Source organism: Paraburkholderia fynbosensis (assembly GCF_902859935.1).
Classification (GTDB): Bacteria; Pseudomonadota; Gammaproteobacteria; order Burkholderiales; family Burkholderiaceae; genus Paraburkholderia; species Paraburkholderia fynbosensis.
Genome location: NZ_CADIKI010000028.1, coordinates 1 through 95206, shown reverse-complemented (window position 1 = coordinate 95206; position 95206 = coordinate 1). Strand labels below are relative to the sequence as shown.

Annotated in this window: 78 protein-coding genes, 1 tRNA gene and 10 pseudogenes; 29 read left to right on the top strand and 60 right to left on the bottom strand. The window is 60.9% G+C overall.

The genetic code is table 11. The features are described from left to right. Nucleotides 1–67: 67 nt before the first annotated feature. The 7 genes from HV770_RS33615 to HV770_RS33585 all read right to left on the bottom strand — a co-directional run bounded on the left by HV770_RS33615 (nucleotide 68) and on the right by HV770_RS33585 (nucleotide 5735). Entirely contained in the window at nucleotides 68–1711 is a 1644-nt protein-coding gene (locus tag HV770_RS33615; RefSeq protein WP_175165791.1) for a methyl-accepting chemotaxis protein, read from the bottom strand. Between the two features lie 625 nt (nucleotides 1712–2336). Then, a complete protein-coding gene (locus HV770_RS33610; RefSeq protein ID WP_175165780.1) occupies nucleotides 2337–3458 on the bottom strand; it encodes a sensor histidine kinase in 1122 nt (373 codons plus the stop codon). A 223-nt stretch (nucleotides 3459–3681) separates the two neighbouring features. Then, nucleotides 3682–3754, bottom strand: a tRNA-Lys gene (locus tag HV770_RS33605). A 48-nt stretch (nucleotides 3755–3802) separates the two neighbouring features. Next, a complete protein-coding gene (locus HV770_RS33600) occupies nucleotides 3803–4366 on the bottom strand; it encodes an Hsp20/alpha crystallin family protein (RefSeq protein WP_175165779.1) in 564 nt (187 codons plus the stop codon). A 298-nt stretch (nucleotides 4367–4664) separates the two neighbouring features. Then, nucleotides 4665–5072, bottom strand: a complete 408-nt coding sequence (locus HV770_RS33595) for an Hsp20/alpha crystallin family protein (protein WP_175165778.1) — start codon at nucleotides 5070–5072, stop codon at nucleotides 4665–4667. A gap of 28 nt (nucleotides 5073–5100) precedes the next feature. Next, nucleotides 5101–5544, bottom strand: a complete 444-nt coding sequence (locus tag HV770_RS33590; RefSeq protein ID WP_175165777.1) for an Hsp20/alpha crystallin family protein — start codon at nucleotides 5542–5544, stop codon at nucleotides 5101–5103. A gap of 14 nt (nucleotides 5545–5558) precedes the next feature. Beyond that, nucleotides 5559–5735, bottom strand: a complete 177-nt coding sequence (locus tag HV770_RS33585; protein ID WP_175165776.1) for a hypothetical protein — start codon at nucleotides 5733–5735, stop codon at nucleotides 5559–5561. Nucleotides 5736–5788: 53 nt separating this feature from the next. Here HV770_RS33585 and HV770_RS33580 point away from each other — a divergent pair. After that, nucleotides 5789–5968: pseudogene (locus HV770_RS33580) on the top strand (hypothetical protein); the annotation flags it as partial. Nucleotides 5969–6059: 91 nt separating this feature from the next. Here HV770_RS33580 and HV770_RS33575 read toward each other — a convergent pair. The 16 genes from HV770_RS33575 to HV770_RS33500 all read right to left on the bottom strand — a co-directional run bounded on the left by HV770_RS33575 (nucleotide 6060) and on the right by HV770_RS33500 (nucleotide 24568). Further along, nucleotides 6060–6248, bottom strand: coding sequence for a hypothetical protein (locus tag HV770_RS33575; protein WP_175165775.1), 189 nt, complete (start codon nucleotides 6246–6248; stop codon nucleotides 6060–6062). 1127 nt (nucleotides 6249–7375) lie between these two features. After that, nucleotides 7376–7951: a HisS family protein gene (locus HV770_RS33570; RefSeq protein WP_175165790.1), complete on the bottom strand. Its 576-nt coding sequence runs from the start codon at nucleotides 7949–7951 to the stop codon at nucleotides 7376–7378. Between the two features lie 381 nt (nucleotides 7952–8332). Then, nucleotides 8333–8854, bottom strand: a complete 522-nt coding sequence (locus HV770_RS33565) for a GNAT family N-acetyltransferase (RefSeq protein ID WP_175165774.1) — start codon at nucleotides 8852–8854, stop codon at nucleotides 8333–8335. 111 nt (nucleotides 8855–8965) lie between these two features. Beyond that, the gene (locus HV770_RS33560; RefSeq protein WP_175165773.1) at nucleotides 8966–9496 is read right to left on the bottom strand and encodes a GNAT family N-acetyltransferase; all 531 of its coding nucleotides are present in this window, start codon (nucleotides 9494–9496) and stop codon (nucleotides 8966–8968) included. 239 nt (nucleotides 9497–9735) lie between these two features. Further along, on the bottom strand, nucleotides 9736–12921 hold the full coding sequence (locus HV770_RS33555) for a multidrug efflux RND transporter permease subunit (protein WP_175165772.1): 3186 nt from the start codon (nucleotides 12919–12921) through the stop codon (nucleotides 9736–9738). A 7-nt stretch (nucleotides 12922–12928) separates the two neighbouring features. Continuing rightward, a complete protein-coding gene (locus HV770_RS33550) occupies nucleotides 12929–13492 on the bottom strand; it encodes a GNAT family N-acetyltransferase (protein ID WP_175165771.1) in 564 nt (187 codons plus the stop codon). Continuing rightward, nucleotides 13489–14010, bottom strand: coding sequence for a GNAT family N-acetyltransferase (locus tag HV770_RS33545; RefSeq protein WP_246291440.1), 522 nt, complete (start codon nucleotides 14008–14010; stop codon nucleotides 13489–13491). Before HV770_RS33545 ends, HV770_RS33550 begins: the two co-directional genes overlap by 4 nt. 94 nt (nucleotides 14011–14104) lie before the next feature. Next, nucleotides 14105–15493 (bottom strand): TldD/PmbA family protein, encoded by a 1389-nt coding sequence (locus HV770_RS33540; protein ID WP_246291437.1) that lies wholly within the window; start codon nucleotides 15491–15493, stop codon nucleotides 14105–14107. Beyond that, entirely contained in the window at nucleotides 15490–16929 is a 1440-nt protein-coding gene (locus HV770_RS33535; protein ID WP_175165769.1) for a TldD/PmbA family protein, read from the bottom strand. The genes HV770_RS33540 and HV770_RS33535 overlap by 4 nt, the downstream gene beginning before the upstream one ends. After that, complete coding sequence (locus tag HV770_RS33530) at nucleotides 16926–18572, bottom strand: ABC transporter ATP-binding protein (protein WP_175165768.1); 1647 nt, start codon at nucleotides 18570–18572, stop codon at nucleotides 16926–16928. The genes HV770_RS33535 and HV770_RS33530 overlap by 4 nt, the downstream gene beginning before the upstream one ends. After that, nucleotides 18569–19684 (bottom strand): ABC transporter permease, encoded by a 1116-nt coding sequence (locus HV770_RS33525; RefSeq protein WP_175165767.1) that lies wholly within the window; start codon nucleotides 19682–19684, stop codon nucleotides 18569–18571. Before HV770_RS33525 ends, HV770_RS33530 begins: the two co-directional genes overlap by 4 nt. After that, nucleotides 19638–20690 carry a microcin C ABC transporter permease YejB gene (locus tag HV770_RS33520; protein WP_175165766.1) on the bottom strand — a complete coding sequence of 351 codons (1053 nt, stop codon included), beginning with the start codon at nucleotides 20688–20690 and terminating at the stop codon, nucleotides 19638–19640. The genes HV770_RS33525 and HV770_RS33520 overlap by 47 nt, the downstream gene beginning before the upstream one ends. A 7-nt stretch (nucleotides 20691–20697) precedes the next feature. Then, nucleotides 20698–22596 carry an extracellular solute-binding protein gene (locus HV770_RS33515; protein ID WP_425497533.1) on the bottom strand — a complete coding sequence of 633 codons (1899 nt, stop codon included), beginning with the start codon at nucleotides 22594–22596 and terminating at the stop codon, nucleotides 20698–20700. Between the two features lie 176 nt (nucleotides 22597–22772). Beyond that, nucleotides 22773–23516 (bottom strand): energy transducer TonB, encoded by a 744-nt coding sequence (locus HV770_RS33510; protein WP_175165764.1) that lies wholly within the window; start codon nucleotides 23514–23516, stop codon nucleotides 22773–22775. Next, a complete protein-coding gene (locus tag HV770_RS33505) occupies nucleotides 23513–23932 on the bottom strand; it encodes an ExbD/TolR family protein (protein WP_018417497.1) in 420 nt (139 codons plus the stop codon). The genes HV770_RS33510 and HV770_RS33505 overlap by 4 nt, the downstream gene beginning before the upstream one ends. 24 nt (nucleotides 23933–23956) lie before the next feature. Beyond that, complete coding sequence (locus HV770_RS33500) at nucleotides 23957–24568, bottom strand: MotA/TolQ/ExbB proton channel family protein (protein ID WP_018417496.1); 612 nt, start codon at nucleotides 24566–24568, stop codon at nucleotides 23957–23959. Nucleotides 24569–25639: 1071 nt separating this feature from the next. On the opposite strand from HV770_RS33500, the gene HV770_RS33495 reads away from it, so the two are divergent. From HV770_RS33495 to HV770_RS33465, 7 genes and pseudogenes are all read left to right on the top strand, one after another. Next, entirely contained in the window at nucleotides 25640–28333 is a 2694-nt protein-coding gene (locus HV770_RS33495) for a TonB-dependent receptor plug domain-containing protein (protein WP_175165763.1), read from the top strand. 130 nt (nucleotides 28334–28463) lie between these two features. Next, nucleotides 28464–30080 (top strand): peptide ABC transporter substrate-binding protein, encoded by a 1617-nt coding sequence (locus tag HV770_RS33490; protein WP_175165762.1) that lies wholly within the window; start codon nucleotides 28464–28466, stop codon nucleotides 30078–30080. A 17-nt stretch (nucleotides 30081–30097) separates the two neighbouring features. Further along, on the top strand, nucleotides 30098–31033 hold the full coding sequence (locus HV770_RS33485; protein WP_175165761.1) for an ABC transporter permease subunit: 936 nt from the start codon (nucleotides 30098–30100) through the stop codon (nucleotides 31031–31033). 1 nt (nucleotide 31034) lies between these two features. After that, entirely contained in the window at nucleotides 31035–31985 is a 951-nt protein-coding gene (locus tag HV770_RS33480; protein ID WP_343048384.1) for an ABC transporter permease, read from the top strand. 1 nt (nucleotide 31986) lies between these two features. After that, nucleotides 31987–32988: an ABC transporter ATP-binding protein gene (locus tag HV770_RS33475; protein WP_175165760.1), complete on the top strand. Its 1002-nt coding sequence runs from the start codon at nucleotides 31987–31989 to the stop codon at nucleotides 32986–32988. Then, nucleotides 32985–34004 carry an ABC transporter ATP-binding protein gene (locus tag HV770_RS33470; protein ID WP_175165759.1) on the top strand — a complete coding sequence of 340 codons (1020 nt, stop codon included), beginning with the start codon at nucleotides 32985–32987 and terminating at the stop codon, nucleotides 34002–34004. Before HV770_RS33475 ends, HV770_RS33470 begins: the two co-directional genes overlap by 4 nt. 20 nt (nucleotides 34005–34024) lie before the next feature. After that, nucleotides 34025–34384 (top strand): annotated as a pseudogene (locus tag HV770_RS33465) (IS6 family transposase); the annotation flags it as partial. 95 nt (nucleotides 34385–34479) lie between these two features. Here HV770_RS33465 and HV770_RS33460 read toward each other — a convergent pair. Beyond that, on the bottom strand, nucleotides 34480–34614 hold the full coding sequence (locus HV770_RS33460) for an RNA chaperone Hfq (RefSeq protein WP_246291444.1): 135 nt from the start codon (nucleotides 34612–34614) through the stop codon (nucleotides 34480–34482). Between the two features lie 581 nt (nucleotides 34615–35195). On the opposite strand from HV770_RS33460, the gene HV770_RS33455 reads away from it, so the two are divergent. Next, a complete protein-coding gene (locus HV770_RS33455) occupies nucleotides 35196–35375 on the top strand; it encodes a DUF2934 domain-containing protein (RefSeq protein ID WP_175165758.1) in 180 nt (59 codons plus the stop codon). Nucleotides 35376–35610: 235 nt separating this feature from the next. Here the strand turns inward: HV770_RS33455 and HV770_RS33450 are convergent, their stop codons facing one another. Next, nucleotides 35611–35913, bottom strand: coding sequence for a hypothetical protein (locus tag HV770_RS33450; RefSeq protein WP_175165757.1), 303 nt, complete (start codon nucleotides 35911–35913; stop codon nucleotides 35611–35613). Between the two features lie 1544 nt (nucleotides 35914–37457). On the opposite strand from HV770_RS33450, the gene HV770_RS39095 reads away from it, so the two are divergent. From HV770_RS39095 to HV770_RS33435, 3 genes and pseudogenes are all read left to right on the top strand, one after another. Then, nucleotides 37458–37790, top strand: a complete 333-nt coding sequence (locus HV770_RS39095) for a hypothetical protein (RefSeq protein ID WP_246291435.1) — start codon at nucleotides 37458–37460, stop codon at nucleotides 37788–37790. A gap of 664 nt (nucleotides 37791–38454) precedes the next feature. Then, a complete protein-coding gene (locus tag HV770_RS33440) occupies nucleotides 38455–39798 on the top strand; it encodes an alkaline phosphatase family protein (protein WP_175165756.1) in 1344 nt (447 codons plus the stop codon). Between the two features lie 69 nt (nucleotides 39799–39867). Continuing rightward, nucleotides 39868–40023 (top strand): annotated as a pseudogene (locus HV770_RS33435) (transposase); the annotation flags it as partial. A gap of 142 nt (nucleotides 40024–40165) precedes the next feature. Here the strand turns inward: HV770_RS33435 and HV770_RS39930 are convergent. From HV770_RS39930 to urtA, 9 genes and pseudogenes are all read right to left on the bottom strand, one after another. Next, a pseudogene (locus HV770_RS39930) lies at nucleotides 40166–40279 on the bottom strand (PDDEXK nuclease domain-containing protein); the annotation flags it as partial. A 128-nt stretch (nucleotides 40280–40407) separates the two neighbouring features. After that, nucleotides 40408–41326 (bottom strand): annotated as a pseudogene (locus tag HV770_RS33425) (aliphatic amidase). Nucleotides 41327–41399: 73 nt separating this feature from the next. Beyond that, the gene (locus HV770_RS33420) at nucleotides 41400–41735 is read right to left on the bottom strand and encodes an FmdB family zinc ribbon protein (protein ID WP_175165754.1); all 336 of its coding nucleotides are present in this window, start codon (nucleotides 41733–41735) and stop codon (nucleotides 41400–41402) included. 24 nt (nucleotides 41736–41759) lie between these two features. After that, on the bottom strand, nucleotides 41760–42998 hold the full coding sequence (gene fmdA / locus HV770_RS33415) for a formamidase (RefSeq protein WP_175165753.1): 1239 nt from the start codon (nucleotides 42996–42998) through the stop codon (nucleotides 41760–41762). A 47-nt stretch (nucleotides 42999–43045) separates the two neighbouring features. Next, complete coding sequence (urtE, locus tag HV770_RS33410) at nucleotides 43046–43735, bottom strand: urea ABC transporter ATP-binding subunit UrtE (RefSeq protein ID WP_175165752.1); 690 nt, start codon at nucleotides 43733–43735, stop codon at nucleotides 43046–43048. Nucleotides 43736–43755: 20 nt separating this feature from the next. Next, nucleotides 43756–44499 (bottom strand): urea ABC transporter ATP-binding protein UrtD, encoded by a 744-nt coding sequence (gene urtD, locus HV770_RS33405; RefSeq protein WP_175165751.1) that lies wholly within the window; start codon nucleotides 44497–44499, stop codon nucleotides 43756–43758. Nucleotides 44500–44502: 3 nt separating this feature from the next. Next, nucleotides 44503–45669 (bottom strand): urea ABC transporter permease subunit UrtC, encoded by a 1167-nt coding sequence (urtC, locus tag HV770_RS33400; RefSeq protein WP_175165750.1) that lies wholly within the window; start codon nucleotides 45667–45669, stop codon nucleotides 44503–44505. Nucleotides 45670–45722: 53 nt separating this feature from the next. Then, entirely contained in the window at nucleotides 45723–46640 is a 918-nt protein-coding gene (gene urtB, locus HV770_RS33395; RefSeq protein WP_175165749.1) for an urea ABC transporter permease subunit UrtB, read from the bottom strand. A gap of 55 nt (nucleotides 46641–46695) precedes the next feature. Beyond that, nucleotides 46696–47970: an urea ABC transporter substrate-binding protein gene (gene urtA / locus HV770_RS33390; RefSeq protein WP_121322661.1), complete on the bottom strand. Its 1275-nt coding sequence runs from the start codon at nucleotides 47968–47970 to the stop codon at nucleotides 46696–46698. A 181-nt stretch (nucleotides 47971–48151) separates the two neighbouring features. Between urtA and HV770_RS33385 the strand changes: the two genes are divergently transcribed. Beyond that, the gene (locus HV770_RS33385; RefSeq protein ID WP_175165748.1) at nucleotides 48152–51580 is read left to right on the top strand and encodes a hybrid sensor histidine kinase/response regulator; all 3429 of its coding nucleotides are present in this window, start codon (nucleotides 48152–48154) and stop codon (nucleotides 51578–51580) included. Continuing rightward, nucleotides 51543–52550, top strand: a complete 1008-nt coding sequence (locus HV770_RS33380) for a response regulator transcription factor (RefSeq protein WP_175165747.1) — start codon at nucleotides 51543–51545, stop codon at nucleotides 52548–52550. The genes HV770_RS33385 and HV770_RS33380 overlap by 38 nt, the downstream gene beginning before the upstream one ends. Before the next feature lie 233 nt (nucleotides 52551–52783). On the opposite strand, the pseudogene HV770_RS33375 reads toward HV770_RS33380, so the two are convergent. The 8 genes and pseudogenes from HV770_RS33375 to HV770_RS33340 form a co-directional block, all read right to left on the bottom strand. Continuing rightward, nucleotides 52784–53152 (bottom strand): annotated as a pseudogene (locus HV770_RS33375) (IS110 family transposase); the annotation flags it as partial. Nucleotides 53153–53748: 596 nt separating this feature from the next. Continuing rightward, complete coding sequence (locus HV770_RS33370) at nucleotides 53749–54105, bottom strand: DUF4148 domain-containing protein (RefSeq protein ID WP_175165786.1); 357 nt, start codon at nucleotides 54103–54105, stop codon at nucleotides 53749–53751. 208 nt (nucleotides 54106–54313) lie between these two features. After that, a complete protein-coding gene (locus HV770_RS39925; protein ID WP_425497532.1) occupies nucleotides 54314–54382 on the bottom strand; it encodes a transposase DNA-binding-containing protein in 69 nt (22 codons plus the stop codon). A gap of 174 nt (nucleotides 54383–54556) precedes the next feature. Next, nucleotides 54557–54916, bottom strand: a complete 360-nt coding sequence (locus tag HV770_RS39920; RefSeq protein WP_175165746.1) for an EAL domain-containing protein — start codon at nucleotides 54914–54916, stop codon at nucleotides 54557–54559. 189 nt (nucleotides 54917–55105) lie between these two features. Further along, a complete protein-coding gene (locus HV770_RS33355; RefSeq protein WP_175165745.1) occupies nucleotides 55106–58219 on the bottom strand; it encodes an efflux RND transporter permease subunit in 3114 nt (1037 codons plus the stop codon). Next, complete coding sequence (locus HV770_RS33350) at nucleotides 58216–59427, bottom strand: efflux RND transporter periplasmic adaptor subunit (RefSeq protein ID WP_175165744.1); 1212 nt, start codon at nucleotides 59425–59427, stop codon at nucleotides 58216–58218. Before HV770_RS33350 ends, HV770_RS33355 begins: the two co-directional genes overlap by 4 nt. Beyond that, nucleotides 59424–60839, bottom strand: coding sequence for an efflux transporter outer membrane subunit (locus HV770_RS33345; RefSeq protein WP_175165743.1), 1416 nt, complete (start codon nucleotides 60837–60839; stop codon nucleotides 59424–59426). The genes HV770_RS33350 and HV770_RS33345 overlap by 4 nt, the downstream gene beginning before the upstream one ends. Before the next feature lie 193 nt (nucleotides 60840–61032). After that, a complete protein-coding gene (locus HV770_RS33340; protein WP_175165742.1) occupies nucleotides 61033–61710 on the bottom strand; it encodes a response regulator transcription factor in 678 nt (225 codons plus the stop codon). Between the two features lie 162 nt (nucleotides 61711–61872). Here HV770_RS33340 and HV770_RS33335 point away from each other — a divergent pair, with 162 nt between their 5' ends. From HV770_RS33335 to HV770_RS33320, 4 genes are all read left to right on the top strand, one after another. Next, the gene (locus HV770_RS33335) at nucleotides 61873–62556 is read left to right on the top strand and encodes a response regulator transcription factor (protein WP_106285942.1); all 684 of its coding nucleotides are present in this window, start codon (nucleotides 61873–61875) and stop codon (nucleotides 62554–62556) included. Continuing rightward, complete coding sequence (locus tag HV770_RS33330) at nucleotides 62543–63919, top strand: sensor histidine kinase (RefSeq protein WP_175165741.1); 1377 nt, start codon at nucleotides 62543–62545, stop codon at nucleotides 63917–63919. The genes HV770_RS33335 and HV770_RS33330 overlap by 14 nt, the downstream gene beginning before the upstream one ends. A 122-nt stretch (nucleotides 63920–64041) precedes the next feature. Beyond that, entirely contained in the window at nucleotides 64042–64665 is a 624-nt protein-coding gene (locus HV770_RS33325) for a heme-binding beta-barrel domain-containing protein (protein WP_175165740.1), read from the top strand. 457 nt (nucleotides 64666–65122) lie between these two features. Further along, on the top strand, nucleotides 65123–66460 hold the full coding sequence (locus HV770_RS33320; protein WP_175165739.1) for a ferredoxin reductase family protein: 1338 nt from the start codon (nucleotides 65123–65125) through the stop codon (nucleotides 66458–66460). 39 nt (nucleotides 66461–66499) lie between these two features. Here the strand turns inward: HV770_RS33320 and tcuC are convergent, their stop codons facing one another. Next, nucleotides 66500–67828: an MFS transporter gene (tcuC, locus tag HV770_RS33315; protein ID WP_175165738.1), complete on the bottom strand. Its 1329-nt coding sequence runs from the start codon at nucleotides 67826–67828 to the stop codon at nucleotides 66500–66502. A 349-nt stretch (nucleotides 67829–68177) separates the two neighbouring features. On the opposite strand from tcuC, the gene HV770_RS39595 reads away from it, so the two are divergent. The 5 genes from HV770_RS39595 (at nucleotide 68178) to HV770_RS33290 (ending at nucleotide 71894) form a co-directional block, all read left to right on the top strand. After that, nucleotides 68178–68456: a winged helix-turn-helix domain-containing protein gene (locus HV770_RS39595; RefSeq protein WP_175165784.1), complete on the top strand. Its 279-nt coding sequence runs from the start codon at nucleotides 68178–68180 to the stop codon at nucleotides 68454–68456. A gap of 207 nt (nucleotides 68457–68663) precedes the next feature. Next, on the top strand, nucleotides 68664–69038 hold the full coding sequence (locus HV770_RS33305; protein ID WP_175165737.1) for a hypothetical protein: 375 nt from the start codon (nucleotides 68664–68666) through the stop codon (nucleotides 69036–69038). 43 nt (nucleotides 69039–69081) lie between these two features. Further along, nucleotides 69082–69759, top strand: a complete 678-nt coding sequence (locus HV770_RS33300; RefSeq protein ID WP_175165736.1) for a response regulator transcription factor — start codon at nucleotides 69082–69084, stop codon at nucleotides 69757–69759. A gap of 7 nt (nucleotides 69760–69766) precedes the next feature. Continuing rightward, the gene (locus tag HV770_RS33295; protein WP_175165783.1) at nucleotides 69767–71170 is read left to right on the top strand and encodes a sensor histidine kinase; all 1404 of its coding nucleotides are present in this window, start codon (nucleotides 69767–69769) and stop codon (nucleotides 71168–71170) included. 37 nt (nucleotides 71171–71207) lie between these two features. Then, on the top strand, nucleotides 71208–71894 hold the full coding sequence (locus tag HV770_RS33290) for a response regulator transcription factor (protein ID WP_175165735.1): 687 nt from the start codon (nucleotides 71208–71210) through the stop codon (nucleotides 71892–71894). 342 nt (nucleotides 71895–72236) lie between these two features. On the opposite strand, the gene HV770_RS33285 is transcribed toward HV770_RS33290, so the two are convergent. Beyond that, complete coding sequence (locus tag HV770_RS33285) at nucleotides 72237–72524, bottom strand: DUF4148 domain-containing protein (protein WP_175165734.1); 288 nt, start codon at nucleotides 72522–72524, stop codon at nucleotides 72237–72239. A gap of 320 nt (nucleotides 72525–72844) precedes the next feature. Between HV770_RS33285 and HV770_RS33280 the strand changes: the two genes are divergently transcribed. Then, the gene (locus tag HV770_RS33280; protein WP_175165733.1) at nucleotides 72845–74026 is read left to right on the top strand and encodes a porin; all 1182 of its coding nucleotides are present in this window, start codon (nucleotides 72845–72847) and stop codon (nucleotides 74024–74026) included. Nucleotides 74027–74125: 99 nt separating this feature from the next. On the opposite strand, the gene HV770_RS33275 is transcribed toward HV770_RS33280, so the two are convergent. The 4 genes from HV770_RS33275 to HV770_RS33260 form a co-directional block, all read right to left on the bottom strand. Continuing rightward, nucleotides 74126–75568, bottom strand: a complete 1443-nt coding sequence (locus tag HV770_RS33275) for an efflux transporter outer membrane subunit (RefSeq protein ID WP_175165732.1) — start codon at nucleotides 75566–75568, stop codon at nucleotides 74126–74128. After that, nucleotides 75561–76766 (bottom strand): efflux RND transporter periplasmic adaptor subunit, encoded by a 1206-nt coding sequence (locus HV770_RS33270; RefSeq protein WP_175165731.1) that lies wholly within the window; start codon nucleotides 76764–76766, stop codon nucleotides 75561–75563. The genes HV770_RS33275 and HV770_RS33270 overlap by 8 nt, the downstream gene beginning before the upstream one ends. After that, complete coding sequence (locus tag HV770_RS33265) at nucleotides 76756–80025, bottom strand: efflux RND transporter permease subunit (RefSeq protein ID WP_175165730.1); 3270 nt, start codon at nucleotides 80023–80025, stop codon at nucleotides 76756–76758. Before HV770_RS33265 ends, HV770_RS33270 begins: the two co-directional genes overlap by 11 nt. Nucleotides 80026–80471: 446 nt before the next feature. After that, nucleotides 80472–81395, bottom strand: coding sequence for a LysR family transcriptional regulator (locus HV770_RS33260; protein ID WP_175165782.1), 924 nt, complete (start codon nucleotides 81393–81395; stop codon nucleotides 80472–80474). Nucleotides 81396–81785: 390 nt separating this feature from the next. Here HV770_RS33260 and HV770_RS33255 point away from each other — a divergent pair, with 390 nt between their 5' ends. Then, nucleotides 81786–82946 carry a porin gene (locus tag HV770_RS33255; RefSeq protein ID WP_175165729.1) on the top strand — a complete coding sequence of 387 codons (1161 nt, stop codon included), beginning with the start codon at nucleotides 81786–81788 and terminating at the stop codon, nucleotides 82944–82946. 353 nt (nucleotides 82947–83299) lie between these two features. Here HV770_RS33255 and HV770_RS39085 read toward each other — a convergent pair whose 3' ends face one another. From HV770_RS39085 to HV770_RS39485, 8 genes and pseudogenes are all read right to left on the bottom strand, one after another. Beyond that, the gene (locus HV770_RS39085) at nucleotides 83300–83452 is read right to left on the bottom strand and encodes a hypothetical protein (RefSeq protein WP_246291433.1); all 153 of its coding nucleotides are present in this window, start codon (nucleotides 83450–83452) and stop codon (nucleotides 83300–83302) included. Continuing rightward, nucleotides 83449–83952 (bottom strand): annotated as a pseudogene (locus tag HV770_RS33250) (amidase family protein). Before HV770_RS33250 ends, HV770_RS39085 begins: the two are co-directional and overlap by 4 nt. Before the next feature lie 310 nt (nucleotides 83953–84262). After that, the gene (locus tag HV770_RS33245) at nucleotides 84263–85306 is read right to left on the bottom strand and encodes an SDR family NAD(P)-dependent oxidoreductase (protein WP_246291430.1); all 1044 of its coding nucleotides are present in this window, start codon (nucleotides 85304–85306) and stop codon (nucleotides 84263–84265) included. 252 nt (nucleotides 85307–85558) lie between these two features. Further along, nucleotides 85559–85879: a DUF4148 domain-containing protein gene (locus HV770_RS33240; RefSeq protein ID WP_175165727.1), complete on the bottom strand. Its 321-nt coding sequence runs from the start codon at nucleotides 85877–85879 to the stop codon at nucleotides 85559–85561. Between the two features lie 345 nt (nucleotides 85880–86224). Then, the gene (locus HV770_RS33235) at nucleotides 86225–87151 is read right to left on the bottom strand and encodes an NAD-dependent epimerase/dehydratase family protein (RefSeq protein ID WP_175165726.1); all 927 of its coding nucleotides are present in this window, start codon (nucleotides 87149–87151) and stop codon (nucleotides 86225–86227) included. A gap of 3 nt (nucleotides 87152–87154) precedes the next feature. Beyond that, a pseudogene (locus HV770_RS33230) lies at nucleotides 87155–87613 on the bottom strand (fumarylacetoacetate hydrolase family protein); the annotation flags it as partial. Nucleotides 87614–87650: 37 nt separating this feature from the next. Continuing rightward, the gene (locus HV770_RS39490; protein WP_281366282.1) at nucleotides 87651–88103 is read right to left on the bottom strand and encodes a CHAD domain-containing protein; all 453 of its coding nucleotides are present in this window, start codon (nucleotides 88101–88103) and stop codon (nucleotides 87651–87653) included. After that, nucleotides 88100–88480: a CHAD domain-containing protein gene (locus tag HV770_RS39485; protein WP_281366273.1), complete on the bottom strand. Its 381-nt coding sequence runs from the start codon at nucleotides 88478–88480 to the stop codon at nucleotides 88100–88102. The genes HV770_RS39490 and HV770_RS39485 overlap by 4 nt, the downstream gene beginning before the upstream one ends. A 153-nt stretch (nucleotides 88481–88633) precedes the next feature. On the opposite strand from HV770_RS39485, the gene HV770_RS33220 reads away from it, so the two are divergent. The 3 genes from HV770_RS33220 to HV770_RS33210 all read left to right on the top strand — a co-directional run bounded on the left by HV770_RS33220 (nucleotide 88634) and on the right by HV770_RS33210 (nucleotide 90424). After that, nucleotides 88634–89296, top strand: a complete 663-nt coding sequence (locus tag HV770_RS33220; RefSeq protein WP_175165725.1) for a ParB/Srx family N-terminal domain-containing protein — start codon at nucleotides 88634–88636, stop codon at nucleotides 89294–89296. Further along, entirely contained in the window at nucleotides 89289–89552 is a 264-nt protein-coding gene (locus HV770_RS33215) for a hypothetical protein (protein WP_175165724.1), read from the top strand. Before HV770_RS33220 ends, HV770_RS33215 begins: the two co-directional genes overlap by 8 nt. 614 nt (nucleotides 89553–90166) lie before the next feature. After that, nucleotides 90167–90424, top strand: a complete 258-nt coding sequence (locus tag HV770_RS33210) for a hypothetical protein (RefSeq protein ID WP_175165723.1) — start codon at nucleotides 90167–90169, stop codon at nucleotides 90422–90424. Nucleotides 90425–91013: 589 nt separating this feature from the next. On the opposite strand, the gene HV770_RS33205 is transcribed toward HV770_RS33210, so the two are convergent. The 3 genes from HV770_RS33205 to HV770_RS33195 all read right to left on the bottom strand — a co-directional run bounded on the left by HV770_RS33205 (nucleotide 91014) and on the right by HV770_RS33195 (nucleotide 92779). After that, complete coding sequence (locus HV770_RS33205) at nucleotides 91014–91364, bottom strand: hypothetical protein (protein WP_175165722.1); 351 nt, start codon at nucleotides 91362–91364, stop codon at nucleotides 91014–91016. Between the two features lie 459 nt (nucleotides 91365–91823). Further along, entirely contained in the window at nucleotides 91824–92156 is a 333-nt protein-coding gene (locus HV770_RS33200) for a DUF2934 domain-containing protein (RefSeq protein ID WP_175165721.1), read from the bottom strand. A 365-nt stretch (nucleotides 92157–92521) separates the two neighbouring features. Continuing rightward, nucleotides 92522–92779, bottom strand: coding sequence for a DUF4148 domain-containing protein (locus HV770_RS33195; protein WP_175165720.1), 258 nt, complete (start codon nucleotides 92777–92779; stop codon nucleotides 92522–92524). A gap of 1717 nt (nucleotides 92780–94496) precedes the next feature. Here HV770_RS33195 and HV770_RS33185 point away from each other — a divergent pair. Beyond that, a pseudogene (locus tag HV770_RS33185) lies at nucleotides 94497–94892 on the top strand (IS6 family transposase); the annotation flags it as partial. A 47-nt stretch (nucleotides 94893–94939) separates the two neighbouring features. Here HV770_RS33185 and HV770_RS39915 read toward each other — a convergent pair. Next, nucleotides 94940–95095: pseudogene (locus HV770_RS39915) on the bottom strand (integrase); the annotation flags it as partial. Nucleotides 95096–95206: the final 111 nt, after the last annotated feature.

Genomic DNA, 95206 nt, shown 5'->3' with positions numbered 1-95206 from the left:
CATGCCTTCCATTCGCCATTCGAGGTCTTCGCCGCGACCCTTGCCTCAGCAAGTCAACCTCAAGGCTCTAAACATTAAACCCGCTGTTGCGCTTCACTCTTGAAACCGCCCTCCGATTCGAGGTGGTAACCCGCGAAGAATGCGCTTCGATTGGCGCTGTCTGCAAACGAAACGTGCTGATCGACGACTGCAGTAGTGTCGCCTGTTCGGTCAATATTTGTGCTACCGCAGCAGCCTGTTCGACAAGCGCGGCGTTCTGTTGGGTGGTGCTATCCATCTGTGTGACTGCATTGTTCACCTGGTTGATACCCGCACTCTGCTCTGCCGCGGCGGAAGCTATCTCGCTCGCAACACCAGAAACTCTCGAAATCGCTTCCTGCACCGCGCGAATCTTCACGCCCGTGCTATCAACGAGATCTGCACCGCTATGAATTCCCTCCACCGTACGGTTGATCAGCGCCCGGATCTCTTTGGCTGCGGAGGCACTGCGCTGAGCAAGTAGTCGAACTTCACCTGCAACAACGGCGAAACCACGTCCCTCTTCACCTGCCCGGGCGGCTTCTACCGCAGCATTCAGCGCGAGAATATTAGTCTGGAATGCAATTCCTTCGATCACCGAGATGATCTCCACCATCCGCTGTGATTCCTTCGACACCTCATGCATCGTCGACACCGCGTCGCCAGCCATCGAACCACCCTGATTGACGATTTCCTCTGCGTCAGCCATCAGTTGACTCGCCATTTGTGCGTTCTCGGCCGTCTGCCTGACCATCGCGGTCATCTGTTCCATGCTTGCAGCCGTTTCCTCGAGAGACGCCGCCTGATTTTCTGTGCGCGCGGACAGATCCGCGTTGCCGGCGGCGATTTCGTTCGCACCCGTCGCCACTTTGTCCGCGGCGCCCTTGATGCCCGCAATCGTGCGGGCGAGCGCATCGCGCATGGCTTGCATGGTGTGTAAAAGACTGGAACTGTCGCCCTGACGGGTCCTGATCACGATGTCGAGATTACCCGCAGCAATATCGTCCGCCACTTGAGCCGCGTAAGCAGGATCTCCACCAATCGCGCGCTGGATGCTGCGGTTAGTAAAGAAGCAGAACGTCGAAAGTAGCACCGCGAGTGCCCCGAAAATTCCCCCGACGAGATACAAGGACTTCCTGAACGCCGAATTGATATCGTCCACATAGGCACCCGTCGCGATAATCCAGTCCCACGGCGCGTACCGCACTACATAGCCAATCTTGCCGACAGCGGCGGCGGACGGGTCGTGCGGATGCGGAAACACGTACTCGACAAAGCCGCCCTCTGGACTCTGCGCCTTCGATGCAAACTCCACGTAATGATGCCGGCCGTCGACATCGGTCGTGCCGCTGAGATCTTTACCATCTAGTGCAGGTTTCATCGCGTGCATGATCATGCGCGGCTTGGAATCGATCACGAGAAAATAGCCGTCCTCTCCATAGCGTATATGTTGTAGCCGTTCAAGCGCCTGCCGGCGCGCGTCCGCTTCGCTGAGGGCGCCGCTTTTCGCAAGCAGGGCGTACTCCGCCACGATGCTGAGCCCTACGTGCGCAACATTCACCAGATCGTTTTTGCGTTCTTCGATGCGGGTCTGCCGGGACAACCAGGCCGCTGAGACAGACACGGCGAGAAGTGCTATCAGACTGACGACCAGAGGCAGCCAGAGCTTTTGCGAGAAACTGAATCGGTGCATGCGCACTCCCCGTCCATATCGTATCTTGATGATCGCCACGGTTGCTGTCGTAGACCGAGATCGGTGCAAAACGCGATTACCCAGTCGGTTTATCGACCGCCACGGCATCGATATTTCTAGAGACAAACCCTCGTTGAGCGAATTGCCGGCTCTACTGCGCGCCTCCGCTGCAAGTGGACGAACCCTGGCCGTCCTCGGCTGCGTCCCGCAACGGCGCGGGAAATTCGGTCCTATGGGCGCGGTAAAGCCTGGGAACGAGACGCGACCACTCGAGACAAAGTCGCGATCCTCGTCGGTGCAGGCGCACTGCACGCAACCGCGCGGCTTTGTCGACCAACGCTTCGGTTTGTTTCGTTTTCTCCGACGCCGGGGGCGATGACTGAGAAAAGGCAGGCGAGACGGAACAAAACACCCGCCAGCGGATGCGGGCGGCTGTACGCGACCGAGACCGTTTATCTGAATGCATTGAGGAAGCGGGGGTCGCCTCTCCTCGGAAGCCTCGCACTTCCCCTCGAAACGCTTGACGGACTGACTCAGTGCGTGAAGCCATCGTCGAACTTCAGGAAAAAGCGGACATCCAGAGACCTCGTTGCATGCGCGTCGCGGCACGGACATCAATTACTACCTACGGACTGCGCGGAAGACGTACCGTGAACGCAGTTTCCGTCTCGTCAGACCGCGCTTCGATCGTACCGTGATGGGCCTTGGCGATTTCTCTGGCGATATACAAACCGAGTCCGAGACTGCCCTCGCCGTCTCGTCCATTCTCACGATCAGGACCGCGCTGGAGGGGATCAAAGATGCGCTTCAGTAGCGACCTCTCGATGCCGGGTCCGCTGTTCCTGACCTCGACCCGAACCTCCGCCTCGTCGCCAGTCACCACTACGCGCACCGGCGAGTCAGGCGCTCCGTACCTGTCCGCATTGAGGACCAGGTTGCCAAGCAATTGCTGCAGACGCTGGCCGTCCCAGACGCCTTGAGCGTTACCGTGCAATTCCAGCTCGATCTGTCTGTCCGGATGAACTGTGCGCAGCTGGTCTAACTCATCGGCGAACACGTCCGCCAAATTAACGCTGGCGGGAATGACGTTGATACCGAAGCCCAGCCTGGTCCGATTGAAATCACACAGGTCATCAAGAAGCGATTGCATCCGGGCACCGCTTCGTATCAGCCGCGCTGCAGCTCCCGATACGCGCTCCCCCGCATTCAGGGCGGCGAGATAGGAGGCCGTCACCTGAATCGTCTGAAGCGGGCTGCGCAGGTCGTGCCCGAGCATCCCGAGGAACAGATTGCGGGCTCGATCGACTTGCTCGCTGAAAAACCCGACTGATTCGGCGAGCGCCTGATCGATGGCCTCATTGAAACGGATGACGTCGTCCAGATCAGGAGCGTTGGGTTGGCAGTCGTCCATCCACAAACGGAGCACACTGGCGCGCAGCGCGCGGTACTCGGCGACCAGTTGCTTGATATTGAAGCCGCCTCGCGCGCGCAGAATGGCATGCGTTTGCGCCGCAGTTTCCGGGGCATCGACCGGTACCGGGGCTCGCCCCAACGATTCCTGATGGTGCGCGTCCCGGCTTTGCGAAGTCCGCAAGTCCTTGGCCACAGCTTCCAGAATCTGCTGCGCGTGGTCGCGTAAGGCGAGCGATTCCATGCCGGCTGCAGCTGGAACCAGCGTGGCTGCAAACGCCTCCCACTGCGCCACAATAGATTCCATGTTTCGTAAGATGAAATCAGCGAGTCGCATGCCTGCTCCTGTGGAAAGAGGTCACCGAGGCATTCTGGTCGAATTTATCCTACGCGGGAATTCGTGATACAACCCCGTCGGGTTTACGCTGCTTCGAGTGGTACTTTCCGACCTCATCGCCGACCAGCCGTTCGAGCGATGCGCTCATCCGGCAACCCTGACCGGACAGCGGGCGTGCAGTCCTGTCGCGCGTGAAAAGTCCGACTCAAGCGTGCCGAGTGGGTAGGCCGTACTGGATTCGAACCAGTGACCAACGGATTAAAAGTCCGCTGCTCTACCAGCTGAGCTAACGGCCCGGCTCGCCCGATGTCCGCCGCGACCAGGGCACTTCCCGACGGTTTGCCCTAGCCGATATCGATCGTGCGACCCGTGGATCGCGCCGGCTCCGATTTTGGCACGGTCAACGTGAGCACACCGTTGTCGAACTTTGCCAGGGCGTGATCGGGGTCGGCGTTTTCCGGCATCGGGATCGTGCGCACGAAGTTTCCATAGGCGCGCTCGAGCCGGTAGCAGCCGTCTTCCTCGCTGCGCACGTCCTGTTTCTTCTCGCCGCGCAACACGATCGCCCCATCCTCGACGCTCACATTCAAATCTTCGCGCTCCATCCCGGGCAGCTCGGCGGTCACGCGCAACACCTTCCCTTCGTCGACGACGTCGATGCGCGGCTGGAAGCGCGATGAACTGAAGTCGCCAAACCATCGTTCGAGCGCGCCGCGGCCTGCAAACGGGTCATGGAAGAACTCTTCCACAGCACGCCACGGTTCGCGTGAGAACAGCCGCGGAATGTCAGGCCACGGGGCACGCCACTGTTCATTCGCCGGGGGGCTTTCCGGCCTGTCCGCATCGGACTTGCGGGCCGCCCCGCGTAGGAACTTGAAGGGATTCCACTTTTTCGGGTCCGTGTTCATCGTATCCTCCTCGACGGTCCGGCCGGAGAACCGGATTCCGGCCATTGCGCTGAAGCCGCGACAGCCCTCGACATTCCGGACTGCGTCTGTGGAACGCCGCCGCGGCCGCCTCGCGATCCGCGGCGCGTCCTGAGCTCACGTACCGGCACGAGCTCACGCACCGGCACCGCCCATATGCTGAGCGTGCATCCGCGCCAGCATTCATGTGTGACGTTTTGCATCGGGGCCTCCGCAGTCGAAGGTGCGGCCAGACGACCGCCACCGGTTTTCTTCCTGTCGTTGCTGCCCACTGCCGACTTTATTTCGTACGCACTTCGATCCGGCGCGGCCGGGCTTCGTCGCGGCGCGGTATCGTCAGCTTCAGCACGCCGTCCTTCAGGTTCGCGTCGATTTTCGACGTATCGAAGTCGGCACCCAGCGAAAATGCCCGCGCAAAGCGGGGTTCGCGGATTTCCGCATGCTGCAGACGCAGCCCCTCCGGCGTGGGCACCACCGCCTCGGCCTCGATGTACAGGTTGCCGTCATGCATCTTCACGTCGAGCCGGTCCTTGGTCACGCCGGGCAGATCCGCCCACAGGGTGACGCCCTGGCTGTCCTCGAAGATGTCCACGGGTGGCGTTAGCGCGGGCCGGCGTTGCGACTGCTCGTCTTCGCGCTGCGCCACCGCCTTTTCGTCTTTCCTGGCAAGTTCTGTGGTGTCGTTCATGATGTCCTCCTCAGTTCTGCGACGGGTTTCATTGAACGGTGATGGCGCGCGGCTTCGATGTTTCCCGCTTGCCGATACTCACGGTCAGGCAGCCATTGGTGTAGTGCGCCTTAACGTTGTCGGGGTCCGCGTGCTGCGGCAGTTCAATGACGCGCCGGAAAGCGCCGACGAACCGCTCCTGCGCATAGATACGCGTGTCGTCGCCAGCCGCGTCCGGCTGCGCGGTCCGGCGCTCGCCGCTGATGGTCAGCAGTCCCTTGTCAATCGACACATCAAGGTTCGCCGGATCGATACCTGGCGCGAACGCGACGATCTCGATCGAGTCGTCAGTCGAACCGATGTTGACCTGCGGGAACGCACCGGAGCGCCCGGAACGGATGCTGGACGGGAAGCCGCCGAAGAGGCTCGCCATCTGCCGTTGCAGACGGTCGAGTTCGCCGAAAAGGTCGGTCCCGGAATAGAGATCACTCATGGTCATTTCCTCCTTCAGACCAGCAGGAAGACGAACCGGCCTACGCGCTCCAGTTCGTCTGCCAGGCTGCCGGCAAACAAATCGAAACACGCAGCGCGCCAAAATCTCCCAGCGCGACTGCCCGAGCAATATTCAAGATAGGACTGGAAACGGAAATTTGAAGGGGCGATGGCAACTTTTTGTTCTTGCATTCGGATTGCCAACCCTAGGTTCACGACACCGTGCAACACCCTGCGAGGACACCATGGAATTCGAATACGATTGGCTTACTCTTGGGCGTCACCGTATCCGGTTGCGTTCAGCGAAGGGTTTCCCGACCGAGACGGTGCGCACGGCGGTCGAACTCATGTTGCTGTCGATCGACAGCAACATGAGCGCCCAGGCGCGGCTAGTTGAAGTGGTGTTCCGGCAGGAATCCGCTTACTAGATTGCTGTCGGCACCACGTTAGCCGACGAGCGCCTAGGCGCGCCGCAGCTCGAAGCGCCTTACCAAGCGCCTGGAAGGGAATTCCACATCAGCGTTTCGTAACATTGACCGCCAGAATCTCGTAACCGGGATCGGCGTGTTCTTTCGCCACCGTTTCCGCTTCCTCGTACGAGAGAAACGACATGGCTTCCTTAATCTCCGGCGCCAGGCCAATGTCGCCGTCCTCTGCCGTGCATAGGAACTTCTCGCCCGTCTTCACCACGTAGAGTGTCGTCATGTTCCCCTCCACGAATTCAGAAAGGTCCAGTCTAGCAGGCCTGAAGGGTGGCGCACGATCGCCGGATCGCGGATTCAAACGGCGCGCGGAGTACGAGTCGCCGTGTTTCACATCACCGCGCGAAAGGCTTGGCGCGACGCCAGATCTGGAAAGCGTCGGGAACAAAACACAGCCCTGGCTCTTGGCCGATTGCCGACGCCTGCTGTTCGCTCATCCAGTATTGCTGACGCGCCGCGTCGTACTGAAGATGGCTGTGCGCCACCTGCCGCCCCACTCACTGGCGCACTGCCACCGGATCGGTGCCTGTCGTCCTCGCGAGTCGCTCCGCGGAGAGCGGATTGTTAGCCAGTGCTTCATACAGCCGGAGTGTGTCTGCTTCAGCGAGCGGCGTTTTCGATCTCAAGGCCTCGCGCCGATGCGCCAGTGCGCCTAGGTAGTCAGACAGCATGGTCCCGGCGATCCCCGCGCGGCACTTTGCTGGAGCGAGGTAGCGTGCGCGGGCGAACGGCATTGCCGGCTTTCCGAAGGAATGTCATCCGCGCCAGCCAGCGAACCGGGCATCCATGTGCTCAACAAAGTAGAGCTCAATCAATTCCTCGTCCGGTTCGGCTCGACTCAGGTATCCGAGCAATCCGAGCAGGCGACGAGGGATGTCATTGCTCAATTGGCGACAGAAGGCAGCTTTTTCTTCTCGGACGCGGAATGGAGAGGAATGTGCATCATGCGCGTGTCAGTTATCTCCTGGGCGACGACATAGCCGGATGAGGACCAGGCGATTAACGTCATCGTGCAAGCGTGGGGCAGGTGAAGAACAAAGCGAAGCATCCGGCGACTTGAGATGACGCCTCGCGCCTGCGACTTCACACCATTAGTTCATGCTGCCGATGCCTGCGATCGTCCGCGCGACAGCATAGGCGAACGTCTCTAGCTGGTCGTAGCGGGAAGTAACTGGGACGCAGGCGATCGCCGCGAGCCCGGCAATCTTCGTGCTTCCGTAGTCGCCCCCACAAGGGACGGTCGTGAGAGCGGGAAGCGGACCTTCCCCGCTCTCACGCGCAAGCGTATCAAGCGCGATATGAGGCTTGCAATTGATCCCAACCACAAGCCTTTACCCGCGTTTCGTATTGCTATACGAGCCCTTGAGCTGCCATCGCCAACAGCAGCCGTTCCGCACCGATTCCAAAGCCCGCACCTTCCCGATACGCCCCGCCGCCCACCACTTGCTGCTGCGCTCCGAGTTCAGTGCAGCGCATCTCGAAGCCCCGACCGTTGAGATAGTAGCTGAGGCCTCTACGAGCTGAGCCGTCGATTTCATAGCCAAGTCCAAGTGAATCAAAGAAGCCAATCACTATCTCCTGACTACGTTTGACCGCCAATTCCGGATCAGGGCAAAGGTACTCGAATCCCAGTTGCGAGAATTCCCTATACCGACCGGCTTGCGGTCGTTCATAGCGATAGCATCGAGCGATATAAAACAACATCCGTTCCTGTTGGCGACCCAACAACTCTATACACCGCTCCTGGAAAAGAGCAGTTGCCTCCGGGATTAGGCAGCAGGCGCGTCCCTTCTTATCGGGAAAGGCCCACATTTGGCCGATGATTTCACTGCCGCCAGCCTTTTGGATGAACGTATCCTGCGACCACAAAGCGGGAACAATAGCCTCTTCTGCCCCAACGTTAATGAAGATAGCTCCGGAACTGATTTTCTAGAGCGCGTGTTTGCGCGGCTTCCTTACCAACGATGAAACGGGTTCCGCGAATCATGGTCATGAGAATCCTCTTCGGTGTAAAAAATAAAAAAGGCGCTTAAGGCGCCTTGGTCGTTTGTGCACGGAAAGGGAGGAACGAGATCCCGGATTCCCTGCTACGGACGTAACGAACCACGGCGCATTGGATAGCAACCGTGATGGTGGTGAGACTTGCTCGTGACGTTACGAAGTTCCATGCTGCTAATACTGACACACAAACTGGTTTTGTGTACAGACCGTTATGTTTCGGCTTGCCGGTTCAGGAGACCGCGTTGACCAACCGTTCGTGGGGCCGGCGACAGCCTTCGCGCGTCCGGCACGAGGCGCCCAACTCAGTCAAGTCGCTCCCGGGGCATCGTCGTCAGCGAGCAATGCCCAACGTTCATGGTCGCGCCATTTTCCATCAATGCGGAGATAGCTCGGTGAAAAGCCTTCCTGTTTGAAGCCCACGCGACGCACGAGTGAGATTGATGCCACGTTTGCCGGTTGGATATTCGCCTCAAGGCGATGCAAACCAAGCTCGGCGAAGGCGTACATGACGGTCGTTCGAAGCGCCTCTGTCATTAGACCGGTTCGACTGAAGTCTGACATCCCGTAATAACCGAGATAAGCACTCTGAAAAGCGCCCGCAACAATCTCGTTGAGGTTGATCACACCGACCACCTTATTCGAGACATTTTCCCGTGCAACTAGTCCGACATTTGATCCGGTCAGTCCGCGTGCAAACCAGCCGTCGAATCCAGCCTGATCCGTGAATGCCGTGACCCACGGCCAATGGTATTCTCGATTTGCCAAATTTGCAGCAATCAGATCGGCGGCGTCGGCACGGGTCGCGCGTCTTAGTTGAATGTTACTCATAGTCGTTTGTTGGAGGGGCATGCAGGATCTGGATTGTCTCGCCGATCTAACGAAGACCGTTCATGACCGCTTGTGCCGACGGAGGTCGATGTGAAGTCCGAACCGAACCACCTATACGTCGTTCGTCACTGCCTGGCGAGGAATTCGGTAGACGACGGACTTGTACTTCGGTGTCATGCGGCTTTCCACAATGACGCCTCCCAACGACTCGGCGATGCGCCGACTGGGGCGGTTCTCTTCGGCAACCGGATAGGTAAAGCTTTCAGAGCCAATGGTTCGCGTTGCCCAGCGCGCAACTAGAGTTACAGCTTCACGACCAAAGCCATTTCGATGACGATCTTCACGAATCCAGATGCCGAGTTCCGGGCTCGCGGTATGTACGCGGTGAAGTCCGGCCAACCCAAGGAAACTCCCGTCAGCGCGTTGACGCAGTGCGAATACATAGTCTGACCCATCGGCTATCGACGGTATCCAGGACCGCCAAACATCGTCAAAATCATGCCGGGATGCCGGTGGCTCCCATGCCATGTGACGGGTGAGCGATGGGGTGATGCATGAAAACGTCGCATCGGCGTCGCTGGCCGAGAACGGTTTGATCAGGAGCCGGGTTGATTCAATCTGAATTTCTGTCGGCAGCAGCATCTCAAGTTCTCCGTCGAGGTTCGTTTATATTCACCAATTGTCGACGAATCAGAAACGCGTGGGACGTCGCTTCATGGGGCGCCTGCCGCCGCATGCAAAAGGGTAAGGTGCTGCAACTACATCGCGTAATGGCGAATTACCAGCCGCACAATCTGCACAGCGCGACACCTTGAGCGGCTCGGCTTCGAAAAAGAAGACCTCGAACGTGCGTATCGGAAGATCGACAGCGCGTGGGCCGATCATGTGCCGACATCGCGAGTCAATCCGCGCGACTGGCGCCGATAGCCACGCAAGCGCCGCAGCGCGCCGCGCGGCCCTTGCTGCGCGACCACCGCCACCGCCTGAAACGCGACCGGCGCAAATACCAACCCGAGCAAGGTCGCCGTCACGACGCCGCCGAACACGCCCGTACCGATCGACCGGCGGCTTTCGGCACCGCCGCCGCTCGCCAGCACCAGCGGCACGACGCCCAGCAGGAACGCCGACGACGTCATCACGATCGGGCGAAACCGCGCGCCCGCTGCGCGTATCACCGCGCGCGTCAGCGGCACGCCGCGCAGGCTCAGGTCGCGCGCGAATTGCACGATCAGGATCGCGTTTTTCGCGGACAAGCCGATCACTGTGATCATCCCGACCTTGAAGTAGACGTCGTTCGGCATGCCGCGCATCAGCATCGCCGCAATGGCGCCGACTACGCCGAGCGGTACGACCATCAACACCGCCAGCGGAATCGTCCAGCTTTCGTATAGCGCGGCCAGCGCCATGAACACCGCCAGCAGCGACAGTCCGAGCAGCAACGGCGTCAGCCGCGCCGCCGCGCGTTCTTCGTGCGCCGCATCGACCCAGTCGAACGCGATGCCCGCAGGCAAGCTCACCGCGAGCCGCTCCATCGCCTCCATCGCCGCCCCCGAACTGACACCGCTCGCCGCACGGCCGTTCAGATCGAGCGACGGATAGCCGTTGTAGCGCGTCAATGCGACTGGCCCGACGGTCCAGCGGCGTGTCGCAAACGACGACAGCGGCACCATCGCGCCCGACTGATTCGGCACCGACAACGCCAGCAGATCGGTTTCCGTCATCCGCGTCGACGCATCGCCCGCCACCAGGACGCGGCGCATCCGGCCACCCGCCGGAAAATCGTCGACGTAGTACGAGCCAAAGGTGCTGCCAAACACGTCCGCAATCCGGTCGAACGATACGCCGAGCGCGTACGCCTTCGCGCGGTCCACGTCGATTTCGATACGCGGCGCGTCGGGCAGATCTTCGAAATGAATCGACGCCAGCGACGGATCGGCCTTCGCGCGCTCGGCAAGCTGGTCGCGGGCGGCCTTCAACGCGTCGCGGCCCAAGCCGCCGCGATCTTCGAGCCGGAACGTGAAGCCGTCCGAATGCCCGACGCCCGGCACCGACGGCGGCAATTGCGCCTGCACGTTGCCGTCGAGAATCCGGCTGAACGACCGGTTCAACGTGTCGCGCAGCGTCATCGCATCAACGCCGCGCTGGTCCCAGTCTTTCAGCGTGACGAATGACATCGCGACGTTCTGTCCGCTGCCCTCGAAACTCCAGCCGATCACGCTTGTCACGTTCGCCACCGCCGTTTGCATGCGCAAAATCGACTCGGTCTGTTCGACGACGGCGAGCGTGCGCGCCTGCGTCGCGCCGGCCGGCAACTGGATCATCACCTGCAGCTGGCCCTGGTCTTCGACGGGCAGGAAGCCGCCCGGCATCCGCCAGTACAACGCGCCGCACAGCAGCAGCAATACCGCATACACCGCGAGCAGCGGCCCGACCCTGCGCATCGCGGCGGCCGTCATGGCCCGGTAGGCGCGCGATGCGCGATCAAAGCCCTGTTCGAAACGCGTCGAGAGGCGGGCGGCAACGCCACGCAAGCCGCGTCGCGCGTCACGCTGACGGACCGATTGGGCAGGCGCGCTCAGCAGGTTCGCACACAATGCGGGCGTCAACGAAAGCGCCATGAAAGACGACACCAGCATCGACGCAATCATCGCGACCGCGAATTGCCGGTAGATCCCACCGACGCCGCCAGGAAAGAACGCCATCGGCACGAACACGGCGGTCAGCACCGCCGTCACGCCGACGATCGCACCGCCGATCTGTTTCATCGCTTTCAATGTCGCGTCGCGCGGCGCCATGCCCTCTTCGTCCATCACGCGATGCACGCTCTCGACCACCACGATCGCGTCGTCGACCAGAATGCCGATCGCCAGCACGAGGCCGAACATCGTGAACACGTTGATCGACAAGCCGAATGCGTACATCGTGACAAACGCACCCATCAGCGTGACCGGAATCACCACTGTCGGCACCAACGCGTAGCGCAGATCGCGCAGGAACAGCCACATCACGAGAAACACCAGCAAGATCGCCTCGGCCAGCGTGATCAGCACTTCGTGAATCGCAACGTTGACGAAGCGCGCGCTATCGAACGGCACCTGAACCGCGACGCCCGGCGGCAAACGGTTCGCCAGTTCCGCGAGCCGCGCCCGAATCGCGCCCGATGTTTCGAGCGCGTTGCCGCGCGGCCCGAGTTGAATCCCGACCGTCGCCGACGGCTTGCCGTTCAGGCGCGACCAGAACGTATAGTTGTCGCGGCCGATCTCGACCCGCGCGACGTCGGCAAGCCGCACTGCGGAGCCGTCGGGGTGCGCTTTCAGCACGATCCGGCCGAATTCCTCCGGCGACAGCAACTGCCCTTTGACGTTCACCGACGCGGTCAGCTGCTGGCCGTCCGCCAGCGGCGCGTCGCCGAGTGTGCCTGCCGCGACGCTCGCGTTTTGCGCGGCAATCGCGGCGTTGACGTCGGATGCGGCGAGGCCGAATTCGCGCAGCTTCATCGGATCGAGCCAGACGCGCAACGCTTCGTCGGCGTCCCACAGTTGCGCGGAACCGACGCCCGGCGCGCGCTTCAGTTCGCGCATGATGTCGCGGCTGAGGATGTCGCTCAGTTGCGCGGAATCGCGCGTGCCATCGGTGGATGTCAGCGCGACCAGCATCAGGAACGTGTTGGCGGCCTTGAAAACGCTGATACCCTGCTGCACCACCTGTTGCGGCAAACGCGGCTCGACCTGCTTGAGCCGGTTCTGCACGTCCATCATCGCGATATCTGGGTTGGTGCCGGGCGCGAAGGTCGCCGCGATTTCAAGGTTGCCGAGGCCGTCGCTGCCGGTTTCGTAGTAAAGCATCCCGTCGGCACCGTCGAGACTTTCTTCGATGATGCTGCCAACGTTCGCATCCACGGCTTCCGTCGATGCACCCGGATAGACGGCGTCGATCACGATACGCGGCGGCGCGAGCCGTGGATATTGCGCGACCGGCAGTTGCGTCAAGGCGAGCGCACCCGCGATGATTACCGCAAGCGCCAGAATCCACGCAAAGACCGGTCGGTCGATAAAAAAGGCAGCCAAGGCATGCTCACGCGTGTGGGTTCGGTGCGAGCGCGACCGGCGAAGCGAACACCGGCGCATCGGCGAAACGGGCCATATGGAATGCATCGACGAGCTTGCCGTCGCGCATCGCGAACGCTGGCGAGCGTCCTTCCTCGACGAAACCGAAGCGCTGGTACAGAGCGATCGCGCGGTAGTTGTCGACGAACACGGTCAACTCCAGCCGACGCAGGCCGAGCAGCGTATCCGCGCACTCGACGGCCGCCGCGAGCAGCGCCGTGCCAACGCCGCGCCCGACGTAATCGTCATGCACGGCGATACCGATTCCCGCGCAATGCGCCATCCGGTGCATGCGCGGCAACACGTCGATCATCCCGACCACGCGAGCGCCCGCCTCCGCGCACAGTCCGAGCGTGTTCGCGGGCATTTTTTCGAGCCAGCTCCCGACCGTCGCGTTCGAGCGATACGGCGTCTGCAACGTGCCATGCCGCGCGCCGGGGCAGTTCATCAACGAAGTGATCGCGTCGAGGTCGGACACTTCGCGGGCGCGGACAATCACATGCGCCGTGTCGGGTTTCAACGAGACGTTCATACGGCCGCCTCGATTTCCGCTTGCAGATGACCCATCGGCGCGCGTAGGCGGCCCATGAACACCGAGTCGATCAGCATGCCGTCGCGCAGCACGGCGCCGCGAAAGGTCGCTTCGTGCGAAAAACCGAACTTGCGGTACAGCGCAATCGCGCGATGGTTGTCGGCGAACACGTTCAGCTCGAGTCGGCGCAGCCCGTACCAGTTGTCGGCGGCATCGATCAGTTCGGCCATCAGCCGCGTGCCGACGCCCTTGCCCTGCCAATCGTCGTGCACGCTGATACCCAGCCAGCCGCTATGCGCGCGACGCAGCGCGCCCGGATGCAGATCGGCCGAGCCGACCAGCGTATCGCCCACCAGCGCTGCAATCGCCATCGACGGCGCCGCGAGCTTCGCGAGCCAGCCTTGAGTCTGCTGCAAGGTCGGATACGGACGCATCGGGTTCTGGCGCATCACACCGGGGCATGAATGCAGTGCGTGGAGTTGCGCGGCGTCGTCCGGATGCAGCGGCCTGATGCTCATCTCGACCGGTTCGGCCCCGAACCGTGTCGTGCTCTCAAATATTGTCGTTGGTTCTGTCATTGTTATGGCCTTCAATCTGTCATCGGAAACTCACTCACAGCGTCAGTTCGAACGAGCGTGCCAGCAAGCCGGGCAGTTTCCAGCCGCCGGTCTGCCGCTCGCCCCATGTTCCATCGTTCAGCAGCAGTTCCGGCTGGGCGTCGAGACGTTCGAGTTCGCTCGACAGCAAACGGTACAGGCTGTCGTCGAAACGCATCGCGTCGACCGGCGCGACGATCTGGCCGCGTTCGACCCAGAACGTCGCGAAACGCGTCATGCCGGTCAGCCGGCAATTCATCCGGTCAGAAAAATTCACGTACCAGAGATTGCCGACATACAGCCCGGTATCGAGTGCGGCAAGGATATCGGCGGCGTCGAGATCGCCGCCCGCCATCGCCAGCGACTCGGGCGTTTCGCTGGCGAGCGCGCCGTTCGGCGTCAATCCGTATTCGCGCGCGCTACGGGCGTTGGTTAGTTGCCCGGCGTTGCGGCCGTCGTGAATCAACGGCACGCTGTCGCGCTGATAACCGTCTTCGTTGAAGCGCGGCGTGATATTCAGGCTCAGGTCTTCGGTCATCGACACGCGCGGATCGAGCGCGACTTCGCCGCTGTGCAGCCCGTAAAACGGGCTGCGCGCGGTGGCGTTCGCGCGCGCGGAAAACCCGCCCCACGACGCCGTGCCGACCAGTTCCAGCATCGCCGACGGCGCCAAATACGTGCGATACCGCCCCGGCGACAACGCGCGCGGCGTGTGTCCAAGCACCGGCAAACGTGCGGCGGCCTGTTCTACCTTCGCGGCGAACACGCTGTCGTCCCAGTGGTCGCCGGTGTACGTGCTTTTGATCGCACGGCCGCTCGGGTCGTACAACGACCAGCTAAAGCTGAAGTTGCTGACTTCGTACCAGCCACGACTGCCGCGCGACGACGAGAAGCCGCGCACCATCGAGCCACCTGCATAGAAGCCAACGAAATCGAGTCCGCGCGCGCTTTCGGTGACGATCCGCAACAGTGCGTCGGGCGCGGGCAGCTTGCCGCTGCGGCGCGTCGATTGGGTCCATTGGGTGGCGTCGTACAACAGATGCGGGTCGTCGGGCGCATCGCGCAAACCGTCGCGCAACGTATTCAGCGCATCGGCGATATCGCGCAGATCCGTCGCTGGATCGCCGCACACCGTGAAGCTCGAATACGCCTGCCTGGCGCCGTCGATCAGGCGGAGGGTCAGTTTGCCTTGCGACACCTGGCCGATCTGCCGAACCTTGCCGCGGTTGAAGCGGATAAAGTCGGATTGCTCCGCCGACAGCCGCGTCAACGCCACTTCGTCGCCGCTGAGCAACGTGTCGATCGCATCGGCGAGCAGCGCGAAATGCGCGTGCCAATCCGGCGACTGCGCGTTCGAGGCGAAATCGAAGCCGCTCGATGCATTGACCGCATTGGTGGTAGTCATCGCGCGCCTCCGAATACATCGACATGCGTGAACACGCACGGCGGCGACGCATGGCCGACGCGCACCAGCTGCGCCGGTTCGCCTTTGCCGCACATCGACGTGCCAAACACTTCGCGCGTGCCGGCATTGCCGACCGCGCTCAGGCTGCGCCAGAAATTCGCTGATATGCCGCGATAATTCGGTTGCTTGACGATTTGCGTGAGCTTGCCGTTTTCGATCAACTGGCCGAACTCGCAGCCGAATTGAAACTTGTTGCGGTGATCGTCGATCGACCACGACGTATTGGTGCGCATCAGGATGCCGTGTTCGATGCCGGAAATCATTTCGCCCAGCGTGCTGGTTCCCGGTTCGATATTCAGGTTCGCCATCCGGTCGATCGGCGCGCGATTCCAGCTCGACGCACGCGAATTCGCGACGCCCGCCATCTTTGCGCGCTGTTGCGACAGCGCGCCACCGAGCGGACGTTCGAGCACGCCATCGCGAATCAGATACTGTTTGCGCGCTTCAGTGCCGTCGTCGTCGAATGCGTACGACGCGGCTTCGTCGCGCAACGACGGATCGAATGTCACGTTGAGCAGTTCCGAGCCGTAACGGTAAGTGCCGAACATGTCCGGCTTCACGAAACTCCATCCGGCGAAGTTGCGTTCGTCGCCGAGAATCCGGTCGAGTTCGAGCGGATGCCCGATCGATTCGTGAATCTGCAACATCATCTGATCGGGCATCAGCAGCAGGTCGCGCGGACCAGCCGGACAGTTCGGCGCGGCCAGCAAGGTCAGCGCGTCAATGGCGAGCCGCACGCCTGCGCCGTCGAACGCGTAGCGGTCCAGCACTTCGACGCCGCCTTGCGCGAGCGTGCCGTAATTGCCGCCGAGCGTGCGCACCTGCGTGTCGCCGTTCGCGTGCGCCGCGACGCTCATTTCCGGCATCACGAGGCAAAAGCGCTGGTCGATTCGCGCGCCGTCGCTGGTCAGATAAACCTGTTCGGTGCGCGTAATCTGCACGGATGCCGTGCGCTCGACGATCCGGTCGTCGATTTTCGCGGCGGCGCATTCGTGCGCGAGACGCGCGAGCCATTCGGCGCGCGTCGGCAGCGGCTGGTCGGCATTGGGAGAGACATACGCGCCGCTGAGCGCTTCGCGCGACACCGTGCGATGGTCGCTCAGCGATGCGCCGGCGCTCGCCAGCGCACGTTGCGTCGCGATATCGAGCGCAGCCTGCAAGCCCGCGATGGACAGATCCGTGGTTGCCGCATAGCCTGCGCCCGCGCCGGCCCACGCGGTCAGCATGGCGCCGCGTTCGCGCTGCGTGCGCAGCGGCTGCGCGACGTCGTTGCGCACTTCGTGGTCGTCGATCTGTTCATCGACAATCCGTAAGGACCAGAACGCCGCGTTGCTCTTCAACGCACGGGCGGCCTGCGCCCAACGCGATTCGCTCATTGCAATACCTCGGGTTCGTCGTGCTCCGGCGCGATCATCGACGCGGCGAGCAACGACTGCGTATAAGGATGTGACGGCGCATGCAGCACGTCGAGCGTGTCTCCCGCCTCGACCACGCGGCCGTTCTTCATCACGATCACGCGATGCGCCATCGCACGCATCACCGCCAGATCATGGGTGATCAATAGATAGCTTAACCGGTACTTCTTCTGCAAGCCCGCCAACAACTTAAGCACCTGTTGCTGGATCGACACATCGAGCGCGCTGGTCGGCTCGTCGAGAATCAGCACTTCCGCTTCGACCGCCAACGCACGCGCGATCGCTATGCGCTGCCGCTGCCCGCCGGAAAACTCGTGCGGATAGCGCAGCATCGATTCTTGCGGCATGCCCACTTCTTCGAGCATCGTCCCCACCCGCGCGCGGCGCGTGCGCGCGTCGATTTCCGGCCGGTGCACCTCGATCCATTCCCCGACGATCTGCTCGACCGTCATACGCGGCGATAGCGACCCGAACGGGTCCTGAAACACCACCTGCATCCGCGAGTACAACGCGCGGCGCGAGTTCGCGCCCCGCAAAGCCGACAACGGCGCGCCGTCGATGTGGATATGACCGGCGGCGGGCCGTTGCAGACCGAGCAGCGTCGCCGCCAGTGTCGATTTTCCGGAGCCCGATTCGCCGACCACGCCAAGCGTCTCACCGCGACGCAGCGTCAGATCGACGTCGTGCACTGCGCGAAACGTCGAACCGCTGAACAGCGAGCGCCAGCCTTTCGCGGCCGTCCGGTAATCGACCGCGAGGCCTTGCACCTCGAGCACCCGACGCGCGTGCGGTTCGATCGGCTCGATCTCGCGATGCGGTTCGCTGTCGAGCAACCGCCGCGTGTAGGGATGCTGCGGCGCTGCGAAAAGCGCCTGGGTCGTATTGGTTTCGACCAGCACACCCTTTTCCATTACCGCCACCCGTTGGGCGAAGCGGCGCACGAGATTCAGGTCGTGCGTGATCAGCAGCACCGCCATGCCGCGATCGGCGGCTTCCTGTTCCTGCAGCTCGATCAGCAGATCGACAATCTGCTGACGCACGGTGACGTCGAGCGCGGTAGTGGGTTCGTCGGCGAGCAGCAGGCGCGGACGGCACGCGAGCGCCATCGCGATCATCGCGCGCTGGCGTTGTCCGCCGGATAGTTGATGCGGGTAGCTGTCGATCCGCCGTTCCGGTTCGGGAATGCCGGTACGGCGCAGCAGTTCGATGCCGCGTGCGTGCGCCGCGTTCGGCCGCAAACCTTCGTGCAAACGCAGGCTTTCGGCGATCTGCTGACCGATCGTGAACAGCGGATTGAGCGCGGTCATCGGCTCCTGAAACACCATCGCGAGGTCGGCGCCGCGAATCCCGCGCATCTGCTGCTCGGTTTTCTGCAATAGATCGACGCCGTCGAGACGTATCTCGCCGCGGGTCTGCGCATGTTCGACGAGGCGCAGGATCGACAGCGCCGTGACGCTCTTGCCCGAACCGGATTCGCCGACCAGCGCAACCCGCTCGCCGCGTCCGATCGTCAGGTTCAGTTCGCGAACCGCGATCTTGTCGCCGAAACGGATCGAGAACGTGTCGATTTCCAGCAAAGGCTTGTGCAACGTTGCGTCGCTCATCGCTTTCCCCCGCCGAACGCCGACCCGCGCGAACGCGTGTCGAGCGCATTGCGCAACGCGTCGCCCATGAACGTCAGCAGCAACAACGTGATCACTAGCGCGGCAAACGCCGACATCGAAATCCACCATGCGTCGAGGTTGTTCTTGCCTTCCTGAAGCAGTTCGCCCAGGCTCGGCGTGGGCGGTGCGACACCCAGCCCCAGAAAGTCCAGACTCGTCAGCGACAGAATCGCGGCGCTCATGCGGAACGGCAGGAAGGTGATCACCGGCGTCATGCTGTTAGGCAGCAGATGACGCCAGATGATCTGCCAGTTGCTCAAACCCATCGTGCGCGCGGCGCGGACGTAATCGAGCGAACGGTTGCGCAGGAACTCGGCGCGCACATAGTCGGACAACACCAGCCAGCCGAACATCGACAGCAGGATAAACAGCAGCCACAAACTCGGCTCGAAGATCGACGCGAAGATGATCAGCAGATACAGGTCCGGCATCGAACTCCATACTTCGATCAGGCGCTGCCCGATCAGGTCGGTGCGGCCGCCGTAAAAGCCTTGCAACGCACCCGCCAGCACGCCCAGCACGATACCCGACACTGTCAGCGCAAGCGCCATCAACACCGACAGCCTGAAGCCGTACAGCAATCGCGACAGCACGTCGCGGCCGTATTGATCGGTGCCGAGCCAGTTGGTCGCGGACGGCGACGCCGGAAACGGCCGCGTCGCGAAGTAATCGATCGTGTCGTAGTGGTAGTGATTCGGCGGGTAGATCGCGAAGTTGCCTTTCTCCGTCAACTGCTTGCGGATAAACGGATCGAGATAGTTCGCGCGGGTCGGAAAATCGCCGCCGAACATCGTTTCCGGATAGTCCTTAACGATCGGAAAATAGTAATGGCCGTCGTAACGGACCATCAACGGCCGGTCATTTGCGAGCACTTCGCCGAGCAGGCTCAGCACGAACAGCGTTGCGAACACGAACAGGCTCCAGTAACCGAGCTTCTGCTGGCGGAAACGCTGCCATACGCGTCGCCCAGGCGACACGGACACCGGCAACGCACCGGGCGGCAGTTCATCGGTCCAGGCTGTTGAATTGGATGCGGGGGTCGACGAGGACATAGCAGACGTCAGCAATGAGTTTGGTCACGAGACCAATCAGCGTGAACAGGAATAGCGAACCCAGCACGACCGGATAGTCGCGGCGGATCACCGAGTCATAAGACAGTTGGCCCATGCCGTCGAGCGAAAACAGCGTTTCGATCAGCAGGTTACCGTTCAGGAAGGCGCCGATAAACGCGGCGGGCAACCCGGTCAGCAGCGGAATCGCGGCATTGCGCAATACGTGCTTCCACAGCACGTCACGCTTGGGCGCGCCTTTCGCCCGCGCGGTCAGCACGTATTGACGACCAATCTCTTCGAGAAACGTATTCTTGGTCAGGATCGTGACGATCGCGAAGTTGCCAACCACCGACGCCGTCACCGGCAACACGATGTGCCATAGATAATCGAGCACCTTGCCGAACGCGCTGAGTTCGTCGAAGTTATCGGACGTGAGGCCGCGCATCGGGAAGACTTGCCAGAACGTGCCGCCGCCAAACAGCATCAGCAGCAGCACGCCGAACACGAAGCCCGGAATCGCGTAGCCGGTCAGCACCATCACGCTGGTGGCGGTATCGAAGCGCGAGCCGTTGCGCACCGCTTTCGCAATCCCGAGTGGCACCGACACGATGTAGGTCAGCACGACCGTCCATAACCCGAGCGTGATCGACACGGGCAGTTTCGAGCGGATCACCGCCCATACGCTCTGATGGTGATAGTAGGACTGGCCGAGATCGAAACTCGCGTAGTCCTTCAGCATCTTCAGATAGCGCGTCAGCGGCGGTTTGTCGAAGCCGAACTGCTTCTTGATCTGCACGATCTGCTGCGGATCGACGCCCTGGCTGCCGTGATAAGCGTTGCCTCCGCCCCCGCCTTCGCCGCTGCGCTGCTGGCCGTGACGCAACTGCGTCATCATCTGTTCGACCGGGCCGCCCGGCACGAACTGGGTCACGAAGAAAGTCAGCGTAACGACGCCGATCAGCGTCGGGATCATCAGCAGCAGACGTTTGATGATGTAGATAAACATAAACCCCTCACTTCGCCTCGGCGGTATTGGCCGCAGCGGACGGCGTCTTGCGATACCAGTAGCTGACGATCCAGTCCTCGCCCTGGAAACTGACCGGCGTCACCGACGGGTAGCCGAGGGCGCTTTTGTACGCGATCCGCGTATCCGGCGCGAAATATTCGGGCACCAGGTAATAGCCGTTGATCAGCACGCGGTCGAGCGCATGGGTCGCGGTTTCGAGTTCGTTCAGCGTGTTCGCGCGCATCACCGCGCGCACCAGCGCATCGACCGCCGGCGATCTCACGCCCGGATAGTTCTCCGAGCCGATCTGAGACGCAGATGCGCTGCTGAAGCGACGCTCCAGTTCGGAGCCGGGAATCGTCACGCGCAGATAGACGAACGTCGTCATATCGAACTCGAAGTTGTCGATCCGCTTCTGATACAACGCACTATCTATCTCGCGCATATGCGCATCGATGCCGAGCAGTTGCAGGTTGCGCATATAGGGCAACAGTACGCGATCCATGCCAGGCTGATCGTCGATGATTTCGATCGACATCGGGTTGCCGTGCGCGTCGCGCAACTGGCCGTCGCGCACCGTCCAACCCGCTTCGGCGAGCAGGCCGCGCGCTTCGCGCAGGTTCTCGCGCAACGTGTGCGGCGCAATCGTGTCGGCCTGCCTGACCATTGGACCGAACACGGCCGCCGGCAAACTCGCGCGATACGGGTCGAGCAGCGCGAGCTCGGCATCGGTGGGCACGCCTTGCGCGGCGAACGGGCTATCGTCGAAGTAGCTGTTGGTGCGCCGGTACTGGCCGTAGAAGGTCATCCGGTTCAGCCAGTCGTAGTCGAACGCGAGTGCAAGGGCATGCCGCACCCGCACATCCGAAAACATCGGCCTGCGCGTGTTGAACATCAGCCCCTGCATCTGCGCGCCGTGATCCGGAAACAGTTTGCGCTGCAACGCGCCGTTCTCGAAGTTCTTGCCGATATAACGGCGCGCCCATTGCATCGAACTGTATTCGACCATTACGTCGGTATCGAGCGCTTTCAGCGATTCGAGCTGCGTGTAATGATCGTGATAGAGCTTGAACGCGACGCGCGCGAAATGGTACATGCCGCGCCGCGACGGCAAATTTGCGGCCCAGTAAGCCGGATTGCGACGGTAGACGATCTGCGTGTCGTTCTTGCGCTGCTCGATCAGATACGGGCCGCTCGACACCGGCGGCACGTTGGTCAACTGATCGAACGCGATGCGCGTGCCGTTGGCTTGCATTGCCCACTTGCGCGAGAAAACCGGCAGGTCGCCGGCGATCAACGGCGCGTCGCGTTCCACGTGCCTGAAGTCGAAGCGCACCCGCGACGGGTCGAGCACCGTGGCGCGGCTGATCACCGCGAACTGCGAGTTGAACAGCGGCGATGCCTGCGGGCTGGTCAGCGTATCGAACGAATACTTGACGTCGTCGGCGGTGATCGGATCGCCGTTCGAAAAGCGCGCTCGCGGGTCGATATGAAACACCGCTGATTTGCCATCCGGCGCCACCTCGACGTCGTCGGCGATCAATGCGTATTCCGACGCGAGTTCGTCCCAGCTGCGCTGCATCAGCGTATCGAACATCAGATGCAGGATGTCCGGCGCCGGCGCACCACGCGTCAGGAACGGATTTAGCGAATCGTAGCTTTGCGCTTCGTCGTAGTTCTGGAAAACCAGTGTGCCGTCGGTCGGCGCATTCGGGTCCGCGTAATCGAAATGCGTGAACCCGGACGGATACTTCGGCGCGTCGTACTGCGCGATCGACGCCCTCGCGAACGCGGGCGCGGTCGTCAACGGCACGACCAGCATCCCCGCGACGAGCGTCACCGCAACCCGCGCCGCGAGCATCTTAACGACGCGCGCGCACGGGCCTCGAAACCTGTCGGTTGTCATCATGCGTGTCTGGACGCGCATCGGCTCGTAACCGACGCGCGATGCTTCGAAACCGCGCGGGCAGCGGCGGGTAGCCACCGCTCGCGCGGTTCCGGGTTGAAGGCCGGATGGGTAAATTGCGAAGGCCGGAAGTTCGCGTCGAAGCTGAGCTTATTCGTCGTCGTTACTCGTCGTGGTTACTCGTCGTCGGACGGTGTGGTCTTGAACGAGAACTGAACTTCACCGACATACGGCTCGGCATTCTTCTCGCACTTGTACGCCTTGCCTGCGGCAATCACGGCTTCGTTGAACACCGACGTCGGCGGCGTGACGCGCATGATCTTTACGTCGCTGACCTTGCCGTCCGTACCGATCGTCAGATGCGCGATGACGTCCGCCGAAATACCGTCCGTCAATGCCTTGCGCGGAATCACCGGCTGCACCGACTGGCAATGACCGCGGCCGTCCACCACGCCATGCAGCGCGGGTGGCGCCGGCGACGCGGCCGGTGCCGGAGCGGGTGCAGGCGCAGGTGTCGGCGACGCGACCGCCGGAGCGTTCGGAGCCGGATTCGCCGTGGGCTGGATCACCGGCTGTGGCGTCGGTCGCGGCGGCGGCGGCGTCGGGGTCGGCTTCGGTATTTCGTGCTTCGGCTGCGCTTTTGGCGGCGCCGGCGGCGGCTCGAGCTTCTTCACCTCGGGCGGCGGCGGTGGCGGAGGCGGCGGCGCAATCTGCACGCGCATCTCCTTCGGCGGCGGAGGCGGCGGCGGCTGGAACTTCATGTGCGATACGCCCAGAATCACCAGCGCCTCGACCAGCACCGCAACGCCGATCGCCAGCTTCATGGGCATGCGACCGTGATGCGCCGGCGTCGTCGATGCCCAGAGTGCGCCGTCCAGGCGGTTTTGCGGATCTTTCATGTCGATGGCCGGTGAACTCATGTCGTCGGGTTCGTGGCCAATGCAACCGAACTGATGCCCGCCGCGCGCACCAGGTCCATCACCTTGACGATATTCTTGTAGCTCGTGCCTTCGTCGCCGGCAATCGCGACATCCACTTTCTTCGAGTCGTGAACCAGACCTTGCAGACGCGCGGTCAGTTCTTCCGGCGTCACGGGCTTCGAATCCAGATAGATTTCATCTGTCTTCGTCACGCCGATCGATAGCTTGACGGTCTGCTGCAACTGCTCGGCGGTGCTCGATTGCGGCAGGTCGAGCTTGATGCCTGTGCCCTGGATCATCTTCAGCGTCGCGAGCATGAAGAACACCAGCAGGAACATCATGATGTCGATCATCGGGATGATCTCGATGCGCGCTTTCTCTTCACCGCCGAGGTAATGGCTGCGATGGTTTCGCATGGTCCGTCTCCTTGAGTGCCGGCGTCAGACTGCGAAGCGCGATACGAGCAGCGACTTGATGAGGTCGAACTGGTTGACCGTCATCCGGATACGCTTGTTGAAGTAGTTCAGGAAGATCACGCAGATGATCGCGATGGTCAGCCCGCACGCGGTGGCCGTCAGCGCGTGACCAATGCCGCCCGTCACACCGTTCGGGTTCGCGGTGCCGCTGGTGCCGAGCACGTTGAACGATTCGACCATGCCGATGATCGTGCCAAGCAGACCCAGCAGCGGGCCGAGCGTCACGGCCGTGTCGAGAATCCACAGGTTACGGTCGAGACGCGGCAACTGGAACATGATCGTTTCCTCGATCTCACGTTCGACCACGGCTTCGCTCTTGCCCTTCACTTTCATCGCCGACTTCACGAGTTCGCCTTGCACGGTCTGCTTGTAGTGCTCGGCCACTTTGGCGGCATCGTCGGGATTGGCTGCATCGACGAGTTTCAGGTCATGTTCGAGGGTCCTGCCGGCACGCACGGCACGCGAGAAGAACATGAATCGTTCGATGATGATCGCGATGCCGAGCAGGAAGATGAACGCGAGGAGAGGGATCAGACCCATCGACTGGATCGAGTAGTTAATGAGGGTATTCAGCACTGCGGACTCCGGTTAGTACAGGCTCAAGCGGCCGTTGAATAACGGTGGGTATCGAGATGCCGGCTGCCTTATGGGTCGCCAGCTAAAAAAGGCCTGCCACCCATGCAAAGCCCGTACCAGGTCGAGCACCTGATTGCTCCGTAAAGACGTCGCCGATCTCTTACACGGACGCTTTGCCTTTTATTTCATTGCTTTACGTAGCGTAACAAAAATTCGCATCCCGGAGACCTGCGTTGCGCTCGCACCCGCGTATAGCAAAACAAATTGACTTCTGGAATGGCGTAAAGCCGCTTTCGAAGACTTATCCTGGCAAGGTCCTTAATCCCCTATTGCCGAAATGGTGCGAAAAATCGCTATTGAAACGCCTTGGTGCAACGCCCAATGTGATATAGCCAACTTTATTACATCTATCGTTCTAGTTGCTTTCTTTATGCTTGCATCACCAATACCAATTTCCGACCAATCCCGGCTCCAAAAGAAGCACCGCGCAACGCGAACCCTCTTACCGGTCATTTTCTTACATTAATTATTTAACATTTCTAATGCACTTCGATTGCACAAAATTAGGGAATTTAACTTCGTTTTATCCATTTTTATCTAATGCACCATTTCGGAATTAACGCATTCGCGCGGTGCGAATCCCGCACCAATCGTAACGACAAAGAACCACGGGGCTGTATTCTTTTTTAATTGAAATTTTTTTGTGTTCTGTTACACGCACGAGGAACGATCTGTTTCCACGCTTACGGCGTAACGAAAATTTTCGTAAGTCTTAATTCCTAAGCAAATCAATCGCTTCGATGCATTTGCGGAGGCCGTTCAAGGCCTTTCCGACGGTCCGCGACCTCGCACATGGCATATCTCGTGCTCTTGCTGCGCTCGCTTCAAGACCAAGGCGCGCGTCCGACACGATCGGCGACGCACCCTGGACGGGATGTGCGGGACGGCGCGGGGATGCGCCGGACAGCGAAGAACTCGCTGACGTCAACGCACTGCAGCGCATGCGCAACTCGCGCCTGCGTTTGCGTGATCGTTCAACGGAAGTGGCCTCAACAACAAGAAGGAGCGGAAGTGAAACAAAAGCGATTGGCCTCAGCCATCAAAAGAATCATCGGAGCCGAGCTGGTGTTGACAGCGGCGTTCGTCCCGCTGGCACACGCACAAAGCCAACCTGATACGGCGGCCGTTCCGACGGCCGCAAGCACGCCAGCGGCGGCGACTCCCCCCGCCGTCAGCAAGCTCGAAAAAGTAGAAGTCACCGGTTCGCTGATCCGCACATCGGACAAGACCGGCAACGTCGAAGTCCAGACCGTTACAGCAAAGGAAATCCAGCAAAGCGGCTTCACGACCGTGGCCGACTTCCTGCGCGGCATGTCTGCCAACTCCGCGTCCAGTTGGGGTTCCACGACGATGAACGGCACCGCGCCGGGCGGCTCGGGGATCGCATTGCGCGGTCTGTCCGAGAAGTACACGCTGGTGCTGGTGGACGGCCAACGCGTCGCGAACTACGCACAGGCGGTGAACTTCACCGACACGTTCTTCGACGTCAACACAATCCCGCTGAACATCGTCGATCACATCGAAATCGTGAAGACGGGTGCCGTGTCCGAATACGGTTCCGACGCAATTGCCGGCGTGGTCAACATCATCACGAAGAAGAACTTCCAGGGTCTTCAGATCGACGGGCAGCTCGGCAAGGCGCAGCATCCGGGTGACGGTCAGGGCAACTTCAGCGTGCTCGGCGGCTTCGGCGACCTGAACTCCGATCGTTTCAATGTGACGGCAGCCGCCAGCTACTATCGCGATTCCGGTTCGACGCTTGACCAGCGCGACATGACCAAAAACGAAGACTTCAGTCAGTTCCCTGGCGGGTCGGCGGGTCCTCTGGGTCCGAACCAGCAGTCATTCTGGCAACTGCCCGACGGCTCGACCGCCGCGTTGAGCCCATGCCCTCCGGGCAGCACTAACGCGGCGGGCGCATCGTGCGTGTACAAGAACGCGAACACGTACTCGCTGATTCCGCAGACGACGCGTATGAACGCGAAGGTGCGTGGCACCTTCAAGATCAACGACGATGTACAGGCTTACGCCGACCTGTGGGCGAGCCGCAACGAGACGGTCCAGTACTTCGGCAGCCCGGCCATCAGCAGCACGTCGAACGTTTTCAATCCAGCGACCGGCTCGGTGTCGCAACTCGACCGCACGGTGTCGGCGCTGAATCCGTACAACCCGTACGGTGTCGATACGCCGATCAACCTGACCTTCCCGGGCGTTGCCGCGCGGGAAGACACGGTGTCGACGTTCTGGAAGGCGTCGACGGGCGTGAAGGGTTCGTTCACCACGGCGAAGATCGGCGACTGGGACTGGTCGGTGGACTATGGTCATTCGCAGAGCACGGTCGATACGACGTACTCGAACATGATCAACACGGCCGCGCTTGAAAACATCCTCGGCCCGAACGGCGGCTACAACTTCGCGAACCCGGCATCGACACCGAACGGTCTGAACGGCCTGTTTCAGAACGACTATCAGCAGGCGATCTCGAAGCTCGACAGCGTAACGGCGAAGACCTCGACCGGCAATCTGTTCAACCTGCCCGCCGGCCCAGTCGGCATCGGTTTCGGTACGGAATTCCGTCACGAAAGCTCGCTGATCAACGCGCGCACGTACTCGTCGCAAGGGATCGTCGTGCCGGCGAACGTTCAGTCCGTCGACGGTGAACGCAACGTCGCGGCCGCGTATTACCAGATCGATATTCCGATCATCCACAACCTGACGTTCACGCAAGCGGGCCGCTATGACCACTATAGCGACTTCGGCGGCGCGTTCTCGCCGAACTTCGCACTGCGCTTCCAACCGGTGCAGATGCTGACGACATACGCGTCGTACAGCCGTGGTTTCCGCGCGCCGACGCTGGTCGAAAACTCGCAGGCAACCTACCTGGCTCACCAGAACCTCGTCGATCCGAACGACCCGAGCGGCGTGCCGACCAAGCACTTCACGACGGAACAGATCAACGGCAATCCGAACCTCCAACCGGAGCACACCAAGAACTACAACATCGGCTTCGAACTGTCGCCGGATGCGTCGACCGATATCGGTGCAGCGTTCTACAAGATTCATATCGACGGCGTCATCGGTACCGACGATCCGAATGCCGTGCTGGATGCCAACGACCCGTCGCGAGTCGTGCGCAATCCTGACGGCACGGTCCGCTACATCGCGCAGCAGTTCGTCAACCTCGGCTCGCTGGATACCGACGGCTTCGACATGAACTTCCGCAAGTCGGTCGGCACGAAGTACGGCACGTTCACGCTGTCGGGCGACTGGGCGTACGTGTGGCACTTCAAACTGAACAGCCCGGGCGCTGCAACGCAGGACTTCGCGGGTAACAACCTCGCGCTGCTGCAACCGTTCGGTGCGTCGAATCCCCGCTGGAAGGGCAACACGAGCCTGACGTGGGATTACCGCAAGATGACCACGACGCTGAGCTGGCAGTACACGGGTCCGTACACCAATGCAGTGGCAGCCGAGTTCGGCGACGGTGGCACGGGTTCGGTGGCGTCGTATAGCCAGTTCAACCTGATGATGACGTATCGCGGCTTCAAGAACTGGACGATCTATGGTGGCATCCAGAACATCTTCGACAGGGAGCCGCCGTTCGACGTGGAGTGGCAAGCAACGCCGGACATCACCGGCTACGACCAGTCGCTGTACACGAATCTGGGCCGCTTCTTCCAGATCGGTGCGACCTACCGCTTCTGATCGTCGCAGCGGGCTTGATCGCAGGACCGTAGGTCTCCTCTTGCCTCTTCTTCGTTGTTGAAGAGGATTGGCGGCGGTGCCTCGCGCACCGCCAGCTTTTTTGCTTTTCGGATGCCACTTGGAATACGCAATGAAACCGATTCACGCCAGTCGGGCGGCGTTGGCCGCGTTGGCGCTCGCCTTTCTCTCTCCCGCCCACTCCGTGACGATCCCGCCCGGCGTCACGCTCGCAGCCACCCAGGAACTCACGCGACAAACACCCGTCGAGGCAGAATCCATCGACCCCGCGCATATCGAATCCTGGGCCGCGAATACCATCGGCCTCGACCTGTTCGAAGGCTTGACGCGAATCGCCGCCGACGGTGCGGTCGTGGCGGGCGTCGCGCAATCGTGGAGCCGCAGCGCGCCCGATACATGGATCTTCAAGCTGCGCCACAACGCGCGCTGGAGTAACGGCGAGCCGGTCACGGCCGCCGATTTCGTCTATTCATGGCAACGCGTGGTCGATCCGAAGACCGGCTCGAAATACACGATCCTGGTCGAGTTCGTGAAGAACGCGAAGGCGATTCTGGCGGGCAAGGCGCCGCTCTCCAGTCTCGGCGTGCGCGCGGTCGATCCGTACACGCTTGAGGTCAAGACCGAAGACCCGACCGCGTTCTTTCCGCAACTGACCGCAATGTCGACGATGGCGCCGGTGAACCGCGCGACGGTCGCGAAGTACGGCGACGAATGGACCCGTCCCGGCCACATGGTCAGCGACGGCGCGTATGCGTTGAGCGACTGGCAACCGGGCAACCGTCTCGTGATGGTAAAGAACGACAAGTACTGGGATGCGAGCAAGGTCGCGATCACGAAAGTCACCTATCTGCCGATCGAAAGCGACGAAACGGCAATGCGGATGTATCAGGCCGGCCAGTTTGATTACACGTATTCGATTCCGTCCGGCATCTATAACCAGGTGAGCAAGCAGTTCGGCTCCGAACTGAAGACCGGGATGTTTATCGCCACCTACTACTACTCGCTGAACAACGCCGACCCGGCCTTCAGGGACAAGCGCGTGCGCGAGGCGCTGTCCATGGTGATCGACCGCAACCTGCTAACGTCGAAACTGACTGCGAGCGGCGAGTTGCCGCTGTACGGCCTGATTGCAAAAGGCACGCAAGGCGCGGCGCAATTCCAGCCCGACTGGGCCGCGTGGCCGATGGCGAAACGCATCGAAACCGCGCGAGACCTGCTGAAACAGGCGGGCTATTCCGCTGCAAACCCGTTGACGTTCACGCTGACCTATAACACCAACGACCTGCACAAGAAGGTCGCGCTATTCACGACGTCGGAATGGCGCACCAAGCTCGGCGTCAACGTGAAGCTCGAAAACGTCGAGAACCGCGTACTGTTGAAAATGCGCCACGACGGCAAGGTGCAGGCGTCGCGCGACGGCTGGTTCGTCGACTACAACGACGCGATGTCGTTCTTCGACCTGATCCGCTGCAACAGCGTGCAGAACGACCAGCACTACTGCAATCCGAAGGTCGATGCGTTGATCGATCAGGCGAACCAGCAGATGGACGAAGCGAAGCGCTCCGCGATGCTAACGCAGGCGCACGACATGGCGATGAACGACTATCCGCTGATTCCGATGTTCCAGTACTCGGCGGTGCGGCTCGTGAAATCGTATGTGGGCGGCTATTCGCCGACCAACTACGTCGATCAGCGGCAGTCGCAGGACATGTACATCATCAAGCACTGAGCGCAAGGAGCCTTGCCATGCTGGCTTATACGTTGCGCCGCGCGTTATGGGCGATCCCGACGATTCTCGCCGTGATCACCGCGTGCTACCTGCTGCTGCACCTGACGCCCGGCGGCCCGTTCGATTCGGAGAAGCATCTGTCGGCGGCCGTGCTTGCCAATCTCGACGCGAAATACCACATCGATCAGCCGCTGTGGAAGCAGTATCTGCTGTATATCGACTCGCTGCTGCACGGCGATCTCGGCGCGTCGTTCCGTTACACGGACTGGTCGGTCAGCGAACTGGTGTGGAAAGCCCTACCGGTCAGCCTCGGCGTCGGCGGCGTTTCGGTGCCGATCGCGCTGGTGATCGGTGTGGCGCTCGGCACGGTTGCGGCGGTGCGCCGCAATGGCGTGATCGACTATGGCGTGATGTTGCTCGGCAATCTCGGCAGTGTGGTGCCGCCATTCATCCTCGGCCCCGTGCTGGTGTGGGTCTTCGCGATCCTGATCAAGCGCGGCGAGCATGGTCTGCTGCCCGCCGGCGGTTGGGGTGATGGCGACTGGCACTACCGCGTATTGCCGATCGTACTGCTCGTGATTATCAACGTATCGACGATTGCGCGCGTGATGCGCGGCAGCATGATCGAAGTGCTGTCCGGCAATTTCATCCGGACCGCGCGCGCGAAAGGTCTGGCCGGCCGCACCATCGTCTTGCGTCATGCGCTCAAACCGGCGCTGATGCCGGTCGTATCGCTACTCGGCTCGCTGTGCATTTCGTCGATCACCGCCGCGGTCGTCACCGAATCCGTATTCGCGCTGCCCGGTCTCGGGCAACTGGTCGTGAACGGCGCGATCAATCGCGACTACACGCTGGTGCTCGGTCTGGTCGCATTGATCACGGCATTCGCGGTCCTGTTCAATCTGCTGGTCGATCTTGCTTACGCATGGCTCGATCCGCGCATCCGGTACTGACATGAAGATTCGTCTATTCAACCTGGCCGCGCGTGCGTTCGTCGCGCCGCCGGCCGATGCGGCGTCCGCAGGCGGCTGTCTGTCCGGCGGCATCGTCACGAAGGCTTCGCGCGGACCGTTCGCGATTGCCGGCATGCGCTTTTTGCGTAATCGGGCGGCATTTGCAAGTCTCGTGATCCTGCTGCTGATCGTCGTCGCATGCTTTGCGGGGCCGCTGTTTCTGCCCAACAATCCGGTCGACAGCGACTGGGGATCGATCAGTCTGCCGCCGTCGTGGCTCGGCATGCATCTGTTCGGTACCGACGAACTCGGTCGCGACCTGCTCGCGCGCACGCTGGTGGGCGGGCGCGTATCGCTCGAAGTCGGTTTGCTCGGCACGCTGGTGTCCGGACTGATCGGCGTCGCGTGGGGCGCGACAGCCGGCTTCATGGGCGGACGCGTCGATGCCGTCATGATGCGCGTCGTCGACGTGATGTACGCGATTCCGTACATGCTGATCGCGATCATGATGATGACGCTGTTCGGCCGCGCATTCTATCTGGTCGTGCTGACCATCAGCGCGTTTTCGTGGCTCGATATGGCGCGCGTGGTGCGCGGTCAGACGCTGTCGCTGCGTTCGCGCGAATTCGTCGACGCGGCGCGTGCGACTGGCGTCAGCACCCGCGCCATCATCGCGCGGCATATCGTGCCGAACCTGATCGGCGTGGTGGTCGTGTATGCCACGGTCACAGTGCCGTCGATCGTGCTGACGGAATCGGTGCTGTCGTTTCTCGGACTCGGCGTCCAGGAACCGATGACGAGTTGGGGCGTGCTGATCGAAGACGGTGCTCAAAAACTCGAATCGATGCCGTGGCTGCTGCTCTGCCCTGCCGTCATGCTGTGCGTGACGCTTTATTGCGTGAACTTCGTCGGCGACGGTTTGCGCGACGCTCTCGACCCCAAGGACCATTGACATGGCGCTACTCGAAGTGAAGGACCTGAGTGTGCGCTTCACGCGCCGTGAAGGACCGCCGGTCGATGCGGTCCAACGCGTGTCGTTTTCGCTCGACGCGGGCAGCACGCTGGGCATCGTCGGCGAATCGGGGTCGGGCAAGAGTCAGACCGTGATGGCGCTGCTCGGTTTGCTGTCGTCGAACGGCAGCGTGTCGGGCACCGCACTGTATCGTGGCGAAGACGGCGGCGATCTGCTGACGATGAACAACGCAGCGCTGAACAGGGTTCGCGGCAACCGGATCGGCATGGTGTTTCAGGACCCGATGACGGCGCTCAATCCGTTTTTGACCATTGAACGGCAGATGACGGAATCGCTGCAATTGCACAAGAAGCTGTCGCGTCGCGAAGCGCGTCGGCGTGCCATCGAGGTGCTCGACACGGTGCGGATTCCCGATGCTGCACGCCGCATCGGCATGTATCCGCATGAGTTTTCCGGTGGTATGCGCCAGCGCGTGATGATTGCGATGGCGTTGCTGTCCGAACCGGAAATTTTGATTGCCGACGAACCGACTACCGCGCTCGACGTCACCGTTCAGGCGCAAATTATCGAATTGCTGCGCGAACTGAATCGCGAGCGCGGCACGGCAATCGTCCTCATCACGCACGACATGGGCGTGGTCGCCGGTTTGTGCGATACCGTGATGGTGATGTATGCAGGGCGCACCGTCGAGCAGGCAGACGCGCGCGCGCTGTTCGCCGCGCCGACCCATCCGTACACGATCGGCCTGTTGAACGCGCTGCCGCGCATCACCGACGACGACGACCGCCCGTTGCAAACCATTCCGGGCAATCCGCCTTTGCCGGGGCAAATCGGCGCGGGTTGCGCGTTCGCACCGCGTTGTTCGTTTGCAGACGATACTTGCCGCACCACAGTGCCGTCGCTCGATGCGCGTAGCGATCTGGCAGGCGCATTGCGCGCGTGCCACCGTCCGGTTTCAGCCATTCTGGAGGCCGTTCGATGAACCGGCATTTCGCTTGCAACAGTACCGAACCGCTGCTGTCGGTGAACGAACTGAAGGTGCATTTCAGCGTGCCGCGCGGCAAATTACCGTGGTCTGGCAAGGCCATGCTGCGCGCTGTCGACGGCGTGTCGTTCGATGTACGGCGCGGCGAAACCGTCGGGCTGGTGGGTGAATCCGGCTGCGGCAAGTCCACGCTCGCGCGCGCGATCGTCGGTCTCGTGCCTGCGTCGGGCGGTAGCGTCAAGCTTCATGGCGTCGAAACAGTGCAGGGCGCGAAGCGTGATCTCGGCATCTTGCGGCGCGACGTGCAGATGATCTTTCAGGACCCGCTGGCGTCGCTCGATCCGCGCATGACGATCGAGCAGATCGTCGCGGAGCCGTTGATCACGCATCGGCCCGATGTCGCGCGCGCCGATGTGCGCGCTCGCGTGCTGACCATCCTCGAACGCGTCGGCCTGAATGCGCAGCATCTGCGGCGCTATCCGCATGAGTTTTCGGGCGGACAATGTCAGCGCGTCGGAATTGCACGGGCATTGATCAGCGAGCCGCAACTCGTGATCTGCGATGAACCGGTGTCCGCGCTCGACGTGTCGATTCAAGCGCAAATCGTTAATCTATTGCGCGACTTGCAACGCGAACTGTCGTTGTCGCTGCTGTTCGTCGCACACGATCTGGCGGTGGTGAAAGCAATCAGCCATCGCGTGATGGTGATGTATATGGGGCGCGTGATCGAGTTCGGCGAAAAACGCGCGCTGTACGCGGCACCTGCGCATCCCTATACCCGTGCATTGCTGTCGGCCGTACCGGTTCCCGACCCGACCGTCGAGCGCGCGCGACGGCATCTGCTGCTTCAAGGCGAGATTCCGTCGCCCTTGCAACCGCCGTCGGGATGCGCGTTCCGCACACGCTGCCCCGCCGCGATCGACGCATGCGGCGATGGGCAACCGCAGGCGGTTTCCCTGCAAGGTGACGCACGGCGGGTTGCGTGCATCCGGGTTCCCGTTCCTATCGAATAGCGCCTGTTTCATGGACCCTCCTGCTTGCACGGTCGGGGTTTCCGGCATCGATCATCAGCCACGCCGTTCGCTGGTATTTTCGCTTTCAGCTTAGCCTTCGCGGTATCGAGGAGTTGCTGTTCGAGCGCGGCGCGGTCGTTAGCCACGAATCGATCCGTCGGAGGATAGACAAGTTCGGCGTTGATTTCGCAAAACGTGTGAAGGCCGTTCGTTGCAAGCCGGGCAGTACGTGGCACCTCGACGAGATGTTTGTCACCCTGCGTGGCGAACCGTACCTGTGGCGTGCAGTCGACGAGCACGGCGTCGAACTCGACCTCTTACTGCAAAAGCGGCGCGACAAGGCCGCCGCCAAACGTTTCTTCAGGCGTGTGCTGCGCGCTTCCCTCTATCCAAGCACCTCGCCGCACGATTTGACTCATTGCGCCTTTTCACTGGCATCGCCCAAACTCCGTCTGCTGTGTTCCGAGCGACCCCTTCACCTGCATCGCTTTGCCCTGAAATCGTCAACATGACAGCGCCCTGCAAACTGGTCAAAGGCGACCAGTTGGCCGCCCAGTCTGACGCCGTTCACGAGAAACACGTTTTCGGTGCTCCTGTCGTTCAAGAACATCTGCAAAAAATCGTCCTGTACGCTTGGGCGTCCGGTCATGTTCGAGGTCACGGCGATGGTCCTTGGATTGTCGGCGATACCTGAAGCCGCCAGCCTTTTCGATTTTGGACACAATGGTGGTAACCGGTACAGTAAAGTGGTTCAATGACAGTGAAGACCTTTTCGCTCATTTCTCTGACGGCGCAGAAGGGTCAAGTCGCTGCAAGAGAATCAGAAGTCAGCTTCGACGTGAAGATGGGGCCGAAGGACAGGCAAGCCGCGAATATCAAACCTGTCTATGAGAGAGCCTGTCCTTTCGCCGCCTACGGCGCCGGGTCGCCGGGCATCATACTTTCAAGGCGGAGTCGAGCGGGAGCGCCTGTCGAAAAAATAGAATGCGCCAGTAAGCGGCGAGATTCGAAGTCAACGCGAAGCGCGCGGCGGCGTCATCACGCATGACTCGGACGCCACTTGCTTCCACACGTTCGCCGGCGCGGCTCTTTCTGCTCTCGCGTCGACGCCTTCGCCTTCGGCTGTGAAACTGGCACGCTGAGCAACTTTCACGAGTAGCTGCTCGCGAAAAATCTCTGGAGGACAGTGCAATGGATAACGTTTCGCGGGAAGAGAAGATTCGTATACGGGCCTACGAGCTCTGGGAAAAAGACGGCAGCCCCGACGGTCGCGCCGACGAGTATTGGGAGCAAGCCCGGGCACAGATAGAAGAGGAAGAATCCGAGGCCGGCGGGGGCGGAGCCGACCTGAAGGGTCGGCTGCCGTTGTGACGAAAACCGGCAGGGCGCTGACGAAGAGCCGTCGTAAGCCGCGTAGTCGAGTTGCAATTATTGAAGGCGCAGCGACAGCGGCGCAAGGCTCGCAACGAGCCTCTTCGTTGTCGCTTTGCGCCGACCACTCGACGTCCCGGACGCTCTCCCCCGTCGCTGATGTCCTGCCGCACCACGCTCCTGACAGCGAGGCTGACCTGGCAGCTTAAACAGGATGCCTCCCGCGACGCTCTTGTCAGTAAGTCTTCTTCATTCCGCTGCTGTCAGAGGCGGGCGCGTTCATGCCACCGTTCTTCTGCGTTTTCGGCTTCATCTGTTTCTGCGACATCTCCCCCGACTTACCCATGGTGTTTGCGCCGGACGCGCCGGATGGTGACGCGGTAGCGCCGTTTGCATTCGGCGTTCCCATTCCGGTGCCACCCTGACCTGCACCGGCACCCCCTCCACCACTTGTTCCCGCACCCTGCGCGCAGACGGCGCCGGACAGACTCAACATTAACGCCGAAGCAAGCAAGATTCCTTTCGTCGCAACTCGCATGATGGACTCCTCGGTATGCAGAGCGACCGGCTGCGACCCGGGTCGGTGCAGTCCGTCGTCCTGGTTACCGCATTTCCCGTGCCGCGTCTCGCCTTGGCATAAGTCCTTCATTTCATCACTGACCGGTGACAGCCAAGCTATCGTGCACAGGGGACGGGCCGCCCGCCAGCATGCGAATGCCGCTGCGCTGCAGTGGAGTTACCGATTTCTTAGTACTGGCTTTGGCGCTTACGAAAAGTTTGTCGTATTGAACCTGCAGGCGGTCAAAGCTTCAATCCTGGGGAACGAGGCCCGCAGCCAAGACTTGAACCGCAAGGCGCCCTTTAGTTTTCCCGACATAAGCGCGGCCAGGCGCTTCCCAAAGCGGAACGCTCCGCCGGCTAGGCCGGCGATCCATGCGCAGAACGACGGGCCTTCACATACCGGGGCCGCTAGACCGCGTTTGTTAACCGGATGGTGGTCGCGGTGGAACGTTCAGCTCGCCTTCCAGATAGAGGCTGGTGACGCTCCGCCGCTTGGTCAGAGTTTCATGAACCATGTAAAACAATGGATTCAAAAAAATCGGTACCGCGCCGCAGCTATCAGTGGAGAGTCAAGAGCCGCGGCCGCCTCCAAAGGAAAGCGTGCAGGCGCCGCCCCTCGCATGCTGGGCGTGAGTAACGGAAGTCACGGTGTTATGCCGCAGCCGTTTCGACCAATTTTTCAGCGCGTGTCTTCTGGTGGGCCAACCGGGCATCGTCTGAGGCGGCAATGCCGTCGCCATCGTCATTTTTCGCCGCGTCTCCATCGGCGGTCAAGCCGCGATTTTGCGTAAGACACAGCGTATTCGCACGCGGCTTTCTCGGTAGGGAAATGTTTCAGCGGCCCATAGGCGCGCTGTTTGCCAAGTCCAGTGGTAACGATGGCAATCGCGGCATATCCGCTCGCGGATAGCGACGCCACAGGCACTATGGTCGCGCCTGCGTACTCAACCGGGTTTGCGTGCATGGCAGGTACCTCCCCCAAGTCTGCAAGACTAGCAAAGGGTGACGGCGAGTTATGTGCGCCCCCTCACAAACCTGACAGCTCCTCTAAGCGTTTGTTAGCATCCGTCATGCCGGGCTGCGATTTCCAGAGTAGGCGATGCAGGCTTTCTGGTCCAAAGAAAAAGTGGTGATAACAGTGCGGCGCCAAAGCCGGCCCGCTCTGACGGAATCAGAGCGGCCGGAGAAACGGAACCAGGCTGAGGCCAACAGTCAATTGAGCCTCGAGTTCGTCCGCCAGCTATCAGAGTGGACTCAAACTTCCCACGGGCATTGGCCGACACGACGCACCAGGAGCACCATGCGCTCGTACCTAGAAGGGTCGCCAGGCCGCACATACGCCTCCCGAAGCACCGGCCTTTGTAAGCCGTACCTTTTTAGCGCATCTCTCCCAGGTAACGGCATCAACACTCCATCGGGTCACTAACAGGTCCCTCCGGCGATACGGGACGCCCACCAGGAAAGCCGTGAGCTACGGCTAGTGCGGCACCAGCCGTATCGGCTGAAGACAGGAAGTTCAACATGAAACTCGACGACGCCGATTTCCGGCAACTGCGCCGTCTCGCTCCGGTTCTCGACGACTTGCTGAACGCAGGGGAGGTCGAGCACGCAGACCAGGCTGTACGTCTCGCTGCACTGGCGCAACTCTGCTCGCACCTGTTCGAGGCGTATCAGCGTGAGCACCCTGATGACACGGCTCAGGCGCCTCGATGCACTCGAGTCGCAACAGTGCAAGCAGTCACGCTTGTAAACTCCGTTCGCCAATCGACGCCGGAATCAGCAGATATGCTGATTCTGCCCTTGGGCCCACACGGAATACCGGAGTTCTCTTCTGCAATGAGGCGTGAGCCTTAAAGCACCTCGTTTGGACGATTGTCAGAAGTCCGCCAACACGAAAAATTCGGTTTCAGAACTCACAACTCTGCGGTCAGCATCGCGGTTGTCCACGACGTTGAGCAGATGAACGACCAGAACCCGCCCGTTAAACTGAATGGGAAACGAACCTACACAACGCTGCCTATTAAATCGCCGCTGTCGCTGCACTCGCGATGTCGTTCACGGGCATTGCTTCGGCGTAAACGAACGTGCGCGTCGAGACGTCTTCACCAGCCAGAGCGCGCGCGTTATTCTTCAGACATGAGACGGCAGCTGGTACGCATTCCCGAAGCCTGCCAGCAGGCGAAACTTGACCACCGAGCATCCTCTCATGCGTGCGACCGTCCCCCCCGACCGCGGTCGCGACTTCGCCGCAGTGAATCGTAGCGCTCACAGTTCAACGCAGGACGCGGGCAGGCACTTTGGACGCGATACGCTGATAACGGAATACGACGCAGTGGGCAGTCCCGTACGGGGTGGATTCTCATTGCGTTTTCGGGAAGTCAGCATATAAATAAACCAGTTCGTTGCGCTCAACAGTAGTTGGGGCGAAGTCGAACTGGCAATAGCGGCCCGAGTGCTTTTCTGCGTTGGCTTGCCGCCGCCATGAAAGACCGCGCGCAATAGCATTCCGGAGTGACCTATGGCGGCGATACAGCACGTTTTCGTTCTAATGCTTGAGAATCGTTCTTACGACAGCGTATTTGGGTGGTCCAACCTGACGGGCGTCACACCCGGAGGTGAGACCACAACCGCCAACGGACTGCCGCCTACGCCGATAGTCAATTTCGGACGAACTGGGACAGCTTATCAGCTAGGCAAAGGTGCGCCCTACGCGCTCGGCTTTGACCCGGGACATGAACTTACCGACGCCTGTGTCCAACTGTGCGGGCTACAGGTCGCCAGTGGGGATACCGTGCGTAACGACTCCCTCGTTTTCGGCCCGAGCGGCTATCCACCATTTGCGACGGACACTTCGACAATGGGCTTTGCCGCGACGTACGAAGACCATTCCGACGCGGTAGCCGACGCTTTCAACGCCTTCACACCGGACCAGCTCCCAGTACTGAACTTCCTGGCCCGCCATTATGGTGTATGCGATTACTGGTTCGCATCGATGCCGGGACCGACGTGGCCGAATCGTTTCTTTGCCGTGGCCGGCACCTCGTCCGGGCTCGACCATTCTCCGAGTGATGCGCAAGTTGTCGAAGCGGTGTTCTTCAACGCACCACTTTTCACTTTTCCGAACGGCACGGTTTTCTCAAAGCTTCAGGCGTCGGACTGGCTTATCGTGCAAGGCGACGTTGCACAGACGCGCGGCATTCATGGGATGCAAAATCTGCTCAGTCGTTTCGTTCGAATGGATACGCTGCTTTCTCGGCTTGCCGACAATTCATTGACCGAGAAATTTATTTTTATCGAGCCAACGTACGATGCCAAGAATGACTTCAGAAACGGCAATTCGATGCATCCGGCCGGCGACGTTCGGAACGGGGAAGCGTTGGTCAAGCAAGTGTACGACGCCGTCAGTGGTTCTAACCTATGGTCCAGCAGCGTGCTGCTTATAGTCTTCGATGAACATGGTGGCTTCTTTGACCATGTGACGCCTCCAAATGCTCAGCCGCCGGGCTCCGCCGAAAACGGCCGCCTGAAAACCCACAACTTTGCGTTTGACAGGCTAGGCGCACGCGTACCGGCCATCGTCGTCTCCCCTTTCGTTCCTGCGGGCACCATCGACCATTCCGTGTACGACCACAGCTCGATTCTGAAAACGACAGATACGCTGCTTGGGCTCAATGGAGCGCTCAACCTGACGGCGCGCGTGCGCGCAGCGGACGACTTCGCGAAGATGTTGAGCCTTTCTACGCCTCGTGCCGACATCCCGCAATGCCCGTCGCCCATCGCTGCGGGTGGTGGCCCGCGGCCCACGAGCGAAGGGGCTCCGCGGTCGAAGGACCCTTTCCTGCCACTGTATGCACATCGCTAGAACCGGCGGCTCACGCCTGTACATCCGGCGCCCCATAGACCATAAGTCCTTGGGAGTGGACTCGTTGCATTCGAGTCGCAGCTTGTGGAGCGTCATCAGACGCGCTGGACGGGCTTCGTCGATAAGATCATTTCGTTGTACGCGCGAGGTCTGAGCGTGCGAGAGATGAAGGGTCATCTGGAAGAGATGTACGGCACCGAGGTGTCGCCCACGCTCATCTCGGCGGGCGCCTTCGAAGCCAGATGGGACAAGGACTACCCTTCCATCGGGCAGAGTTGCCGGCGCAACTGGGCACGGCGCTGATACGTTGACGATTCCTGGGCAAAGCGATGGCACGTGAAGGGATCGCTCATAAGACCGCAGACGGAGCGTATTCGCGCTTGAACGGTGTCGCCTTCAGTTCGACGACCACATAGCATCGACTCTTCAGTTGGTAAAACAGCAGGCCGATGAAAAACCGTCCCTGGTCACTTCCAACGTCCGACTGAGACAGAGGCAAGCGACCGGGAAAATCAGTGACAGCACTGTCTCGCCGCTCCTGCGGGCAGCTTCCGCAATCGGCGGTCAAGTTTGACGTGCCTCCGATTCCCATGCCCGGCGAACCAGTCCTCACGCCCCGTTCGGAATCCCTTCAATTGGACACTCCGGCGTCCCTGGCGTCGGGCGCGTGAGTGCTTCGACGCGGCGGCGCGTGCCGTCGGGGTCTTCGACCCAGTCGCGATAGAACCCAAACGGACAGGCCGCCAGGCCGTTCGCGCCGTCGCCCGAATTGATCGTGCCCGTGTACCCGCGGTGCAGAAGTTTGTATAGATGGTTCTGCGACTGCATCGTGCGCCGCGCGTCGCGGATCATGCTCAGCGAGAGCTCCGCGTACTGCACGCCCATCTCCTCCTCGCCGCACTCGCCGAGCGTGCGCCCGTCGAAACCCACGATCGCCGAGTGACCAAAGTACGAATACACGCCGTCCCAGCCCGTGGCATTCGCCACGGCGACGTAAGTGTTATTCATCCACGCCATTGCCTTAGCCACCATCACCTGCTGCTCCTTGGCCGGATACATGTAGCCCTGGCAGCGCACGATCAATTCCGCGCCGTTCATCGCGCAGTCGCGCCAGATCTCGGGATAGTTGCCGTCATCGCAGATGATCAGGCTGATCTTTAAACCCTTCGGCCCATCCGTCACGTAGGTACGATCGCCCGGATACCAGCCTTCGATCGGCGTCCAAGGCATGATCTTGCGATACTTCTGCACGATCTCGCCGCGATTGTCGATCAGCACTAGCGTGTTGTACGGCACGTTGCGCGGATGCTCTTCGTGACGCTCTCCCGTGATGGAGAACACCCCCCAGACGTTGGCTTGGCGGCACGCCGCCGCAAATATTTCCGTCTCCTCGCCCGGCACCGTCGACGCCGTGTCGAACATCTCCTGCCGGTCGTACATGATGCCGTGCGTCGAATACTCGGGAAACACGACGAGTCACCGCGACACCCACACAATCATTGCTGCTCGAAATATCGCCATGCCGCATGACAGATCCTCCTTGAATACCCTTAGATCGCAGGCGGAATTCGGGCCGCCCGCTCCGTTTCCGCACACACGCCCTAGTGGCTAATCATCCATGGTCGTCCTGCCGGTCGTTTGAGTCCGTCCGAAGCCGATCCCGCGAGCTTCGCGCTACCACCCGAGCAGCAACTGCATCCCGCCCGATGACGCAACGGCGCCCCGTCACCGGACTGGCGCGGCGCGTGCGCCGCGCGCTCGTTCGTTGCGTACGCGGAGCGCCGTGTATTCGCCATCAAGGCTAGCGACGGCGCGCTGATCACCCGGCCACTCTCCCCTCCGCACTCGGGACAGCGGCAAGGCTTTTCGCGGTCCGCCATGCGCCGCATGACGGAAAAGGGACCGCAACTTACGCATTCGAAGTCGTAGATTGGCATGACAAGCTCTCCAGGTAGCGTTGGCTAGACGTTGGCCAGATCCGGCGAGCATGGCAAATCCACACCGCCCTTGATGTGCTGGATGGGCCCATCGGCATTTGGGCGAATGTCGAAGTCGAAAATCTGTGTCGGCAGCCACAAGGTCGCGCACGCATTGGGAATATCGACCACGCCGCTGATATGCCCTTGCACCGGCGCACAACCGAGCAACGAATACGCCTGCGCGCCCGAATAGCCGAACTTCTTCAGATACTCGATCGCATTCAGGCACGCTTGCCGATACGCGACCGTCACGTCGAGATAATGCTGAGCGCCCTGCTCGTCGACCGAAATGCCTTCGAAAATGAGGTAGTCGTTGTAATTCGGCGTGATAGGACTCGGCTGGAATACCGGATTGCGAATTCCGTATTTCGCCATGCCACCCTTGATCAGATTCACGCGCATATGTACCCAGCCCGCCATCTCGATCGCGCCGCAAAACGTGATCTCGCCGTCGCCCTGGCTGAAGTGCAGATCGCCGACGGAAAGTCCCGCGCCATCCACGTAGACGGGGAAGAACACCTTCGAGCCGCGCGACAGATCCTTGATGTCGCAATTACCGCCGTGCTCGCGCGGCGGCACGGTGCGCGCCCCTTGCGCCGCAGCCTTGTCACGCGCATCGCCGGTGAGTTGCCCCATATGCGCGGTCGCTGCGAACGGCGGATTCGCCAGTGGCGGCACGCGCTCCGGCGCGGTCGCGATCAGTCCGGTTTCGCGTGCATTCCACGTTTCTAGCAGTTTCGGATCAGGCAGGCATCCGATCAGGCCGGGGTGAATCAGACCCGCGAAATTCACGCCTGGAATGTGGCGCGAGCTCGTATAGACGCCGTGAAAATCCCAGATCGACTTCTGCGCATTGGGGAATTGGTCGGTGAGAAAACCGCCGCCATTGGACTTTGAGAAAAAGCCGTTAAAACCCCACTGGCTATCGGACTTCGCACCGATATCGAGCAGGTCCACCACCAGCAGGTCGCCGGGTTCCGCGCCATGCACGCCGACCGGGCCGGACAGAAAATGGACGATCGACAGATCGATATCGCGCACGTCGTCGGCGCTGTCGTCGTTCTTGATGAAACCGCCGGTCCAGTCGTAGGTTTCGAGGACGAAGTCGTCGCCGGGCTTGACCCAGCAAGCCATCGGAATATCCGGGTGCCAGCGGTTGTGCACCTGGGTGTTTTCGTAGGCCGACTGGTTCAGATCCACCTTGATGAGAGTTTCGGGCATTGCGTTCGCTCCTTGGTTCGAGGTTCAGTAAATGCGGTGCGCCGCACTCATACTGAGAGGTATTCGCGAATGCGGTCGGTGTCGCCTGCATCGCGGGTGCTTTGATGTACGAAGCGGCCGCCTTCGATCACGAAGAGCCGGTCGGCGACGTCGAGCGCGAAGCTCAACACCTGCTCGGACACCACGATGGCGATGTTGTGGCTCCTCCGAATCTGGTTGAGCGCCTTTGCGATGTCCTTGATGACGGACGGCTGAATGCCTTCGGTGGGCTCGTCGAGCAGCAATACCTTCGGGTCGGTCGCGAGCGCGCGCGCAATCGCGAGCTGTTGTTGCTGACCTCCCGAGAGGTTGCCGCCCTTGCGCCGTCGCATGTCGAACAGCACGGGAAAGAGCGCGTAGAGGTCGTCGGGTACGAGCGGGCTGCGCGCGTGTTCGAGGCCCGTCTGGATGTTTTCCTCGACGCTCAGCGACGCGAAGATCTGCCGGCCTTGCGGCACGTAGCCGATGCCTTTCGCTACCCGCCGGTAGCTTTCGTCCTTGGACACGTCGGCGCCGCCCACCCGCACCGTGCCGCGATTGGCGGGCAGCATACCGATTAGCGCCTTGAAAAGCGTCGTCTTGCCCATGCCGTTGCGGCCCATCACCGCGACGCTTTCGCCGCTCGCCACGGAAAAGCCGATGCCGTGCAGCACTTCGCTCTGGCCGTAGCTGACCACGAGATCGTCGACTTCCAGCATGATGTGTTCTCCGTGTAGATTCAGTGGCCGAGATAGACGTCGATCACGCGAGGATCGGATTGCACCTGCGCCATCGGCCCTTCCGCGAGGATCTTGCCTTGATGCATGACCGTGACCTTGTGCGCGATCCGCTCGACGAAGGCCATGTCGTGCTCGATCACGATCATCGAGCGATTGCGGCAAATGCGATCGAGCAGGTCCGCGGTGACTTCGCGTTCGCGCGCGCTCATGCCGGCAATCGGCTCGTCCAGCATCAGGAGCTCGGGGTCCTGCATCAACAACATGCCGATTTCCAGCCACTGCTTCTGGCCGTGCGATAGCAGCCCGGCTTCGAGATCGAGCGAAGCGGCAAGACCGATCTCATCGGCTACCGCACGTACCCGGTCGGCCACTTCGGCATCCTCCCGATAGGCGAGCGCGCCGAACACGCTGCGTCCGCGCGGAAACGACACTTCGAGATTTTGCGCGACGCTCAGGTTTTCGTAGATCGACGGCGTCTGGAACTTGCGGCCGATGCCTTTGCGCACGCGCCGGAACTCGGCGAGATTCGTGATTTCCTCGTTGCGGAACTTGATGCTGCCAGCGGTTTCCCTGGTCTTGCCGCAAATCAGATCGAGCAGCGTCGTCTTGCCCGCACCGTTCGGGCCGATCACGACGCGCAATTCGCCGCGCTCGAGATACAGGTTCAACGAATCGATCGCCTTGAAACCGTCGAACGACACGCTCAAATCTTCGATCGCAAGCAGAAAGTCAGTGTTGCTCATGCGTCATGCCTCCTTGTTCGCTGCGCCGAGCCACCGCCGGATACGCGGCCGGGCATGCTCTTCGTAGAGGCCCGCGAGCCCGTTTGGAAACGCCATCACCACGCCGATGAACATCGCCGCCATCAGATAGAGCCAGAGATTAGGCAGGCTCTCCGAGAACCAGCTTTTTCCGAGGTTGACGAGAATCGCGCCATATACCGCGCCCACCAGCGACATGCGCCCGCCGACTGCGGCATAGATCACCATCTCGATCGACGGCACGATGCCGACGAACGACGGTGACATGAAACCCACCTGCAACGTGAACATCGCGCCACCGACAGCCGCGAGCAGCGCCGCGAGGCAGAAAGCGAACACCTTGAACATCGCGACGTCGTAACCGGAGAAGCGCACACGGTCCTCCTTGTCGCGCATCGCGAGCAGCAGCGTGCCGAGCTTGCTGCGCTGGACCCAGCGACAGGCCAGCAGCGCACCGATCAGCAGCACTGCATTGACGAAGTAAAGAACCAGCTTCGCGTGGTCGGTGCGGATGTCCCAGGCGAGCAGCGTGCGCAGATCGGTGATCCCGTTCACGCCACCCGTATAACCTTGCTGGCCGATGATCAGCACCGAAAGAATCAATGCGACCGCCTGCGTGATGATCGCGAAGTACACGCCCCCCACCCGCCGCTTGAACATCGCATATCCGACGACGAACGCGAGAGCCGTAGGCACGACGAGCACGGCGAGGATCGAGAACGGTAGAGAATGAAACGGTCTCCACCACGTAGGCAGCGCGGTGAGCTGATTCCAGTCCATGAAATCGGGAATGCCGGGCGTGGTCTGTGTGTGGGTGGCGGCCGGGTCGGACGCCTCGAGCTTGAGGAACATCGCCATCGCGTAACCGCCGAGGCCGAAGAACACGCCTTGTCCGAGGCTGAGCACGCCGCCGTAGCCCCACGCGATGACGAGGCCCATCGCCACGAAAGCGTAGGTGAGATACTTGCCCATCAGGTTCAGGCGAAACGTATCCAGCACAAGCGGAAACACGACGACGATCAGCACCGCGAGTATCGCGATGCCCACGTAACCCGATGCGTCGAGCCGCATCGCGAGCGCGCGCCAGCCTCCCGGCGCGCCGGGACCGGATCGCGGGGAAACGCTCCCCACTACGGGTTGGATCGGTTCCATGTCCATCTCCATACGAATAAATCAGTGAATGAGCCGTGCACGGCGCCCCGCGCTCACACGCGCCGCACCTTCGACGCAAAGAGTCCTTGCGGACGCAGCATCAGGATCACGACTACAGTCAGCAGCGTAAGAACGCGTGCAATCGAACCCGATAGGAAAAACTCACTGATCGACTGCATCTGCGCGATGCCGAACGCCGAGGCCACAGTGCCGAGCAAGCTCGCCGCGCCGCCAAAGGTGACGACAAGAAACGAATCGACGATATAGAGAGAACCGCTGGTGGGTCCGGTCGAGCCGATCGCTGTGAACGCCGCGCCCGCCACCCCCGCAATACCGCAGCCGATCGCGAAGGTCATCCGGTCAGTGCGCCGCGTGTTGATGCCGGCAGCGTTGGCCATGGACCGGTTGGCAACCGTGGCACGCACGCGCAGGCCCCAGCGCGAGCGGTAGAGCGCGAGCAGCAACCCGCCCGTCATGACCAGCGCGAGTCCCATCACGAACATGCCGCTGACTGGAATATCCAGGCCCGGCGCCGGCTCCCACGAGCCCATCAGCCAGTCGGGCAGCGCAGGACTCACTTCCTTCGGCCCGAACGTCGAGCGGAACACCTGCTGCATGCCGAGACTCAGACCCCAGGTAGCGAGCAGCGTGTCGAGCGGACGGCGGTATAGATGGCGGATCAATGCCCATTCGGCGAGCCAGCCCGCCGCGAACGCAAGGCCGAACGCCGCGACGATCGCGAAGAAAAAGTACACCGGCGTGAACGCGTGCCAGACGTTCTGCGAGAACCACGAAAACATGTAGACGGTATATGCGCCGATCGTCATGAACTCGCCGTGCGCCATGTTGATCACGCCCATCTGGCCGAAGATCACGGCGAGCCCAAGCCCCATCAGGAGCAGAACGCTGAACAGGCTCAGACCGGCGAAGCCCTGCATCAGCGTGATGTTGAAAATGTCGGTAGCGGACATCGAGCGCTCCTCGCGCGGCGACGCGTTACGTCGCCGCGCAGCTGCGGTTGACGAATTACATGTAGCCCTTCGGGAACGGGTTCGGCTGGATCGGCTGGTCAGACTGTGCGACGACCTTGAATTGGCCGTCTGCCTGGCCCTGTCCGATCAGCGAGCGGCTCCACAGGTGGTGATTCGCATCGACCTTCGCATAGCCCTGCGGCGCATTGGCCACGTCGATGCCCGCCGACGACGCCACCACCTTGTTCACGTCGAAGCTGCCCGCGCGCTCGCAGGCGGCCTTCCAGATCCATGGGCCGAGATACGCGGCCTGGGTCACGTCGCCGATCACGGACTTCTGGCCGTAGCGCGCCTTGAACGCAGCGACAAACTTCTTGTTGTTCTCGTTATCGAGTGACTCGAAGTATTTCATCGACGAATAGAAGCCCGCGAAGTTGTCGCCGCCGATGCCGAGCACTTCGTCCTCGGTTACCGATAGTGTCAGCAGGAACTGCTTCTGCGGAGTGATACCGGCCGCCTTGAGTTGCTTGTAGAACGCAACGTTCGAGCCGCCCACCACGCTCGCAAAAATGCAGTCCGGCCGCGCGAGCTTGATCTTGTTCATCAGCGACGCAAACTCGGTCGTGCCGAGCGGGTAATACTCCTCGCCGACGACCTTCGCATGCAGATGCTGCTCGATATGACGACGCGCGATCTTGTTCGACGTACGTGGCCAGATATAGTCGGAACCGATCAGGAAAAACGTCTTGGCCTTCTTCGTGTTCGAAGCCCAGTCGAGCGCCCAGAGAATCTGCTGGGTCGCTTCCTGGCCCGTGTAGAACACGTTCTTCGATTGTTCGAGCCCTTCGTAGAAGGTCGGGTAATAGAGCAGCCCATTGTCTTTCTCGAACACCGGCAGCACTGCCTTGCGCGAGGCCGAGGTCCAGCAGCCGAACACGGCCGCGACGTGGTCGTTCTCGAGCAGCTTCTTCGACTTCTCCGCGAAAGTCGGCCAGTCGGAGGCGCCGTCTTCCTGAATGATCTGGATCTTGCGCCCGAGCACGCCGCCCATTGCGTTGATCTGCTCGATCGCAAGGCGTTCGGCCTGGATCGAACCGGTTTCGGAGATCGCCATCGTGCCGGTCGCCGAATGCAACTGGCCGACTGTCACCGTGGTGTCCGTCACCGCCAGTCCGGTGGTGTTCACCTTCGCGGTGGGCGGCGTTTGCGCAAATGAAGTACGCGGCAGCCCCAGCGCCATCAACGGCGCGGCGGCGAGGCCGCCGATCAGTTTCCGGCGCAACGGCGATGGCGTGCGGGCATCATCATCGATTCGATCGTCTGCGGACATCACATTCTCCTTATCGGTCGCCCTGCGCTTCTTGCGAGAGCTGGTTCGAGGTTGGACGCAATGTAGAAAGCCAAATTGGCGATCGGAATACGTCGATTGACGTATTCCCCGCAGCCGTACTGGAATGTAATTTGCATCAGACACCGATCCGATCGTTTGCGCACCAATCCAGATCATCTCCATGCCCCAGAGTCACCCGTCAGCGGGCACGCCCAGTACCCAACGCATCGTCAAGGTGCGGCGCGACTACAATGCATGGGTCGGAGACGAAACGCTCGAGGATTACGCGTTGCGCTTCACGCCGCGTTCGTTTCGACGCTGGTCGGAACTGCGCGTCGCCAACACGGCAATCGGCGCCGTGTCTTTTCTGGTGCTCGAAGCGATCGGCGGCAGTCTCGTCGTCAACTATGGCTTTACGAACGCGGTCTGGGCGATTGCGGTCGTATCGGTGCTCATCTGGCTTACCAGTCTGCCGATCAGCTATTACGCCGCGCGCCACGGCGTCGACATGGATCTGCTTACGCGCGGCGCGGGCTTCGGCTATATCGGCTCGACGCTCACCTCGCTGCTCTACGCCATCTTCACGTTTATTTTCTTCGCGCTCGAAGCGGCCATCATGTCGCTCGCGTTGCAACTCTACTTTCATATCTCGCTGGCGATCGCCTATGTGCTGAGTTCGCTCGTCGTGATTCCGATCGTGATGTTCGGCATCACGCTGATCAATCGGCTGCAAAGCTGGACTCAGCCGCTGTGGCTGATACTGTTCGCCCTGCCCTATGCGGCTGTGCTGTGGCACCATCCGGGCCTGGTGCACGAATGGACGACTTTTGCCGGCTTCGCTGCGCAAGGCCGCGCGTTCAGCGTGATCGCGTTCGGGCAGGCCTCGACCATGGTGTTTGCATTGATCGTGCAGGTCGGCGAACAGGTGGATTACTTGCGCTTCCTGCCGCCGCTGACTGCAAAGAACCACGCGCGCTGGTGGCTCGCGCTGCTGTCGGCGGGACCAGGCTGGATCGTCCCCGGTGCGCTCAAGATGCTCGGCGGCGCATTCCTCGCCTTCGTCGCGATCCAGTATGAAGTCGGTCCGGCGGAGGCCACGCAGCCCACCCAGATGTACCTCGTCGCCTATCACCTGCTGCTCGATCCGTTTGGGCTCGCGAGCTGGGCGCTGCCCGCGATGACGCTGTTCGTGATCGTCTCGCAATTGAAGATCAACGTGACGAATGCGTACGCGGGCTCGCTCGCGTGGTCGAATTTTTTTGCGCGTCTGACGCACAGCCATCCGGGGCGCGTGGTGTGGCTCGTGTTCAATGTGATGATCGCACTGCTGCTCGTGGAAATGGGGGTATTCGAGGCGATCGCCAAGGTGCTGTCGCTCTACGCAAACATCGCGATCGCATGGATCGGCGCACTGTTCGCAGATCTCGTCATCAACAAGCCGCTTGGGCTTAGCCCGCGTCATATCGAATTCAAACGCGCGCATCTGTACGACGTGAATCCCGTCGGCGTAGGCGCGATGCTGATCGCCGCCGCAGCAGCGATGCTCGCGCAGAGCGGCATGTTCGGCTTGCTGGCACAAGCCATGTCGTCGTTCATCGCGTTCGGCGTGGCGGTCGCCTGTGCGCCCGTGCTCGCGATCGTCACGCGCGGACGTTACTACATCGCGCGCGCCGCGCAGCCCATGGGCGACGCCACTTCGCTTCGCTGCGCGATCTGCGAGAACACCTTCGAACCCGAGGACACGGCCTTCTGCCCCGCCTACGGCGGCACGATCTGCTCGCTGTGCTGTTCGCTCGACTCGCGCTGCCACGATCGCTGCAAGCCGCATGCGCGCTTCGCCTCGCAAGCCGATCGTGCTCTCCATCGTGTGTTTCCGCGCGCGCGGCTCGGCCCGGCTGCGCTGCGGCTCATGCACTATGCAAGCCTCGTGTGCGCGATGCTCGCGGTGCTCGCGAGCGTGCTCTATCTGATCTGGTCACAGAGCGTGACCTCGCTCGCCGCCGACGGACCGTCGATCGACAGCGCGATTGGGCACAGCTTTCTGAAGGTCTTCTTCTCGCTTTCGCTCGTCGGTTGCATAGCGGCGTGGTGGTTCGTGCTGGAGCGCGAAAGCCGCCGCGTCACGCAGGAAGAATCGCAACGGCAAAACGAATTGCTGATGCAGGAAATTGACGCTCACCAGAAAACCGACGCCGCGCTCAAACGCGCGACGGCTGCCGCCGAATCGGCGAATCAGGCGAAAAGCCGCTACGTGTCCGGATTGAGCCACGAGTTGCGCACACCGCTGAACAGCATTCTCGGCTACGCACAGTTGCTTTTGCAGGCGAAAGAGGAGTTTTCGCCGATGCGCTACAGCGCCGTGCGAACGATTCAGCGCAGCGGCGAACATCTGCTTGCGCTCGTCGATGGGCTGCTCGACGTCGCGCGTATCGAGGCGGGCAAGCTGGAACTGAACATCGCACGCGTGTCACTGGCGGATTTCGTCGCGCACGTCACCTCCATGCTGCGCCCCCAGGCGCTCGAGAAAGCGCTCGCTTTCGACGTGCAGACCGTGGGCCGCCTGCCCGCCACCGTGCGTACCGACCAGAAATGCATGGGTCAGATTCTGACCAATCTGATCGGCAACGCGATTCGCTTCACGTCCACCGGTACTGTGACGCTGCGCGTGAGCCACGTGCTCGACACGTTGAAGTTCGAAGTAGTCGACACCGGCCCCGGAATTCTTCCGGCCGAGATGGAGCGCCTGTTCCTGCCGTTCGAGCGAGGCGAAGCGGCGCATGCGCACGATCATGGCGCGGGGCTGGGACTCACGATCTGCCGGCTTCTCACGCAGGCGCTCGGTGGCAGTCTCGAAGTGGACAGCGAGGTCGGGCGCGGCACGCGCTTCATTGTGCGACTGTTCGCGCCAGCTGTGAACGGTGCAGCCGACGCGCGCACTGAACTCGCGGCGATCCGCGGCTATAGCGGGCCGCAGCGCGCGATTCTCGTCGTCGACGATCTCGCGGATCAGCGCGGCATCGTCGTGCAGCTGCTGACGCCGCTCGGCTTCGACGTGGCCGAGGCGGAGAGCGGCCCCGACGCGTTGCGCTGGCTGGCGACGCACAGCGTCGACGCGATCATCATCGACATCTCAATGCCGCTGATGGACGGTTACGAGGCCAGCCGGCTGATCCGCGAAAACCAGTTGTCGAACGCCCCGATCGTGCTGCTTTCGGCTAACGCATTTGCCGACGATCGGGAGCGCGCGAGCGCGACCGGATGCGCCGGATATCTCGTGAAGCCGCTTCAGATCAACCTGTTGCTCGACAAGCTCGCGCAGCTACTCGTGCTCGACTGGATCGCATCCGAGCCGTCCACGTCCGCGCAAACCGCGCCGCTCGTCACGCGCGCTTCACTGGATGTCGCGTGGCCGAAAGCGGTGCTCGAACGCCTGCGCGCACACCTCGAAGTCGGCTACCTGCAAGGCGTGGTCGAACAACTCGACTCCGCGCGCGCGGCATGGCCCGCGCTACAGGAGCAGATCGACGGATTGCGCGTTCTGGCGGAACGCTTTCAGCTAAGGGAGCTTGAGCATGAACTCGACCGACTGTCCCGCGCCGCGGACGTTTGACGCGCGCGCAGTGAACTCCACCGATGCGTCGCCCGCGTGGCTGCGCGAGCGCCCCGTCGTGTTGATTGTCGACGATACGCCGGACAACCTCGCACTTCTCTCCGATACGCTTCAGGCACATGGTTACGCGGTGCTGGTCGCGCTCTCGGGCGAAGAGGCGCTCAAGCGCCTCGCACGCGTGACGCCCGACGTCGTGTTGCTCGACGCGCTGATGCCTGGCATGGATGGCTTCGAGACCTGCAGCTGCCTGAAGCAGGACGTTCGTCACGAACATCTGCCTGTGATCTTCATGACTGCATTGACGGAAAGCGAGCATGTGGTGCGCGCATTTCGCGTCGGCGGCATCGACTATGTGACGAAACCCGTGCGGCCCGACGAGGTTTGTGCGCGCATTGGCGCCCACGTGCAGCGCGCGCGCGCGCAGCTCTATGCGCACGCTGCACTGTCGCTCGATGCGCGTGCGGCGCTGATCGTCAATGCCGATGGCGCGATCCGCTGGCAAAGTCCGCAGGCGGCACGGCAGATTTCTGCCTACCGGGCCAGCCACGCCGATGACCTCGTGCAAGCGGTTGCGCACCCCATGTTGCCGCCGCTGTTACGCGACTGGTTTGCGGACTGGCTCGGGCGCGGGAGTCCAACCGGCGCCGTCCTCGAATTCACCGCAGGACACGTGCGGCGTTCTGCGAGCGCAACCTCCGCTCCCGATCCTGGAGAGTGGATCCTCACCCTCAAGGAGACCGATGACACTGTGCACAGCAGCACACTCGCGGCGCGCTTCAATTTGACGGCGCGTGAGGCCGAAGTGCTGCTCTGGGTCTCTCGCGGCAAGACGAATCGCGATATCGGCGACATTCTCGGCATGGCGCCGCGCACGGTGAACAAGCACCTCGAACATCTGTTCCGTAAGCTGCACGTCGAGACGCGCGCGGCTGGCGCTGCGCTTGCGATCAAGGCGCTGGACAGGGCCTGAAAAAGCTGAACGGTCGCGGAAGCTATGACGGAACTCTCGACGCTTTGTCGCGAGCCACATAGGACACCCAAATTGCCCACGCGTAAAATTCGTGAAGTACTGCGCCTGCGTTTCGAAAGGGGCTTTAACCATCGGGAGATCGCCCGCGCCGTCGGCCAGTGACTGTATCGCGGAAAAATGTCACGGCTCAAGTCGCGCCGAATATAGCGCCCGCCGCGGATGCCACACCCATCGACAGCGCGCTCCAGAAGGTAGCCCGCAATATTTAGCACTGCGCCGAATTTTTCCAAGGACAGGCCTCGCAACCGGTTGTAGGTCGCGGTCCGTTCTTCCGCGACACCGCGTCGCGTCTAATGCAGGGAAAGCGTTCGCAGATCGCAGCAGCATCCGCCGCGTCGTTCTTGCCGCGCTTGCCGGACATGCTATAGGGCGCCACAAAATTGGGCGCCATGAGTTTAACCGTATTGCCATGCTGCTGGAACACGCGAGCCCGATGATGTGCGCAGGAGCACGTTTCCACGTCGATGAGGCGCGCCGGCAACTGCACGATCAGTGTCACCAGTTGATCGCGCGCCACGCGGTTTGATCAGCATCGCTTTGCCGTAGAATCGGCATTCATTTTGCCGTGGAATTCCAGTTCTTTTTTCCGTGGAATCTCTGTTTACTTTCGCGTGCAATCTTCAGTTATTCGTTCCGCGAGTTCTATCACCCCCACCCAACTCATCCCCAAGCCAAGCCGAGCCTATCGAGGCGGCGCGGCCCTGCCGGTCACATTTGGCGCGCGTGGGTCGGGGTTCATATACAGGCTCGTGCCGTTTGCCCGCATGTTGTTAAGCGCCGGCCCCGAGCCGATGCCTCTTGTGGTGGCAAGCGAGGTTCCCGTGCCCGGAATTGGGCTGGGGCCGGCCCCGGTGCCCAGACTCGTTCCCGGAGCGGCGCCCGCACCGCTCATGCTGCCCCCGGTGTCGCCTGGCTGCTGAGCGTAGGCAACGCCCGCCGAACCGAGCATTAGCGCCGCCACGAGCGCCGACATCGACACCCCAATACTTCCGGATACGGTCTTCATAGTCCACTCCATCACATTGTTGAATTACCCGAGCGTGAGGCCGCGCAGCGAACCGCTCAAGACGCATGACGTTGTGCGCGCTGCTTTGTTAAATCGAAATGCTTACGCTTGGTACATTGACGCTGGCCCGTGTCAACCGGCCGGCTGATGCGCCGCTTGCGCGGGCGCTACACCGGCTGACGTTTGCGGGGCGCTGGGGGAGAGGTGCGCTGCAGCGGGGACACAGTCCGCGCGATACTCGGCTTGCAACTTCTGTTGCGCCTGTTCCAGATCATCAGGATAGGTGTTGGCGTCGTCGGGATTGTAACCGGCCGCTTCCAGCTCGTTCAATTCCCGCATCAATTGCTGGTGTGTCACTTCGCCTTTCAACTGTTCGAATGGGTAATCGTGGCATTGCTGTTGTGTCAGTCCCGGCGAGGCCATCGCCGACGCGCTGCCGATCAGAAGAAGGGCGGTGACAAAGGGTTTCGTTGTAAGCCTCATTTTCATTCCATCCACGAGAAGGTTCGAGTCGTCCCGCGAACAATGTAGCGGGATGGCATTAGCCTAGCCGAGGCGACCTACCAGAACGGCGTCGGGAAAATGAAACTGCTTTTATCCTTGCCCGGTTTTTCACGGCGTGTTGCAATGGATTTGCGGTCAACCTTGGTTGAGGCCCATTCCTGGCAAGCGAACCGAACGCTTTGGCCCATACCATCTAAGGCTGCTCCAAAAGTACTCCGAAACGTTTTGTCAGCCGTTCATCCTGGAACTCGCTGCCTTTAATTTCCCGCTCGATCCAGGCACGATCGTTCGTCTGTCCGATAGCGTCACGCGCTCACCTATTCTTGATCGGCCTTCTCGTCTACCGCCGTCAAAACTCGCCGTTCGCGAAGCTCGAAGGCGAGCGGCAACTGTTTCGTGGCATCCCTTCGCAGCATCGAGTTCCTTTCAAACGGCGTCAGCAGGCAAGAAGGTACGCGCAAGCCCCCGGCTGACCAGCGATCTGTGCTAGTCGATACCGATTTCGCACAACAGCCTTTCGACGGCCGCTGTCTCGACACATTCCGCAACGGTCTTCTTGTCCCTTATGCTCGCCACTTTCGGGGACACACCGTACCGTAGCCCGATCCACTCGGTGATCTTTTAGGGCGCGGATGAGCTTTCCGTCGATTTTCAGGTACTCGACCGGCAGGCTCCTTAAACAGGCGAAGGATGAAACATCGCTACCAAGATCGTCCAACGCGAAGCGCACTCGACAGGTGCGCGTGGATTCGCAAAACAATTTCGCATCACCCGGATTGGCGATGGCGAATCCCATTCGATCATCACGAACTGTGCTTTGAGATTACTGAAACCGTCCGGTTGAAGCCACCCATCGGAGATGCGAAGCGAGGCTGTCCCAAGCTCAGCGGTAACGTCTGCAGCCCGATTTCAGCGCACGGCGGCCGCGCGGAATCAGCGGCGCCCATGGCGACAGGAAGAAAAACCCCTGGCACGCAGAAGCCAGTCAACCGACCGCCTCCCGCTCGACGACACTGCCTGTCGCGCGCCGATCAGCGTGCCAATGCGCCAGACGGTCAAACCACAGGTGCACGACCGGCGTCGTGAACAACGTCAGCATTTGCGAAACAATCAGTCCGCCGACAATCGCTATGCCGAGCGGCACGCGCAATTCGGCGCCCGCGCCATGTCCGAGCGCAAGCGGCAGCGCGCCGAACAGCGCGGCGAGCGTCGTCATCATGATCGGGCGGAAGCGCAGCACACAGGCCTGCCGGATCGCATCGCGCGGCGACAAACCTCGCTCGCGCTCGGCCACCAGCGCGAAGTCGATCATCATGATCGCGTTCTTCTTGACGATGCCAATCAGCAAGATGATGCCGATCATTCCCATGATCGACAGATCCTGACCACACAGCATCAACGCAAGCAAGGCGCCCACGCCCGCTGAGGGCAGCGTAGAAATGATGGTGAGCGGGTGAATCGCGCTTTCGTACAGGATGCCGAGAATCAGATACACCACGACGAGCGCCGCCGCGATCAGATACGGCTCACTCGCGAGCGACGCCTGGAACGCCTGCGCAGTGCCCTGAAACGAGCCCGTCAAACTATCCGGCTTGCCCGCCGCGACTTCGGCCTGGCGAATCGCCGCCACCGCGTTGCCAAGCGACTGAGCCGCCGCCAGATTGAACGAGATCGTCACGGCCGGGAACAAGCCCTGGTGATTCACCGAGATCGGCGACACGTTGTTTTCGATCCTGGCAAGCGTATCGAGCGGCACGAGTTCGTTCGTGAGCGGCGAGCGCACGTAGAGATGCGCCAGTGCATCCGTCGTCAATTGAAAGCGCGGATCGACTTCTTCGACGACGTGGTACTGATTCAGCTCCGTGAACAGCGTCGCAATCTGCCGCTGGCCGAATGCGTCGTAAAGCGTGTCGTCGATGGCTTGCGCCGTGATGCCGAAACGCGAAGCGGTGCTGCGATCGATCACGAGTGTTGCGCTGGTAGCGGCGGCCTGCTGGTCGGACGTGACGTCGGCCAGTTGCGGCAGCTTCGACAGGCGATCGGTCAGTACGCCCGCCCAGTGATCCAACTCGTTGATGTCAGGTTCCTGCAACGTGTACTGATACTGCGCGGCGCTGATACGGCCACCCACCTGAATATCCTGCCGGACCTGCATCGACACCGAGATGCCCATGAGCTTCGCCAACTGCGGCTTTAAACGATTGAGCACCTGCACAGCACTGTCCTTGCGCTGAGCGAACGATTTCAGGTTGATCATGACGCGCCCCTGGCTCACGGTCGGGTTAGCGCCCATCCAGTAGTAAACGTTGTCGACGGCGGGGTCGGCCTCGATGATATGACCCACCTGCTGCATCTTCTGCGACATCGAGCGGGGCGAAATGTCCGGCGCGGCTTGGGCGACGCCCATGATCAGACCGGAGTCCTCCTGCGGGAAAAATCCCTTGGGGATCGCGACGAACAACGCGCCGGTCGCCACGATCGTCGCCACGGTGACAGCCAGCATCAGCTTCTGGTGGTCCAGCACCCAATCGAGGCCACGCTCGTAGCGCCGCTCTACTGCGCTAAACACGGCTTCAAGCCATGCTTCGAGCCTGCGCACCCGGCCGCCGCCGCCCGGCTCGGGCAAACGGATCAGCCAACCGCACAGCATCGGCGTAACGGTGAGCGATACTAGCGCCGACATCACGATCGCGGCGCTCACCGTCACTGCGAATTCGCGGAACAGCCGGCCGACGATGCCGCCCATCAACAGGATCGGGATGAACACGGCGATCAGCGAGATAGTCATCGAAATGATCGTGAAGCGCACTTCCATCGCGCCAAGCAAGGCGGCCTTCATGCGCGGCACGCCCTCTTCGATATGCCGCATGACGTTTTCGATCACGACGATCGCATCGTCCACCACGAAGCCTACCGCGATGGTCAAGCCCATCAGCGACAGATTGTCGAGGCTATAGCCGAGCAGATACATGACGCCGAACGTGGCGACCAGCGACAGCGGAATCGTCAGGCTCGGAATGATGGTCGCCCATACGTTGCGCAGGAACGAGAAGATCACCATGACGACGAGCGCGATCGTCAGCATCAGCGTGAACTGCACGTCGTGCACCGACGCATTGATGGTCTGCGTGCGATCGCCCACCACATGCAGATGCGCGGCCGCGGGCAGCATTGCTTCGAGCGCGGGCAGCTTCGCCTTGATGTTGGCAATCGTCTGCACGACGTTATAGCCGGGCTGCTTGTGAATATCGAGGACGATCGCGCGTTCGGACTGAAGCCATGCGGCCTGCTGGTTGTCCTCGGCGGCGTTCAGCACGGTGCCGAGATCGGACACGCGAATCGGCGCGCCGTTCTTGTACGCGACCACCAGATCGCGATACTGCGAGGCGGTCGTGATCTGGTCCGTCGCGTTGAAGATCACCGAGCGATCCGGGCCGTTCAGGCTGCCCTTCGGTGCATTGACCGTCTGCACGCCGACGATCGAGCGCACGTCTTCCAGCGTCAGGCCGCGCGCGGTGAGCTTGTCGGGGTCGAGCTGAATACGCACTGCGGGCCGCTGCTGGCCGTGGAAATCAACGAGACCGACGCCGGGCATCTGCGAGATCTGTTGCGCCAGATAGTCTTCGGCGTAGCTGTCGAGCTGCGTGAGCGTCAGCGAGGGCGAAGTCAGCGCCAGTGACAACAACGTGAAGTCGGCCGGGTTGACTTTCTGATAGGTCGGCGGGTTCGGCAGGTTCTTCGGCAACGTGCCGCCGGCCGCATTGATCGCCGTCTGCACATCCTGCACCGCGCCATCGATGTCGCGCGACAGATCGAATTGCACGGCAATGCTGGTATTGCCGAGCGAACTCGACGACGTCATCTGCGTCACGCCCGCAATCAGCGAAAGTTGCCGCTCCAACGGTGTCGCCACCGAGGTCGCCATGGTTTCCGCGCTCGCGCCGGGTAACTGGGCGACAACCTGGATGGTCGGAAAATCGACCTGCGGCAGCGGCGCGACCGGCAGCAGAAAATACGCCACCGCGCCGACCAGCAGCACTGCGATCGCCAGAAAACTGGTCGCGATGCGCCGCTTGATGAACAATTCCATGAGGCTCATGACGGATTGTCCTCATTGGTCTGGCTGCCTGCCAAATTCGCGTTGGGCGGCGCTTCGGAACTGGCGGGAACCGTGGTCGCCGTCACATGCACGCCCGGGTTCAAGCGGCTTTGGCCATCGAACACGACGAGATCCGCGGGCGCGATGCCGCTGCGTATCTCCGTCATGCCATCGACGGTGACCCCGCTTTGCACCGGGCGCAGCTGCGCCGTGCCGTTCGCGGCGATCACATAGAGCTGCGTGCCGTTCTGCGAGTTCACCACCGCGCGGCTCGGCACCGCGAGCCGCTGCCTATCGGTGCGCACCAGCACGCGCGCATTCACCAGCTCGCCGGGCCACAGCTTGCGGTCCTGGTTGGTGAACGAAGCCTTGAGCCTGATCTGGCCGGTCGTGGGGTCGACCGTGCTATCGATGAACACCAGCGTGCCGTCGGCGAGCGGCGTGCTGCCGGAACGCGTGGTCACGTTCACCCCTAGCGGCGCTTTCGCCTGATTCGCGAGCACTTCAGGCAGCACGTCCTGCGGCACGGAGAACAGCACGGTGATCGGCTCCATCTGCGTGACGGTGACGATGCCGGTGGTGTCGGTCGGATGGACGATCGCGCCGATATCGGCCTCGCGCGCGCCGACGCGTCCGGTAAACGGCGCGGCGAGCGTGGTGAAGCCCAGTTGTAGCTGGTCGCTCTGGACCAGCGCGGCGTCCGCTGCGACCGTCGCTGAGAGCGCGTCCACTTGCGCCTTCGCAGTATCCACCGCCTGAGTCGTCGCCGCGCCGATGCCGACGAGTTGCGAGTAACGCGTGAGATCGAGCCGCGCGTTTTCGAGCGATGCCTGATCTTTACGCTGCGCCGCCTGCGCTTGATGCAACTGGGCAGTGAGCGGTCCCTGATCGAGCTGCGCCAGCAGTTGGCCTGCCTTGACGTCCTGTCCCTCGGTGAAGGCGATGCGCTGCAACTGGCCGTCCACGCGCACTTTGACGTCCACGGTATTGAGCGCCTGAACCGTCCCCACGGCCGCGACGCGGATCGGGAAATCGCGGCTAACCGGATGGCCGGCATTGACCGGCACGGCGGCGGCCGGCTTGGCAGCCCGATGCTTCGGCCAGCTCGACGCCCCGAGAATCACGATAAGGATGACGAACGCTGCGGCGAAAAGGACGCGCCGGCGCGCACGCGGCGCTTCACGGTTCGGAAGGTCTGCGGATTTCATGAGCTGGAAGCCATAGAAGAGGGGGCAATGCTGCTGTCGGTCACGCCGAAGCCGCCGCCGAACGCGCGAAACAGGCTCACGGACGCCTGGAGGCGCGCGAGCCGCGCCTGCACCAGCGTGTCTTCGGACTGATACAGCGTGCGTTGCGCGTCGAGCACGGTCAGAAAGTCGACGGTGCCGAGCTTGTACTGGGTTTGCGCGAGCGCGGCGGCTTTGCGGGCGGCGTCGGCGGCGTCCTGGTCAGCGGCTTCCGCGACCTGCTGCTGTTGCGCCGCCGTGAGCGAGTCCTCCACGTCCTGCAGCGCGGTGATGACGGCTTGCCGGTAATCCGCGACGCCCTTCGCTTCGGCCGCCTGGCTCGCGTGCAACTGGCCACGCAGCGCGCCGCCGTCGAGGATTGGCGCCGCCAGCGAGGTGGCGAGACTGGCGAACGGGCTCGACAGGAAATGCGACAGCGACTTGCTGCTCAGTCCGCCGTCCGCGGTCAGCACGAGGTCCGGCAGAAAGGCCGCGCGCGCCGCGCCGACACTCTGATTCGCCGACTGCAACTGCGCTTCCTTCGAACGGATGTCGGGACGCGTTTCCAGCAGGCTCGCGGGCAGATTCGGGCGCGGCCGCGGAATCGGGATGTCGGCAAGCGTGGCGTCGCTGACGGCGAAGTGTTCAGGCGCGGTGCCCACCAGCACCGCAAGCGCATGAATGTTCGTGTCGAGCTGCTGTTGCAGCGCCGGCACGGCCGCCTGGAAGGTGGCCAGCGCGTTGCGCTGCTGCTGCACCTGCAATTCGGTCGCTACGCCCGCCCGCTGTTGTGCGATCAGCAGTTGCAGAATGCGCGCGGCATCGTCGGAAATGGAACGCGCGATCGCGAGCCGGCGGCGCAGGCTTTGCACCTCAAAATAGGTGTCGGCGACCGAAGCGGTCAGCGTCAGCGCCACTGTGTCGCGATCGAAGCCGGAGGCGCGCGCAAGCAAGTCGGCGGCGCTGGCGTTGGCGGCGTTGAAGCCCCAGAAGTCCACCTCGTAACTGGCTTCGGCGAACAGGCTCTGGGTCTTCGTGGTCGAGCCGCGTCCCTGATGGCTGCGATCGAAGCTGGCGCCGACCGATAGCGACGGATACTGCGGCGCACCGGCTCGCTCGGCGTTGCCGCGCGCCTGTTCGACGCTCGCAATCGCGGACGCTAGCGTGAAGTTGTTGCGCAGACTGCGATCGATCAGCGCGTCGAGCGCGGGGTCGTGATACTCGCGCCACCAGCCGCTTCTGACTGGCACGGTAGCGGCGAGCGACCCACCGGCCGCCCCGTCGAAGGATTGCGCCAGCGGTGCGCCAGGCCGTTGATAGGCAGGCACAAGCGAGCAGCCGGCGAGCGCCGCGAGGCCGAGCGCACATACGGCGCGCACGCAGGAAAGGAGCACGGGAGGACTCGCTGTGCGCGATGTCTGCGCGGAACGGGACGGTCCTGACATGGGAGAACCCTAACAAGGCAATGTCGCCAGATTAGTCAGCGGGTCCTGTCGGCGCTTTCGCCCATCGATTAAAAAAATTTAATGCGGCGCGATACGTAGCGTCGGCGCACCGAATCGGGGCTTGCAAGGCTTGGCGCGCGTGTCAGGGCGCCGGGTTCAGCACATATCCGGCGCCGACCACCGTATGAATCAGCGCCCGCGGGAAATCGCGGTCCACCTTAGCCCGCAGCCGATGCATGTGCATATCGATGATGTTGCCGCGCGGCTCGAAATCGTAATTCCACGCGGCCTCGAGCAGCATGCTGCGCGTCACGACCTGCCCCTCGCGGCGCAACAAACATTCGAGCAGCAAAAATTCGCGGTGCTGCAGACGCAGATCACGACCGCCGCGGCTTGCGGTCCGCGCCCGCGTGTCGAGTACCAGATCCGCGCATTCGAGCCGCTCGCTCATCCTGCTGCGATCGGCGCGCCGCGCGAGCGCCTCGATTCTGGCCAGCGCTTCGACGAAGGCATATGGCTTGACGAGATAGTCGTCGCAACCCGCGCGAATCGCCTCCACGCGTTCGTTCAGGCCGCCGACCGCGGACAGCATCAGCACCGGCGTCGTGTCCCCGCCGGCGCGCAACTGCTGGACGAGGACCATGCCGGCAAGCGCCGGCAAGCGCCGATCAGTCACAATCACGTCGTAGATGCCCTCGCGCGCATAGGCGAGCCCGGTCGCGCCGTCGGCCACCGAATCGACAATCAGACCACTCTCGCTCAGGCCACGCGCCAGGAACTGGCTGGCGCGCTTATCGTCTTCGATCAGCAGGATTCGCATGCGCTGCGGCTTACGTTAAGGGGATTACATTAAAATTTTTTCATGTTGGCGCGAAACGCCTGCACGGCTTCACACGGCATACTACCCACGTCGTAGGTACGAGCCTAGTGTAAATCGGCTGGCCAGCGCAGGTTCGACGCTCGCTCATTTCTGGAAAAAGGCATGTTGAACGTATTGGTCGTCGAGGACGACGAGCAGACTCTCGCAGAGATCGTTGAAGCGCTCACCGACCACGGCTGCAGGGTCGAAACCGCGAGCACTGGCCGCGACGGTTTGATGTTCGCGGTCGCCAACAGTTACGACGCCATCGTGCTCGATCGCATGTTGCCGGGCGGCCTCGAAGGGCTCGGCATGCTGTCGGCGTTGCGCAGCGCCGGCGTGCTCACGCCAGTGTTGATCCTGAGCGCGCTGTCGGCGGTCGACGAACGTGTGCGCGGTTTGCGCGCCGGCGGCGACGACTATCTGACCAAGCCGTTCGAGTTCATCGAACTGACCGCGCGGCTCGATGCGTTGATGCGCCGTCGGGAGGCGGCGCCCGGTGTGCAGGAGTACCTGGTCGGCCCGTTGCGTCTGGACCCGCTCAAACGCGAAGTGACCTGCGCCGGCCGCCCGGTACCGCTGCTGCCGCGCGAGTACCGGCTGCTCGAATATCTGATGCAGCACCAGGGCCAGGTGGTGAGCCGCACCATGCTGTTCGAAGCGGTATGGGACTACCGGCTCGACGAGCGGACCAACGTAATCGACGTGCACATCAGCCGTCTCAGGAAGAAGCTCGACCCGGACGGCACGGCTCCGATGATCGATACCGTGCGCGGTTCGGGGTACATGCTCCATGCGCCTGACTGAACTGCACCGCACCACCGGCTACCGCCTCGCCACGCTGTTTCTTGTGTTGTTCGGCGTGATCGCGCTGCTGCTGTTCGGTTACCTGTACCGCGAGATCACCGGCTTCGAACAGGAACGCATCGACGACTGGCTGCTTCGCGAGCACGCAGAGTTGAAACGCGAAGCGCCGGATGAACTGGTCGCGCGATTCGAACATCAAAACCAGTTCGATCCGCGCCGCCAGCGCCCGTTCGGCCTGTTCGAAGCCAGCGGCAAACACCTTGCCGGCGGCTATGCGGGCGGTCAGCCGGCGATCCCCGTCTTTGACCAGCCGTTTTCGATGCGACTCGCCAATCTGCCCGGCCAACCGCCTGGCCGATGCATCGCTGCGCACGTGCCCGATAACCGCATCGCTTTGCAATGCCAGAACACCCTCGAGCTCGACCACTTCGACGACGAACTGCTGCATGCGCTGCTCTCCACCGCCATGATCACGCTCGTGATCGGCCTGATCGGGGCGACCCTGATCGGCATCTCCGCGATGCGGCGGTTCGATGCGGTGACCGCTTCGATCGAGGAGATCGTCGCCGGCAATCTCAGCAGGCGCTTGCCGGTGCATGCGAAACGCGACGACATAGACCGGCTGGTGGTCGTCGTGAACGGCATGCTCGACGAAATCGAACGCCTGATGAACGAGGTCAAAGGCGTGTGCGATGCGATTGCGCACGATCTACGCACGCCGCTCACGCGGGTGCTCGGCGGACTCGAACGTGCGCAACGGCGCGCCAGAACCGAGGCGGAGTATCGCGCGGCCATTGACGAAACCATCGTGGAAACCAGCGGCTTGCTACGTACTTTCAACGCCCTGCTGCGCATTTCGGAAATCGAAAGCGGCGTGCGCCGCGCCGGCTTCACCAGCGTCGATCTGGCCGCGGTGGCCGACGACGTGTTCGAATTCTATGAGCCGACCGCCGAAGACAAGCAGATTGGCTTCCGACTGCAGCGCACCGTGTCCGGCCCGCTGGAGATCCGGGGCGATCCAAACCTGTTGTTCGAGGCGCTTGCGAATCTGGTCGAAAACGCCATCAAGTTCGCACCGGATGGCGGAGTCGTGCATATCACGCTGTGGCACGACACAAGAGGCACCGGTGTCACGGTGAAGGACGATGGACCAGGCATCGCACGGGCCGAGCGCGATGCCGTCCTACGCCGCTTTTATCGTGGCGAGGCGAGCCGTCGTACGCCCGGCAGCGGCCTGGGGCTCAGTCTTGTCGCGGCCGTGGCCGGCATGCACGGCATGACGCTGGAGTTCCACGACGCGGACGTCGGTTGCGAGATCAGTCTGTTCAAACCCGCGCAAAGTCAACTGGCAGATAGCCGATGATCGATCGGCGCGCAGGCTTTTTTGAAACCTGGAATTACAGGACATAAAACAATTGACGTTAGTTTCTGTTGTCAAATAGCCATCAGACAAGAAAACCTCTTTTGAATAACGGAACGTCAATCGTGAATAAATACGTCGTTTGTTTTGCAATCGCCCTGTCGACCATGTCCACCGCCTACGCGCAGGGAACCGTCCTTAAAGGAATGGACTTCGGTCCATTAGCCAAACTGGCCGGAACCTGGAGAACCGTTGCTGCCGGCGGCCTCGACGTGGCGCCCGGTCAAGTGGGTTCCAGAGTAGGTACCGGCAATCCCGCAGTGGAACCTTATTACGAACAGTTGACCTTTGAACCCGCAGCGGATGCAACGAATGCCAGCGATCAATACCTGGTGGCAATGGCTTACACGCTGAAGGTGTTCCGAAAAAGAGACAACAAACAGTTCCATGACCAGCGCGGCTATCTGATTTACGACAAGAAGAACCAGACTGTCTATGACTCATTTTGTATTCCCCGGGCGGTCTGCGTTGTGGCGGAAGGAAAAGCCGGCGATAAGATGACTCTAACGTCAAAATCTAACGGGGTAGCCGAATCTCAGTACATGCTGAAGAACGACGCGACAAGTGTTTTCTCGATCACGTTCGACATGACCGGAGATACATTGAAATACGCGCAAAAAACGCAATTACATGTTTACGGCAAGTCGTTCACTCACGTTGACTCCAGCGCCCTCAGCAAAGCAAGCTAGTTCATCTCGCAAGCCCGCGTCTCGCCGCGACGCTACTCAGGCAACGCGCGGTGAGCGATTGCACTGACAACTGCATAAAAATAACTTCATGTTCCGGCGGCTGAATTTTTAGGCTGTACGGGCTACATTGGCTCGTCCGCAAACTTTCTTTAACTCACGAGAATAGTGAGCGGGCGCAGGCACGAAACGGCGACGGGTCGGAAGCTTCTTCCCGGATCTGTCGACCCTCAACATCGCATACATCCAATCGCCCGCCCCCCTCGGCTATTGATCAATTGCGTCAGTCTGGCCCGCTCACCGTGCGGCAGTAAGATCGGCACCCCGAGAAACCGTCGACATAGCCGGACGAAGGGTCGCGGCTGCTGCCAACTAACGGCAGGCCGTTTCAACCGTGTTCTCAGCTCCAGGGCGGCTCGACGACTGCGCCACCGGAGTCACACTGCGGCGCATCCACATCATGAAAAACATCAGATTAACCTATCTGCTTTTGCTGACGGGGCTGGCCCTGCTCTGGCTAATCGCTGAAAGTTCATTGCCCGGCTCGCATGGATTCCGCGCCTTGCAACTGTCAATGATCAACCTGACCGGCATTCTCGCGATCGGCTGCATGAGCTCGGGCATCGTTATGGCAGTCCGGCCGACCAGCATGGAGCGCTTTCTCGGTGGCCTGGACAAGATGTACCGACTGCACAAATGGCTCGGTATCAGCGCACTGGTGCTTTGCACACTCCACTGGCTGTGTGCAAAGTCTCCAAACTGGCTAATCGGCCTGGGGTGGATGCAAAGGCCGTTGCGCGAGCGCGCCTTGTCACCATCGCTCGCGCCGTCAGCCTTTGTGCAGATTCTAGACGCGCAGCATGGGCTCGCGAAAGGGATTGGCGAATGGACGTTCTATGCAACGGTTGCGATCATCGTCGTTGCATTGCTGAAAGCCTTTCCTTACCGGCATTTCTTCAAGACACATCGGCTGCTGGCAGTTGCGTACCCGCTATTAGCGTTCCATGCGGTGGTACTCATGAAGCACGGCTACTGGACCACGGCGATTGGACCAGTCATAGCACTGCTGATTTTTCTGGCCATGGTGGCCACGTCCATCTCGCTGCTGCGCCGTATCGGACGAACGCGACAAGCAGCCGGGCGTATCGAGGAGCTTGTGCATTACCGGGAGATGCGGGTACTCAGCATAGTCATCAAACTCAAGGACCACTGGTTGGGTCATGCCGCCGGACAATTTGCCTTCGTCACGTTCGACGCGCGCGAGGGTGCGCATCCGTTCACAATCTCCTCGGCGTGGCACGACGACGGCAAAGTGCGCTTTCATATCAAGAGCATTGGCGACTACACCGAGCAATTGCCGGCCGTTCTGAAGACTGGCGACCGTGTCAGCGTTGAAGGGCCCTATGGCCGCTTCGACTTTCGCAGCGACAAACCAAGACAGATCTGGATCGCCGGTGGAATTGGAATAACCCCATTTCTCGCGCGAATGCAAGCGCGAGAGCGTCATTCCGATAAACGCGCAGTGGACCTGTTCTATAGCACCAACGCCATGGACGACGAGTTTGTCCGCGAGCTGAGTCAACTGGCAATTGCCGCCCAAGTGCGCCTTCACGTGCTGATTAGCGGCAAGGACGACCGCCTGACCGGGCAGCGCGTCCGTGAGATCGTGCCCGACTGGATGTGCTCCGATGTCTGGTTCTGCGGGCCAGCGAGTTTCGGCCAGAACTTGCGGCACGATCTGGTTGCACGGGGATTAGCGCACGAAGACTTCCATCAGGAGCTATTCGACATGCGCTGATTCGGATTGGCGGTCAGAAGGGATAAGCGCCCGTGCTGACTAAGGTCGCGGAACAGACCGGGATTCGCGTGCTGAAGCCGGACTCGCAGACGCCGGCTTATGCCGACACAAAGCCAAGGTACCGAAGAATGCGCATGCCGCAGCAAAGCTCAACCACCAGGCAGGTGCCGCATTGTCGTGCGTCGCGTGGATCAATGCGGTGGAGATTGCCGGCGTGAAGCCGCCGAATAGCGCAGTCGCAGCACTATAAGCAAGCGAAAACCCCGCAACGCGCACCTCCGGTGGCATCACTTCCTCAAGGGACACGACCATTGCACCGTTGTACATACTGTAGAGGAACGAAAGCCAAAGCAGCACTGCTAGCATTCTGCCGAATGTCGGCGCGTCGGCCAGAAACGAAAGTGCGGGGTACGCGGTGGCGAGCGCAAGCACAGTTGCCGACAGCAGCAGCGGCCGGCGCCCTACCCGGTCCGACAAGGCACCGCTAACCGGCAGCCAGATAAAGTTCGACAGGCCGACACAGACGGTCACGAGCAGGCTGTCCGCCGTGCCCAAGCGCAAGGCAGTCTTGCCGAATGTCGGTGCATAGACAGTAATGAGGTAGAAGCTGGTGGTGGTCATGGCTACCTGCATCGCTCCAGCTACCACGACCTTCCAGTTAGCGGCCAGGGTGCGGATCACATCGCGCATCGCTGGTCGAGTCTCGCGCCTCTTGAATGCCTCTGTTTCCTCGAGCTTGTATCGGAGCATGAACACGAACGGCACAACCAGGCAACCGATGAAGAATGGGATACGCCATCCCCATGCCGCGACAGCCGCCGGATCCATCAGTCGGTTCAGCGCGAACCCGAGACTCGCGGCGACGACGATCGACAATTGCTGGCTGGCTGACTGCCAACTGGTATAGAAACCTTTCTTTCCTGGCGACGCCAATTCCGCTAGATAAACAGAAACCCCGCCGAGCTCGGCGCCCGCCGCAAAGCCTTGGAGCAAGCGGCCAATCAGCACGAGAGCCGGCGCCAGCAGCCCGATTGTCGAGTACCGAGGCACGAACGTTATCAGTACGGTACCGCTGGCCATGAGGCCAAGTGTCATGATAAGGCCCTTGCGCCGGCCGACGTCGTCGATGTAGGCGCCGAGAAATACCGCGCCAAGCGGGCGCATCAGAAACCCAGCACCGAATACCGCAAAGGTGGAGATTAACGAAGCGAACTCGCTATGCAGAGGAAAGAAGGCGGCGGCGATCTGCGTGGCGTAAAAGCCGAAGAGAAAAAAATCGAACTGCTCAAGAAAATTACCGGCTGTCACGCGAAAGATGGCGACAATCGGCGACTGTCGGCGGTGGGAGTCAGTTGAGCTGGACTGCATGGATTGGCTCCAAGGAATTGCGATCTCCCGTTTTGTTGGCGTTTTGCAGGTGTTGGCTATCGTCGTTTGGGCACGACCAAAGACGTAGTGAATAGGCGCGAATGCGATATCACGACATTCATACTGATTTGCCGGGCAAGCCGGATAGCCGACCGCTTGGGTACTAAACGTGTAAACAGGCTGCTAACCAGCGTAGTCTGCTGCCGGTATCGGCTTGCTACCCAAACGATGAAGATTAGTTAATCTCTTTGCACGTCGAAGCTGCCGTGGCCGCGCGTCGGTGATCGGGTACAGCGCTCAACTTTGCAAAAAGCGCTCGCTTTTAGAGCAGCGCCTTGCGTCGCCAGCAATGGTGGCCGGCATAGCAGTTGAACAGTGCAACCAGTGGCAGCATCGAGGATCTCGATGGACATCGATCGGAGTTCAGGCGAGACCGCAAGTCGTCACGCGCAGTATGTCGCTCGATGCAGCATGGACATACGATTTCGAACCCCGCGCGAACCTCGTCGATACGCCTGTCAATCGTCTACTGAATAAGGTCGATAAAGGCTTTGCGGTGGCACCTAGCCATACCGTTGTCAGCGCTGGCTACATGTTGAGATACAGGCATGTCGAGCCGCCGGCTTGAGCCGACGCCCCATTAAAATTTTTTAATGTGCGGGCGAAAGCCCTGAAATGCGACCAGGACTAAGCTGCAACATGCCTCTTCAACGCGGGAACTCTTAGGATAGTCTCGTGTTTAAAGAAAATTTCATCAAAGCATCGCGCTCTTTCAGACAGCCGGGGTTTTCCGCGCGCAATAATGGGCGAGGACAATCTATCCTGGGAGCACGCAATGCCGCAAGCTATGAGTCTCGAAGTCGTCAACGAACACGGAAAACCCACGATACGCATGGGTATTGAAAATGTAGCGGTGCTTCTAGACGCAGAAGACATCGACGGCGTGATTTACCGTCTGAGCTACCTGCGTGCGGGAATGCGCCCCGATATTCCCCTGCAGCCGTCCCCACAGCAGCAGTTTGTACTGGAGATGGACCCCTGCTGGCATACCGAAAAGCACCCGCTGTATGACGGCGCGGTACTGATCCTTCGGCATAGCGGGTTGGGATGGACCGGGTTCGCATTACCGACGCACAGCCTCGCACAACTGCGCGAAGCGATAACCGAGCATCTGGTGGCCCTCGACCAGGAGCACTGCATGCCGAATTAGCGCATCTCGCGCTGCTCTGTTGGACGCGAACCGAGGAAAGACGATGTCAAAAGTGTTGACCATAGAAGATGACGAGATGACCGCGCGCGAAATCGTGCGAGAGCTAAATAGTCGTGGCTTCACCGTCGATTGGGTTGCGGACGGCCGCGAGGGAATGGCGCGCGCGTTCAGCGATGAGTACGACGTCATCACCCTCGACCGCATGCTACCGGGCGCCGACGGCTTGACGATACTTAGGACGATGCGCGGCATCGGCATTCAGACGCCCGTGCTCATGCTGAGCGCGCTGGGCGACGTCGACGAACGCATTCGCGGCTTGCGCGCCGGCGGCGACGACTATCTCACCAAACCCTTCGATGCCGACGAGATGACAGCACGCATAGAAGTGCTGCTACGCCGCCGGCAAGTGCAACCGGCACAATCCGAGGCGAGCTTGCGGGTCGGTCCTCTCAAACTCGATCTTGTCGCACGCACGGTTACACGCGACGACAAAGAAATCGTGCTGCTCCCCACCGAATATCGTGTACTCCAATACATGATGCGCCATGCGGGTCAGACAATCACCCGCACGATGCTGTTCGAAGCAGTATGGGGCTATCACTTCGACCCGGGCACTAATCTGATCGATGTTCACATGGGCCGTCTGCGCAAGAAAATCGATCCGCCTGGCGTGCAACCATTGATCCAGACCGTACGCGGTTCAGGATATTTACTTGGCTAGCGGCATCTTGAGCGACCAGGCATTCTCCTCGCAGCCGGTGCTGGGCGGCCGCTGGCATTCAACAACCTTGCGCATTGTGACAGTCTACGCGGCGATCTTCTCCGTTTCTGTCATGCTGCTGTTAGTGCTGGTGGAACGTTCGGTCACGTTCGTCATGGACCGCGAAACCGATGCAGTCCTCCACTGGCAATTGATCTATTTCGACACCACTCCCGCCGACAGTCTCGCCGACGCCGTTCGCCAGCGTTCTGAACACGAGCGCATGCACCCGAACTTTTACGGCCTGTTTGCTTCCGACGGGCGGCATCTGGCTGGCGATATACTCGTGCGCCCGCCTGGTGTCCCCGTTAATCGCGTGGGGTTGACTCTCGGAAACAAACTCGCACTCGGAGCCAACGAAACGGCCCCAATGGTTCGCGTCATGGCCGCCCAGCGCGCGAACGGCGACACGCTGGTGATCGCGAGAGATCTTACGCATGTCTTGCGCATACGGCAGACCATGATCATTGCGCTGATCGGCGGTGGTCTTTTTTGTCTCAGCGCGGGCGTCATTGCCGGACTAGCACTGAGCGTCAGACAGGCTCGACGCCTGAAAGCAATCCGCCGCGTGACCCAACGTATTGCGCAACGCGGCGACCTCGGACAACGTCTGCCGACCGGGGGACGCGATGAAATCGATATGCTTGCTCAGTTGGTCAATCACATGCTCGCCGAAGTCGAAAGGCTGATGAACGAGGTGAAAGGAACCTGCGACGGAATCGCTCACGATCTCAGAACGCCTCTTAGCCATATACGCACGTCGTTGATGCACATTGACGAGCGAATAGCCGGACTACCGGACGCCGAGCTGAACAAGCTAGTAAATGACGCACGGCGCGACACGGATGCGCTGCTGGAGCGCTTCCGTGCGATGCTGCGTATCTCCGAAATTGGAAGCTTGCAACGTCGCGGCGGTTTCGAGGAAATGCAACTGGCCTCGCTTTTGAGGGAAGTCGGCGAACTCTTTGAACCTCTGGCCGAGAGCCGGTCAATCGGCGTCGTCACACAAATTGCGAGCGTCGGCACAACGCATGCGGACCGCGCGTTGATTTTTGAAGCTCTCAGCAATCTGCTTGACAACGCGATCAAGTTCACACCGGATGGAGGCACCGTCAGGCTCGAACTCATTCGGACGTCGCGCGGCCCGCAGATCGATGTCATCGACAGTGGTCCGGGCATTCCAGCGGATGAACGCAACGCGGTCCTGCAGCGCTTTTATCGCAGCGACCGGACGCGACATCTGCCGGGTTCCGGCCTCGGGCTGAGCATCGTCTCGGCAGTCGTGAATGTGCATGACTACTCCATGCGCATCAGCGATGCGAACCCGGGCACGCGCGTGACGATTCAGTGCTGGACCAAAACATTGACATGACCGATTTTCTCAATCAGCCCCTAGCACTCAACAGTTCATGCGTGTCCTACTAGTTACCGGTACACAACCCGAGGCCGCCTGGCTTCAGAAAGCCCTGATCGAGAGCGCGCACAGCCTCGAGCACATCGACGATCTGAAGGATGCAATCTTCCTGGCAGGGCAGGAGCGCTTTGACGCAGTGATTGTCATGTCGACAGACGTTCCGCCGTATGCGTGCCTGCTAGCTGCCCTACCGAAACTCGCGAGCGAAAGCCGCGGTGCACCGATTATCGTGGCGCTCGGTGCGGCTCACGCAAAGGAAAGGACGCAGGTACTGCGAGCCGGTGGCGACGCCTGCTTCTGCTATCCGCTGTCTTTCATTGAATTGCACGAGCGCATGCATGCATTGCGGCGCGTTGGCTCTGAGGCGGTCCAACGCGAGGGACAGGTGCCCGTGTGTCCCACATTCGATACTGCCACGCGGGAACTGGTGCTGGGGGTACAGCGGCTCTATTTAACACGCCGCGAATCCATGCTGCTTGAATGCCTGCTGCGCCAGCCGAATGTGCCTGTGTCACGCGCCGATCTGATCCGCTATGCGTGGCCCGATCACGATGACGTCGCTGCTTCGAGCGTCAATCTTGTCATATCGCGTCTGCGTCGCAAGCTCGCGCCGCATTATCCGGATGTACACATCGATACATTAAAACGCTACGGCTATCAGCTCACGCTCACGAAGGGTTGACGAAAGTTGCCGGTAGATCTGACACATCGTGGCTTTCCCGCTTCTTTCCTCTTCGCATGTCGCTGACTGTACGCTTCCCGACCAAGGGAAGCGCACTCCCTATGATCCACCAAAGTAGACGTTGCAATAGCTTGGTGGACCCACACATTGGTCGGCGACCTTCGTTGCGTCCGCCGCGCAGCCGGACAGCAGACCGCTAGCAACGGTCGCCAGAATCAAGGCCATGCGGATTTTCGTGAATCGGCTTCGCTTCATCTCGGCTCCAGATTACAAGCGTTTGTAGGACACGAATCTCAGCCAACGACGTCATCGTGCCGCCGTTGGCCAAGGCGCTTTGCTACGTTACGGGTGCGCATAGATCGTCGAGTTCAGATAAGCGAGTTGCCCATCCTGCTCGGCGTGCACCAGTTCTTGATAGACCTGAGCGCGGGTCTTTGGCGCCACCGGTTGACCATATGGCGGCACCCACTGGCCACTGGCCGCGCCCGCCGATGTGACATTCGACGCGACCTGAGCTGCCTGACTGCTCACTTGCGCGCTACCAGCGGAACCGGCCGGAGCCGACTGTGCAAAGGCCGTTGCGGCCGACAGCGTTCCAGCGAGAACGATCGCCAATGTGATCCGTTTCATTTTCTGATCCTCAACATTTAGGTTAATTAGCCGGTCGCTGCGCGTTTTGACTCACGAGAACCGGTTGAGGATCAGCATAACCAGCCACCTTTATCGGATGACTACCTGAACGATGAAAATTAGTTTATCGAAGACATAGTGTGCGATCACGAATCGCTGAGCCCTTGCGGATCGGAACATTAAAGGAATTTTCATTCAATCGATCGCTTTTTATCATTCGCAGCCAATCGTGTCCGAATACATTCCCGCGAGTCGCTCGCATCGAGGCGCGCACTCGCGCCCGAAAGCGCGGCAGACCTATCTATCCCTAGGAAAATCACATGAATAAAGCATTGGCAACAGGCTGCGCGGCGCTAGCGGCGGTACTCGCGACAGCCGCGCACGCTCAGAGCAATGTCACTCTCTACGGCACGCTCGACACCGGTATCGACTATGTCAGTAACCAGAAGACAGCCAACGGTCAGGGACATAACAACTGGATGATGGTGAGCGGCAATCTCAACGGTGACCGCTGGGGGCTGCGTGGCACCGAAGATCTGGGCGGCGGCTTGCACACGGTGTTCGATGTGGAGAACGGATTCAACATTACCAACGGCAAACTGGCTAATGGCGGAGACATCTTCGGGCGGCAGGCGTGGGTGGGATTGTCGAGCAACACGTGGGGCACAGTGACCATGGGGCGCCAATACGATTTCCTCGTCGACTTTGTCGCGCCTTTGTCGGCGACCGGCTCCGGCTTCGGCGGAAATATCGCGGATCACCCATTCGATAACGACAACCTGGCTAACGACTTCCGCATGAACAATGCGGTCAAGTACCGCAGCCCGGATTACCACGGTTTCAAATTCGGCTGGGCTTACGCATTCAGCAATGCGGCTGGCGGCTTCAGCAACAACAACGCATTCAGCGCCGGCGCCGCATGGTCGCGCGGCCCGGTCGACCTGGCAGTCGGATATTTTCAGGGTAATCATCCAGGCGGCGTCGACGCGCCCACCGACACCGGTGGTGCGATCAGCAGCAGTGACGGCGACGCGATGCTGACGGGAGCGCGTCAACGCATCCTCGGCGCAGCGGGCCGTTACGCGTTCGGGCCCACCACCGTCGGCCTGGTAGTCACGCGCACGATCATGGACGACCCGGCTCAAGTCGCGCAAGGCGGTACGTACGTCGCTCTCAAGGGGGACCTCTTGACGTTCACCAACTACGAACTGAACGCGCGATATGCGCTTACGCCGGCCCTGAGCCTCGGCGGCTCTTATACCTTCACCGATGGACATTTCAGCAGCGCGAGCGGCGTCGCATCGCCCAAATGGAATCAGGTGATGCTGCAAGCCGACTATGCGCTGTCGCACGGTACAGACGTCTATCTTGAAGGGGTCTATCAGCATGTGTCCGGCGCCAGCGGCATCCCGGCGCTCGGCAACGCTTCTATCTTCACGCTGGCACCGTCGGCAGGCAATCAGCAGACCGTGGTCGCAATGGGCTTGCGCCACCGCTTGTAGACATCTGTCTTTACTCGCGTTGTGCATGACGAGCAGGACGCATCGCTAGGAATCGCTCCAAACCGCTGCGAGGCATCCTGCTCTGCGAATCGTGACAGTTCACTTCATCGCTGGGGGCTTGGGCGTGTCGGCGGGTTCGTTGGCCCATCCACCTCCTAACGCGTCTATCAGTGCAGCGGAGGCCATCAACTCGCGAGTTTGCAAATCCAGCACCGAGGTTTGCGTTTCGAGTTCCATTGCCTGCGCAGTGACGACATCCAGATAACTCACGACGCCATCGCGATAACGCGACATCGACAACTCGAGCGTACGCTGCGCCGCCGAAAGCGCGCGTCCTTCTTTCGCGGACTCGTTGCCCAGGTAATGCAACTGCGAAAGCTGATCTTCCACCTGCTGTAACGCCAGCAGCACCGTCGCCTTGTACTTTTCACCATTTTCTGCCAGCTTTGCCTGCGCCTGCCGCGTGACGGCCGCTCGCCGGCCGCCGTCGAACAGGGTCACCAGCAGGCTCGGACCGATCGACCACATCTCGTTAGGCGCTGCCAGCCACGGGGATAAAGTTGTGCTTTGATAACCGCCGTCAAGACCTAACGACACATCCGGGAAAAATGCTGCTTTGGCGACGCCAATCTGCGCGTTCGCCTGGGCGACGTGGCGCTCGGCAGCCGCAATATCGGGCCGACGTTGCAGCAGCGCGAGAGGCACTCCAGCTGGGATCGACGGCAAATACGTCGGGGCGACGGCGGGCGCCAGAGAGAATTTTGAAGCCGCTTCACCCGCAATAGTCGCGATCGCATGCTCGTACAAGGCCCTTCGTGCCGACACATCTTCAACTGACGCCCGTGCCGATTCAAGCTGGGTTTGAGCACGAGACACATCGAGATCGGATGCGATACCTCCGCCGTGCCGGCTTTCAGTCAACTGCAATGCATGCTCATATGTGCGAACAGTATCCGCCAGCAATTCCTGCTGTTGATCGAGACCACGCAGATGGAAATACGCCTCAGCAAGCTTTGCCTGCAAACTCAAGCGCAATGACTCGATGTCGTACTGGCTCGCCTGCTCGCCCGCCTTGCCCGCGGCAACCTCATTGCGCACCTTTCCCCATAGATCGAGGTCATAGTTGAGGCCGGCATCGACAGTCGCCGAATTGTAGAGCGCTGGTTGAGTAGCGCCCCTCAATGGCCGGTTGTCGGACTGACGCGAGCGTGAGAACTGCGCATAAGCGCCGATGGTGGGAAAGAGGCCAGCGCGAGCCTGGTCCAGATACGCTTGCGCCTGGTCATGCCGAGCCATCGCCGCGGCCAGGTCGGGGTTAGCGCTGGCCACCCTGCTTTCCAGTTCATCGAGGACCGGATCGCGATACACAGTCCACCACTCACCGCGCGGCATACGGTCGGCAGGCTGCGCGAGTTGCCATCCGCCGGCCTCCTTGAACGCGCTCGGCATGGCCGACGGCGGCACCTGATACGGCGGCGCGAACGAACACCCGCTCACCAGCGCTGCGGCAATCAGAACCGTGCATACGCGACGCCTAACCATGACTGCGCTCCGCGTCATTGTGCTGTGTCAGCGCGGTCGTCGCGGATGTCGAAGCAAGTCGCACTGGATCGCCGTTTGCCAGCGAATCAGGCGGGTTGTCGATCACCCGGTCGGTGGCAGTCAAACCCGATGCAATCACAATCTTGGTACCCAGGTCGGTCGCGACGCTCACCCGCTTCAGCATTGCGTGATTGCCCGGACCGACCACCGCCACTTGCAAACCGCTTTCCCGGAACATCAGCGCGCTAGCAGGAATTGTCATTGCATGCTTGTCCGTGGGCAGTTCAAAATGAACTTCGGTGTATTCGCCCGGAATCAGCACGCCGCTGGAATTGTCGACTGCCAATTGCACCAACAGCGTCCCTGAAGAGGGCGTGATGGAGTCGTCCGTGTCGACAAGCTTTGCGGAGAACTGCATGCCGGGGCGTTCAGGCACGGTCAGACTCGCGACCAGGCCGGGCCGGATCACGGCGGCTTCGTTCTGCGGGACGCTGACGTACACGCGCAGTTGCCGCGCGTCGGAGACGGTGAACAACTCCGGTCCGTTGCCGCCGCCCGCGCTGATCAACGCGCCGACATCGGTCTTTCGCGCGGTCACGACCCCATCGAAAGGTGCGGTGATCCGTTTGAACGATTCGAGGGCCTCCAGCCGCGCAACATTCGCCTGGTTCGCTGCCACCATCGCCTGCTTTGCCGCAAGGTCACTCGTCTTTTCGTCTGTCTCCTGCTGCGATACGGAGTCCTGCTGCAGCATCTGGGTCCACCGGCGCGACGTGGATGCCGCGAGCGTTTCGTTCGCCTGTGAGGTGCGCAGATCGGCACGCGCCTGAGCGAGTTGCTGATCGAGATCGGGTGTATCGATTTCGCCCAGCAACTGCCCGGCCTTCACGTGCGCGCCAATGTCCGCATACCACGCATGCAGATAACCGGACACGCGCGCATAGATCGGTGCCTTCACATAGGCCGACAATTGGCCTGGTAAGACTAGCACCTGCGCAGAACCATCATGCAACGGCGGGTTGGCGACGACCGTTGGAATCGCCTGCGCGGCCGACCATTTGGCCATCTGCTCCTTTGCATGAATGCGCGTTGCGATGCCGGTCGCTGCAACCGCTGCGGCAGCCAGCAGAGCGACAACTCCTGCGAGTTTGAGAGGCCGCAGCCGCCGCGGCGCTGCTATGTCGATGTCAGTTGACATGGATGACTCCAGGTTCGGAAGATGAATGATCGTGTGACTCGCGTTGTGGTTCGCTCGGCCCAGCGTCTTGGGGGGCGGCGTCGCGCCGGTGCACCAGACTGAAAACGACAGGAACGAACAGCAAGGTGGCGCAGGTGGCGCAGATCAGGCCACCAATAACGGCTCGCCCGAGCGGTGCGTTTTGCTCGCCGCCGTCGCCGAGACCCAGCGCCATCGGAGCCATGCCGATGATCATCGAGAGTGCCGTCATCAACACAGGGCGAAACCGCGCAAAACCCGCTTCGAAGGCCGCTCGCAGTGCGTCGTGAGTCACCGCGAGCCGTTCGCGTGCGAAGCTGACGACCAGCACGCTATTTGCAGTTGCCACACCCATGCAGAGGATGGCGCCAGTGAGGGCAGGCACCGACAGCGGCGTGTGCGTCGCAAACAGCATCCACACGATGCCAGCCAGCGCCGCAGGCAACGCCGAGACGATCACAAAGGCGTCGCCCCACGAGTGAAAGTTGACGACGATCAGCAGATAGATGAGCACGATTGCACCGACGAGGCCGAGTAACAGCCCGGTAAATGCGCTATTCATAGTCTGCACCTGACCGCGCAGTGTGACCGTCGAGCCTTTGGGCACATCTTTCGCTGTGGCACGCACGATGCCGTCGATGTCGCTCGCGACCGCACCCAGATCGCGGCCCTGCGGAGTGGCGTAAATATCAAACAGCGGCTCGATGTTGTAATGCGATACCACCGCGCTGCCGACGCCGCGCGCGATGCTCGCAACACCGCCCAATAATTGCGACCTGCCGCTCGCGTCCGTTATCGGCAGGTTCTCGAGACTGGACAGCGATGCCATCCAGTATTCGGGGGTTTGCGCGACGATCGGATACGAAACCCCATTGTTCGGATTGAGCCAGTAGGTGGCCGCCACCTGGCTCGTACCGGCGAGCGTTGCGACGACGGAGTCCGTCACATCCTCTTCGCTAATGCCGAGTCGTCCCGCGTGAGAGCGGTTCACCGCGATTGTGAATTCCGGGTAATTGACCGCCTGCTGAATGCGGGGATCGGCAATGCCGGAGATCATCCGCACCCGTCGCAACAGTTCGTTCGCGTACCGATGATTGCCGGCCTGGTCCGGCCCGGCGACCTGCAGATCGATCGGTGCCGGTGCGCCGAAATTCAGGATCTGGCTAACGATGTCCGCCGGTAAGAAAGAGAAAGTCGTACCCGGAAATAGGTGCGGCAGCACTTCGCGCAGCTTTGTCACATATTGAGCTGTTGGCGCGTGATTCTCGCCTAGCGAGATCATGATGTCGCCGTCCTGCGAACCGATGGTGCCGCTGTTGTTGTATGTCAGGTTGATACCGCTGACTGGCAGGCCAATATTGTCCACCACGCTGCCGAGTTGACCCGGCGGAATAACCTGGCGAATGGTGTTTTCAACGTGATCGAAAATACTTGCCGTATTTTCGATGCGTGTCCCAACCGGCGCGCGCACATGCAAGGAGATCTCGCCCGCGTCGATGTCGGGAAAGAAGTTCCGTCCGAGCCACGGTGAAAGCAGGAAGGACACGCATACGACGGCCAGTACGCCGACCACAAAGCGCTTCCGGTGCGTCAGCGCAAGCCCGAGAAGCACGCGATATACACCGCGCACGCCCTCGAAGCGCCGCTCGAAGCCGCGCTGGAAACGGACGAACGGATTGCGCGAAGTCGGACGTTCCGAGATGCTGCCATGAGGATCGATTATCGCGGCGAGCTCACCGCTTGCATGTCCGCCCGACGCATGAGGCGAGAGCAGGTACTGCGCCATCATCGGCACAAACGTGCGCGACAGAATGAACGAAGCGATCATCGCAAACATCACGGCTTCCGCCATCGGCACGAAAAGAAACCGCGCAATGCCATCGAGCAACAGCATCGGAACGAACACAATGCAGATGCACAGTAATGAAACCAGTGCGGGCGTGACGATCTGCTGCGCGCCGTCCATGATCGCCCGCCGCACGTCTTTCCCCTGTTCCAGGTGCCAGTTGATGTTCTCAATGGTGACCGTCGCGTCGTCGACAAGTATTCCTACTGCCAGCGCGAGCCCGCCTAGCGTCATCACGTTCAGCGTCTCGCCCATCGCGGAAAGCGCCGCCACTGCCGCAAGCAAGGCTAGCGGAATCGACGCCGCGATGATAAGCGTCGAGCGCCAACTGCCGAGGAAGAGCAGGATCATGGCGGACGTGAGGGCCGCTGCAATGACGCCTTCACGCACCACGCCGCTCACGGCACCCTTGACGAACTTTGACTGGTCGCCCATCGTGACCAGCTTCAATTGCGGGGGAAGCGAAGCTTCGACGAGCGGCAGTTTCGCCTTGACGCCAGAAATGATGTCGAGTGTCGAAGCGGACCCGTTCTTCAGGATACTCATTAGCACCGCGCGGCGGCCGTCCACCCGGACAATATTGGTTTGCGGCGGATATCCGTCCCGTACATGCGCGACATCGCGAATGTAGATTGTCGCGTCGCCGTCCACTTTCACAGGCAGCGCATTCAACTCCTGCAGGTCCACTGGACTATTGTTCAGCTTGACGTTGTACTGGAATGCACCGACCTTCTGCGTACCGGCAGGGATGATCTGGTTCTGCCGGGCAAGCGCCGCCGCGACGTCTTCCGCCGACAGCTTTCTCGCCTGCAACGCTTTGGGATCGAGGTCAATTTGCACCTCTCGCGTCTTTCCGCCGTATGGCGTCGGAATAGCGACGCCCGGCACACTCAGCAATTGCGGGCGAATCGCGTTTGTCGCATAGTCAGCCAGTTGCTGCTCGTCAAGTGTGTCGCTTGTCAACGCCAACTGCAATACGGGAACAGTCGATGCGTTGTAGTTGAGGATCTGCGGCGGAGTCGTACCCGGCGGCATCTGTTTGAGCACGGTCTGCGAGATCGATGTGACCTGCGCCGTCGCGGTCCGGATGTCGACCGTTGGCTGGAAAAATATCTTGACGATGCCGTATCCCGTGAACGACTGGGATTCAATATGCGCGACATCGTTAACTGTCGTGCCGAGCGTGCGTTCGTAATAGGTAACGATTCTGCCCGCCATGTCGTCAGGCTGAAGTCCCGTATAGCTCCATACGACGCTAATCACCGGAATGCGTATGTCGGGAAAAATGTCCGTCGGTGTGCGCAATGCCGATAAAGGGCCCAAAAGTAGAATGAGCATCGCGAGCACGATGAACGTATAGGGCCGCGTCAACGCCAGCCTGACCAGTTTCAACATCGGAACAGCTCCATTCAGGAAAGCGCATGGTCATCGCGCGCAGGCATCGGTATGCGCTTGATGCATGGCACGCGTGTTTATGAGGGGATTCTGAACGTAGGGCGCTAACAGGGTTCTACCTCGAACATTAAGGAACTTTTAGTTAGCGAGACTCCTATGGACGAGAGCTCGAGGCGGCACCGGAGAGGTTGGGGACGCTTGTACGCATTGCTGCCCGCGGCGGGGCCTTGCGACTTCCTCTCGCGGAAACCGCTTCACGTACAGCGCATCAGCCTGGTCGCATGTCGAACGGCAGACAGGCGGCGTTTGAAGCGTGATGCGACTCAGTGATCACCCGGATTGCCGTGAAGAACTGAACACCTCTCACGCAGCCGGATGGACGCGCAGTTGTCAGGTGCAGTGCTGAACTTGCCGCCAGGCCTCATTGAAAGACGGCGGCTTGACATTCAAGCGACCGCCTTAAGCGATGACGTACGATCCATTGCGCGGTAATGGTCCACCGCAAAGTCTACGAAGCTTCGCACCCTCCTCGACAACAGGCCCGGCGACGAATACAACGCGCAAAGATTCCGCGCGCCGCTGCCGACACTGAACTGTTCGAATAGCTCGACAAGCGCGCCGCGTTGCAATTCCGACTCAACGATCGAACGAGGTAACAAAGCGATTCCCAAGTGGTGCGTGCATGCGGACTTCAGCATCGCATAGCTGGACGACGCAATCCCGGCAGATGCGGTGACGCGTGAAACCCGGTTACGATCCACGAACTCCCAGCAGCGAGCGCCGCTTCCTGACCGGTACAGCAGCGTGTGTCTGGTCAGATCCGCGGGGGCAACTGGCGTGGCGTGCCTGGACAGGTACTGAGGCGATGCGACGACAATCTGTGGGATACGCAGAAGCGGCCGGCAAACGAGCGCTGAGCTGAATAGCCCGGGATCGTCCGAAAAGCAGACGTCGAAACCACCTTCGACCATGTCGATATGGACATCGAAAGTCGTTACCTCGAAAGACACGCCAGGATGCAACTCACGGTAGGCGGCAACGAGGCGTACGAGTCCGCCGTCAGCGAAGGTTGCCACGCTTGCAATCCGGAGCGCCCCGCGCAACTCCCGGGTCGACTGTATGAGGGACGTTTCCATTTCGTCCAACTGCTCGATAATCGCGCGACAGCCCTCGAGATAATCGCGACCTGCCTCGGTTAGCGACAGCGTGCGCGTGGTCCGGTTGATCAAGCGCGTATGCAGATGAGCTTCCAGCAAGCCAATGCTGCGCGTGACCGATGCTGCTGACACGCCAAGCTGCCTGGCCGCCAGATTGAAACTGCCGAGGCCGACCACACGGGTGAAGACGCGCATCGCCTGAAGCTGATTCATGATGCCATGTCCATGGTTGAACGATGCATGCATCATTGCTCGCTTCCCCTAAAGTGCCCGCTCCAGGTTTATGAAGCCTTTTTTAGTTTTGCTTCGCGCCGACACCAACGCTAAAAAAAGTAAGTCAAGCGAAGGGGTACCCAAATACAACGGCTTGCGCTACCGCAACACGTCTTTCTATCGGCATTTTCCACGCCGAGAACGACTCGCGCGCTTTGTTCCACTTTCCTGAATGCTCGATTTCATTTTCTTGTGAACGGTAGCAATTCTCGCTGCCTAGACTTGCTTGCCTGTCGAGTCGAGCGACCGAAATTGCGTAGGCAGTCTCGAGATCGATCGTCTGCGGCTCCCGGCAATATCATGCGGACAATCCTTAAATAGCGAGTCAAAATGAAAAAGTCGAACTTGGCGTGGGCAGCTTTCGCCTCCTTGACGCTGGTCACCGGCGTCGCGCATGCACAATCGAGCGTGACACTCTATGGGCTTCTTGATGAGGGCCTCAACTTCACGAGCAACGCAAACGGACACGGCACGTATCAAATGAAAAGCGGTGACACGTACGGGAGCCGTTGGGGCTTGCGAGGCGATGAAGATCTCGGTGGCGGTCTGAAGGCGATATTCAAGCTGGAAAGCGGCTTTGATACAAACAGTGGACAGGCAGGCCAGGGCGGGCTTCTGTTTGGCCGTCAGGCGTATGTAGGATTGTCGTCCGATCAGTACGGGACCGTCACGTTCGGGCGTCAGTACGATACGAGCGTCGACGATCTTGGCTTCGGCGGCCTTACCGCAGCCGGAAATTATGCTGGCGATGTGAACGCGCATCCGTTCGACAACGACAACGCAGACTGGGACTTCCGCGTGAACAACGTTGTCAAGTATGTGAGCCCGACATACCGTGGCCTGACTGGCGAAGCGATGTACGGTTTTAGCAACCAGGCGGGCGGGTTCGCAAACAATCGCACATGGGGCGCGACGTTGAATTACCAGAACGGTGGTTTGACGATGGCGGCGTCCTATCTCAAGCTCGACAACCCCGGCGCGAACTCAAGCGGCTCGGTTACCACCAACTCACTGTTCGACGCTTCGTCGCAGCAGGATATCGGCGTGGCCGCGTCCTACCGCTTTGCCCATTCGCTGGCCGGGCTAGCCTATTCGCATGTCGACGTGTATGACCCGACTTACAACACTTATCTCGGGGCAAGTGGTGGGCCCCCGGGCGGCACATGGAATTCGTGGAAATTCGACAACTTCGAAGCGAATGAGCAGTACTTCTTCCGACCGGACCTGTGGCTCGGCGCAGCATACACGTTCACGGTCGCCCACCTTCACTCGACGAGCGGTTCCTTTACCCCCAAATGGCACCAGGTCGGTCTCACGCTTGACTACGATCTGAGCAAGAGCACGTCAGTCTATGTGCAAGGCGCCTACCAGCACGTCGTCAGCGCGCACACCGGCACTAACTTTGACTATGCTTATATCCCCGCCGCGGCCGCCATGTCTACCAGTGAGAACCAGATGGTCTATCGCGTCGCCATGATCCACCGCTTCTGACGTGGCGAGCTATCGCACGCACTACGAACGATGACGTTTGAGCCCAGCGCTCCGCAGAGTGCTGGGCGAAATAGCGTTCAGTCATTCCCTGCCGCGAAATGGGCATTAGCCGCCTGGTGGTGGCCGCAAACGACGCAGCGGTGCGGCGGGTATCGCGCCAATGCTGATCTAACCGCGAGCGAGCCCATGAAGCTGCATCACGGCATGCCGCGCTTTCGAATATGGCGACTCGCCAGCCCGGGCCAACTCGACTCGCCTCATGCGGCGAATGAACAGCGGGCCGCCTGGCTCCCCTGCAACTCGACCGGCACTTCGGCATCAACCGGATCTCGATGCGCCAGCGGCAACCGCATTTAGCCTCGCCGCTGCGCCGCGGCCGCTTGCCAACCGGTGCGCGCTTCGGCCCATTCCGCCAGCATCGGCACATCCAGGTCGTCGTCAGCGGCACCCGCCAGTTGTGCGCCAATCGGCAAGCCGGCCGGCCCGAACCCCACGGGGATGGTCACGGCCGGCACACCGAGGAAGGAACGTGCGAGACGTGCGGATCGGCTGCATCGGCGCCAGTGACGAGCGCCAGTGCGTAAGCTATATCGGCGACGCGCGTCGCGAACATGCCGGCGTGATCGAGCGACCACGCGAGCGGCAACACGCCCGTGCGCGCGATCGCGCCATAAGTCGGCTTGAACCCGTCGATGCCGCAGTACGCCGCGGGCCGGATCACCGAGCCTTGGGTCTGCGTGCCGAGTGCGAGCGGCACGATGCCCGCCGCCACCGCCACCGCGGAGCCACTCTACGAACCACCCGGCGTGAACCCGCCATTGCACGGGTTGACGGTCGCGCCCGGCTGACGTCACGCGAATTCGGTGGTCACGGTCTTGCCGATAATCGACGCGCCCGCCGCACGCAGACGCGCCACCACCCACGCATCCTGCTCGGGGCGTCGGTCCTTGTAGGCGGCTGAGTTGAATTCGGTCGGCATGTCGGCGGTATCCAGAACGTCCTTCACCGCGACAGGCACGCCCGCCAGCGGCGCCGTCGCATCGGCGGCATTGACTGGCGCGGCCTCCGGCAAATAGTCAACACGAATCTAGCTTGCCGGAGTCAGTCACAAGCCTGCCTCTGCGACGGCCCACACCCTATCTCTTCTTATCTTTCCTGTGCCGGATATACGCGAGCGGCATCTGTGCCGGTTGGGCCGAACCGGTCATGCGTCAGACCGGTCTCCACACGGCAAAAAAATCGATTGGCGCGAACATTCCTTGAGGAATTGGGGGCATCGACGCCCTGATGAGAGGCGGAGCGAATCACAAATCACGCTATAGACTTTTCGCGCTGTCGCCGCCCGTAACCTCGATTTCGGAGCCGGTGACCATCGCGGCGGCGTCCGAGGCAAGATATACCGCCGCAGGCGAGATGTCTTCCGGCTGCACCCACCCGACTCCAAGCGGCATCGTCGCCGCGCGGCGGTCCCACGCCTCCTGCGGCGTCAGGAAACCGTTCGGTTTGTGGTAGCCGGTCTCACCGACGCTTTCGGTCAGTCGCTTTTCGTACAGCGTCAAAGCGGTGGCGACGAGCCCCGGTACCACGGCGTTGACTGTAATGTTGTAGCGACCGAGTTCGAGGGCGGCCGACTTCATCAGCCCGAAGATGCCCCACTTGGACGCCGCATAGCTTGCTGCGTCTTTCGTACCGTGCCGTCCCTGCATCGAAGAAACCACGATGATGCGGCCATAGTTGCGCTTGACCATCATGGGTGCGAATGCTCGGATAGTATTCGCGGTCCCGTTCAGGTTATTGTCGATGACGTCCGTCCACTCGGTGTCCTGGAGGTCCAAAAGTGACTTCCAGTACTGAATGGCGGCGTTGGCTACCACGATATCGATCTTTCCGTAACGCTGTTCGATGCGATTGGCCGCGGCGCGCAACGCGCCGATGTCTCGGATGTCCGCGCGAATTCCTTCGGCACGGCGCCCGTACGCCTGGATCATGCTGACTGTCTCAGCAAGCTCTTGCGGCGTGGCCGGTGCTGCATCAGAGGCGGTACTGACCGGTCCCGAGATGTCGAGCGCAATGACGTCCGCTCCATTTGCCGCGAACTCGACCGCAATGGCGCGACCGATTCCGCGGGCCGCCCCGGTAACGACCGCAACGCGTCCCTGCAACCTGGAATCTCGGCCAGCGATGATCGGCCCGGCCGTCTTATCCGCCGGCGGCACCGGCACGGGCAGCCCGTCCATCGTCGGTGCACCGCCGAGCGACTTCTGAGCTTGCGCGACGCCTGACAGCAACATGCCGGCTGCGGCCACGCCGCCGCCAACAATCAGCTTTCGTCGCGAGCGATCGGGATCATCGAGGTCCATGTCAGATTTTCTTTCTTTCGTTACCAATTCAATGCTCCTTTCGGATAGGGTTCGGGCAGCGCGCCTCGCCTATGACGGCGCGTGACAGAAGGTCATGCCGTGGGCGACGAGGCTGCGATGTGCAGACCCTGAAATCGGAATTTTTAGAGGACCGGCGTAGCGCGAATTAAATTCGGAAGACTAAATCTCGTGGTCCGGACTCAGAAAGCAGCTCGCCGGGCAGTTGGCGCGGGCGTGCCCCAAGCCGACATGTCAGGAGCTTGCCGGGGCGTCCTGGTTTCCCTTCGCGGACGCCTGCGTTGCCGGGGCGCAATCGGCAACGAACTTTGCATGCAAGCGCTCCTCCGCCCGCTCGAGTTGGTTCGGATACTGCGGATCATTTCTGGCCGGTTGGTATCCAACCGATTCGAGTTCCGACAATTCCCGCATGATGTCGCCATGTGTTATGCCCGCTTTGGCCGTTACAAAGGGATACGAGTGACATTCGTCTGCCGAGAATTTTTCCGCTGCGCTTGCGGACACGCTAATTATCATCAAGGCGATGATTGAGGTTAGTTTGAATCGGCTGTTCATATCGAGCTCCAGGCTATCGCAACTTTGAGAAATCACAAACCGCCGTCGTCATCGACTATGCGAGCCCGATGCCCGACGACGCGAATGCGTGCCGTCACGATATCTGGTCGGTCAGCGCGTTTCGCATCCCAAACGTGAAGGTTAGTTAATCAAAACTGGCTGCGATCCGCGGGAAGCGCCAGCTGTCAAAGCACTTTGCGTTACGTACGACAGCCCGTGCCGGAGAGAGAGCATTTAACGAGGAAATAGCCGTGCTCGCGCGGTTCAGAAGTTTAAAATTTTCCGTAATGAGACTTCGGCTGATTGCAGCTGGGACGCAATGTGTAGGATTCGCTGACAGTCAGGTCAGCCAAAAATCCTCGCCAGAAGCTGCTGAACCGTTCCGTCGTTCCGAAAACCCGCAGATTCAGCCTCCGGAGTGCTGAGTGCCGGGTAGGAGCCGAAGAGCGCCTCGACTCGCGGATTCGGTTCGAACGTCACCAAATCGGACCAGTCGACATTGAAACGCGTCGAAAGCGCGTCCAGAACTTGTTTGATAGAAAGTTGCAGAACGGGCATCTGATACGTGGAGGCACGCAGGATGGAAGTGTCAGCAGTGGCGGCGTGAAGCAGGTTGTCAACGCACCGCTCTCGCGAAATCCACCAGCCAGTTGCCTCCCTGGACACCGGAACGGTGATACGTCGACCGTCGCGAAGCGCCCAGAATATGTCGCTCATGAAGGCGGATACGAGTCCAGATGCGCCCGGCGGCCGAGCGACGACGCCAGGCAAGCGCAACGAGCAGCCAGTTAGCGTTCCCCTGCGGATGGCGTCAGCGAGGGCGAGTCCGGTGATAAGTTTGTGCGTCCCGTAGGACGTAGCGGGTTTTGGCGAGACATTTTCACTCATTGGCGATGGAAGCGTCTCGCCGTAGACCTCGATGCTGCTTGCAAAGACAAACCGAGGAGGAGCGGCTTGCGATGCGCTCTTGTCGATAAGTTTCAGCGTCCCGTAAAGGTTGACGCCTCGTCCCAGCGCGGGGTCTCGCTCCGCCGTGCCGCCCGGTACGCTGCCGAGGTGATATACCGTATCCACGGAATCTTCGAACGATTCACGTAGAACGGCCTCGTCCGAAAGCGACCCGCTAACAACTCGAACGTTCGGGTGAGAGGTCGCCTCGACTGACATGTCGAGCAGAGTAATGCGCGCATGGGCTAGCGTCGCATCCGACAACAATTTTTTGGACAGTGCGGTGCCTACAAAGCCGCCGGCTCCGGTTATAAGAATGTGCATAGTCTATTTGTCCCGCGTCGCTCGCTGGTCCGAACCAGCGCGCCAGACCTGTTGGTCGATGACGCCGAAAGGTCCGGGGGCGTCTTCCTGAAAGCGCGCTTCCATGGACACGCGGTCACCAAAATTCATGAAACGTGTGCTGGCAGCGCCATTGTCAATCATCTCAATCACGCGTCGCTCAGCGATGCATGCTGAACCGATAGCGCGCGCAGCATTCGAGACGGTGCCCGACCCGATGATGGTTCCCGCCGAAAGTTTGCGAGTCTTTGCAGCATGTGCAATCAGTTCGCCGAAGCTGAAGTTCATCTCACTTCCGTGCGGGTGGCCAAACCATTTTCCGTTCCACGAGACATGCAGATTCATTGCCACACGTCCATCTTTCCAGGCGGGCCCCAATGTATCGGGGGTCACTGCAACTGGAGCAAAGCTGGTTGACGGCTTCGCCTGCAGGAAGCCGAAACCAACCGTGTGCGTTGTGCTAATTGCAGCAGCATCTGCGCTATAGCAGCTTCGACGCTGCCTTGATTCGGCGTATCTGTTTTTTCTTTAGAGCACGCAGGGCCGCTTTCGCGTCGACTCCATCGGGCAGCGACGCACGGTGTGCGTCGAGAAGGTCGCGGCTCGCGACGACATCATTTAGCGCGCCAAAACGCTTTTGCAGCTGCTTCAGATTTTTTAGACTTTGGCGCTGCTTCTTTTTTAGCACGGGCTCGAAGAACTCAATGAGGTATCGCACTTTTTTTCCGGCTTTGCGTACGTCGTGGTATGAGCTGTAGTCGGAGCTGCTCGCTTTCGACGCGCGATGCATCCGCTTCTTTAATTGGTCTTGTGCCGCCGTTACTCTTTTCTGCGCGAACTTCGTGAGCGGCGTTCGCGCGGAGGAGGTACTCAACTCCCGGTTCGCCTCGCTTACTGCGTCGTGCAGGGTCTTGTCGAGATGGGAGTTTCTCAGCGTCTCGGCGCTTTTCTCGGCCGTTTCATTCCGGTTTTTCTGAATGCGCTCAACAAAGTCTCGTCGCCGTCATTTTCGACGAGCGCGATCAGTATGTCCCAATCGCGTGTGTTGCCCGCCGCACTCGCAAGAGATTTGAAGAGCTCACGCTGCTCATTGTCAAATTTCGCATCCAGCATCGGCCGATAGGCCCAAAGCAAAGTTCGCAGCCGACGCAGTGCTACGCGAAGCCTGTGTAGCTTCTCGGCGTTGGCATCGTTCCCGAAGAGCAGCTGCCTCTTCGATGGCTTCAGTGACCAACGGGTTGGCATAGGTGGCGAATTCGCCTCCGCCAGCGTGTGGGGGCCGCGCGTATGGGTGCCGCCGTCTGTAGTCATGGTCGCTTCCTCGCCTTCCAGATACGCGAGTTGCGGCAAGAACCGTACCCAACCCTGGATGGCTTGCCGACCGGTAGGCGCGGCGCTTGCTCACCACGATTTGCGGCGCTTGCACCATGTCTGGACCGTGCGTCGTAACTTTCGGAGCCGCGTATGGATGAGCAATCGGATTCGGGAAGCGGTGCAGTGGCTGACGACAATAGCTCGCCATGCTGGGTCCCGTGGGCCCTGCTGCGACCCACGCAGGGGGCAATCGGCTACGTCCAGGTACTGGCGAAGGCGGCGAGCTATCTTGAGCTTAAACCTGAAGCAAGACGTGCATTCGCCGCGGAACAGGCCATCGCGGTTGTTCATGGGCCGACAGGGTCGCTCCACGTAGTTGACCATCATCATTGGGCGCGCGCATGGTTTGACATGGGCCTGCCGGAAGCGCCGGTTCGCATCAGGGAAGATTTCCGCGGCTTCACGGAAGAGCAATTTGTGAAGACCATGTCAGAGCGAGGTTGGTTGCACCCCTTCGATGAACACGGGCGGGAATATCCGCTCTCTGACCTGCCTGAGTCTGTTGAAGCAATCCCCAATGATCCCTTCCAGAGCCTTGCTGCATTTGTAAGAACCGCAGGCGTTTTTGAAAATCCGGGTGAATTCAATGCCAAATTCGCGTGGGCAGATTTCTTGAGAGGGCATGTTGCCCTGCGCCCGGCGACGGTGGATGGATTTGCACTCATGCTTGCGGAAGCGTTCGCAGCCTCCCGGCTACCCGAGGCGAGTCAGCTTCCCGGGTTCGTACCAACCGCGGGTCACGAGCATGACTAAACGTTATATCCTGGAGGTCTGTTTTGAGGACGAAGGCTTGCTCGACCTCGCCGGTGATGCAACCTACACGTTAGGGTCGTTCACTGGCGAAACCGACATGCAGGTCAGCGTGTTCGAGACACTCGATGAGAATCTCGCCGCTGAATGGACGCACATACTTGACGCCGAAGACCGGGCCTATGTCGCGCGGGTGATGGAGGGGAACAACCTCGTTTCCCAGCAATGTACGCGGAATCCCGGTTGGCGCGCAACGTAGTAGCGTCCCAATGTTCTGTCCGACTGAGACACGGTCTTGCGGCGAGCACGTGTCTGCCGTGGTGTGAGTTCCTGTCGATGTGCTTTTTTCATGTGGTTGAATGGCATTCGAACGGTCACCTGTTTGCTCCCATTACAATGCGACGACTACCGATGGGGTGAAACGCAGAGGCATCAATCTAACGCGCCGCGGGTGCGACGTGTGCCGCAGCTTGTCTTGCGTTCGTCTCCATCGACGAAAGGTGCCTCGCTGATTACGGGCGGTACCCGCCCTCCACTTTCCCGCTCTTGGGCGTTGAGATGCATGCGTGCTTGTTGTGCCGATTCATGTCGGCCGCCGCACTTGCCTGATGACCAGGCCGTCCGCGCACTTTCGCAATCGGACGGGCTCGCTGAATGCAAGTCGCGAGGGGCTTGGCTCCGTCGGAAAGCATCCAGGGCAATGCATCAGTGCAGACGCATTGCGTGCGTCACGGGTTCAAGTAAAGCATTCGACGTTTTCCGGCGTTGACAGAAAGGGCTCTGCCATCGCTCGCGATGTTGCCGCGCAGGCTGATGCCGTTTAGGAACAGCCGTTGCTCATATGTTGCAACGTAAATCATCAGGAGCTTGAAAATGGCTAACCAACCTACCGAACAACGCGCGAGCGACGACAAATCCGAAAAGGACGTCGATGCAGCAGTCGAAGATACGTTCCCCGCGAGTGACCCGCCGTCGACAGGTGGAGCGACCAAAATCGGCAAAGACGAGAATACTGGAACGCAGGCAGACAGCGACGTGCCAGGAACAGAACCGGACGAAGACGTTCCCGACGAAGAGACACCTCCAGAGCCGTCTCCCGGCGACGAGCCGCTCGGTGAGAAGGCACCGTGAGCGGTCAATCCGGGTGTGCAACGAAGGACGAGGCTCGCGCGATTTGCGGCGGGCCCGCCCGGGCTGGCAGTAAATGTATTCGATGGATGTGTCGCGCACATGCAGTGTCCACTCGACCGCTGACGGCGAGAAGATACATCGTGCGGCATAAACGGCCAGCAGAAGCGGCGTTGGCTCTTCTCCCGCGGCCTGTTAGCCGACCATGTCGTGCGGTGATAACTCCGCCACCTGCAGGTTTTGAAACGCAGCCGCAGGGTGCGCGTCGGTCTGAGCCGCGGCAGCTAGTATCGCTGTACTGAGGCCAAATTCTGCCGCTCTGAAATCAGTTGCGAAACCGAGGTTAGCAACTGCTCAACGCCCCCCCTGATTTTGAACAAAGGTTGCGCGGGCACCGCCGCACGCCGCCCTCGCAAGCGAAGGCGCAACCCCGTTTCTTCCAGTACGGCATTTGTGGTTGCGAAAGGGAAGAACTCGGGCGTGGCTGAACCGTAACGTAGCGCCGGTTAATCGGATTAAACCTGGCCCGGTCTTCGACCTATGGAACCGGGCGTACTGGACCGGTATACGCGCGCCGGCTGCGGATGCGGCGTCACGTCTCCTTGTCCTCGCCCAGTTCGGGATGCAAGCGAACATGCAGGCGCGCGAGCCAGCGCCCCGGAAAGATGGGACGAATCCAGCTTATGCGAGGCGGAGTGCCCTCCACAATCACATAGCGCTTCTTGACCGCGGCCCTAAATGCCCTGCGCGCGTCGAGAATGACGCATCGATAGGTGAGTAATACGGTCGCCGCGCCATACAAATTGAGCGCGGTGGGCGACACAGCGTCCGCGCTCAGATCAACAGTAGCGGAAAGCAGCAGCGCGCTGACTTGTGCGATGGCACCTGCAATAAGGGCTACCGTCAGTTGAGCCTTGAGTTTGGCTTTGAGCGCTGATTTCACACCAAGCCTCGTTACCCCTGAGCGACTTTCGCCGTTTGAATGCGACCGCACGACAGGACGATTCGCAGACTGGACTGTGCGCGACTCAGTACGGCTCAGTGAGGAGACGATGGTTTCAGGACCGCGCATCGGCTCGATGGGCCGACGACGAGCGGCTGGTCGCCTGCCGTGCATTGTCGCGTCCATTTAAGATTGTCCCCTCAAATGTTTGCTACATCGAAGTTTCTTTCGGACCTCGAGGCAACGTTATTTCTGGATTTCAACTTTCGAACGCTCGTGTAGCCGAACGGCTTACTCTGCCCCACTCGGGTTGCATCGCGCGGGCCGGGACATCGCTGAACTGGCCGCAGCCGCGCACGCCAACCCCGCAAAACTGGTTTTCCTCGTGGCCTGCGCGTTGCACGCCCAAAGCCATACCCGCAGACGCATCACGCAGTGAACCTTGGCTCGCTGCCTCTCTCATCGAGGAAAATCATGAGGAATCGTCGAACAGGACAGGCGCACCCCGCAGCGCGCGACACCGATAGGGATAAGCCGGGCACCGACAGCCCGGGCGCCTTCGGCGCGCGACACCGCAGCGCCACTCTTGCAGTCAGAGGATGACGACGGATTGGCCGACGAACACGGGCCGGGATAAGATGCGACGGGACGAAGCGTTGCGCGGAAAAAACCGGCCTGTTCGGGAAGAGGCAGCGAGTGGAGATGTTTGATGGACGACCGATTTGACAGACGACTTTCCCACAGCTGATAGGCCCTTAAACGAATCTTCTCTTCCCGCGAATCGTTATCCATTGCATGGCTCCTGGTAGGTTCCCCCCACCAGCTACTCATCAATTTGCACAGCGACCCTTTCGGTGAAAGGCGAGCAAGAGCGAACGAAAGAACAGACCAACTCAAAGTCGGCGAACATATGAAAGCGTTCCGGACGCTATCCTGCGCTCCCGGCAACCTGCCGCGTAACGCTTCCTAACCGCGAGCCTGACCTTGCAGATTGCGGGGTACACGGCCGACAGCACCACCTCGCATCCGGGTTTTCACTTTCCCGCCCATCGTCCGCATTGTCGCGCAGCATCCCAGACCTTTTCCAGACCGCATATGAAAGTTGACGACGCGGGATGGGGCGCCTCAAACCCGACCAATGTGAGCAGGCACCGTGCTTATTGACCGCCATACTCCGCGTTTATGCGGTCGAGTTCGCCCGATTTACGCGCTTGCAGCAACTCCTGCTTGACCTCGGCCCGGGTCTTTCCCGTTGGAGCGCCTGCGTCACTCCTCGTGGCGGGCACACCACCCAGCGAATCTGAGGAAGACACGGTGGGATTTGTGGGCTGCGTTGCAGGTGCCGTGCTTTGCGCGTGGGCATATCCGAATGCGAGAACGGCGGTGATAGCTGCCGCGACTTTGAGCGGTTTCATATCCATGTACTCCACAAAGTTCGATTGGTTTGGTTTCTTTGAAACGACCACCAGAATCGCTATTTCAAATACGGTCTCCTAGGACTATCCCGTCACGGCCAAAGCGGTCGGACGGTCATCCAAATTTCGGCATGCGGGTCAAGCTGGCGTCGGCGACCTCAGGCGTGGCTAGCTGCCCTGATAGATATCGCAGGTCAGGCCCACCGTGCACGCGGCACCGTTTCTAGCTTTGCCACTGCCGCTGCTTCCGCCGGGCTGGGGTCCGTATCCCAGGTCAGGGGTGCGGTCCATAGTCGTGGCCGGCTGAGCAGTTGTCATGGGCTGCTGGGCAGACGACGGGTCAGTTGTGCCCGACGGTTGCATTTGCTGGGAGTGGGCGGCGCCGGTCGCAGCGAGCAGGGATACCGCACTGACTACAGCTAAAAGTTGCACTTTCATCTCGTCACCTCTTTTTCGTCAACGGGTTGCGAATACCACGACCCCGGAATAACAAGTTCATGTGCAAGTTGCATTAGATCTTCTCTCGCTCCTTGCGGATTCCTGCTTTCGCTCCACCAAATGCGATACAGCGGCGTCGTCTCCGACGCCGTTTAACCGAGCAGATGCGAAGCTGGCTTGTGGCACCGTTTGTGCCCAAAGCCGGACTTATTCGATGACTACCTGGGTAATGACGCGAGGCTGGTACCGGGCGGGGCAGAAGTATGCGCAATGAGTGCGCCGGTGACAGGACGTTGTACGCCCATGACCAATAAGACCGCTGCTGCGTTTATGTTATAGAACGCCAAGGTCGTGATTGACAGTGGAATCGACAATCGGCAAATCAGGGGGCGACAGTCGCGCCTGGTCGCTCGCACTGCCATCGGAAGCAGCGACACACCTGTCACCCGCCGCATCCAGCAACCCGAGGCCCCGTATATGCAGACAGCGCAGCGCAATCCGGCGTCGCGTCATGGGGAAACGTCTCATGAAACACACAGCGCCACGGGAGCGACGTGTGCGGCAGCTTGCCTTGCGTTCGTCTTCATCGTCGAAACTGTCGACAAAATTGGCCTCGCTGATTACGCGCGGTACCATCGCCAGACTTTCATGTCCTCGATGGTCACCCCTTGGCCGGGGATTCCACGGCTTCCGCCGACTCCAGAAGCGACTTCGATTTTGTCCGTACCAGGACGTTGCGATCGGGCATGATATGGCATGCGAGCCGCGTCCCCGGCTTCATGCCTAACGCTTTCCTGACCTCGGCAGGCACGGTGGTACTGCCTCTGGTTGTCAGTCGCGATTCAGCCATGAACTTTCTCTTGTACCAACTCTTTCCCACGCTGCCGACTCAGCTCGCGTCCTTGAACCCATTGTGCCGTGGGAGAGCTAACACGAGAGCGCAACTTCGTGAGCTTGCCCTGCGGTCTTCCGGCGTCCACTTCGACAGGTATGCCGCCGGCACAACCGGAGCAGACTTCTACGACGTCGCGCGCCTCGACGCAGTCACGAGCCGGGTGACGGAGTGCGAGAAAAAAAGTCTATCGGTTCGGCAGACAACCCGCATCTCACTGCGGCGAGCCGTCCGGCCGCCGGTGGCAGACACTTAGGCCCGGTGGCGGTTCCGCGATCGACCCGCCAATGCGCGGCACCACCCACAGTACGTCACGCTTGGCCAAGCTCGCGCACGCGCCGGCGAGGCACTGTCAGGTTATCGGACAGGCGGCGGCAAAATGATGCAATGAAGAAGACGAAATCGCTTTATCAGGGCCACCGGTTCCCCGCTGTCGTCATCAGCTGTGCGGTTCGCTGGTATTTCCGGTTCAGCCTGAGCCTGCGCGACATCGAGGAGTTGTTGCTCGAGCGCGGTGTCGTAGTCACATACGAAACGATCCGTTGCTGGTGTGACAAATTCGGCGCCGGATTCGCTCAGCGCGCCAGGGCGGTGCGGCGCAAGCCGGGAAGCACGTGGCACCTCAACGAAATGTTCGTGAAGCTGCGCGGCGAGCCGTATCTGTTATGGCGTGCGGTCGACGAACATGGTGCCGAACTGGATGTGCTGGTTCAAAAGCGGCGCGACAAGCCTGCGGCAAAACGCTTTTTCCGGCGGCTACTGCGTTCGAATCCGCGCCGCGCAAGATCGTTACGGACCAGCTGTGCAGTTACCCGGCAGCGAAGGCGGATGAACATCGCAAGATCACGGGTTTTCGCCCCCAGTTGCAGGCGGATTCGGATGGCCCAGATTTCCTTACGCTTCAGCGGCGACTTCTGTCCGGTTAGCTTGTCTTTGTTCCACGGCACGCGCGGCGCGCCGCTGTTGATGGTTGCTTCCCTGACGATTCTCCTTTCACGTGAAGGGAGAGTCAGTCTGCGCCAATCGCCGATGGGCGCTACGCGACCCATAGCCGCTATTGCGACCGTGTTGGCCAAAGGTCCGCTCTCGAGCGCACA

What these genes read in the sequence shown, in the direction of transcription:
- HV770_RS33615 (WP_175165791.1), bottom strand. Translation starts at nt 1,711, where the DNA reads ATGCACCGATTCAGTTTCTCGCAAAAGCTCTGGCTGCCTCTGGTCGTC.
- HV770_RS33610 (WP_175165780.1), bottom strand. Translation starts at nt 3,458, where the DNA reads ATGCGACTCGCTGATTTCATCTTACGAAACATGGAATCTATTGTGGCG.
- HV770_RS33600 (WP_175165779.1), bottom strand. Translation starts at nt 4,366, where the DNA reads ATGAACACGGACCCGAAAAAGTGGAATCCCTTCAAGTTCCTACGCGGG.
- HV770_RS33595 (WP_175165778.1), bottom strand. Translation starts at nt 5,072, where the DNA reads ATGAACGACACCACAGAACTTGCCAGGAAAGACGAAAAGGCGGTGGCG.
- HV770_RS33590 (WP_175165777.1), bottom strand. Translation starts at nt 5,544, where the DNA reads ATGAGTGATCTCTATTCCGGGACCGACCTTTTCGGCGAACTCGACCGT.
- HV770_RS33585 (WP_175165776.1), bottom strand. Translation starts at nt 5,735, where the DNA reads ATGCAAGAACAAAAAGTTGCCATCGCCCCTTCAAATTTCCGTTTCCAG.
- HV770_RS33575 (WP_175165775.1), bottom strand. Translation starts at nt 6,248, where the DNA reads ATGACGACACTCTACGTGGTGAAGACGGGCGAGAAGTTCCTATGCACG.
- HV770_RS33565 (WP_175165774.1), bottom strand. Translation starts at nt 8,854, where the DNA reads ATGAGTAACATTCAACTAAGACGCGCGACCCGTGCCGACGCCGCCGAT.
- HV770_RS33560 (WP_175165773.1), bottom strand. Translation starts at nt 9,496, where the DNA reads ATGCTGCTGCCGACAGAAATTCAGATTGAATCAACCCGGCTCCTGATC.
- HV770_RS33550 (WP_175165771.1), bottom strand. Translation starts at nt 13,492, where the DNA reads ATGAACGTCTCGTTGAAACCCGACACGGCGCATGTGATTGTCCGCGCC.
- HV770_RS33545 (WP_246291440.1), bottom strand. Translation starts at nt 14,010, where the DNA reads ATGAGCATCAGGCCGCTGCATCCGGACGACGCCGCGCAACTCCACGCA.
- HV770_RS33540 (WP_246291437.1), bottom strand. Translation starts at nt 15,493, where the DNA reads ATGACTACCACCAATGCGGTCAATGCATCGAGCGGCTTCGATTTCGCC.
- HV770_RS33535 (WP_175165769.1), bottom strand. Translation starts at nt 16,929, where the DNA reads ATGAGCGAATCGCGTTGGGCGCAGGCCGCCCGTGCGTTGAAGAGCAAC.
- HV770_RS33530 (WP_175165768.1), bottom strand. Translation starts at nt 18,572, where the DNA reads ATGAGCGACGCAACGTTGCACAAGCCTTTGCTGGAAATCGACACGTTC.
- HV770_RS33525 (WP_175165767.1), bottom strand. Translation starts at nt 19,684, where the DNA reads ATGTCCTCGTCGACCCCCGCATCCAATTCAACAGCCTGGACCGATGAA.
- HV770_RS33520 (WP_175165766.1), bottom strand. Translation starts at nt 20,690, where the DNA reads ATGTTTATCTACATCATCAAACGTCTGCTGCTGATGATCCCGACGCTG.
- HV770_RS33515 (WP_425497533.1), bottom strand. Translation starts at nt 22,596, where the DNA reads ATGACAACCGACAGGTTTCGAGGCCCGTGCGCGCGCGTCGTTAAGATG.
- HV770_RS33510 (WP_175165764.1), bottom strand. Translation starts at nt 23,516, where the DNA reads ATGAGTTCACCGGCCATCGACATGAAAGATCCGCAAAACCGCCTGGAC.
- HV770_RS33505 (WP_018417497.1), bottom strand. Translation starts at nt 23,932, where the DNA reads ATGCGAAACCATCGCAGCCATTACCTCGGCGGTGAAGAGAAAGCGCGC.
- HV770_RS33490 (WP_175165762.1), top strand. Translation starts at nt 28,464, where the DNA reads ATGAAACCGATTCACGCCAGTCGGGCGGCGTTGGCCGCGTTGGCGCTC.
- HV770_RS33485 (WP_175165761.1), top strand. Translation starts at nt 30,098, where the DNA reads ATGCTGGCTTATACGTTGCGCCGCGCGTTATGGGCGATCCCGACGATT.
- HV770_RS33480 (WP_343048384.1), top strand. Translation starts at nt 31,035, where the DNA reads ATGAAGATTCGTCTATTCAACCTGGCCGCGCGTGCGTTCGTCGCGCCG.
- HV770_RS33475 (WP_175165760.1), top strand. Translation starts at nt 31,987, where the DNA reads ATGGCGCTACTCGAAGTGAAGGACCTGAGTGTGCGCTTCACGCGCCGT.
- HV770_RS33470 (WP_175165759.1), top strand. Translation starts at nt 32,985, where the DNA reads ATGAACCGGCATTTCGCTTGCAACAGTACCGAACCGCTGCTGTCGGTG.
- HV770_RS33460 (WP_246291444.1), bottom strand. Translation starts at nt 34,614, where the DNA reads ATGTTCTTGAACGACAGGAGCACCGAAAACGTGTTTCTCGTGAACGGC.
- HV770_RS33455 (WP_175165758.1), top strand. Translation starts at nt 35,196, where the DNA reads ATGGATAACGTTTCGCGGGAAGAGAAGATTCGTATACGGGCCTACGAG.
- HV770_RS33450 (WP_175165757.1), bottom strand. Translation starts at nt 35,913, where the DNA reads ATGCGAGTTGCGACGAAAGGAATCTTGCTTGCTTCGGCGTTAATGTTG.
- HV770_RS39095 (WP_246291435.1), top strand. Translation starts at nt 37,458, where the DNA reads ATGAAACTCGACGACGCCGATTTCCGGCAACTGCGCCGTCTCGCTCCG.
- HV770_RS33440 (WP_175165756.1), top strand. Translation starts at nt 38,455, where the DNA reads ATGGCGGCGATACAGCACGTTTTCGTTCTAATGCTTGAGAATCGTTCT.
- HV770_RS33420 (WP_175165754.1), bottom strand. Translation starts at nt 41,735, where the DNA reads ATGCCAATCTACGACTTCGAATGCGTAAGTTGCGGTCCCTTTTCCGTC.
- fmdA (WP_175165753.1), bottom strand. Translation starts at nt 42,998, where the DNA reads ATGCCCGAAACTCTCATCAAGGTGGATCTGAACCAGTCGGCCTACGAA.
- urtE (WP_175165752.1), bottom strand. Translation starts at nt 43,735, where the DNA reads ATGCTGGAAGTCGACGATCTCGTGGTCAGCTACGGCCAGAGCGAAGTG.
- urtD (WP_175165751.1), bottom strand. Translation starts at nt 44,499, where the DNA reads ATGAGCAACACTGACTTTCTGCTTGCGATCGAAGATTTGAGCGTGTCG.
- urtC (WP_175165750.1), bottom strand. Translation starts at nt 45,669, where the DNA reads ATGGAACCGATCCAACCCGTAGTGGGGAGCGTTTCCCCGCGATCCGGT.
- urtB (WP_175165749.1), bottom strand. Translation starts at nt 46,640, where the DNA reads ATGTCCGCTACCGACATTTTCAACATCACGCTGATGCAGGGCTTCGCC.
- urtA (WP_121322661.1), bottom strand. Translation starts at nt 47,970, where the DNA reads ATGTCCGCAGACGATCGAATCGATGATGATGCCCGCACGCCATCGCCG.
- HV770_RS33385 (WP_175165748.1), top strand. Translation starts at nt 48,152, where the DNA reads ATGCCCCAGAGTCACCCGTCAGCGGGCACGCCCAGTACCCAACGCATC.
- HV770_RS33380 (WP_175165747.1), top strand. Translation starts at nt 51,543, where the DNA reads ATGAACTCGACCGACTGTCCCGCGCCGCGGACGTTTGACGCGCGCGCA.
- HV770_RS33370 (WP_175165786.1), bottom strand. Translation starts at nt 54,105, where the DNA reads ATGAAAATGAGGCTTACAACGAAACCCTTTGTCACCGCCCTTCTTCTG.
- HV770_RS39920 (WP_175165746.1), bottom strand. Translation starts at nt 54,916, where the DNA reads ATGGGATTCGCCATCGCCAATCCGGGTGATGCGAAATTGTTTTGCGAA.
- HV770_RS33355 (WP_175165745.1), bottom strand. Translation starts at nt 58,219, where the DNA reads ATGAGCCTCATGGAATTGTTCATCAAGCGGCGCATCGCGACCAGTTTT.
- HV770_RS33350 (WP_175165744.1), bottom strand. Translation starts at nt 59,427, where the DNA reads ATGAAATCCGCAGACCTTCCGAACCGTGAAGCGCCGCGTGCGCGCCGG.
- HV770_RS33340 (WP_175165742.1), bottom strand. Translation starts at nt 61,710, where the DNA reads ATGCGAATCCTGCTGATCGAAGACGATAAGCGCGCCAGCCAGTTCCTG.
- HV770_RS33335 (WP_106285942.1), top strand. Translation starts at nt 61,873, where the DNA reads ATGTTGAACGTATTGGTCGTCGAGGACGACGAGCAGACTCTCGCAGAG.
- HV770_RS33330 (WP_175165741.1), top strand. Translation starts at nt 62,543, where the DNA reads ATGCGCCTGACTGAACTGCACCGCACCACCGGCTACCGCCTCGCCACG.
- HV770_RS33320 (WP_175165739.1), top strand. Translation starts at nt 65,123, where the DNA reads ATGAAAAACATCAGATTAACCTATCTGCTTTTGCTGACGGGGCTGGCC.
- tcuC (WP_175165738.1), bottom strand. Translation starts at nt 67,828, where the DNA reads ATGCAGTCCAGCTCAACTGACTCCCACCGCCGACAGTCGCCGATTGTC.
- HV770_RS39595 (WP_175165784.1), top strand. Translation starts at nt 68,178, where the DNA reads ATGGTGGCCGGCATAGCAGTTGAACAGTGCAACCAGTGGCAGCATCGA.
- HV770_RS33305 (WP_175165737.1), top strand. Translation starts at nt 68,664, where the DNA reads ATGCCGCAAGCTATGAGTCTCGAAGTCGTCAACGAACACGGAAAACCC.
- HV770_RS33300 (WP_175165736.1), top strand. Translation starts at nt 69,082, where the DNA reads ATGTCAAAAGTGTTGACCATAGAAGATGACGAGATGACCGCGCGCGAA.
- HV770_RS33290 (WP_175165735.1), top strand. Translation starts at nt 71,208, where the DNA reads ATGCGTGTCCTACTAGTTACCGGTACACAACCCGAGGCCGCCTGGCTT.
- HV770_RS33285 (WP_175165734.1), bottom strand. Translation starts at nt 72,524, where the DNA reads ATGAAACGGATCACATTGGCGATCGTTCTCGCTGGAACGCTGTCGGCC.
- HV770_RS33280 (WP_175165733.1), top strand. Translation starts at nt 72,845, where the DNA reads ATGAATAAAGCATTGGCAACAGGCTGCGCGGCGCTAGCGGCGGTACTC.
- HV770_RS33275 (WP_175165732.1), bottom strand. Translation starts at nt 75,568, where the DNA reads ATGGTTAGGCGTCGCGTATGCACGGTTCTGATTGCCGCAGCGCTGGTG.
- HV770_RS33270 (WP_175165731.1), bottom strand. Translation starts at nt 76,766, where the DNA reads ATGTCAACTGACATCGACATAGCAGCGCCGCGGCGGCTGCGGCCTCTC.
- HV770_RS33265 (WP_175165730.1), bottom strand. Translation starts at nt 80,025, where the DNA reads ATGTTGAAACTGGTCAGGCTGGCGTTGACGCGGCCCTATACGTTCATC.
- HV770_RS33260 (WP_175165782.1), bottom strand. Translation starts at nt 81,395, where the DNA reads ATGAATCAGCTTCAGGCGATGCGCGTCTTCACCCGTGTGGTCGGCCTC.
- HV770_RS33255 (WP_175165729.1), top strand. Translation starts at nt 81,786, where the DNA reads ATGAAAAAGTCGAACTTGGCGTGGGCAGCTTTCGCCTCCTTGACGCTG.
- HV770_RS33245 (WP_246291430.1), bottom strand. Translation starts at nt 85,306, where the DNA reads ATGGACCTCGATGATCCCGATCGCTCGCGACGAAAGCTGATTGTTGGC.
- HV770_RS33240 (WP_175165727.1), bottom strand. Translation starts at nt 85,879, where the DNA reads ATGAACAGCCGATTCAAACTAACCTCAATCATCGCCTTGATGATAATT.
- HV770_RS33235 (WP_175165726.1), bottom strand. Translation starts at nt 87,151, where the DNA reads ATGCACATTCTTATAACCGGAGCCGGCGGCTTTGTAGGCACCGCACTG.
- HV770_RS39485 (WP_281366273.1), bottom strand. Translation starts at nt 88,480, where the DNA reads ATGACTACAGACGGCGGCACCCATACGCGCGGCCCCCACACGCTGGCG.
- HV770_RS33220 (WP_175165725.1), top strand. Translation starts at nt 88,634, where the DNA reads ATGGATGAGCAATCGGATTCGGGAAGCGGTGCAGTGGCTGACGACAAT.
- HV770_RS33215 (WP_175165724.1), top strand. Translation starts at nt 89,289, where the DNA reads ATGACTAAACGTTATATCCTGGAGGTCTGTTTTGAGGACGAAGGCTTG.
- HV770_RS33210 (WP_175165723.1), top strand. Translation starts at nt 90,167, where the DNA reads ATGGCTAACCAACCTACCGAACAACGCGCGAGCGACGACAAATCCGAA.
- HV770_RS33200 (WP_175165721.1), bottom strand. Translation starts at nt 92,156, where the DNA reads ATGGATAACGATTCGCGGGAAGAGAAGATTCGTTTAAGGGCCTATCAG.
- HV770_RS33195 (WP_175165720.1), bottom strand. Translation starts at nt 92,779, where the DNA reads ATGAAACCGCTCAAAGTCGCGGCAGCTATCACCGCCGTTCTCGCATTC.